Source organism: Sporobacter termitidis DSM 10068 (genome assembly GCF_900130065.1).
Taxonomy (GTDB): Bacteria; Bacillota; Clostridia; order Oscillospirales; family Oscillospiraceae; genus Sporobacter; species Sporobacter termitidis.
This window is the reverse complement of the sequence record NZ_FQXV01000001.1, coordinates 264,784-380,126: the sequence shown is the minus strand read 5'-3', so window position 1 is coordinate 380,126 and position 115,343 is coordinate 264,784. Positions and strand designations below refer to the sequence as shown.

General features: G+C 51.1%; 109 protein-coding genes and 2 tRNA genes (2 of these 111 only partly in view). 56 read left to right on the top strand and 55 right to left on the bottom strand.

What is annotated here, in order from left to right:
* The 3 genes in view from BUB60_RS01810 to BUB60_RS01800 are tightly spaced (at most 19 nt apart) and all read right to left on the bottom strand, a layout consistent with a single transcriptional unit that may run on beyond the window.
* Nucleotides 1–902: the 5' portion of a sensor histidine kinase gene (locus tag BUB60_RS01810; protein ID WP_242941123.1), read on the bottom strand. It extends 514 nt beyond the left edge of the window; only the first 902 of its 1,416 coding nucleotides appear in the window; its start codon is at nucleotides 900–902; its stop codon lies off the left edge, out of view.
* Between the two features lie 19 nt (nucleotides 903–921).
* A complete protein-coding gene (locus BUB60_RS01805; protein WP_073075917.1) occupies nucleotides 922–1,602 on the bottom strand; it encodes a response regulator transcription factor in 681 nt (226 codons plus the stop codon).
* A gap of 9 nt (nucleotides 1,603–1,611) precedes the next feature.
* A complete protein-coding gene (locus BUB60_RS01800) occupies nucleotides 1,612–2,022 on the bottom strand; it encodes a ComEA family DNA-binding protein (protein ID WP_159435325.1) in 411 nt (136 codons plus the stop codon).
* A gap of 211 nt (nucleotides 2,023–2,233) precedes the next feature.
* Here BUB60_RS01800 and BUB60_RS01795 point away from each other — a divergent pair, with 211 nt between their 5' ends.
* Nucleotides 2,234–3,664, top strand: coding sequence for a D-alanyl-D-alanine carboxypeptidase family protein (locus BUB60_RS01795; protein ID WP_073075915.1), 1,431 nt, complete (start codon nucleotides 2,234–2,236; stop codon nucleotides 3,662–3,664).
* 80 nt (nucleotides 3,665–3,744) lie between these two features.
* Here BUB60_RS01795 and BUB60_RS01790 read toward each other — a convergent pair whose 3' ends face one another.
* From BUB60_RS01790 to BUB60_RS01770, 5 genes are all read right to left on the bottom strand, one after another.
* Nucleotides 3,745–4,437: a hypothetical protein gene (locus BUB60_RS01790; RefSeq protein ID WP_073075914.1), complete on the bottom strand. Its 693-nt coding sequence runs from the start codon at nucleotides 4,435–4,437 to the stop codon at nucleotides 3,745–3,747.
* A 168-nt stretch (nucleotides 4,438–4,605) separates the two neighbouring features.
* The gene (gene groL, locus BUB60_RS01785; RefSeq protein ID WP_073075913.1) at nucleotides 4,606–6,243 is read right to left on the bottom strand and encodes a chaperonin GroEL; all 1,638 of its coding nucleotides are present in this window, start codon (nucleotides 6,241–6,243) and stop codon (nucleotides 4,606–4,608) included.
* Nucleotides 6,244–6,275: 32 nt separating this feature from the next.
* Nucleotides 6,276–6,560: a co-chaperone GroES gene (locus BUB60_RS01780; protein WP_073075912.1), complete on the bottom strand. Its 285-nt coding sequence runs from the start codon at nucleotides 6,558–6,560 to the stop codon at nucleotides 6,276–6,278.
* Between the two features lie 188 nt (nucleotides 6,561–6,748).
* A complete protein-coding gene (locus BUB60_RS01775; protein WP_073075911.1) occupies nucleotides 6,749–7,708 on the bottom strand; it encodes a diacylglycerol/lipid kinase family protein in 960 nt (319 codons plus the stop codon).
* A 16-nt stretch (nucleotides 7,709–7,724) separates the two neighbouring features.
* Complete coding sequence (locus BUB60_RS01770; protein ID WP_073076253.1) at nucleotides 7,725–8,834, bottom strand: THUMP domain-containing class I SAM-dependent RNA methyltransferase; 1,110 nt, start codon at nucleotides 8,832–8,834, stop codon at nucleotides 7,725–7,727.
* Nucleotides 8,835–8,959: 125 nt separating this feature from the next.
* On the opposite strand from BUB60_RS01770, the gene BUB60_RS01765 reads away from it, so the two are divergent.
* Complete coding sequence (locus tag BUB60_RS01765; RefSeq protein ID WP_073075910.1) at nucleotides 8,960–10,084, top strand: DUF362 domain-containing protein; 1,125 nt, start codon at nucleotides 8,960–8,962, stop codon at nucleotides 10,082–10,084.
* Between the two features lie 143 nt (nucleotides 10,085–10,227).
* Here BUB60_RS01765 and BUB60_RS01760 read toward each other — a convergent pair whose 3' ends face one another.
* From BUB60_RS01760 to BUB60_RS01725, 8 genes are all read right to left on the bottom strand, one after another.
* Nucleotides 10,228–10,566, bottom strand: a complete 339-nt coding sequence (locus tag BUB60_RS01760; RefSeq protein WP_278277458.1) for an ABC transporter permease — start codon at nucleotides 10,564–10,566, stop codon at nucleotides 10,228–10,230.
* Nucleotides 10,567–10,579: 13 nt separating this feature from the next.
* The gene (locus BUB60_RS01755; RefSeq protein ID WP_242941121.1) at nucleotides 10,580–10,852 is read right to left on the bottom strand and encodes an ATP-binding cassette domain-containing protein; all 273 of its coding nucleotides are present in this window, start codon (nucleotides 10,850–10,852) and stop codon (nucleotides 10,580–10,582) included.
* Between the two features lie 64 nt (nucleotides 10,853–10,916).
* Entirely contained in the window at nucleotides 10,917–11,951 is a 1,035-nt protein-coding gene (locus tag BUB60_RS01750) for a HAMP domain-containing sensor histidine kinase (RefSeq protein ID WP_242941120.1), read from the bottom strand.
* Complete coding sequence (locus BUB60_RS01745; RefSeq protein ID WP_073075909.1) at nucleotides 11,948–12,607, bottom strand: response regulator transcription factor; 660 nt, start codon at nucleotides 12,605–12,607, stop codon at nucleotides 11,948–11,950. Before BUB60_RS01745 ends, BUB60_RS01750 begins: the two co-directional genes overlap by 4 nt.
* A 182-nt stretch (nucleotides 12,608–12,789) precedes the next feature.
* Entirely contained in the window at nucleotides 12,790–13,227 is a 438-nt protein-coding gene (locus tag BUB60_RS01740; RefSeq protein ID WP_073075908.1) for a hypothetical protein, read from the bottom strand.
* 16 nt (nucleotides 13,228–13,243) lie between these two features.
* Nucleotides 13,244–13,984 carry a thymidylate synthase gene (locus BUB60_RS01735; RefSeq protein WP_073075907.1) on the bottom strand — a complete coding sequence of 247 codons (741 nt, stop codon included), beginning with the start codon at nucleotides 13,982–13,984 and terminating at the stop codon, nucleotides 13,244–13,246.
* Nucleotides 13,985–13,999: 15 nt separating this feature from the next.
* The gene (locus BUB60_RS01730; protein WP_073075906.1) at nucleotides 14,000–14,503 is read right to left on the bottom strand and encodes a dihydrofolate reductase; all 504 of its coding nucleotides are present in this window, start codon (nucleotides 14,501–14,503) and stop codon (nucleotides 14,000–14,002) included.
* A 38-nt stretch (nucleotides 14,504–14,541) separates the two neighbouring features.
* Nucleotides 14,542–14,895: a Smr/MutS family protein gene (locus BUB60_RS01725; RefSeq protein ID WP_073075905.1), complete on the bottom strand. Its 354-nt coding sequence runs from the start codon at nucleotides 14,893–14,895 to the stop codon at nucleotides 14,542–14,544.
* Between the two features lie 328 nt (nucleotides 14,896–15,223).
* Between BUB60_RS01725 and BUB60_RS01720 the strand changes: the two genes are divergently transcribed.
* Nucleotides 15,224–15,312, top strand: a tRNA-Ser gene (locus BUB60_RS01720).
* A 37-nt stretch (nucleotides 15,313–15,349) separates the two neighbouring features.
* Here the strand turns inward: BUB60_RS01720 and BUB60_RS01715 are convergent.
* Nucleotides 15,350–16,528, bottom strand: coding sequence for a site-specific integrase (locus BUB60_RS01715; RefSeq protein WP_073075904.1), 1,179 nt, complete (start codon nucleotides 16,526–16,528; stop codon nucleotides 15,350–15,352).
* 80 nt (nucleotides 16,529–16,608) lie between these two features.
* Nucleotides 16,609–16,833 (bottom strand): helix-turn-helix domain-containing protein, encoded by a 225-nt coding sequence (locus BUB60_RS01710; RefSeq protein ID WP_159435324.1) that lies wholly within the window; start codon nucleotides 16,831–16,833, stop codon nucleotides 16,609–16,611.
* Nucleotides 16,834–17,033: 200 nt separating this feature from the next.
* On the opposite strand from BUB60_RS01710, the gene BUB60_RS01705 reads away from it, so the two are divergent.
* The 12 genes from BUB60_RS01705 (at nucleotide 17,034) to BUB60_RS01650 (ending at nucleotide 31,113) form a co-directional block, all read left to right on the top strand.
* Nucleotides 17,034–17,501: a hypothetical protein gene (locus BUB60_RS01705; RefSeq protein WP_073075902.1), complete on the top strand. Its 468-nt coding sequence runs from the start codon at nucleotides 17,034–17,036 to the stop codon at nucleotides 17,499–17,501.
* Nucleotides 17,502–18,014: 513 nt separating this feature from the next.
* Nucleotides 18,015–18,644: an HD domain-containing protein gene (locus BUB60_RS20520; protein WP_242941119.1), complete on the top strand. Its 630-nt coding sequence runs from the start codon at nucleotides 18,015–18,017 to the stop codon at nucleotides 18,642–18,644.
* A 132-nt stretch (nucleotides 18,645–18,776) separates the two neighbouring features.
* Complete coding sequence (locus BUB60_RS20515; protein WP_242941118.1) at nucleotides 18,777–19,226, top strand: deoxyguanosinetriphosphate triphosphohydrolase family protein; 450 nt, start codon at nucleotides 18,777–18,779, stop codon at nucleotides 19,224–19,226.
* Between the two features lie 177 nt (nucleotides 19,227–19,403).
* Nucleotides 19,404–20,342, top strand: coding sequence for a Hachiman antiphage defense system protein HamA (locus BUB60_RS01695; RefSeq protein ID WP_073075901.1), 939 nt, complete (start codon nucleotides 19,404–19,406; stop codon nucleotides 20,340–20,342).
* A complete protein-coding gene (locus BUB60_RS01690; protein ID WP_073075900.1) occupies nucleotides 20,329–22,698 on the top strand; it encodes a helicase-related protein in 2,370 nt (789 codons plus the stop codon). The genes BUB60_RS01695 and BUB60_RS01690 overlap by 14 nt, the downstream gene beginning before the upstream one ends.
* Nucleotides 22,699–22,966: 268 nt before the next feature.
* The gene (locus BUB60_RS20920; RefSeq protein ID WP_479725494.1) at nucleotides 22,967–23,152 is read left to right on the top strand and encodes a P-loop NTPase family protein; all 186 of its coding nucleotides are present in this window, start codon (nucleotides 22,967–22,969) and stop codon (nucleotides 23,150–23,152) included.
* Nucleotides 23,153–23,347: 195 nt separating this feature from the next.
* Nucleotides 23,348–25,318 carry a hypothetical protein gene (locus tag BUB60_RS01680; RefSeq protein ID WP_073075898.1) on the top strand — a complete coding sequence of 657 codons (1,971 nt, stop codon included), beginning with the start codon at nucleotides 23,348–23,350 and terminating at the stop codon, nucleotides 25,316–25,318.
* Nucleotides 25,319–25,866: 548 nt separating this feature from the next.
* Nucleotides 25,867–27,351: a DNA cytosine methyltransferase gene (locus BUB60_RS01670; RefSeq protein ID WP_073075897.1), complete on the top strand. Its 1,485-nt coding sequence runs from the start codon at nucleotides 25,867–25,869 to the stop codon at nucleotides 27,349–27,351.
* A complete protein-coding gene (locus BUB60_RS01665; protein WP_073075896.1) occupies nucleotides 27,351–28,457 on the top strand; it encodes a protein NO VEIN domain-containing protein in 1,107 nt (368 codons plus the stop codon). The genes BUB60_RS01670 and BUB60_RS01665 overlap by 1 nt, the downstream gene beginning before the upstream one ends.
* Before the next feature lies 1 nt (nucleotide 28,458).
* Nucleotides 28,459–28,875, top strand: a complete 417-nt coding sequence (locus BUB60_RS01660; protein ID WP_073075895.1) for a very short patch repair endonuclease — start codon at nucleotides 28,459–28,461, stop codon at nucleotides 28,873–28,875.
* A gap of 25 nt (nucleotides 28,876–28,900) precedes the next feature.
* Nucleotides 28,901–29,236 carry a hypothetical protein gene (locus BUB60_RS01655; RefSeq protein ID WP_073075894.1) on the top strand — a complete coding sequence of 112 codons (336 nt, stop codon included), beginning with the start codon at nucleotides 28,901–28,903 and terminating at the stop codon, nucleotides 29,234–29,236.
* 32 nt (nucleotides 29,237–29,268) lie between these two features.
* Nucleotides 29,269–31,113, top strand: a complete 1,845-nt coding sequence (locus BUB60_RS01650) for a hypothetical protein (RefSeq protein ID WP_242941116.1) — start codon at nucleotides 29,269–29,271, stop codon at nucleotides 31,111–31,113.
* Between the two features lie 272 nt (nucleotides 31,114–31,385).
* On the opposite strand, the gene BUB60_RS01645 is transcribed toward BUB60_RS01650, so the two are convergent.
* Nucleotides 31,386–31,652, bottom strand: a complete 267-nt coding sequence (locus BUB60_RS01645) for a heavy-metal-associated domain-containing protein (RefSeq protein ID WP_073075892.1) — start codon at nucleotides 31,650–31,652, stop codon at nucleotides 31,386–31,388.
* A gap of 234 nt (nucleotides 31,653–31,886) precedes the next feature.
* On the opposite strand from BUB60_RS01645, the gene BUB60_RS01640 reads away from it, so the two are divergent.
* Nucleotides 31,887–33,104, top strand: a complete 1,218-nt coding sequence (locus BUB60_RS01640; protein ID WP_073075891.1) for an AAA family ATPase — start codon at nucleotides 31,887–31,889, stop codon at nucleotides 33,102–33,104.
* 58 nt (nucleotides 33,105–33,162) lie between these two features.
* Here BUB60_RS01640 and BUB60_RS01635 read toward each other — a convergent pair whose 3' ends face one another.
* Nucleotides 33,163–33,375, bottom strand: coding sequence for a helix-turn-helix domain-containing protein (locus BUB60_RS01635; protein WP_084726164.1), 213 nt, complete (start codon nucleotides 33,373–33,375; stop codon nucleotides 33,163–33,165).
* A 72-nt stretch (nucleotides 33,376–33,447) separates the two neighbouring features.
* Here BUB60_RS01635 and BUB60_RS01630 point away from each other — a divergent pair, with 72 nt between their 5' ends.
* From BUB60_RS01630 to BUB60_RS01620, 3 genes are all read left to right on the top strand, one after another.
* On the top strand, nucleotides 33,448–34,170 hold the full coding sequence (locus BUB60_RS01630) for a metallophosphoesterase (RefSeq protein WP_073075890.1): 723 nt from the start codon (nucleotides 33,448–33,450) through the stop codon (nucleotides 34,168–34,170).
* On the top strand, nucleotides 34,167–34,691 hold the full coding sequence (locus BUB60_RS01625; protein ID WP_073075889.1) for a metallophosphoesterase: 525 nt from the start codon (nucleotides 34,167–34,169) through the stop codon (nucleotides 34,689–34,691). Before BUB60_RS01630 ends, BUB60_RS01625 begins: the two co-directional genes overlap by 4 nt.
* A gap of 62 nt (nucleotides 34,692–34,753) precedes the next feature.
* Nucleotides 34,754–35,281 carry a hypothetical protein gene (locus BUB60_RS01620; RefSeq protein WP_073075888.1) on the top strand — a complete coding sequence of 176 codons (528 nt, stop codon included), beginning with the start codon at nucleotides 34,754–34,756 and terminating at the stop codon, nucleotides 35,279–35,281.
* Nucleotides 35,282–35,343: 62 nt separating this feature from the next.
* Here BUB60_RS01620 and BUB60_RS01615 read toward each other — a convergent pair whose 3' ends face one another.
* From BUB60_RS01615 to BUB60_RS20505, 17 genes are all read right to left on the bottom strand, one after another.
* Nucleotides 35,344–36,225, bottom strand: a complete 882-nt coding sequence (locus tag BUB60_RS01615; RefSeq protein WP_073075887.1) for a hypothetical protein — start codon at nucleotides 36,223–36,225, stop codon at nucleotides 35,344–35,346.
* A gap of 165 nt (nucleotides 36,226–36,390) precedes the next feature.
* Nucleotides 36,391–37,620, bottom strand: a complete 1,230-nt coding sequence (locus BUB60_RS01610) for a site-specific integrase (RefSeq protein ID WP_073075886.1) — start codon at nucleotides 37,618–37,620, stop codon at nucleotides 36,391–36,393.
* 129 nt (nucleotides 37,621–37,749) lie between these two features.
* Nucleotides 37,750–37,959, bottom strand: a complete 210-nt coding sequence (locus BUB60_RS01605; RefSeq protein ID WP_073075885.1) for a hypothetical protein — start codon at nucleotides 37,957–37,959, stop codon at nucleotides 37,750–37,752.
* Nucleotides 37,956–38,441 carry a hypothetical protein gene (locus tag BUB60_RS01600; RefSeq protein ID WP_073075884.1) on the bottom strand — a complete coding sequence of 162 codons (486 nt, stop codon included), beginning with the start codon at nucleotides 38,439–38,441 and terminating at the stop codon, nucleotides 37,956–37,958. Before BUB60_RS01600 ends, BUB60_RS01605 begins: the two co-directional genes overlap by 4 nt.
* A 195-nt stretch (nucleotides 38,442–38,636) precedes the next feature.
* Nucleotides 38,637–39,062, bottom strand: a complete 426-nt coding sequence (locus BUB60_RS01595; protein ID WP_073075883.1) for a very short patch repair endonuclease — start codon at nucleotides 39,060–39,062, stop codon at nucleotides 38,637–38,639.
* A gap of 1 nt (nucleotide 39,063) precedes the next feature.
* Entirely contained in the window at nucleotides 39,064–40,743 is a 1,680-nt protein-coding gene (locus BUB60_RS01590; RefSeq protein ID WP_159435323.1) for a DNA cytosine methyltransferase, read from the bottom strand.
* Nucleotides 40,730–42,496: an AIPR family protein gene (locus BUB60_RS01585; RefSeq protein WP_073075881.1), complete on the bottom strand. Its 1,767-nt coding sequence runs from the start codon at nucleotides 42,494–42,496 to the stop codon at nucleotides 40,730–40,732. The genes BUB60_RS01590 and BUB60_RS01585 overlap by 14 nt, the downstream gene beginning before the upstream one ends.
* Nucleotides 42,493–43,536, bottom strand: coding sequence for a PD-(D/E)XK motif protein (locus tag BUB60_RS01580; protein WP_073075880.1), 1,044 nt, complete (start codon nucleotides 43,534–43,536; stop codon nucleotides 42,493–42,495). The genes BUB60_RS01585 and BUB60_RS01580 overlap by 4 nt, the downstream gene beginning before the upstream one ends.
* Nucleotides 43,533–46,400, bottom strand: a complete 2,868-nt coding sequence (locus tag BUB60_RS01575) for a Z1 domain-containing protein (RefSeq protein WP_073075879.1) — start codon at nucleotides 46,398–46,400, stop codon at nucleotides 43,533–43,535. The genes BUB60_RS01580 and BUB60_RS01575 overlap by 4 nt, the downstream gene beginning before the upstream one ends.
* Nucleotides 46,401–46,410: 10 nt before the next feature.
* The gene (locus tag BUB60_RS01570) at nucleotides 46,411–47,862 is read right to left on the bottom strand and encodes an ATP-binding protein (protein WP_073075878.1); all 1,452 of its coding nucleotides are present in this window, start codon (nucleotides 47,860–47,862) and stop codon (nucleotides 46,411–46,413) included.
* 646 nt (nucleotides 47,863–48,508) lie between these two features.
* Nucleotides 48,509–49,357: a ParB/RepB/Spo0J family partition protein gene (locus tag BUB60_RS01560; protein ID WP_073075876.1), complete on the bottom strand. Its 849-nt coding sequence runs from the start codon at nucleotides 49,355–49,357 to the stop codon at nucleotides 48,509–48,511.
* A 66-nt stretch (nucleotides 49,358–49,423) separates the two neighbouring features.
* Nucleotides 49,424–49,891 (bottom strand): helix-turn-helix domain-containing protein, encoded by a 468-nt coding sequence (locus BUB60_RS01555; RefSeq protein WP_073075875.1) that lies wholly within the window; start codon nucleotides 49,889–49,891, stop codon nucleotides 49,424–49,426.
* Nucleotides 49,892–50,369: 478 nt separating this feature from the next.
* The gene (locus BUB60_RS01550) at nucleotides 50,370–52,181 is read right to left on the bottom strand and encodes an ABC transporter permease (RefSeq protein WP_073075874.1); all 1,812 of its coding nucleotides are present in this window, start codon (nucleotides 52,179–52,181) and stop codon (nucleotides 50,370–50,372) included.
* Nucleotides 52,178–52,861 carry an ABC transporter ATP-binding protein gene (locus tag BUB60_RS01545; RefSeq protein ID WP_073075873.1) on the bottom strand — a complete coding sequence of 228 codons (684 nt, stop codon included), beginning with the start codon at nucleotides 52,859–52,861 and terminating at the stop codon, nucleotides 52,178–52,180. Before BUB60_RS01545 ends, BUB60_RS01550 begins: the two co-directional genes overlap by 4 nt.
* Before the next feature lie 72 nt (nucleotides 52,862–52,933).
* A complete protein-coding gene (locus BUB60_RS01540) occupies nucleotides 52,934–53,971 on the bottom strand; it encodes a sensor histidine kinase (protein WP_073075872.1) in 1,038 nt (345 codons plus the stop codon).
* A gap of 8 nt (nucleotides 53,972–53,979) precedes the next feature.
* Nucleotides 53,980–54,666 carry a response regulator transcription factor gene (locus BUB60_RS01535; protein WP_073075871.1) on the bottom strand — a complete coding sequence of 229 codons (687 nt, stop codon included), beginning with the start codon at nucleotides 54,664–54,666 and terminating at the stop codon, nucleotides 53,980–53,982.
* The gene (locus BUB60_RS20505; RefSeq protein WP_073075870.1) at nucleotides 54,663–54,860 is read right to left on the bottom strand and encodes a helix-turn-helix domain-containing protein; all 198 of its coding nucleotides are present in this window, start codon (nucleotides 54,858–54,860) and stop codon (nucleotides 54,663–54,665) included. Before BUB60_RS20505 ends, BUB60_RS01535 begins: the two co-directional genes overlap by 4 nt.
* Before the next feature lie 180 nt (nucleotides 54,861–55,040).
* Here BUB60_RS20505 and BUB60_RS01525 point away from each other — a divergent pair, with 180 nt between their 5' ends.
* Nucleotides 55,041–55,508, top strand: a complete 468-nt coding sequence (locus BUB60_RS01525; protein WP_073075869.1) for a hypothetical protein — start codon at nucleotides 55,041–55,043, stop codon at nucleotides 55,506–55,508.
* Nucleotides 55,509–55,727: 219 nt separating this feature from the next.
* Nucleotides 55,728–55,982 (top strand): GlsB/YeaQ/YmgE family stress response membrane protein, encoded by a 255-nt coding sequence (locus BUB60_RS01520; RefSeq protein ID WP_073075868.1) that lies wholly within the window; start codon nucleotides 55,728–55,730, stop codon nucleotides 55,980–55,982.
* Between the two features lie 152 nt (nucleotides 55,983–56,134).
* On the opposite strand, the gene BUB60_RS01515 is transcribed toward BUB60_RS01520, so the two are convergent.
* Entirely contained in the window at nucleotides 56,135–56,596 is a 462-nt protein-coding gene (locus BUB60_RS01515; RefSeq protein WP_073075867.1) for a redoxin domain-containing protein, read from the bottom strand.
* 240 nt (nucleotides 56,597–56,836) lie between these two features.
* Here BUB60_RS01515 and yaaA point away from each other — a divergent pair, with 240 nt between their 5' ends.
* Nucleotides 56,837–57,625 carry a peroxide stress protein YaaA gene (yaaA, locus tag BUB60_RS01510; RefSeq protein ID WP_073075866.1) on the top strand — a complete coding sequence of 263 codons (789 nt, stop codon included), beginning with the start codon at nucleotides 56,837–56,839 and terminating at the stop codon, nucleotides 57,623–57,625.
* Here the strand turns inward: yaaA and BUB60_RS01505 are convergent.
* The 5 genes from BUB60_RS01505 to BUB60_RS01485 all read right to left on the bottom strand — a co-directional run bounded on the left by BUB60_RS01505 (nucleotide 57,622) and on the right by BUB60_RS01485 (nucleotide 63,915).
* Entirely contained in the window at nucleotides 57,622–59,400 is a 1,779-nt protein-coding gene (locus tag BUB60_RS01505; protein WP_073075865.1) for an ABC-F family ATP-binding cassette domain-containing protein, read from the bottom strand. The genes yaaA and BUB60_RS01505 overlap by 4 nt on opposite strands.
* A 22-nt stretch (nucleotides 59,401–59,422) precedes the next feature.
* Nucleotides 59,423–61,597, bottom strand: a complete 2,175-nt coding sequence (locus BUB60_RS01500; protein ID WP_073075864.1) for a DNA topoisomerase III — start codon at nucleotides 61,595–61,597, stop codon at nucleotides 59,423–59,425.
* Nucleotides 61,598–61,660: 63 nt separating this feature from the next.
* A complete protein-coding gene (locus BUB60_RS01495) occupies nucleotides 61,661–61,861 on the bottom strand; it encodes a YwbE family protein (RefSeq protein WP_073075863.1) in 201 nt (66 codons plus the stop codon).
* Nucleotides 61,858–63,021, bottom strand: coding sequence for a DEAD/DEAH box helicase (locus BUB60_RS01490; RefSeq protein WP_242941115.1), 1,164 nt, complete (start codon nucleotides 63,019–63,021; stop codon nucleotides 61,858–61,860). Before BUB60_RS01490 ends, BUB60_RS01495 begins: the two co-directional genes overlap by 4 nt.
* 48 nt (nucleotides 63,022–63,069) lie before the next feature.
* Entirely contained in the window at nucleotides 63,070–63,915 is an 846-nt protein-coding gene (locus BUB60_RS01485) for a CvfB family protein (protein ID WP_073075862.1), read from the bottom strand.
* A gap of 157 nt (nucleotides 63,916–64,072) precedes the next feature.
* Here BUB60_RS01485 and BUB60_RS20025 point away from each other — a divergent pair, with 157 nt between their 5' ends.
* From BUB60_RS20025 to BUB60_RS01430, 11 genes are all read left to right on the top strand, one after another.
* Entirely contained in the window at nucleotides 64,073–64,234 is a 162-nt protein-coding gene (locus BUB60_RS20025; protein ID WP_159435321.1) for a hypothetical protein, read from the top strand.
* 289 nt (nucleotides 64,235–64,523) lie between these two features.
* Nucleotides 64,524–66,200: a DEAD/DEAH box helicase gene (locus BUB60_RS01480; protein ID WP_084726162.1), complete on the top strand. Its 1,677-nt coding sequence runs from the start codon at nucleotides 64,524–64,526 to the stop codon at nucleotides 66,198–66,200.
* 334 nt (nucleotides 66,201–66,534) lie between these two features.
* Entirely contained in the window at nucleotides 66,535–68,013 is a 1,479-nt protein-coding gene (locus BUB60_RS01475; protein WP_073075860.1) for a methyl-accepting chemotaxis protein, read from the top strand.
* Nucleotides 68,014–68,418: 405 nt separating this feature from the next.
* Entirely contained in the window at nucleotides 68,419–69,258 is an 840-nt protein-coding gene (fdhD, locus tag BUB60_RS01470) for a formate dehydrogenase accessory sulfurtransferase FdhD (protein ID WP_073075859.1), read from the top strand.
* Between the two features lie 78 nt (nucleotides 69,259–69,336).
* The gene (gene fdhF, locus BUB60_RS01460; RefSeq protein WP_084726161.1) at nucleotides 69,337–71,526 is read left to right on the top strand and encodes a formate dehydrogenase subunit alpha; all 2,190 of its coding nucleotides are present in this window, start codon (nucleotides 69,337–69,339) and stop codon (nucleotides 71,524–71,526) included.
* A complete protein-coding gene (locus BUB60_RS01455) occupies nucleotides 71,523–72,074 on the top strand; it encodes a 4Fe-4S dicluster domain-containing protein (RefSeq protein ID WP_073075856.1) in 552 nt (183 codons plus the stop codon). The genes fdhF (BUB60_RS01460) and BUB60_RS01455 overlap by 4 nt, the downstream gene beginning before the upstream one ends.
* Before the next feature lie 15 nt (nucleotides 72,075–72,089).
* Nucleotides 72,090–72,647 (top strand): 4Fe-4S dicluster domain-containing protein, encoded by a 558-nt coding sequence (locus BUB60_RS01450; RefSeq protein ID WP_073075855.1) that lies wholly within the window; start codon nucleotides 72,090–72,092, stop codon nucleotides 72,645–72,647.
* An 11-nt stretch (nucleotides 72,648–72,658) separates the two neighbouring features.
* Nucleotides 72,659–74,023, top strand: a complete 1,365-nt coding sequence (locus BUB60_RS01445) for a [FeFe] hydrogenase, group A (protein WP_073075854.1) — start codon at nucleotides 72,659–72,661, stop codon at nucleotides 74,021–74,023.
* A gap of 301 nt (nucleotides 74,024–74,324) precedes the next feature.
* Nucleotides 74,325–76,223 carry a selenocysteine-specific translation elongation factor gene (gene selB, locus BUB60_RS01440; protein ID WP_073075853.1) on the top strand — a complete coding sequence of 633 codons (1,899 nt, stop codon included), beginning with the start codon at nucleotides 74,325–74,327 and terminating at the stop codon, nucleotides 76,221–76,223.
* 86 nt (nucleotides 76,224–76,309) lie between these two features.
* Complete coding sequence (locus tag BUB60_RS01435) at nucleotides 76,310–76,642, top strand: hypothetical protein (RefSeq protein WP_073075852.1); 333 nt, start codon at nucleotides 76,310–76,312, stop codon at nucleotides 76,640–76,642.
* A gap of 165 nt (nucleotides 76,643–76,807) precedes the next feature.
* Nucleotides 76,808–78,103, top strand: a complete 1,296-nt coding sequence (locus BUB60_RS01430) for a helix-turn-helix domain-containing protein (RefSeq protein ID WP_073075851.1) — start codon at nucleotides 76,808–76,810, stop codon at nucleotides 78,101–78,103.
* A gap of 225 nt (nucleotides 78,104–78,328) precedes the next feature.
* Here BUB60_RS01430 and BUB60_RS01425 read toward each other — a convergent pair whose 3' ends face one another.
* Entirely contained in the window at nucleotides 78,329–79,525 is a 1,197-nt protein-coding gene (locus BUB60_RS01425; protein WP_242941114.1) for an L-serine ammonia-lyase, iron-sulfur-dependent, subunit alpha, read from the bottom strand.
* A 378-nt stretch (nucleotides 79,526–79,903) separates the two neighbouring features.
* Complete coding sequence (locus tag BUB60_RS01420; RefSeq protein WP_073075849.1) at nucleotides 79,904–80,110, bottom strand: hypothetical protein; 207 nt, start codon at nucleotides 80,108–80,110, stop codon at nucleotides 79,904–79,906.
* 192 nt (nucleotides 80,111–80,302) lie between these two features.
* Here BUB60_RS01420 and BUB60_RS01415 point away from each other — a divergent pair, with 192 nt between their 5' ends.
* Both BUB60_RS01415 and BUB60_RS01410 read left to right on the top strand, forming a co-directional pair.
* Nucleotides 80,303–81,280 (top strand): ketopantoate reductase family protein, encoded by a 978-nt coding sequence (locus BUB60_RS01415; RefSeq protein ID WP_073075848.1) that lies wholly within the window; start codon nucleotides 80,303–80,305, stop codon nucleotides 81,278–81,280.
* Nucleotides 81,281–81,489: 209 nt separating this feature from the next.
* Nucleotides 81,490–82,788: a DEAD/DEAH box helicase gene (locus BUB60_RS01410; protein ID WP_073075847.1), complete on the top strand. Its 1,299-nt coding sequence runs from the start codon at nucleotides 81,490–81,492 to the stop codon at nucleotides 82,786–82,788.
* Nucleotides 82,789–82,810: 22 nt separating this feature from the next.
* On the opposite strand, the gene BUB60_RS01405 is transcribed toward BUB60_RS01410, so the two are convergent.
* The 3 genes from BUB60_RS01405 to BUB60_RS01400 all read right to left on the bottom strand — a co-directional run bounded on the left by BUB60_RS01405 (nucleotide 82,811) and on the right by BUB60_RS01400 (nucleotide 85,373).
* A complete protein-coding gene (locus BUB60_RS01405) occupies nucleotides 82,811–83,722 on the bottom strand; it encodes an MFS transporter (RefSeq protein ID WP_341444120.1) in 912 nt (303 codons plus the stop codon).
* A gap of 38 nt (nucleotides 83,723–83,760) precedes the next feature.
* Nucleotides 83,761–84,033, bottom strand: coding sequence for an MFS transporter (locus BUB60_RS19460; protein WP_084726158.1), 273 nt, complete (start codon nucleotides 84,031–84,033; stop codon nucleotides 83,761–83,763).
* A gap of 128 nt (nucleotides 84,034–84,161) precedes the next feature.
* Complete coding sequence (locus tag BUB60_RS01400; protein WP_073075846.1) at nucleotides 84,162–85,373, bottom strand: cupin domain-containing protein; 1,212 nt, start codon at nucleotides 85,371–85,373, stop codon at nucleotides 84,162–84,164.
* A 203-nt stretch (nucleotides 85,374–85,576) separates the two neighbouring features.
* Between BUB60_RS01400 and BUB60_RS01395 the strand changes: the two genes are divergently transcribed.
* From BUB60_RS01395 to BUB60_RS01350, 9 genes are all read left to right on the top strand, one after another.
* Nucleotides 85,577–86,143, top strand: a complete 567-nt coding sequence (locus tag BUB60_RS01395; protein WP_073075845.1) for a TetR/AcrR family transcriptional regulator — start codon at nucleotides 85,577–85,579, stop codon at nucleotides 86,141–86,143.
* A 14-nt stretch (nucleotides 86,144–86,157) separates the two neighbouring features.
* On the top strand, nucleotides 86,158–86,766 hold the full coding sequence (locus BUB60_RS01390) for a hypothetical protein (RefSeq protein WP_073075844.1): 609 nt from the start codon (nucleotides 86,158–86,160) through the stop codon (nucleotides 86,764–86,766).
* A gap of 325 nt (nucleotides 86,767–87,091) precedes the next feature.
* On the top strand, nucleotides 87,092–87,679 hold the full coding sequence (locus BUB60_RS01380) for a TetR/AcrR family transcriptional regulator (RefSeq protein ID WP_073075842.1): 588 nt from the start codon (nucleotides 87,092–87,094) through the stop codon (nucleotides 87,677–87,679).
* 56 nt (nucleotides 87,680–87,735) lie between these two features.
* A complete protein-coding gene (locus tag BUB60_RS01375) occupies nucleotides 87,736–87,987 on the top strand; it encodes a zinc ribbon domain-containing protein (RefSeq protein ID WP_073075841.1) in 252 nt (83 codons plus the stop codon).
* Nucleotides 87,988–88,570: 583 nt separating this feature from the next.
* Nucleotides 88,571–89,092, top strand: coding sequence for an NADH-quinone oxidoreductase subunit NuoE family protein (locus tag BUB60_RS01370; RefSeq protein ID WP_242941112.1), 522 nt, complete (start codon nucleotides 88,571–88,573; stop codon nucleotides 89,090–89,092).
* Nucleotides 89,089–90,948: an NADH-quinone oxidoreductase subunit NuoF gene (gene nuoF, locus BUB60_RS01365; protein WP_084726156.1), complete on the top strand. Its 1,860-nt coding sequence runs from the start codon at nucleotides 89,089–89,091 to the stop codon at nucleotides 90,946–90,948. Before BUB60_RS01370 ends, nuoF begins: the two co-directional genes overlap by 4 nt.
* Nucleotides 90,949–90,967: 19 nt before the next feature.
* A complete protein-coding gene (gene fdhF, locus BUB60_RS01360) occupies nucleotides 90,968–93,661 on the top strand; it encodes a formate dehydrogenase subunit alpha (protein WP_073075840.1) in 2,694 nt (897 codons plus the stop codon).
* 171 nt (nucleotides 93,662–93,832) lie between these two features.
* Nucleotides 93,833–94,666: a formate dehydrogenase accessory sulfurtransferase FdhD gene (gene fdhD / locus BUB60_RS01355; protein ID WP_242941111.1), complete on the top strand. Its 834-nt coding sequence runs from the start codon at nucleotides 93,833–93,835 to the stop codon at nucleotides 94,664–94,666.
* Nucleotides 94,667–94,819: 153 nt separating this feature from the next.
* Nucleotides 94,820–95,308, top strand: a complete 489-nt coding sequence (locus BUB60_RS01350) for a GNAT family N-acetyltransferase (protein WP_242941110.1) — start codon at nucleotides 94,820–94,822, stop codon at nucleotides 95,306–95,308.
* Between the two features lie 57 nt (nucleotides 95,309–95,365).
* On the opposite strand, the gene BUB60_RS01345 is transcribed toward BUB60_RS01350, so the two are convergent.
* From BUB60_RS01345 to modA, 3 genes are read right to left on the bottom strand one after another with little or no spacing between them, the layout of a single operon-like run.
* The gene (locus tag BUB60_RS01345) at nucleotides 95,366–96,421 is read right to left on the bottom strand and encodes a sulfate/molybdate ABC transporter ATP-binding protein (protein WP_073075838.1); all 1,056 of its coding nucleotides are present in this window, start codon (nucleotides 96,419–96,421) and stop codon (nucleotides 95,366–95,368) included.
* Nucleotides 96,422–97,120: a molybdate ABC transporter permease subunit gene (modB, locus tag BUB60_RS01340; protein WP_073075837.1), complete on the bottom strand. Its 699-nt coding sequence runs from the start codon at nucleotides 97,118–97,120 to the stop codon at nucleotides 96,422–96,424.
* 24 nt (nucleotides 97,121–97,144) lie between these two features.
* Complete coding sequence (modA, locus tag BUB60_RS01335) at nucleotides 97,145–97,978, bottom strand: molybdate ABC transporter substrate-binding protein (protein WP_073075836.1); 834 nt, start codon at nucleotides 97,976–97,978, stop codon at nucleotides 97,145–97,147.
* Between the two features lie 467 nt (nucleotides 97,979–98,445).
* Between modA and BUB60_RS01330 the strand changes: the two genes are divergently transcribed.
* The 7 genes from BUB60_RS01330 (at nucleotide 98,446) to BUB60_RS01300 (ending at nucleotide 103,930) form a co-directional block, all read left to right on the top strand.
* The gene (locus BUB60_RS01330; RefSeq protein WP_073075835.1) at nucleotides 98,446–99,408 is read left to right on the top strand and encodes a substrate-binding domain-containing protein; all 963 of its coding nucleotides are present in this window, start codon (nucleotides 98,446–98,448) and stop codon (nucleotides 99,406–99,408) included.
* Nucleotides 99,409–99,546: 138 nt separating this feature from the next.
* Nucleotides 99,547–100,374 carry a DUF1906 domain-containing protein gene (locus BUB60_RS01325; RefSeq protein ID WP_073075834.1) on the top strand — a complete coding sequence of 276 codons (828 nt, stop codon included), beginning with the start codon at nucleotides 99,547–99,549 and terminating at the stop codon, nucleotides 100,372–100,374.
* Nucleotides 100,375–100,604: 230 nt separating this feature from the next.
* Entirely contained in the window at nucleotides 100,605–101,102 is a 498-nt protein-coding gene (locus tag BUB60_RS01320; protein ID WP_073075833.1) for a VOC family protein, read from the top strand.
* 37 nt (nucleotides 101,103–101,139) lie between these two features.
* Complete coding sequence (locus BUB60_RS01315) at nucleotides 101,140–102,006, top strand: patatin-like phospholipase family protein (protein WP_073075832.1); 867 nt, start codon at nucleotides 101,140–101,142, stop codon at nucleotides 102,004–102,006.
* Nucleotides 102,007–102,077: 71 nt separating this feature from the next.
* A tRNA-Cys gene (locus BUB60_RS01310) sits at nucleotides 102,078–102,152 on the top strand.
* A gap of 204 nt (nucleotides 102,153–102,356) precedes the next feature.
* The gene (locus BUB60_RS01305; protein WP_073075831.1) at nucleotides 102,357–103,343 is read left to right on the top strand and encodes a biotin--[acetyl-CoA-carboxylase] ligase; all 987 of its coding nucleotides are present in this window, start codon (nucleotides 102,357–102,359) and stop codon (nucleotides 103,341–103,343) included.
* A gap of 53 nt (nucleotides 103,344–103,396) precedes the next feature.
* Complete coding sequence (locus BUB60_RS01300) at nucleotides 103,397–103,930, top strand: biotin transporter BioY (RefSeq protein ID WP_073075830.1); 534 nt, start codon at nucleotides 103,397–103,399, stop codon at nucleotides 103,928–103,930.
* A 315-nt stretch (nucleotides 103,931–104,245) separates the two neighbouring features.
* Here BUB60_RS01300 and BUB60_RS01295 read toward each other — a convergent pair whose 3' ends face one another.
* Nucleotides 104,246–104,731 (bottom strand): HD domain-containing protein, encoded by a 486-nt coding sequence (locus BUB60_RS01295; protein ID WP_073075829.1) that lies wholly within the window; start codon nucleotides 104,729–104,731, stop codon nucleotides 104,246–104,248.
* Between the two features lie 189 nt (nucleotides 104,732–104,920).
* On the opposite strand from BUB60_RS01295, the gene recG reads away from it, so the two are divergent.
* The gene (recG, locus tag BUB60_RS01290; protein ID WP_073075828.1) at nucleotides 104,921–106,975 is read left to right on the top strand and encodes an ATP-dependent DNA helicase RecG; all 2,055 of its coding nucleotides are present in this window, start codon (nucleotides 104,921–104,923) and stop codon (nucleotides 106,973–106,975) included.
* Between the two features lie 256 nt (nucleotides 106,976–107,231).
* A complete protein-coding gene (locus tag BUB60_RS01285; protein WP_073075827.1) occupies nucleotides 107,232–108,542 on the top strand; it encodes a glycoside hydrolase family protein in 1,311 nt (436 codons plus the stop codon).
* A 135-nt stretch (nucleotides 108,543–108,677) separates the two neighbouring features.
* Here BUB60_RS01285 and BUB60_RS01280 read toward each other — a convergent pair whose 3' ends face one another.
* A complete protein-coding gene (locus BUB60_RS01280) occupies nucleotides 108,678–109,853 on the bottom strand; it encodes a hypothetical protein (RefSeq protein ID WP_084726155.1) in 1,176 nt (391 codons plus the stop codon).
* Nucleotides 109,843–110,391, bottom strand: a complete 549-nt coding sequence (locus BUB60_RS01275) for an RNA polymerase sigma factor (RefSeq protein ID WP_073075825.1) — start codon at nucleotides 110,389–110,391, stop codon at nucleotides 109,843–109,845. The genes BUB60_RS01280 and BUB60_RS01275 overlap by 11 nt, the downstream gene beginning before the upstream one ends.
* 293 nt (nucleotides 110,392–110,684) lie before the next feature.
* Between BUB60_RS01275 and BUB60_RS01270 the strand changes: the two genes are divergently transcribed.
* The 3 genes from BUB60_RS01270 (at nucleotide 110,685) to BUB60_RS01260 (ending at nucleotide 114,640) form a co-directional block, all read left to right on the top strand.
* Entirely contained in the window at nucleotides 110,685–111,284 is a 600-nt protein-coding gene (locus BUB60_RS01270; RefSeq protein WP_073075824.1) for a TetR/AcrR family transcriptional regulator, read from the top strand.
* A complete protein-coding gene (locus BUB60_RS01265; protein WP_073075823.1) occupies nucleotides 111,274–113,559 on the top strand; it encodes a YhgE/Pip domain-containing protein in 2,286 nt (761 codons plus the stop codon). The genes BUB60_RS01270 and BUB60_RS01265 overlap by 11 nt, the downstream gene beginning before the upstream one ends.
* A 154-nt stretch (nucleotides 113,560–113,713) precedes the next feature.
* Nucleotides 113,714–114,640, top strand: coding sequence for a LysR family transcriptional regulator (locus BUB60_RS01260; protein WP_073075822.1), 927 nt, complete (start codon nucleotides 113,714–113,716; stop codon nucleotides 114,638–114,640).
* Nucleotides 114,641–114,761: 121 nt separating this feature from the next.
* Here the strand turns inward: BUB60_RS01260 and spoIVA are convergent, their stop codons facing one another.
* On the bottom strand, nucleotides 114,762–115,343 hold the 3' end of the coding sequence (gene spoIVA / locus BUB60_RS01255; RefSeq protein WP_143162237.1) for a stage IV sporulation protein A. It continues 897 nt past the right edge of the window; the window shows 582 of its 1,479 coding nt (coding positions 898–1,479); its start codon lies beyond the right edge, outside the window; the stop codon is at nucleotides 114,762–114,764.

The following is a 115,343-nucleotide window of genomic DNA, read 5'->3' as shown; positions in this document are numbered from 1 at the left end:
ATGAGCTTTTCCGTCGTCCTTGACAGCCGTTCGGCTTCCGTGCCGATGTCGCTGACGAATTCTTGGACGGTGTCCGTGTCGATGCCCTCGTTTTGCAGGATGCTGTCGCTCAAAAGCCGGATCGACGCCAGGGGTGTCTTGAGCTCGTGGGACGCGTCGGCCACAAAGCGGCGGCGGATCTCCTCCGTCTCCCGCAGCCTGTCCGTGAGGCTGTTGAATTCATCGCCCAAAAGCGCCAGCTCGTCGTTGCCGCGCACCTGAATCCTGTAGTTGTATTCGCCCTCGCGCACCGATTCGATCGCCTTGAGAATGGAGGTGATGCGGTGCATGATGGTCCAGGTGACAAAGCCCACCATAATGACGGAGAGCAGCGCGATGACGAGCGAGATATTCTGGATCGTCGATTGGAGCCGCAGGAGAATCTGGCCCTGCTCCGTGTCGTATTCATGGACGTAAACGACGCCGATGGGAGCGCCGCCGTCCTTGCTGACAGGGGTGAAGGCGCTGCTTGAAAAGGCGCCGTCGGAGAAGCTGGAAGAAAAAACGTCGTTGCCGGCCAGCGACTGATTCACGCTGTCGGAAAAGAAGTTGGGGTCTGTCTTGTCATTGCCGGTTTTATTGTCGTACAGGGCGTTGCCGTCGATACCGACGATGGTGATATGCGTCAGGCCCGTCACGTCCAGCGCGTCCATAACCTGAAATACCCCGTCAATAGACAGGCTGGTAGGGAAGGAGGTGGAAAGGTTCGACGCGATGAAAAAGGCCTGGGTTTCTATAAAGTTTTTTTTGGACTGGAAGATGATGTCGCGGGACTGCGTCAGAAAATAAGTGTTCATGAGTATCAGGACGACCGCGATGATCGAAAAATACATCAGCGCAAACTTCGTCCTGATACTGCTCAAAAACTTCAGTTTTCTGCCGTTATCCTTTGATATAGTAACCGACTCCCCACTTAGTCATGATGCGCTCCGGCTCGGCCGGGTTTTTCTCAAGCTTTTCCCGCAGGCGCCGTACGTGGACGTCCACCGTCCTGATATCGCCCTGGTAATCGTAGCCCCAGATGATGTTCAGGAGATTTTCGCGGCTGAAAACGCGGTCCGGGTTTTTGGCCAGCAGCTCGATGAGGTCGAATTCCTTGGCTGTGAGCTCCACCGGCGCGCCGTCGTTTTTCGCCGTCCGCTTCTCCGTGTCGATGACGATATGGCCGACGGTGATGCAGGCCTCTCCGCCCGTCTGGCTCAAAAGCGACGAGCGGCGCAAAAGGGCACGGATTCTGGCTTTCAGCTCCACGATATTGAACGGCTTCGTCACATAGTCGTCGGCGCCGTACTCGAAGCCGAGAATTTTATCCATGTCCTCGCCCCGCGCGGTCAGCATGATGACGGGCACCGTCGAAAATTCCCGGATGCGCATGCAGGCTTCCAGCCCGTCAAGCTTCGGCATCATCACGTCGAGGATGATGAGATCGAAATTGCCGCTCCGCGCAAGCTCCACGGCCTCTTCGCCGTCATAGGCGACCTCGACCTGATAGCCCTCCGTCTCAAGATTGAATTTAATGCCCTTTACAAGGAGCTTTTCATCATCCACCACAAGTATTTTCATTCTGTCACCTCAATCGACTGTGATTAAATCCACCAGCGCATCGAACTTTTTATCGCCGATGCCGTCTATATCTTTGAATTGGTCAATATTCTGAAAGCCGCCAAACTGCGCCCTGTAGTCGATGATCCTCTGGGCGAGGACCGGGCCGATCCCGGGCAGCGCGCCGAGCTCGGCGGCCGATGCTGTATTGATGTTGAGCTTGTCCGCGCGGGCGGCGCCGGCGGTGGTTGCCGCAGTTGCAGGGGGTCCGGCGTCCGGTGCCGGCGGCGTGCTGACGGAAGGGACGGCGGCCGTGGGCAGCGTATCAAAGGAGACAATATGGGCGCCCGAGCCTCTCCCAACGAAATAGCCCGCTGTGAAACAAAGGCAGAGAATTGTCAGGCCGATGACCGCCAGTTCCGCCTTTTTGAGATTTTTCATCGCCGTCTCTCTTTCTGCCGATAAGGGAAATTGTGAAAAATCACGATGAAAGATTGCCATTGCGGCATATTCTTTGATATACTGACATATGTAGCTCATACCGGGCGAATATTCCGGCGGTTTTTGCAGAAAAAACATCCGAAAAACGCCACGGATATGCGATATAATGAATTCTTAGAATTTATTATATCATACCATACGGGAGAAATGTATGAGGAAATTTAATATTTTCACCGTATTTTTGATACTGCTGACCTCGATGTCGGCGCTTGCGCTTCCTCCGGCGTCGGCCCTTGATGAGCCGGATCTCACGGCGGAAACGGCGCTCCTCGTCGAATCGGGCACCGGGCAGATCTTATACGAGAAGAACAAGGACGCCAAGGTTCCGGCGGGCGGTACCGCCGCGGTCATGACGCTGCTTTTGGCCGTGGAGGCCGTCGAAGACGGCAGCGTGGCGCTGTCGGATACCGTGGAGGCGTCGGAGACGGCGGTGGCCGCCGCCGGTAAAAGCGGCGGTGACTTGAGCCTCGCCGCCGAAGAGACGATGAGCTTTCAGGACCTGATGTACATAGCCGGCCTCGTGTCCGCCGGGGACGCCTGCAATATCATCGCCGAGCACGTCTCCGGTTCCATTGGCGCTTTTACCGAAAAGATGAATGAAAAAGCCGCGGGCCTCGGCTGCACAGGCACGCATTTTACAAGCCCCGGCGGTTCGGACGACCCGGATCAGTATACGACGGCCTGGGACCAGTTCCTGATCTTTCATGAGGCCGCCGAGCATCAGATGTTTATGCGCCTTTCCGGGACGCCGGCTTACACGACCGGCGAGGGCGGGTCCGCGCAGGCACGGACTATTGAAAACGCCGACCTCATGCTGCTCGGCAACAGCCAATATTTTTACGGGACCTGTACGGCGGGGAAGGCGGATGTCTCCAATGGAAGTTATACCCTGATTTCCTGTGCTAAAGACAAAAACATGACACTGATTTCCGTCATCACCGGCGCGGCGGACGGAAAAAGCGGCACGGCGGAGGACCAGGGCTATACCGAGGCCCGGCGCCTTTTGGACTGGGGCTTTTCGGGATATGTCTGGCAGGACCTCGTCGGCAGGGACGATATCGTCGCCACGGAAAAAATCGACCTGGCCAACGGCGCTGACAGCATCGAGCTCAAACCGGCGGCGGCTGTTTCGGCGCTTGTGCCCACCGACCTGCAGGCGGCGGATTGCCGGAAGGACATCGTCATCTACAACCAGGAGGCGGGGGAGACGCTGACGGCGCCCGTCAGAAAAGGCGCGGTTCTGGGCGAAATGACCGTCTATCTGGATAATGCCGTCCGGGGTAAGGTCCAGCTTGTCGCCGCACGCGATGTGCCGCTCGACAAGCCGGCGTACATCAAGGGGCAGATTTCAAAAACCCTGTCCAGCGTCTGGTTCTGGCTCGGCCTCGTCCTCTTTCTGCTCCTGACAGGCGGTTATATCATGATTGTCGTCAAAGACTGGAGAAAACGCCGGGAATTGAAGCGCCGGATGGAAGAAAGGCGGAAGCAGATTATCGCGGCTCGGCAGAAAAAGACCACCGAAGAGACAGAGCGCATCGAAGAAGCGGAGCGCACCGAAGAGCACGAGCAGATAAACGTGTAGGCACAAAAAGCTCCGGACAGATTTCCGGCAGCCGGCGGTAATACCGCCGGCTGCCGGAGTTTTATTGCGTTGACCGGGCGTTACATCACGGCGGCAAACTTGTTCCTGAAGCGGATTTTCCGGTACAGGAGCCTGAAGGGCAGCGCACAGCTTGTCCTGGCCGTCCTGACATAACCGGGGTCGTCAAAGAAGCAATCCCGTATGTACGGAGCGCTTGCGCAGTAATCGAGCAGATTGCCCTCGAAAAACGGCCGGCTCTCGACGCGGTCGCCGATCTCCTCGGGCGTAAAGGCGCTGTCCGGCTTTGCCGCGCCCAGCGTAATACCCATCGTGCGGACCATATGCGCCACAAACTCGGCGCAGGAGTACGCCTTATAGGTATGAAAGCCTTTGAGCAGGGGAAAGGAGAGAACGGAGAACAGGTTGTACAGATATCCATCCCTGTCATGCCTGATTTCCCGGATTCTGTTTTTGCCCAGCAGGTATTGCTCCCTTGTGACCGATATCCTGTAGATGCGGACGTTGACCCGCGAAAAACGGCGCAGAGAAAAGCGTTCCGGGTATTCGCGGATGAGTCCGGCGTTCAGCGGGTTCTTGTACTGCCGCCGTCCGAATGAATATAACTGGCGGAGCTTTTCATCGAACGCGATGGAGGCGTGGTTATATTTGATTTTCCCAAAATATCGGATCACCCGGCCGAAGCCCGTGGGTGTTTCGGAGAGCACGATATAAATAAAGTATTCGGGTTTGTCCCACTGTGATTTTTGTGACATCTGTTCACCTTTCGCCGCAAAGGCCGATGATTTACAGAAAATAACATACCATATCGGCCCCGCCAAGTAAATAGAATTTATCTGGCAGATATCCATAATGGCGACGAAAAAGCGGCAAAGGCACAGGAATTTCCCTGTGCCTTTGCTGAAATCGTTTTTGATTTTCTATTAATACATGCCGCCCATGCCGCCCATGTCGGGGGCGCCTGCGGGCATCGCCGCGGGAGGCTCGGGAATGTCGGAGACAAGAGATTCGGTGGTCAGGACCATCGCGGCCACAGAAGCGGCGTTTTCCAGGGCCGAACGGCAAACCTTTGTCGGATCGACGATGCCGGCCTTGATGAGGTCGGTGTACTCTTCCTTGGCGGCGTCAAAGCCATAAGCGGTGGATTTGCTGCTCCGCACCTTGTCGAGGATGACGGGACCTTCCAGACCGGCATTCACGGCGATCTGCTTGATGGGCGCCTCAAGGGCTCTGGCGATCAGGGCCGCACCCGTCTTCTCGTCGCCGGAAACCGTCTTGAGAAGCACATCCACAGCCTTGGAGGCCACGACGTAGGCAGTGCCGCCGCCGGCCACGATGCCTTCCTCAACGGCGGCGCGGGTGGCGTTCAGTGCGTCCTCAATGCGGAGCTTCTTCTCTTTCATTTCCGTTTCGGTGGCCGCACCGACCTTGATGACGGCGACGCCGCCGGAGAGCTTCGCCAGGCGCTCCTGGAGCTTCTCTTTATCATAATCGGAGGTCGTGATTTCGATCTCGCTGGTGATCTGCTTGATGCGGGCCTTGATATCCTCGGGGTTGCCGGCGCCGTCGACAATGATCGTGTTGTCCTTTGTCATCTTGACCTGGCGGGCTTTGCCGAGCATGCTGATATTGGCTTCCTTCAGCTCCATGCCGAGCTCGGAGGAGATGACCTGGCCGCCGGTGAGCGCGGCGATATCGCGCAGCATTTCCTTCCGTCTGTCGCCGAAGCCGGGGGCTTTGCAGCAGACGCAGACGAAAGTGCCGCGGAGCTTATTCAGGATGATGGTGGCAAGAGCCTCGCCCTCGACATCCTCGGAGATGATAACGAGCTTTTTGCCGGCCTGAACGACCTGCTCAAGAACGGGGAGGATTTCCTGAATATTCGAGATTTTCTTATCCGTGATGAGGATCACCGGATCGTCGATAACAGCTTCCATCTTATCGGAATCGGTGACGAAATACGGGGTAATGTAGCCGCGGTCGAACTGCATGCCTTCAACGACCTCGGAGAACGTCTCGGCGGTCTTTGACTCTTCGACCGTGATGACGCCGTTTCTGGAGACCTTGTCCATGGCTTCGGCAATCAGGGCGCCGATCTTATCGTCGCCGGAGGAGACGGCGCCGACGCGGGCGATATCCTCGGAGCCGGAGACGGGCTGGGAGTTATCCTTGATGGCCTTGACGGCGGCTTCGACAGCCTTTTCAATGCCCTTTTTCATGACCATGGGGTTCGCGCCGGCCGCCACGTTCTTGATGCCCTCGTGGATCATGGCCTGTGCCAGGACGGTAGCCGTGGTGGTGCCGTCGCCGGCCACGTCATTGGTCTTGGAAGCGACTTCTTTAACGAGCTGCGCGCCCATGTTTTCAAACGGATCCTTCAGCTCGATCTCCTTGGCGATGGTCACGCCGTCGTTTGTGATGAGGGGAGCGCCGAATTTCTTGTCGAGAACGACGTTTCTGCCCTTGGGGCCGATGGTCAGCTTGACGGTATCCGCAAGATGGTTGACGCCTTTTTCAAGGGCTCTGCGGGCATCTTCGCCATAAATAATCTGTTTAGCCATTATATATTACCTCCTAAATTATGCCGCAAAGCTTATTCGACAACGGCGAGTATATCGCTCTGCCGGACAATTGTCATTTCTTCGCCGTCTATTTTCACTTCTGTCCCGGAATATTTGCCGGTGATCACGCGGTCGCCCTTTTTGACAACCATTTTGACTTCGTTGCCATCGACAAGTCCGCCGGGGCCGACTTCGATCACTTCGAAGACCTGGGGCTTTTCCTGCGCGGCGCTGGAGAGGATGATGCCGCTCTTGGTGGTTTCTTCGGCGGCGACCTGCTTGACGATGACTCTGTCGGCGAGTGGTTTTAATATCATATTCAATTACCTCCTGTAAATTTAATGTCTTTTTCACGAGTTCTGCGTTAGCACTCTGATATATAGAGTGCTAACGCAGGTATAATTCTAGTCCAAGATTTGCTATTGTGCAACTGCGATTTACGCAATAAGTCCGGGAAGAACGGCCAATAACACGAAAAAATTAAAAATATCGGCCAATTATCTTCTTAAATCTCCAAATTGCTCAGTTTAACGGCAAATGGCACGTCGGAAGAATCAAAAAATTTCATGCCGGGCGGGAAGATGACGTTGACGCCGCCCGGGATCATCCGAAAGGTCACATCTCTGGCGTACAGAAGCTCCCCGTCAATGTTGACGGCGAGTTCTTTTTCGCTTTCGATGAACATATGATTCCCGCGGAAATGGGAAATTATTTCACTCATTTCCCTAAATCGTCCCTTGGCGTATTTTCCCACCACACGCAGAAACTTCAGCCGCGACACCGCGCGCACGATGAGAAACTCGATGACGCCGTCGTCGGGCATCGCGTCGGGCACGGGGTTGAAGCCGCCGCCGTAATACCGGCCGTTGCAGGCGCAGACCAGCGCAAAGCTGCTCTCGAGATGCATATTTTCCGCCGTGATCTTGAGCGGCTGGTTGACACCGCGGACGAGGTTTACCACGAGGGACACCACATACCCCGTGGCGCCGCCGATGACGGGGATGGCGCTGTATTTATGTACGTCGGTGCCGATCCGGGCGTCGATGCCGATGGAGCAGATGTTGATGCCGTACCGGCCGTTGCAGTCGATGAGATCGATGGGGCGCTCGAAGCCCTGGAGCAGCGCCGGCAGGCTGCGGAATTTTTTCGCGTCCTTGCCGAACATCTTGACGAAGTCGTTGCCGGTCCCTATGGGATAGGGGGTGACGGCCACGTGAGAAAACCCCGCCGCGCCGTTGACGCACTCGTTGAGCGTGCCGTCCCCGCCACAGGCGTAAACGCGGAGCGGCGCGCAGTTTTCGGCCTCCAGCCGTATTTTGCCGCAGGCGTCCATCGGCGCACTGGTGACGTAGATCTCAAAGGACTCGGGGTGCTTTGACATGACGGCGCGGATGTATTCGACGACCTCTTTGTGCCTGTTCCTTTTTCCGCCGGCCACGGGGTTGACGATAAAAAGATGCCTCATTGCAGCACCGTCCGTTTTAGTAATACATAAACAGATCGCACTTGATCATGCCGTTATACAGCTTCCGCTTTTTCACGGCCGTTTTGCCGAAGGCGCGTTCGAATTCCGTATGGGAGGAGAGAATGTACAGCTTCCACCCGTCGAGGACTCGGACGGCCGCGCCGAATTTTTTATAGATGCGCTCGGCCTCCTGATGCTCCATGACGCGCTCGCCGTAGGGTGGGTTTGTGACGATGATGCCGCCGGGTGCGGCACGCTTGAACTCCGCGGCCTCCGCGACCTCGAAGCGGATATGCTCCCGGACGCCGGCGCGATGGGCGTTTTCCCCGGCGATTTTGACGCTGTCCGGGTCGATGTCGCCGCCCCAGATGTTGTAGCTGCCGTGGTACTCTCTGTCGCGCGCCTCGTCCTTCGCCTGCGCCCAGACGGCGTTGTCCAGCCATTTGAAGCTCTGGGCGGCAAAGGCGCGGTTGAGGCCCGGGGCGCGGTTTAATGCCGCCAGCGCCGCCTCGATGGGCAGTGTGCCGGAGCCGCAGAAGGGGTCGCAGAGCTCCTCACGGCCGCGGTAGCGCGCCAGGCGCACGATGGCCGCCGCCAGCGTTTCCCGGAGCGGCGCGGCGTTGCCGACAGGGCGGTAGCCGCGCTTGTGCAGTCCGCTGCCGGAGGTGTCGATATAGAGCGCGGCCACGTCCTTCATGATGGCGAACTGGACTTGGTACTTTGCGCCCGTCTCCTTGAGCCACTCGACCTTGTATTTTGCTTTCAGCCGCTCGACAATGGCTTTTTTAATAATACTCTGGCAGTCGGGAATAGAATGCAGTTTTGAGTCGAGGGCGTGGCCCTTGACGGGAAACGCCCCGTCCATTGGGATAAAGTGCTCCCAGGGCATCGCCTTGACACCCTCGAAAAGCATGTCAAAGGTCTCGGCGCGCGTCTCGCCCACGACGAGGAGGATGCGCTCGCCGGTGGCGATATTGATATTGGCCCTGGCGATATCCGGCTTTTCGCCGGTAAACAGCACGCGCCCGTTTTCGGCGCGGACGTCTTTCATATTAAGGCGCTTGAGCTCGTCGGCAACGAGCCCCTCAAGCCCGAAAAGGCTCGGCACGCACATCTGAAATTCCATAGCGGCAACCATTTCTTTCTTGTCTCAGTCTGATGGCAAGCATCATATCACACGCAATATACAATTGCAATTAAAGGTTGAGTCTGATATCCTCAAAATCAATGAAACAGAAACAGGAGAGAGATATGGCTATAGTATCCGTCCTGAAAACGGGAAAATATGACGCCGGTGACCTGCGCGTCGTCGTCAGTCGGCATTTTGAAGCGCTCGGCTTTGAAAAGGAGCTCCGGCCCGGTATGAAGGTGCTCATCAAGCCCAACCTGCTGGGCGCCCACCGCCCGGAACAGGCGGCGACGACGCACCCCGCCGTCGTCCGTGCCGTCGTGGACTGGCTCAGGGAACGGGGGATCGACGACATCACTATTGCCGACTCGCCGGGCGGCGCCTACAGGCCCGGCGGCCTCAGGGCAATTTATGAGGCCTGCGGTTACGGGGTCATGAGGGACGTCGTCAAGCTGAATCTTGACACGGGCTACACCGCCGTTCAAAGCCCGGAGGGCTTTCAAAACCGGAGCTTTAACATCATCGACCCGATCGTGCGCGCCGATATCGTCGTCAACATCGCCAAGCTGAAGACCCACGGCCTGACGACGGTTTCCGCCGGCGTCAAAAACCTGTTCGGCGCGATACCCGGCCTCCAGAAGCCGGAGCTGCACTACAAATATCCGGACCTCATGGATTTCTGTACTATGCTCCTGGAGCTGGCGCAGGTGGTGAAGCCGCAGATAACGCTGATCGACGCTGTGGAGACCATGGAGGGCAACGGGCCGCTCAACGGCCGCATCCGCCACATGGGCCTGACGCTGGCGTCCAGGGATATCTTCGCCCAGGATTACGTCGCCGCGCAGCTGATGGGGCTGGACCCCGAGTCTGTGCCGCTTGTCCGCCTTGCGCTTAAAAAGGGGTTGACCGCGCCCCAGGACATAGAGACGGTGGGTGACACTTTTGCGCCCGCCGCGCCGCCTTACATTCTGCCGGAGTCGGTGAACAAGGGGAATAACCGCGGCTTTCTGATGCGCTCCATCGGCGGGGTTATCAAGGGCGTCTACCGGGCCGTGCCGTCCATCGACACGTCAAAATGCCGCGGCTGCGGCAAATGCGCCGAAAGCTGCCCGATGCAGATCATTAAAATCAAGGATAAAAAGGCGGGCATGTCCGTCAAAACCTGCATCTCCTGCTTCTGCTGCCAGGAGATGTGCCCCTTCGACGCGGTGCGGATACGGCATGTGCTCAGGCTGCCGAAGATATAATGTCTGCAAACAGATATAAAAATGCTGAATACTTTGAATACACCCCGGAAGACCCTTGAATTTGCACGGGCTCCGGGGTTTCGTATGTCGATGGGGCGCCGAATCGCGCGGGCTGGCTGGCGGCGCCCAGGATAACGGCAGCATTAAGCGTTCCGCTTATATGTGAGCAGTGTGAGCGGTACAAACACCGCGAGGATGACAAACGAACCCGCGAGCGCAAGCCAGAAGTCCGCGCCTATTGTGCCGTTCCCAAGTATCTCGCGCACAGCCGCAATTGCCTTGGACACAGGATTGATATTATCGGCGAAGAAACGGATTGCCGTAGGCATCGTTTCCGTCGGAACAAAGGCGTTTGACAAAAACGTCAGCGGGAACATGATAAGCATGGCGGACATCGACGCGGAGGATACGGATTTTGCCCGCATCGCCACAAACGCGAACAGCCAGCTTAAGCACCAACCGACAAACATCACAAACCCGATGCAGGCAACGACGTTATTGCCCTGTCAAGCCGATGAGCTGGCGTACGATCTGCGTGTCTTTCCTTACGTCGTACCCAAAGATTTTTGCGGTCCCCGCGTCTGGCTTCAATAGCGTCGCGAGCATATTGATGGTGGTCGTTTTGCCTGCGCCGTTGGGTCCCAATACGCCGCAGATTGTGCCTGCCGGAATTGTCAGGCTGACGCCGTCCACGGCTCTGTTTTTGCCAAACGACTTAACCAGCCCGACCGCTTCGACCGCCGGCGTGCCGTTTGTAAGCTTGTTCATAAAAGTACCTCCGTTTTTTGTTTACAGCCATAGGATACGGCCGCAATTTAAACGGAGGTTAAATTCAATTTAAACGGATTGTAAACTGCGTCCCTTTATTTATTTCGCTTTCCACAGTGATGTGAAAGCCGTGGAGTTCCACAATCTTTTTAACGAGCGACAATCCCAGGCCATTGCCGCCGAGTGCGCGGTCGCGAGCTTTGTCGGCCTTAAAGAACCGCTCGAAGATGTGGATCAAGTCGCTGTGGGCAATGCCTATGCCGCTGTCGGATATTATGACGGCGCTGTCGGAGAGCTTGACGGAAATTTCTCCGCCGGCAGGTGTGAATTTAATCGCGTTGTGGAGCAGATTCACCCATACTTGAGACAGCAGATCCTCGTCGGCGGTTATGGTCTGTTTCGGCAGGTCAACGTCAAAGCTGATATTCTTTGCCGACCATTGCGGCTCCAGTGACAGGATGATCTGTGAAAGCTGCTTGTCAAGGCGGTATTCGACAAGATTCAGCGGTTTCTTTTCGCCGTCAAGGGCGGAGAGCTTCAGCAGGTTGTCGGACAGACTTGACAGCCTGCGGCTCTCTGCTTCGATAATTTTGGCGTAGCGCCTGCGCTCGTCGGGCGGCAGGTCGTCGTTTTTCAGTAGTGCGGCGAATCCTTTTATCGACGTGAGCGGCGACTGTATTTCGTGGCTGACGTTACTGATAAAATCCTGCCGCATCGTTTCGAGCGAGCCGAGGTTTTTCGCCATTTCATTGAAGGCATCCGTTATTTCCGAGTATGGGTCGTTGGGGTTCGGCTCGATAAATATGTCAAAATTTCCGTGCGAAATTTGCTCAAAAGCGTTAAGCACAATGTCGTGCGTAAAGTCGCGGTGGGTACGTTTGAAATGTTGCAGGCGGATAAAGCTGAGGAGCGCGGCAAACACGCAAAAGAATATCAATCCGCCAAGCCCCGATAACATTGCAGTCGCAAACTCAGAAAGCCCTGCGTGTCTGACGATGATATATGCGAGTGCGACAAATCCGGTGAATATGGCAAAGCACACTGCAAATCCGAAAATCACGCCGGCTTTGCCGGGGTGGATATGTTCTTCCCTTTTCACACCGTCACCTCGATTTTGTACCCAAGTCCGCGCACGGTGGTGATTTTGAAGCCGTACTTCTCCTCTGGAAACCGCTCGCGAAGTCGCCCTATATGCACATCGAGCGTTCTCTCGTTTCCGTCAAAGTCGTAGCCCCAAACGTCCTCGATGAGGTTGTCGCGGGAGAAGGTCCGCCCGGGGAAGCCCGCCAGCTTAAACAGCAGCTCAAATTCTTTCATCGGGATTGTTTCGCCGTTCACGCTGTATCCGTCGCGGTCAACGGTCAACTTGCCGATTTGGACAACCTGCGACGATTCGATTTTGTAACGCCTGAGCAGCGCCTTGACGCGCATGAGCAGCTCATCGCCCTCAAACGGCTTTGTCAGGTAATCGTCCGCGCCAAGCTCAAAGCCCTTGACCTTATCGGGCAGACCCGACTTTGCCGTCAGCATCAGCACGGGCAGATTCTCGTAATATTTACGGAGCTTCCCGACAAGCTGATAGCCGTCCATTTGCGGCATCATTATGTCAACAACGGCGCAGTCGCAGCCGTCAATTTTTTCAAGCGCGTTATGCCCATCGGTCGCGTCAACGACGTCAAAGCCGCCATTTTGCAGTATTTTCCCCACAAGTTCGCGGATATACGGGTCGTCGTCCACAATTAGAATTTTCGGCATATTCATCACCTCGGGGATTATTTTATCACGGTAATGTAAACGGAAGTTAAACGGTTTTGTCGAGTAATGCCGATTGGGCTTTGTGCAATGATGACCCGCAAGGGGGCAGCCGGTGCTTTTCCGCAAACTAAAACGGGAGCCGCGCGGGCTCCCGTTGTTCTTTACGCATAAGCTTGCCGTTATTACTTGTCGTACTTCAGTTCAAGCGCCTGGGTGCTGTCATCTACCGTGATGGTGACCTTGATCACGGAATACTCTGTCTCAAGTGCAATGTTTTTTCCGCTTTCACGCAGCAGCGTGAAAGCGCCGGAGGGCGAAGGCTCAAGGTATTCCAAGGACTGGCTGCCGCCTCCGGCGGCGGTTTTATAAGAGACCGCGATGTGCTTTGAAACCAACTCGGTTATGTCTTTTTTATATGTAATCGTCAGTGTGTTATCGGTGTTGCCGTTAAAATGCTCGCTGCCGTTTCGTTTTGTCCATGAGCCGGTTGTGGCTGTTTTGTACTCGGCGGACCAATCGTCGCTTTCGCCCTTGTATGTATAGTCCAGCTTTTCCTGTTTCGCACAGCCTGCGACCGTTATTACGACGATCAGCAGACAGATAGCAGCGGCTCTTTTCATATGGCCTCCTCCGGATTTATTCTCTGTCCTTCAGCTGCCGCACCATCTCGGCGATGGCCGGTTTGGCCTCGTCCATCAGCTCATCCCAGTCGCCGATATAGTTAAAGGTAACGTCTCCGCCGGATTCGATGCGGCGGATGTAGCCGTCGAACATGTTGTAGTCGCGCTCGTAGACGTGGAAGCTGTTGGCCCGGTGGGTATAGGTGCCCACGGCGATGCCGAGAGCGTCGGCGATGCGCTTTTGGAGCATGATGAGCGCGAAAGCGTTCATGAAAGAGGCTTTTGTGGCGTCGTTGGAGCGGAAGAGGACCTTGCTGTGGAGCTTGCCGTCCCGGATCAGATAGTGGATGTTTTGCAGGCAGGCCGGCGAGCCGGTGTGCATGTCCTCCTCGCTGCGGATGCTGACGACGGCGCGGCGGGAGTCGGGATTGCGCCGGAGCTCGTCGATCACCCATGGAATCTGGTCCGCCATGCGCTGGTGGTATGTATACTCCCAGTTGCCGCGGGCGACCTCAAAGTCGAGGATGCCGTCCAGCATCTCCTGCCGGTACTGCTCCAGGGCCCGCGGGTCGCCGATGAAGAGCTTGCTGATCATCGGCTCTTTGAGCGGCGATGTGACAACGAACGTCATGGAAGCTTCCTTTTGGTTCGTATTGTAGTCAGGGCAGGGGAGCCGGTCGTTTTCACGGTGGAGCGCGGTGAGCGCCTTGTGATACGCCTCGGGGAGCGTTTCGCCGGTGACGAAGTGTTCAAACATATGGTACCCTTTCTGTTAAACGCCCAGCGGCGCGTTGTTTCTGTAAACCTGGAACGCGTATTCGATGCCGTCGTATGCTTTCGGTGAGCCGGCGTCCTCCAGCGTCCAGTTTTGAAGCGCATCCAGATTCGGGAAAAAAGTGTCCGACTCGGGCGCCGCCTTGATTTTCGTGATGAACGCGCGGGTGCAGTAGGGGAGCAGCAGCCTGAAAATTTTGTCGCCGCCGATAACGAAGACCTTGTCCGGCGCCGTCCCCGCGATTTCCCTGAAAAGCTCGTCCGTGGACGCGACGACAGCGGCGCCCTCGATTTTCAGGTCCTTATTCCGGGACATGACGATGTTCCTCCGGCCGGGGAGGGGCTTGCCGCCGGGAAAATCCAGGAGCGTCCGGTGCCCGACGATCACGGTGCCGCCGTTTGTCAGTTCTCTGAATCGGCGCCGGTCCTCCGGGAGGACGACGGTCTGCGTGCCGCCCTTGCCGATGCCCCAGTTTGAGTCTACCGCGACAATAAGGTCCATAAAGCCTCCGATACTATCGAGTGCGGGCAGCCGCACTATCAAAAAATTACAATTGTGATGCCGTTATTATGCCGGTCCAGATCAGGATCGCGCCGCAGGTCGTCGCAGAGCTGAAAGGCGCCGCGCGTTGCCGCGTCGAAGATCGAAAAATCCTCGCCGGGGATAAAATCCCGGATGAAGCCCTTGCGCTTTTGCTCGCCGAGATAGCGCCGCGCCTCGATCCTGATCTTGCCGCCGGTGCCGGACGAGCCGTAGCCGTGGATGATCTTTAACACTTTAGTGCCCAGCATTTTGGCGTTGTTCAGATTATAAGTGATGCGCCGGATCGCGGCGTCCGCCGTCGGCATGTCGGCTTTGATATTGACTTCCTTGACTGAACCTGTACCGCCCATAAAAAAACACCACCCGCTGAGTTGACAATTCCATTATAATCGTGTATTTTATTTAAAGCAATACGGAAGATTGCCAAACAGAACAGGATCAGGATCGCGCGGCGGGGCTTTCAAAAGGCACAATTGAATACGGAGGGGTATCGAAGTGGTCATAACGGGGCTGACTCGAAACCTGAGCCGTGAAATCCGGCTCCAAAATCCGGAATCGCCTGATTTAAGTGGCTTTCTGAGAAGGTCAAAAGCTTAAATAGCGACGGTGTCTCCTGACGCGTTCCTATCACATGACAGGGCTCCCACAAGGTCCTGAAATGTGTATAAAATTTCATACGGAGGGTTATCGAAGTGGTCATAACGGGGCTGATTCGAAATCAGTTTGGGTGCAAGCCCACGTGGGTTCGAATCCCACACCCTCCGCCACGAAGCCTTGAAAATGCAGCATTTTCAAGGCTTTTTTCTACCCTAAAATGCTTTCAATCATGCTGGCGGACTGTTCCTGCGCCTTGAAATCGAGATGCGAATAGATGTCTGCCGTGGTCGTATAGTTGCTGTGCCCCAGCCAAAGCTGGATCTGTTTCATCGGCACCCCGCTGGCGGCCAGCAGGCTCGCGCAGGTGTGCCGGAGCTCATGGAAGCGGATATGCCGCAGGTCATGCTTTTCAAGCAGCAAGCTGAAATGCGACGAAACAAAGTTGGGCTTGTACAGCTTTCCCAGCGCATCGACGCAGATATAGCCGTTTTTGTCTTTACTGTAGCTTTTGGGAAACAGCCGCCTGTTTTCCGCCTGCCGGGCCTTTTCCTTTTTGAGCTCCTGCGCCACGCTGGGGATCAGGGGCATGGAACGCCGGCTGGAGATCGTCTTCATATTGTCGGAGCCCCGCACGACGGTCTTGCCGTTTTCCTGGAACTGCAGCACCTTGTATTCAACGCTGATGCGGTTTTCCGTAAAATCGATGCTCCTCCAGCGCAGTCCCATCACCTCGCTCCTGCGAAGACCATAATAGGTCGCCAGCAGGATAGGAAGGTAAATCGGATCGCCTTTGGCAATTTCGAACAGCTGCAGAGCTTCTTCCCGGGTGTAATAGCTGGCTACATGTTTGCTCCGCCTGGGCGCGTCCACCTTGTCCATGATGTTATAAAGCAGTATATCACGTTTGACCGCGTAATTCATCGCCTGCTTCATGAGCCGGTGAAGATACTGGGCTGTTGTTCCCGACAATCCGGCCTGATACAGCGAGTCGTAGAAGTCCTCAAAATCGCCGGGCTCCAGGGTGGACAGCTTGCTGCCGCGGGCACTGAAATAGCTGTTGATGTGTCCTTCGATCGACCCTTCATAGCTTTGGTATGTGATGGGCTCCAGATCGTTTTTCTTGGTTTTCAGCCATATCCGCAGGTAGTCGACAAAGAACATATCCGCGGTGGCGTCCTTCAGACGGGCAGGTCTGTTCCGCTCGTCGTTGCGTTTGACAAGCACGCGCTGCAGAAACTCGGCGGCGTTGCGTTTTCCACCATAAACCTTGAAGCCGGTGTCTATCCAATTCGGCTTTCGCTTGCCGTCGACATACTCGTTGATCACGGCGTAGAGCTTCCCGTCCTTGGGCTGAATGCTGCCGGTGATCGGCCGCTGTTTTCTCATAGTTCCTCCTTTTTTCTGGCTTTGTCTGTTATCGGCAACATGATCGTAGCACAAGGCAAAAAATAATGCCAATGTGCGGATCAAAATTTTTTTCCCGGAATCTCCGGCTGTTCCCCAATCAAATAACCGATCAGGCTTATCTTGGGGATTTTGTAGGCCTTCCCGATCCTGATCCCGCGTATTCGGCCGGTGGCGATGCTGTGATACACCTGATGCCGGCTGATTCCCAGCAGCTTCTGCACATCCGCCACACAAAGAACATCCGGGTAATCCTCAAACATTGTGCGGTATACTTCAGATTGCATGTGCACCATACTCACTCCTTTTTGCACTGACCTTTTTGCATAAGTATGTTAGAAGTGCTGTCACAATAAAATTTAGAACAGCATGCCATCAAAAAAGATGCAGGCTGTTCATAAGAGCTTGAATTGTATATAATTGTTGCGTAATAAAAGTAGTTGTTCTATTCCTGAAACAGCTAAAACGTCTATTGGGAGGACCGATAGTGAGAAATTTACCGCCGATTGAAAAAATCTATGAGGCATACAGCGCCATAGTGGACGCGCGCATTGTCATGAGGACGGACGAGGCCTATGTCCGGTCCTCAAACGGCCAGAAAGAATATACCGTTACATGGGAGGATGAGGCTTACACCTCCAACGACAGCGCGACCTATTGGCAGGGATACGCGGGCTATCCCGTGATCGCTGTTCTGCTTTTACAGGGCAAGCTGCCATTGGACAGGGAAGCCGCCACTAAATTTAAGGGTATTGACTGGACGGAGCTGAATGTCAAGTTCAAACGCAATTATGCAAAAGCGGTAGCGGCGGTATTTGATGCAATGGATTGTGACGCGGGCACCAAAGACAGGATACGGTTGGAAGCGGAGCGTGTATTTGAGGCGATGAAAGAGCTGGATATCGTCATAAAGCGCGGCTCTTTGCGCCCGCCGAAATCGTCTCGGCAACAGTAGGGAGGGAGATGCCATTGGGCGATGGGCTGGGACGACAGCCTGCCGGGCATACCCAATCGGTATATGGCGTTGATCAATGTTGCTGGAACCATTCCGCATGCTCACCCAAGTGAAAGAGTTACATAGATCAAAACGCTTCTTTTGTTCAATGTTTCATTGATTGAACATTTATTTCAAGAACTCAATGTTGTGAATGCAATAATATAATGAGAAAAAGCGACCGGAAACGATGTGCTCAGTCATTTTAGCAACTTTGATTGAGATCCTTACAAATTATGCTATAATAGATACAAGGTTTTCCTATTATATAAGTTTATTCAAATCTACGGCAAGCCCAATTTTATAAGTTAATGCTCAACAAGTCGCCAATGTCAAGAAAAATATAAGAACTCCTAAGTTATGTCTATTTTAGATTTAGAACGCAAAAACGATTAAAAATGGATCGGTTTATGTCTGATTATTACCATTCTCTGGTCTATAATTATATATTAAGTTATTTAGGAGAGGTTTTGAGTGTTAAAGTATTTGTCGTTATCAAAAGGAATACAGGAACAGATTATTTATGACAGAGAAAATGATAAAGAAAATCCAAACAAGTGTCAGAATGAATCTGTTGTTCGTAGAAACGAAGAACGTGATGTTGAAAGCTTGTGGAGACCGTCATTTGTTAGAGACATTGAAAAGATTCTCCATTGTCCTTTCTATAATCGTTATGCAGATAAAACACAGGTTTTTTCATTTTATCGCAATGATGATATAACTCGAAGAGGTCTACATGTTCAATTAGTTTCAAGAATTGCAAGGAACATAGGATCATTACTGGGACTCAATCTTGACTTAATTGAAGCAATTTCGTTGGGACATGATATTGGGCATACCCCTTTTGGACATGCTGGCGAAAGATTCTTAAGTGAACTATTGCAAGATAATACCGGTCGCTACTTCAATCATAATGTTCATAGTGTTCGTGTGTTAGATACTATGTTTGCAAGAAATATTAGCCTGCAAACTTTAGATGGTGTTTTGTGTCATAATGGGGAATTTGAAAAAAGGAGTATCGTCCAATTCCTTTATGTACCTTTCCAGATTTCAATGTTAAAGTTGAAGAATGCTATGTTGACAAAAAGAATATTGATTTTTTAATTCCGGCTACTATTGAAGGTTGTGTTGTTAGGGTATGTGATATGATTGCCTATTTGGGTAAAGACCGGCAAGATGCTCGACGCGCAAATCTATTGCAAGATGCCCCAATTTTTACAAAAGGAAAAATAGGCGTTGAGGAATTCGCCAATAATAAATAACCTCACTGTAAATATCGTTGAAAATAGCTATGATAAAGATTATATATTGATGGACGAAGATATATACGATGAGCTAAAAATAGCAAAAAAAGAAAATAACGAAATAATCTATCGAAATGAAAAAATCGATAAATCTTATAATGAAAATATTAGGCCAATGTTTAGCGAGGTTTATTACAAATTACTTGACGATGCGAAGCACATGAATAAAAATTCTGTTCTGTATAAACACCACATCAAATTCATCGAGGATAGCAGATATTCCTACTTTCCTGAAAAAAAATATATTGAAGAAGAACCAAATCAAATTGTTGTTGACTATATTGCTAGCATGACTGACGACTATTTTATTGATCTATATAACTATCTCTTCCCTGATGGAAAGTATAAAATTGAATTTATATCATATTTTGATAATTTGTAGTTTATATATAGTCACCTCAGCTATGACTTTCAGTAGGGTAGCGGCCAGTGGCGGGCGGCGCTATGATCCCACATGTCACCAGATGAGCGAAAGTCTGCTGACAACGGCATATGGTTTTGAGAAATATTTAAGCTGTTAGCTATACTTGTACATAATAAGAAGCACGAGGATGAGTTAATGTCGATTTCAGATGAATATAGAGAAATATATGTTAAAGAAATAGTAGATAAAAGTCGTGGCATAATTTTCAAATATTCTCCCGTCTCTAACCGTCACGAATTTCAGCCCCTTAGCCATGCCGTTAGCCCTCAGGCTGTAGAGCAATTATGCGGGCTAATGCGTAAAAATTTATTGTTTTATTGCTATGGTGAAGATGAAGTCGTAAAACACTATAAGAAAAAAACATTTGCAGATTTAGATACAGCAGCCCAATACGCGTATAAAATGCGCTTACCTAAACGTCCTGTCAACGCCGATGGGATACCGAGTGAGGTCCTTTTAGATCTCCTAATACAAATATATACGCCCAATGCCTATAAGTTGGCTGTAAGAGCTCTGATGCGACAAAAGGATAATAATGAGATCAAGGGCTATGATCTTACATATTTTTCCCTGATAGATGATAATATTGGTCTTTGGTTAGGGCAAGCCAAACTAGGAGACAAAAGTTATTGTAAGGACGACATTAGTAAGGATTTATTAGATAAATTTAGCCGTGAATACTTAAGTGAGCAAGTATTTTTTGTCTGTGATAAACAGACAGGAACAACTGATGAATGTGAGCATTTGACAGATATTATCAACAGAGTCAATATTGCCACCTTAAAACAAGAACCTATATCGCGGCAGAAAACTTTACTTGAATGTTTTCAGCAAAACAGAATTTCAATATATATACCATGCTTGTTGGCATATGGGCAAGCGAGTGTCTATAAAACCGCAGCTGAAATATTCCAGAAAATAGAAGATGAGAATAAAGAGATGCAGACTTACTTTTTAAAACACAGTTATTCATTTTCGGGATTTGATCCAAAGATTATTTTTTATATTTTCCCCATCGAAGATATTGATCGTTTAAGAGATGCGGAAAGCGGGTTCTACTGTGGATTACGTTAAAGATTTACTTTTAGCAATCAATAACTATAAAGAAAACAGTGTAAAAACTAAGGAACGTCTTAGGGACTTGGTGTGCTTTATTTCGGAGCAAAGCACCTTGAAAGATGATCCTATGATCTGTGATTTGCTTTATGTCGCTTCGCAGAAAATGCGAATGTTTGGCTATAATATTCAAAATAAATTTCTTGAGAATCCGGACAAAGGCGTTTCGGACCTCCTAACATTACGCGATGAGTCGGTAAAAAATATTTATCGATCAAAAGTCCGGCCTAATAATATTTTAGATAAGTCACAACTTGAAGTTGTTGAGTTCTATCAAAGTTTAAAGCTTAAAAGGATGCTCGTTAGTGCACCAACATCATATGGTAAGACCTTTTTAATGCGTGAGATTCTTTTTTTAAACTATGAAAAATATCAAAATGTTTTACTAGTGTTTCCGACGGTTGCATTGCTCCAAGAAAATGCCACTGAAATGAATATGTTTGTAAAAGAAAAAGAACTTGAATATAAGGTTATAAAGTCTGTTGATAGTGAAATCGACTTAACGGGTCGGAACATTTTTGTATTTACTCCTGAGAGAGCGCTTCAGCTTTTAGCAAACTATCCGGATATTCATTTAGATTTTTTCTTCTATGATGAAATATATAAAGTTGATGAAGATTACTGTAATGATGAAACTGATGAGAAGGCAGACGATAATAAGGAATCGACACCAACTTTCTTAGATATAAATAGAGGAAAGACTTTTCGGATAGCTTTGTATCTTCTATCTAAGGATGTGAATGACTATTATTTGGCCGGGCCGAATCTTAATTGGGAACGGTTTGGTGCTGGAATGAAACGATTTATAGAAGTTAATCATATTCAGGTTAAAGAGATCAATTTTGAGCCAACCGTCCGGGTAACAGTTGAGGCTTTTGGTAGTAAAATAAAAGAAATATCCCCCATAGAGCTACCGTCACCTATCTCAAATGCATTAATGAAGCTTGATCCACGTGTAAACGATAAGATTTGTAATGTTGCGGAATATATTAAAGGAAATAATTATGGAAAGACTTTGTTGTATTGCACTACTCCCGGTAAGGCCAATGAATATGCTTCAAAGTTAGCTTTGCGCCTAAATATAGATTTTTCCCCGGATTCTAATCGCCTGAAAATGTTCTTTCAACATATTCGAAAAACATACAATGTAAATAATTCAGTTGAAGAATGGAGTTTTGTTAAAGTCCTTGAAAAAGGCTTTGGCTTACATCATGGGAAACTCCCAAAGTATATTCAAACAGAGGTATTGCAACAGTTTAATCATGGAGCTTTCAATATCCTGTTCTGCACATCAACAATTGTCGAGGGAGTTAATACAGATGCGCAAAATATGGTTATTTTGAACGCGAAAAAAGGACGCGAGCCGCTTACACCATTCGATATAAAAAATATAAAGGGTCGTGCTGGCCGTTATTATCATAGCTTTATTGGTCGAATATTTTATATGAATAAAGAGCTATTGGAGATCGAGCAGTCATCTGATTTTTCACTCGATTTTGCGACTTATGCAGATATCGATCTTGATGGTATAGATTTAGATAATGCTGAATTTGTTGATTTGACAAATAAGAATCAAAGAGCAAAGCAAATTAGAAATGAAAAAACAAGTCAGTATAGAATAACAGATGAGATATTCCAAAAAAATAGATTAGTTCCGAAAGAACATCAGGAGCAGCTGGCGCGGCTGCTTTTAAAAGATAAAGACCAATTTGATCAATTTACACCACTTATTCATAATACAGATTTGTGCGAGAATTTTTTAAAGTTCCACTATATTAAAAAAATTCTTAATACATTCTGCAGAGCCGGTCTTATTGATGAGTCCATTGCAAAACTTTTTTCAGGGATTTGCTGGAGTTATTACAACGATGGTTTCCTTGGAATATTAAAATTTGAAATACAAAAGGTAGGAAAACCGGATTCTCGTGTAAAAACGATTGATCAAGCATATTCCAATGCATTTAAAACTTTAAAAGATATTATTGAACATAAAATACCGAAAATTCTTTCTCTTTTTGAAAGTATATTTGATTTTGTGGCAAAGCAAAGAGGCTACAACGTGGGAGAATTTAGTCTTTCAAAAGTGAAACGGTTTTATGAAACTGGGGTCAGGACTTCTTTCGGTGAGCATCTATCGGAGTATGGTTTCCCTCTGGACACTATTCGTATGCTTGAAACAAATTTTCCGATACTACTTAGCCTAACAGGAATTCAAGTAAAAAACTTTTGTAGTTCTAATAAAGATAAAATTATGGGTAAGCTTGATGCGTATGAACAGTTGCTATTTGATAATGCAATTAAGATACTAATCTAGTGGAATATGCAATGACTGATAAGAGATGATAGACCAGACTTTGAGCGGTGTATTTACCGATCAAAGCCTGACTACGCAAGTTGTCGAGAAATTCAATGCAGAGATAAAAAAAGAGTTTTTAGATTTTTATAATGCGCTATTCGAGCCTAACTTTAAGATTCCGATCTTTGGAGAGCTAGATAGCGATAAACTGAGAGTGCAGTTGACGCTTTAACATGGGACACGTCTTTTAAACTCTTTAATGAGGTTTTTCTGGCAATAGTGTTATATGACAATCCATCAAGCCAAAAGTCTGGAATGGAAAAAAGTTATCGTAAGTGTAAAGCTGAATAATTTTGACAAGATAAAAATTCCAAGTTTATATCCTAACCCGCAGTTAATTAATAAAAATCCCACAGAAGAGTTTACGAAAATGTTTTATGTTGCTTGCAGCCAAAAAGACCTTTATATCTAGTTCGGATATTATTGAAACCGCAATTAAATCCTTTGCGCAAAAAACTACGCAGAAAATCGATTATGAAATAATGTAATGTCAAGTTGACAAAGACCGGCAAAATGGACTATCGTTACACATTCGAAAATTAAACTATTCAATTACACTGGATAGTGAGCCTTGTTATACACATTTTTAAAAATTTGGAGGATCACTATGTATAATCAAAACTTCGATCCATTAAGTGCGAAATATCTTGGAAACGATGAGGTTGTTATTAGATCGTTGAAAAGAGAAATTCAAAATATTCTTAGCTCTTATGTTGGCTGGTTTGATACATTTTGTGAATTGATCCAGAACGGATTGGATGCTCTTGATGTTCGGATGAAGCTGAAAGAACCTGATTACAAGGCAATGATTCATGTTTTGGTCGATCTACAAAAAAACGCCGTCTCTGTAACAGATAATGGGATAGGGTTTGAAGAACAACAATATACGAGATTTTTAGCTCCTAATTTTTCTTTTAAAAGCGGAAATACAAGAGGACATAAGGGCGTTGGATCGACATATCTTGCATATGGTTTTAACTATATACAAATTGCAACAAAATCACCGTCCTTTACTGCAATTGGAAAAATGGAGAACGCAAGAAACTGGCTTTCAGATGAAAATCCGGCCGGGAACCCTATGGTTATTCCAGATGATTCAGATATTTTTGATCCACTATTTGCAAATATAGATCGAGGAGTATCTGTTTGTATTAAATATGATGAAAATACGAATCCTAAAGATTTATCCTGGATGAAAATTACTAATGCTGAAAGCTGGCTTAAAGTACTTAAAATCAAAACTGGTTTGGGTGCAATAATGCCTAATGAAAATATCCTGATCATAGTTTCAGTTGTTGATAAAAGCGGGGAAAAAACTGAGGCGCAATGTCAAGGTATTGGATATCTCTGGGCAAATGAAATGTTTGAAAAAGTTCAAAAGTATACGGATATTAAGTTAAAGATGGATCAACTCTATCGTACAAAGGGTGATACATATCGATTGCCTTCCAAATACATGAATCTCAATGCTATCTACGATATATGGGATTATAATCGTTTACAGGACGAAATAACTATTGACGAAACTGAAAAGAAAATAATTGACGAGTGTAGGCCAATAGTTTATTTTTGTTATGCATACTCTACAAAATTGTGGGATAAATTCAGCGAATCGCTTGGGTTGAGAAATGGAATAAATGTTATATCAGGTGGTATTCAAATTGCGGCAAATAATATGCCACAAGGAGAGTTAATCCTTATTCCTTTAAAGAAGAATGCTGGTAGACAATTTCAGCTACATATTGTTATGCATTTTGAAAATTGCTTTGCTGATTTAGGGAGAAAAGGATTCCAAAAAGATATTGTGGATTTTTCTAAAGATATAGCAAGAAGGATTGCTGATGGTCCATTAAATAAAACAAAAAAATGTTTTAGGAAAAATACAGGAGCTACCCCTGATGATTTAATGAGGCAACAGCATTTAGATGACTGGAAAGTTGATATGAAAGCTCATGAAAACACTAACCCTCTGGTTTTGGAAAATGAAAACTTCTTTCTTCCAATGAAAAGAGTTTCGATAACATCTGAACCTACCAGAGAACAGGATGTAATTGCTTTATTCAACCAGTTGTTGGCTGGTGGTGTTATACGGGGTATTAAAATAATGTCAACCAATGAGCGGTTTACTTATGATGGGTTATATCATATAATAATTGATCCACCAGTTGATAATCATGTTTTTGATAAAATAAAGAATCCTTTAGGGATTTTGAGAGATACTCTCGGGGATTTATATGAAGAATATCCAGCAGGAATATGTTCTGAGCCGAAAGTGCTTGAATATAAGTTTAGTCTTGATGGTTTAATTGAGGATATTGAGAGCGGCATCAAGAATAGTAATGATATAAATCTAGTAGTTGCCTGGGAAGCCGCTGAACAGTATAAAGAGAAATTCTATATCACTTCTCTTTTATTAGATGAAAATATTTATATGAGACAGTACCATGGTATCACTCATAAATTATTCGACATAACAACAAGTCAAGCTGTTTGTGATTTAATCCTACTGAAGGATTTGATAACATATTTGAATAATCCCGAAAAATGTAAAGACGAACAAGAACAGTATGATGATTAATAGTATTAGGGAGCAGATATCTATTTCTGCTCCCTTTCTTTGTAGTTGAGTACTGCTGAAAGCTGCTTCTGCACATCGGATACTCGCCCCACAACTCGGCTAGTCTTTTTTAAAGCTGCGATTTCGGGCAGATATACATCGTAGGCATTGGAATGAATTGGGACCTGATTAAACTTGTTCGCGCATCGGCATTACGGAAAAAGCTCCCGAACGGGGGAAGGTCGACATTCAGAATATATCCCTTTTGGAAGCCTTCCCATTCCTGCGGTTGTCATCGCCCCTGGTCTCTCGGGCGTTCTGCTGGGCGACTTCACCCCGTAGCAATTGGTACAACAACGTTGACAGGTGCAGGAAGTTTTTTACCGATTTTCTGTAATGCCGTTTTATCTCCAGCTAATGCCGTAGTTTCTTCAGTTGTCAGTCTATGAAGAGGAGAGTTATGCTTGTGATTCGACAGATGTAAGGTATTAATGAAATCTTAATTGAAGATAATGGTGTAACATGATAAAATCACATTGATTATTATGCAATCTGTGGAAGGAATTTTTATGAGCCAAATTACTGCGAATAAAATTGTCAGAATAAGAAACGGGGGACGCCCACGCGTATTGGACCTATTCGCAGGTTGCGGAGGCATTTCGTTAGGATTTCAGGCAGCAGGGTTTACAATTTCTGCGGCGGTGGAGATTGATCCATTCGCTACAGCATCACATGCGCTTAACTTCTTTGATGAGTCAGAATTTGCACATCACAGCATGCCTATTGATATTACTCAAACCGAGCCGGACATGTTAGCCCAAATGTTGAATTTGGGTCAGACAGATAGCGCAATAGATATAATTGTTGGTGGTCCCCCTTGCCAAGCTTTTGCACGTGTCGGACGAGCCAAGCTAAGAGAAATTGATGCTCATCCGGAAGCATATATTCATGATCCACGCGGAAATTTGTACTTGCGCTATTTGGCTTATGTAAGGGCCTTTAAACCCATTGCGTTATTAATGGAGAATGTGCCAGACATGCTGAACTATGGTGGGCACAATATAGCAGAAGAGGTCAGTGATTCCCTTGCTGATTTGGGATATATCTGTCATTATACTCTACTAAATGCGGCTCATTATGGTGTACCTGAAATGCGTGAAAGAATGTTTTTGGTTGCTTTCGCTGAAGGAATAAATCCTCATGAATTTTTCCCTCAACCGACAAACTATCACGAGTTGCCTCGGGGATATGAAGGCACAAGGCAAGTAGCCCTTCAAACTGTTATTAACAGCCACAGTTTGGAGAATCAGCAGAATTTATTCAAGGAAAACACCTCTTTTATGTTGCCACCTGCTGTATCCGCTGATCTTCCACCAGCAATCACAGCTAAGCAAGCGCTTGAAGATTTACCACCTATAACAGATCACTTGACTGAAAAACTTAAACGTGGAGCGAGACGCTTTGATGTAATGGTACCATATCAGACATGTAACTTGGAAGGAATATCAGATTATGCAACTTTAATGCGGACATGGCCAGGACACGAGAACTTGGAAGGAATTAGCGATCACGTTATTCGTTATCTCCCACGAGACTATGATATTTTCGAGAAAATGAAGCCGGGCGATCAATACCCAGAAGCATATGCCATTGCAATAGAAATGTTCAATAAGAAATTAAAAAGTCTCCAGAGGAAGGGAAAAAAGATTTCAGAGGGTTGTGAAGAATATGATCAACTTTTTAAAAAAATCGTTCCCCCATATGACCCAGAGAAATTCCCCAATAAATGGAGAAAAATGGAGCCGGATGCTCCGGCCAGAACATTGATGGCACATTTAGGGAAAGACAGCTATTCACATATTCACTATGATAGTCAACAAAAGAGAACAATATCTGTTCGGGAAGCAGCCCGACTGCAATCTTTCCCTGATGGCTTTAAATTCTCGGGGACGATGAATCCTGCGTTCAAGCAAATTGGAAATGCAGTTCCACCACTTTTGGCAAAAGCTCTTGCAGCAAACATGCTACGTGAAATCAAGGGAGGTAATGGATAATGGAGAAAATGGCCCTAAAGAAACTAACTCACTCTGATTTGACCTTTTTCAAGTGTTATTTTTCAAATCAAAAAGAAAAACCCAGCAAACAAAAAGCATTGAATCTGAATAGTGATGTTTTTGTTGATGAGTTATATCCAGAGTTGAGAAAAACTACGGCGAACACCAAGTTACCTGTATCATTATATATTTATGGCCCTGGCCTCAAGGATGCCCATGTACTTCAAAGAAAAATAGTTAAATCAAAGGGCTCCAAGAACTGGAGGCTGAATGGAGAACTTATTTATTCTCAGGAAACAGATCCACAACGTTATGATAGTCTTCAACCAGGGGATATTGCTTTAATTGGACTTGATGGGGATACTATTCCCTCCGTTGTATGTATTGACTTTGTTGCTGCTTCCCTCGAGGTAGATAAAAAACTTCATCATGAATTCTCCAGTATTCTAACTTCTGGTATGCAAAAAATCGAGAGTGATCAATTAAAGGAGATTGTTACTCGTCTCGACTTACCAGCTCCGCATCCCGTTTATCGGTTCCTTCTTGATGAAGATTTAATTGCGGCAGTCGAAGGTGATGCCGAAGCAGTTCTTCGCGTTTACAAGCATAGTGGGAATGTAATGTCGTCTGAAGAGTTAGCGACTTCCAGGCAAAAGGCAGCTTATATCGGAAGCATGGGGGAGGAATTGGTTTCACAATATTTCCAGCAGCTAATCAATCAAGGAAAACTCCTGGACTCTGAATGGGTATCGCGTGAAAATGCAGTCGCTCCATATGATTTTAAAATTACAGCAGCAGATAGTGCAGTGTCGCTGCTGGACGTTAAATCGACTTCAAATAAATTTGAGACGATATTCCATATTTCAAGAGCGGAACTTATCACCATGGCGAATGAGCTGGAAGATTATGCACTATATCGAGTATATGACCTCACGGAGTACGACGCAAAACTGAGAATTGTTTCAGACATGCGCCAGTTCGCTAAAGAATTGCTTGAAAAGCTGGCGTTGTTGCCTGATGGGATCAGCGTGGACAGTATTTCTTGCTCCCCTGGCTTGTTTGATTTTTCTGACCCCATCGAGCTACATACAGAAGGTGACGAATAGGATGTCAGATGTCCTTACACCAGCACAGCGGCACAAGTGCATGTCAAAAATCAAAGGCCGAGATACAAAACCTGAATTAATAGTACGCTCATGGTTACACCAAAATGGTTATAGGTTTAGAGTACAGAAGGCGGATTTGCCCGGAAAACCAGATATTGTATTGAGAAAATTTAAACTTGTTATTTTTGTGAACGGATGTTATTGGCATAGACATCCTGAATGCAAATATGCAGCTACACCTTCCACTAATGTTGAGTTTTGGGAGAAGAAATTTTCGGATAATAGAAAAAGAGATATGCAGAATATCAATAATCTTCAAAAACTTGGGTGGAACGTTTTGGTGATATGGGAATGTCAAGTGCGGGATGAAACGTTTATGCAATTGTTGGTCGACTGTTTTTCGCAATATAAGAATTAGTTTTCAGGCAAAGGAGGTGAAACGTATGGCCATGCATGCGGATGATGAAATCAGAAATATGCCTAAAATAACGTTAAAAATTGCTGCTGACTATCTTGGAATATCACCTACAATGCTCACGCTCGGCATGCGCAACAACCTGCTTCCGATAGGATTCGCTGTAAAAAGTGACGATAGGTATAGGGACAGCTGGTCTTATACTATTGTTCCGGAACGGCTAATAGCTTATAATCACGGCAAAATAAACGAAGTGCAGGTGCAGCACATCGAGGACAATCTAAATACGATCATCAAGCAGTTTGACGAAATGAAACATGACTTGCTTTTTCTATTAAAAGAAAAAGAAGAATTGGAGGGATAACACAGTTCGAAGCCGTTACTGGTCTCTCGACTTTGAAAAAGAGGACGTCGGAGAAAGTAGCTCCACCAGAAGAAGCTTTACTAGATAAGCCAATTTTAGAACCACCCGCAATTGATTTAATATCACCACCTGTTGACGTCGTCCCGACGCCGAAGATCGAGTTGGCGATAGATAATCAAGGAAAGGAGGAAACCGTTATGCCCAGAACTCCCACTATCGAAATGACACGTAAGCAGCTATACGATGAAGTATGGGAGATATCTGTTGCTGGTGTGGCGAAAAAATACAATATCGAGTATGGTCAGCTTATAAAGCAAGTAAAAGAAGCAGATATACCGATACCCCCCTCCGGGTATTGGACGAAGCTAAGCTTTGGTAAGCCCACTGAGAAAATCATGCTGCCGGGCTCGGAGGATACAATTGTTTCAATATATAGTGTAATTCCTGCTACACGCAGGAGGAAAAACTTAGGAAAGACTGCGCCGAAAAATAGTATTGAAAAAGAGTCGCCAAAGATTTCTGTTGCTGTGCCCTTAAAGACAGATGAGTCTGACTCTCCCAAACCGGATAAAGTTGTTACAGCGTCTAACGTAGCGGCGGATAACGCTCAGATTTTACAGCAATTGGGCGAGCCCAAGACAATGACACAATACGGCCAGACATATAATATTTATGACCGTGAGATCTTATATAAAGAAGTGTGGGCACTTCCGGTCACGGAGGTCGCGAAAAAGTATAAGGTGTCAGATGTTGCGATACATAAGATATGCAAGTCGCTTAAAATACCAACGCCTCCGATGGGCTATTGGGCGAAAGTCAGAGCTGGTAAGCAAGCCGCCAAACAACCGCCGCTGCCTGAGAATGATAAGATTAAACAAAAAACGGGGCCGCAAACTGGGTTTACAAGCCCGCATGCACCCGCTGATACACCTTCCCTGGACTTTCTCGGCGAAGAAGATCGGGCTATCCTATTAGCTGTTGCAACACAAATCCAGATGACAAGCGATAATGACAAAATGCACACGAAGATAGTTACTCACAGGCAAGCCGTTCTCGCTTGGGATAAAGATGATAAAGTAGCTCATAGGAATTGGCGTGGTAATAGAACTGACGGGAAAACGCCGCCGCTCTTGTGGGGAAGCATAAGCTTGGATTCATTGTCACGAGCTTGCCGCATATTCGATACGCTAATTAGAGCAATGGAACCTCTCGGATGCACACTCACGGCTGATTTAAAATTTATTGTTCGCGGTGAGACGATTCCTATCAGTATTAGTGAATCCCAGAGTAAAATCGATCATTTGCTGACTAAAGATGAGCAGCGTGAAATGTTGATTTATCAAGACGCTCAGAAACATGGTGGATACGCTTCAAAGCCCAACATTCGAAAATATGATTATGTCTATAACGGTAAACTCTGTTTCGGGATTGCCAATTATAAAAGCTTTAGTGATAGCAAGACTAATTTGCTTGAAGACAGACTCGGAGATATTCTAATCAGTATTTATGAAGCCGCCGAACGCATATACGTTCAGCGGCTGGCTGCAGAGGAAGCAGAGCGGAAACGTCAAGAAGAAAAAGCACGGAAAGAAGCGCGGAGGGAGCGATATAACGTTGAAGTTCAACGTACAAATGCGCTCATGAACGCCGCCGAGGATTTCAACACCGCGTGTAAGATTAGGGCGTATGTTGCCTCTGTCGAAACTCAAGATAACCTGACCGCGGAAGCGCGTTCCTGGGTCGAATGGGCAAAGCAAAAGGCCGACTGGCTTGACCCGACGGTTGCTAGGGACGACGAGTTCTTTGGTACACGGGAACATGAAGAAGATGCTGACCATAAAAAGCTAAAAGAATCATATTCTTCTTACGGTTGGTAAAGTAATGTGTGGCTATGAATAATATCCCCTATCTTGTACCCGCGCATCAATCTATCACAATATCTTGGTTATCGTAATAGGCTGTTTCGGGAGCACGAGCGAGCCTATTACGATAACATAGCACGACAACTGAAATTCAGCAAAGCGAATCGAGTTACTAAAAACGCCGGAAATGGTAATATTCGGTGATATAGCTCGGCTGGGAGCTTGACCCAGGTGAAAGGGCAGCTCAACGGCACCTCTCAAATCTTGCAACCCTCCTGCAAGGCTGCCTATCGGAAAAGTCCGCACTTGAAAGGCAACTTTCGGACGTCGTCCGCAATGCATAAGAAATCAGGGAGATCTGTTGAAGGGAACGGCCAGTAATTATGCCCGGCGTCCTTGTTCAAAGCAGCGGTTATTTGTTTCAAATACCGGTGCTTTCCGCTAGGCCCATATATCGAAAAAACTCGATATGCGGGCTTTCTTGTTTTTGGCTCGACGGCGATTTCGCAGTGCCCGCAGGACATGCCTTCCACACGAAGAATCGTTTTTTCCATACGCTTATCCTCCATTTCTCGTATTGGATAACCAAGATTTTTGCCTTGACGGAAATATCATGAATTAAAGTCATCAGACTTTGCTTGTGCCCGATCATGCACTGCAGGATAGGCAGCGCCCGCTTCTTACAGAAAAATGATTCGCCCGCTTAAACAATTAAAATTCTTTTTTTGTTGTATTTTCACAAAAACAAAGATATAATTTTTTCATTAAAAATAAGGAGAGGTAATCGTATGCTGATTCAATTTTCCGTCGAGAATTATCTTTCCATAAAGGATAAGGTCACTTTCTCCATGCTTGCCGGAGCGGATAAGAAGCATCCCTCTCATGTGATAGATACGGATGATAAGAAGAAATGCTTGAAAGCGGCCGTCCTTTACGGGGCAAACGCTTCCGGAAAATCCAATGTCCTGAACGCTTTTTGGTATATGGCCAACTTTGTGCTGACCTCCCATGAAAAGCAGCTCAATAAGCAAACCGGACGAATTCCTTTTAAGCTAGATCGGGAGAGTATCGGGAAACCGAGCTCCTTTGAGGTGATCTTTCGTCAAAATGGGGTCAGATATGCTTATGGCTTCTCGGCCAACGAAGCGGAGGTTACCGAGGAATACTTGTATTACTATCCAAACGGCAGAGCGGCCATCATATTTGAGCGAAAAAATAAGGATGATTACCGCTTTATCACGGATGTCGATATACAAAACAGTCTGAAAGAACGCAATTCCGCAAACAAGCTCTATCTTTCCACGGCCGCGAACTGGAACTACGATAAAGTCATACCCGTGTTTCAATGGTTTGCCTCCTGTTCGATCATTTGCAGATTCAGCAGAGCCGAAGCATATGGCAATGATGCCGGCGAGCTTAAGGACGACGGTTACCGGGCGGCCATTGCCGCGATGCTCCAGGCAGCTGATTTGGGCATCAAGTCCTTGGAGGTAAACGAGTACGCCGGGAAACGGAATAATTTACTCAACAAGTCTTTTGTAAACGCATACTTCAATGTGGACGCCATCCATCAAATTGCGGATGGGGACGGAAATACCGCATCCTACTCCCTCAATATGACGGAAGAATCCGATGGAACAAATAGCTATTTTGCCTTGATCGGCATCGTGAAAAAGGTGCTGGAGAACGGGGAACTGTTCGTCGTGGATGATATGGATTCTCACCTCCATCCGCTCCTCACCAGGAACATCGTGGCACTTTTTAACAGCAACGAACACAACCCCAAAGGAGCGCAGCTGATTTTCACCTCGCGCAATACCAACCTGCTGGATCTGGATATCTTCCGCCGCGACCAGATCTGGTTTACGGAAAAAAGTGAAAATACCGCGGCTACCGATCTGTTTTCTCTTTATGATTTCTCTGTGAGAAAGGACACAAAGCTAGAAAAGAACTATCTGCTCGGACGCTTTGGAGCTATCCCGTTCATTGAGGACGGACTGCTGTAATGGCAAAGACTTTTCAGTAAGAAGCAGGCCGAAATTTCGGCCTGCTTCTGCTTAGTGATCAGTCATTTGAGTTACCGATCAGATAATCAATAACGCTTACTTTAGGAATTTTATACGATTTCCCAACTTTGACACCCCGTATTTTGCCGGACTCAATCAAATGATACACTTGGTGTTTGCTGATGCTGAGGATTTTTTGGACATCCTTAACATGAAGAACATCGGACTGGTCACGGAACATTAAATGATAAATGGAATCCTGCTCTTTCATAGCGTTTATTCCTTTCGTTTATTATTGAAGGTCATCCCATGTGTTATAATGAATAAAAGAGGTATGATACGTATGATTTATATCACCGGAGATACGCATGGTAACTTTGAACGTATATCTGCTTTCTGTGCCAAAATGACTACAAGCCAAGAAGATGGGATTATCATTTTAGGCGACGCAGGAATTAATTACTATAGAGGCAAGAAAGATGTTGCGATAAAGCAGGCGCTGTGCGGACTGCCCGTCACATTATTCTGCATTCATGGCAATCATGAAATTCGTCCAGAAACCATTCCCACGTATGAATTCATGCAATGGGGTGGCGGAACTGTCCTCTATGAAAAAGAATTCCCCAATCTTCTGTTTGCAAAAGATGGCGAATTCTTCAATCTGAATAATCATAAGTGCATCGTTATTGGCGGCGCCTATAGTGTGGATAAATTTTACCGGCTTGAGCGGAATTTCGGCTGGTGGTCAGACGAGCAGCCTTCCGATTCTATTAAGGCTTATGTGGAGCAACAGCTGGAATCTATTGACTATAAGGTCGATATAGTGCTGTCCCATACCTGCCCATTAAAGTATGAGCCGCGAGAAGTCTTCTTGCCATCTATTGACCAGTCTGCCGTGGACAAGTCTACTGAACAGTGGCTGGATACTTTGGAGGAAAAGATCAGTTACGCCAAATGGTATTGTGGTCATTATCATCTGCAAAAATCTATTGATAAACTACAGTTTCTATTTGATAGCATACTCCCATTTGCTGAGCATGGTGTTCATCAAGGAGAAACCGAATGATCTACTATACAAGCGACTTGCACCTTGGTCATGAGAACATAATTAAGCTATGCAATCGGCCGTTTTCTTCGCTCAATGAAATGAACGAAACGCTGATTGAGAACTGGAACAAACGGGTGACCAATTTGGATAAGGTCTATATCCTTGGAGATCTGATGTTCCGTTCGGAAATGGAGCCCAACACCGTTCTCTCCCGGCTCAAGGGAAAGAAGCACCTGATTGTCGGGAACCACGATCACCCTTGGATGAAAAAGGTAAACCTTGGCCAGCATTTTGAGAGCGTTGATAATCTAATGGTATTGGAAAACGGCAAAAGCAAAATCACGCTTTGCCACTTTCCTATGATGAGTTTTGAGGGAAAATATTTGATTTATGGTCATATCCATAACAACAAACCACAATCGTATTGGCCCCTTCTTAAAACAATGGAAAATGCCTTCAATACCAGTGTGGAAGTTAATGATTATAAACCTGTATCGTTTGAGGAGTTGATAGAAAATAATGCCGTGTTTCGAGTTTAACGGTGGATATGCTATAATTTTATTTGCAGGCTAAGCTGTTTTTCTGGAAAGAGGTGCTTTTTATGGGTGTATATTACGATTTTTATTCCGAGGTACTTGTTGATAACAAATGGGTGAATATCGATAGCTATGTTCTAGGGTTGGATGGAGAATATCATCATTGCCTTACAATAAGCGGGAAATCCTACCTTCGTGAAGCCATTGACAACAGCGACGAATATAACCATGAGGTTAAGACTCGCAAATTTGAAGCGTTTGATTTCCAAACCGCTATAAAGGATCAATTGCGAGGACCTCCTATTATGCGCGGATTTGTAGACAGGCATTATATTGCCGCTTTTCAGCGACGAGATATTGACAGCATAGAGGAATGGCTTACGGCTACGGACTATGCCAGCCTGGATAAGCCCGAACAGCAAGCGTATTCCTACTATGAATGGGATGATCGCGAGGGATGGTATGCCGTCTTCAAATCATTGGCTGCCCGAATCGAAGTATTGGTCGAAAACTTCAACAATTATAGAATAAAGGATATGCGCTCTATAAATGTAAAAGCGAAGGATGTCCGGGTAGTTATTTGCGTGAGCTAATACTTATTGCAACTAAATACTCCGCACATTTGGATTACTTCACCTAATCGCTTAGCGGCTCTCTAATCTGATCCGTATGTTCCCCGCGAGAACAACGATAATATGTCTTGCCACGGCAATGTCCCGTCCGGGTTTTGCTCCAGGGTGTGCATAAACACGAAGAAGTAAAACGATATAATATCTCTGTCGGATTGCTTGACGCCATCAAGCATGACGTATTTTTCATAGGGAGTCCTATTGAAAGCCGCAAGCGCAAAACTTTCGCAAAAAAGTTCAGCTAAGGTTTCATCGTTTTCGATATCTTTGAACATTCTTACTTGGCTTGTCAAGAAATCAAAAGACACCGGAACGGTAAATCCTTTTTTAATTAGGCGTGTATGTATCAAGTGCCCGAGTTCATGTAAAAATACGAACTCTGGAGTGACCTGCTGTGTATCCCGCATGGATGATAGAAAGATTAAATCGTGAACATCTCCATATAAATCAAAAGAAAAATTATAAAAAGAATTATAGCTCTTTGTTGTATTATTAACAATAAAAATATCAATGGGATTGCGAGCAAGTTTTGATAAAAAGCCGTATTTCAATTCAATAAAGTCTAAAAGTTCACGTACCATTTCTGGGCAGATGATTTTTCCCTGGGCAGGAATGTATTTTTGTTCAAGGTAGTTAGATATTACAACTAATCTTTTCTTATTCCACTGATTGAAGAAAGGAATGATCCATTGATAAAGAATATATGCAGTAGCCCATTCATCACCCGTCCATATATGAAATGCCCCGTTTTGTTCTGGGACGCATCTGCGAATATCACTATACAATTCTTCATAAAAGATATCGCTTTCACTAGACTGTTTTATAAACTCGTCCATTGCCTTCAAGTTTTTTGAAAGATCTAGCATGTCGTTGCTTTTTATTACTTTTTTGAGCAAGATATTATACATAATAATAGTCCTTATAATAGTCCTTTATTTTATATTTTAGAGAATGTTGTGCGGACCTCATCCTTGGTAAGGATGAGGTTGACGGTTCCTTTTTACACATCAGCTCCAGATAAAATCGCCTGAATGGAATTATGCTGCTAACGGGGTGCTACTGAGGCTTAAAGATTAAACATTCAGCTTAGTGCCAAAGCTTGATTCCATTTCATGAGCAAGGTTTTTCCTTTCTGCGTCGTTGATTTGAGCATACACCGAGAGAACCATATCCGCCTGGGCATGGCCATTGTCGCCCTGAACGGCTTTAATATTTCCATTGCTTAACACCAGCTTATATGATGTGCTGGAGTGTCTAAGACTATGGAAGACAGCTTTAGGAAACCCCATTTCCTTTAAAAGCCTTTTGAATCTTTCGTTGCATTGTTTGGGGCAGATAGGGTTCCCGTTTATGCCCGACAGAACCAAATCGTACTCATGGTAATTTCCTCGAAGCTTATATATTCTTTGCTGCTCTCCCCATAGTGATAGCAACTTGGATACATATGCAGGCATATATACCGTTCGAATAGATGAATCTGTCTTTGGCCTTTTCAGAACAAGCCTCGATTTGTTCTCTGTTTTTCTTGGTTCGATAATTCTATAAATATCCTTATGTTTGAGCACCTCTATGGCATTATTGGATACTCGCGCCAACTCCCTTGTAATATGAATACAGCTGTTCTCAAAATCAATATCATTCCAGCATAACCCTAGAAGTTCACCTCTTCGCATGGAACACGAAAAGGCCAATTGAACCGATAATGCCAGGATAAAGTCCTCTCGATCGATAGCGCTATTAATTACCAAAGCGACTTGATCTGAGGAAAGGGTTTTGCGAGGAGCATATTTAGGCGGTTTTAATCCCATATGGGCTACGAGATTTTCATTAAAATATCCCCAATGAACAGCTTGCTGAAAAACACTTCGCAACAGCTTATACACTTCAAATATAGTGATTTCGGTCACATATCCTTGTTGCGCTGCTGTTTTTCTTCCAACTGAAGGAGTATCACTTAATGCACGAAAGTACTTATTCATTAAGTACTTATCCATCCTGGCCAATGAGACCTCGCCCAAAATGGGACGGATATAGTTATCCATGAGCATGGTATGATCTGAATAGGTGGACGCGCTCCATTTGCGTAGGCCGTGGAGTTCAATATATTCATTAAGAAGATCATTAAACTTACTTGTTTTGAGATGCTCGTTTAAAAATAAAATCGGGTCTTCGATTTCCTGTTTCCTCTTTTGAGCCATCTCCTCAGTTCGATACGTTTCCCATTTTCGTTTGTAATTGCCCCCCAAGTCTTTGTAGCCGTAAACTACCGCATAGCTTTTGTTGCGCTTTACAATTGATGCCATAATATCTCTCCTAGAATAAAATTGCCGGCACCTCCGAAAACGTGCCGGCAAGAGATATTATATCGTTTATTCCTAACTATAAGGCTAATTTAAATAAGGTTGGCAAACATAAAGCAACTGGAACGAAGACTATTCCTCTAGCAGTCCTAATGCCTGTATTACCTCTGTTTCGTGAAGCATCCTCTGTTCGTAACTCCGCCTTTCTTCTTCCGTAAGGGCGAATTTATCTGTCAAGCTTTCCAGCAGATGTGCAAAGACCTCATCCGCATCGTAATATGGGCCTTGCCCCGCTTCTTCAAGCATGGCAATGAGCTCTTTTTCCGCCTGCTCCCTTGTCATATTTGCATCGCCCCCGCTCCGTTTCTTTCCTCATACCATTGCTTTTTAGCAGCCATTGAGGCCAGAATATCAGAAATATCATAGCCAGAATATCGCCCAACTGCCTGAGTAAATGAAACAATGCATGGTCCATATAGATACTCGTCATAGCCTGAGTATATAGAAAGATCGGTTCCGGATTGACGTTCAATTTTACCGTTATAAGAGACGTACAGACAATCATCCTTATAGAGATGATTGTCAAATGCATAGTTTGGTGCATACAGCAGCTGCTTCACACCTTTAGCAGAAATATATCCATATTGATGATATATGTAGCAGCGGATATACCAGTCGGGAAGATCCTGCTTAAGAATCTTGGTAGGGTAAATACCATTAGCATACAAGTAGCCGTTTTCGTTCTGCAGGACTGTAAGCTTATGGTCGATAAATTTAGTCTTCGTCTCCATATATACATGAGCATTTAGCTTCTTATTTGCCACAAAGACACCTCGTTCACATACGCTTTCATCTGCTTATCTGGTTTGCAGGTTATTTTCAGTAAAACTGTGGATATACTCTTCGTATGCAGTCACAGCACTTTACTATTTCTTAAACATGGAATTACTTTCCCAAAATTCATCAAGCAGTATGGATTGATTATACTCATATGTTCTCCAGTAACAATGGTAACTTTGTCATATGTTGTTTACTGTCAAGTTATATATCAATGACGATACTAAATTATTTAATCGTGTCTCAGCATCCTTTTTCAGCTCACATTCCCAGACTATTTCCACCTTCCAACCCATCAATGCAAGATCACTAACTACCTGTTTATCTCTTTCAACATTTTTCTGAATTTTAGGAATCCAATAGTCAGTATTAGACTTGGGATCACGATAGTATTTGCATCCTTGGTGTGCATGCCAAAAACATCCATGGATAAACACGACGCATTTATATTTCGGCAACACAATATCTGGTTTGCCTGGCAATCTTGCATCCTGAAGGCGAAATCGGAAACCCATTCTATGCAAATATTTGCGCACCAATAATTCGCCCTTGGTATCTTTTGAGCGGATATGGGACATTATTTCACTTCGCTTTTGCGGATCAAACATATCAGGCAATGTGATCGTCTTCTCTCTCCATATGGGTACTTGTTGTTGCAACCCCTAAGTCGTTAGCCAAAGAACTCGCTGATTTTATTTCCAGTTGTTCCAGCAAACATTCAGCAATGGCCTGCCCCAGCAGGGGTGGAACTGCATTGCCTACCTGCTGATATTGAGAATTCTTGGATCCATGGAAAACAAAGCTGTTTGGGAAAGATTGCAATCTGGCTGCTTCTCTAATACTTAATGCTCTATTCAATATCGGATGTATCCACATGGATTTGCGGACATTCATCACAGTTCCAGATGGTTCGTCATACTGTAGGCGCAGATAAATGGTATTCTGCGTCCTTTCAGGGAGAGAGTATGTAGTTTTTAATGCTTTATTTAAATTATGAAAGTTTTCTCCTTGAGCGAGCGCTTCAAATCTCTTTTTAGCTACTTCGCCTGTGTCTGTAGCAACATGGTTGCAAATAATATCTTCATCATAAAGCAAAGCCGCCAATTTTGAACCTTCTTTTAATAAAGCATGTATAGGGGGTGCTTCTGCATCAATAGAAGCATCCAGTTCCTCCAAATCCTCAATTGCATCCCTGACGGTATTATAATCATTTTCTTTAAGAATAGGCGAAGGCAACTTGACCTCTTTTCCGTTGGCAATTTCTTTTTTTATGCCTATCCTGATAAAGCGTTCTCTTGTCTGTGGGACGCCAAAATCAGCAGCATTCAGAATTGCTTTATTACAATCATAACCCAGCGCTTTGAATTTACAATCCAAGTAATCCTTTACAGTAAAAGTATCAGCAATTACCGTTATGCGGCTATCAGAAACTTGTATCTCAAAATCAATATGATTTTCATTCAACTCACTTAATCGTTCAATTGCCTGCTCAACTTCCACAAGCGTTTTCAACCTATCAAAATATATAGAATACTCTTCTCTTTCAAATCCAAATCTCTGAAGGATTTCTTTGGCATCTCGAAAAAAATGTTCCCATTGTTCATTCCAAAAGGCTGAATGCAGATGCTCCCAATCTTTAAACAACTTATCAATTCTTTTCTCTTGATCTTTGAAATACTTTTCGGCACGCTCGCGGGTGCGTGAAAACTTCAATAGCGTGCAAAGCAAGCTGTATCCTTCCTTTTTTATTCTATATAAATCTAAATCGGCCATATAAGGAAATACTCCAGCAATCATCGCTGCAGTTTCATTTTCCCCACATAAATTAATTTTCTCTTTCTTAGTTGGAATTCCCAATTGATTCACTTCATCAATATTGCTGCTGTCAACAAAGAAAAAGTGCTTTTTTGATTCCAATGTCTTTACATTTTCAAGAACAAAAGCAATGGGATCCAGCTCTTCTATTGCCCGGACATAATGCTGCACCAGCTGATTATTGCCGCTAATCAGGTTGCTTTTCTGTCTATTGGCATTTGAAAATCCTTGGCATGGAGGTCCACCTATTACTATATCCACTTTGCCATATTTGGTTTCTATTTTCTCTTTAAACGATATTTTTGATGCGTCTTCTCGCAGTACGTCAACTCCTTCATGATTTTCTGCATATGTCTGGGCAGCATACCTATCATATTCTACAGCCGCTATGATATTAAAACACCCAGTTCTCACAAATCCAAGGCTCAGCCCGCCCGCACCTGCGAACAAATCGATCGTATTAAGCTTCTTCATCTTCATCCTCCTCCTCAACTGAAGCAATATCAAGCCCCTGTCGCTTGAGCAGGAGGTTCCAGCATTCTTCACGTTTGCACCATTGAGTTATGTTGGTCCCTTCAATAGTTGGGTGGGTAATATGTTCCCAAACTGCTTGAGCCAATTTTTTCAACAGCAGTTCGAGCTTCTCATCAATATTTTGTCTTGCCCATATTTTGTCCAAATCAATTTCTGATTCATAAAGCCTGTAAGTCAAAGCAATAGTGTAGGCTACAACATTTGCCTTATAGTCTCCTAATTGCAAGCTTTTCACAATTCTATCGCACTTGTCGAAGAGAATAACATTTGCAACCATATGCTTATAGTACTGTTCGTTGGGAAATGGTATTTTGCCCGCTTCTACCAACTCCATGAACTTTACAAAATTGGTTTCCGAACCTTTGCTGACAAGATAAGGTTTTTGCATAGCACACATCATGCACTTGGCCGCAATTGTTTTTGTAACAACATGACTCTTGGGGTTTTCTTCTCTAAAAGTCTTTTTACGCGCAACAGTATTTTGCCTATTAAGCTCAACAAGATATTGCCCCCGGGCTCTCTCATAAAACCAACGCATTCTTTGTCGGGATGGTACCCATATTCTCCGAGAAAGCTTTTCCATCTCAACATGCCACAGAGTATTTGCGCTGAAATCCGACATGGTAATCTTATTTTGGCTGTTTGCATATTTAGATATATGAGCAATAATTAGATCCTTCTGCCGATTTGATTTGAGGATGGTTAATTTTACAGGCACAAAAACCTGACTCATATCTAGATTTGCCTTATATGCATTGGCAAGAGATGCTGTGGTTTGTCCTCCATTTACAATTTGCCAATCATGCAAGCTATGTACAGAAACAACTCCGTTGCCTAACTCGTCAGCTTCTATCCATGCTGCTACAGTCGAAATGCCATTATTGTAAGCCATAAACATCTCCGGTTCATCTCGGACAGTATCTCGGATACCTTTATTCACTGCGTTTTTAGCTTGCAAAAATGAGCGTACATTTCGTTCTATCAATTGCTGTCCATGCTCGTCATATATTCTTGCCAGCACTATTCCAGGAAGCATGCCGACATAGCAATCATACTTCTGATGATCAGCCTGCATCTTCAACATGCAAATGCTGCAGTCGTATTGATCTCTTAATCTAATATCGTTTTCTCCAGCATTTCCAGCTTGGCCAATAAGCCTGAATATCCTATCAATATCCCATATATCGTATGAGAAGATGGTATCTTCCTCTTCTGCATCTGCCGGAGGTTCTATATCCACAATTGCATTTGAGACCAAAAAGACGCGAACTGTTGAAATAAAAGATTGCCTTTCATAAATCAACTGCGCTAAAGTATAGGCAGCATCTGTTTCCTCCATTTCTTTATACATTCCAGCTTTAGCATTTCTGTAAAAGCGGCGCACCATTTTGAACATGCGGTTGACATCGTTGTGGCTCATCTTGACGAGTTTGTTGCTACGTTCCCATTTGACTGCAAGCAAATTAAGAGTCGCATTTTTCTCATCAAATGCATGCGCACTTACCATCATAGCCTGTCTGCTGGTGTTAGTCTTTTGATACGGACTCAGCTGTATATCGTTTATTACCTGCTCTTCTTCGAGATAGCCACATAAAATCCCTTCCATGGCTTCCTCTGTTGTGCGGTAACGACCGGCCTCGTGATCCGCTCTGGCATCCTCGCAAACCATTGCATGAAAATCTTCGAGCATCATAGTTGCTCCTCCTTTGCATGCAGACTTGCATTCCGCCAAAATTCTTGCTTATCGATTTTGTAATTAAAGCAAGCACTTATTTCTATAGAGTATGATAAATCTCCTAGTCCATTTGGCAAATTCGCACTTAAAATGCGCGGAAATCCCTCTTTAATATTAAAAAAAGCTTGCTCTTTAGCAATATAATGGGAAGTATAGCCGTCTACATGGGGGTGTGCCAGTCCGCAACCGAATATTTTATCTTGAAATGCACTGCGAGCAGCTTCGTCGTCTCCAATGCAATCATCAATGCACTTTACTACATCCCCAAGAGTTTCTCCAGAAGAGTCGCTGGATTGAACTGCTAGAAAAGATAGGATGAGCATGCCCCCTGCAAGCCTTTCATCAAGTTGCATCTCGTTGCTTATAAAGACCTTATACGGCATTTTGGCGGCTGTAGTCTTGACCTCAATACTCATGTTCTGCAAAGAAAAATCAAACACCCCATGATAAGGGCCCTTCCAGCTATCAATAGCCTGTAAGCCTATGCCGTTTTTCAGCATGGACCGCAATAGCCACAGTTCTCCAAATAGACCTATTTGTTCTTCTCGCGTCAATTTGATGTTCTCTCGAAGAGAGAAAAAACGTTTCCACCGCTCCAAAGCTGCAAAAAGTCTTTGGCGCAGATTGCTTCTTAAAGCATCTTTCAAGCAAGAGCATAAATCATCGCAAATAGAGAAATATACGTCATCATCGCTTCCTTCACCCTGCTCAATACGAACAAAGCACCCTTCCATTCCTACATGTTCAAAACCGGAAAATTCAATGGAAATGCCTTTCCATGCTGGATACTTATGCCCTGCAGTTGCATCCGAAGGATTGCATTGAAGGTATAAAATATGTTTTCCATCTAATTTTCTGACAGCGAAAACAGCCAGAATTTCACTGCTTAGTTTCATCTGACGTGATAAAAGCGGTTCTTGGCCTACCCATTTTTTAGAATGATACTCCGAGTCAAGCGCAGAAAACATTTGATGAGCCAGCAACAAATTACTGTTCATTCTTGCTCATCCTCCTCTTCCAAAGCACGAAACACATTGTTAGCCATATAAGCAACTGGAGTAGATTCATGGCTCGGGGGAAATACCAAGCCGATACCAATAGGCACAATGTCATCTGCCAAATCAGAAAAAGCGCTGTCATCAGATTTTTCAATAGGATACAGCAGCAATAGGCCGTGATTGTACTGGCTACTCCTTAATTCGCGACGAATATATGTAGCGGCTTCCCAACCAATATTGGCATTGTCAGTTATTATTTTTGAACGTTTCCCTTTGACGCTGGTTGCCTTGTCTCTTAATTCAATGACTTTACTCATTTGTTCATCATCGAAATCCAAATATTCATGGTCTTGTGACAGCAAACGTCCAAATGCTTTTGCGCCCTTTTTTTCACTTCTTACACCGCGAGATCTTATGACTCCCCGGGATATTGGCAATCCACCAATTTCATATGTTTTATTTTCTTGGTGTCCGCTTTCATCTGCATTGATCAAGCAGACCGTCCAGTCCGTCAATCCGTCCTTGTCGATCTGTTTTCTGATGTACTCCTTTAAGCGTGTACTATTTGCCCTTGGCGCATTTCGTGCAGTTTTGTATTCCGATAAAAAACTGCATATGCTAAAACCATCAACATGATCCCAAAAATAGTGTTTGGGCATATTTGCAACTTTGGCATATTTGCTTGGCCGTTTTTTGCGAAGATATTCATTATCGGGAGTGCCAAGTTGCCTGATAAAATGGTCTACAGCACTCTGATTGTCTCGGAAGAAATCTTCGTCTAACTCAAATTTGGTAGTTTCACTTACGCTGTTGCTGTAATCATCCTGCATTTCATATGCTGCCTGCATCTTGTTCTTTGCTGCTATGAACAGTTCCGAATGGGTCTGCACTTTAAGCCCATAATCTTTTGGTGTGCTACCTCTTTGATCCATATCGAACAACTCACTTCGCAATTCTTCCGTCGCAACAGCAATATGCTCAAACCATTCGGACAAAGTATGCGTAGTATAAAGTCTGCACAAATCAAGATAGCCAGGCCTATAGCCAAACCATCTGCCCATCTGCATCAAAGTGTCATAGAAAGTTGATGAGCGGAGGAAATAGCTTGTCGTGAGCCCTTCTAATGTCAAGCCGCGGGAAAGTTTGTCGCCTCCGACGGCTATGACAATTCTGCCTTGTGAGAAATCCCTATACTGCAATTCATCATCACTGATGCCATTTACGGCAAGTACTTCAAGTTTATCTAAAACCTTTATAATGCCATCCAAAGTAATCGGCCAATCAGGCATTTGGCAGTCTCCTGCCAGATCATAAAAATTATCGCGCATATATAAAGACGTCTCAATAAAATCGTTTTCCCATAAAATTTTGAGTCTATTCGCGAATGAATTTAAATCTGTTTTATTTTCATATCTCAACCGGTTTTTTATATCTTGTATCTTTCTGACTACAAGATCTTTTATCTCATAATGGATATCGGTAAAGCGTGCAGCATGAATAAGCATCGACATATGCGCATCTTCCTGCTTGCGAGCCAAACGAATGGAACATGAGATAAGGAAGGCCTCCATTGCATCAACAAGTGTTTCGGGCAACCTCTCCGGCACATGGCCTTTTTTGACTTTTGCTGGTACAAACAGCGGGTCATATTGCACTTCTCTGATCAAATTCATGGTTTGTCCATCATTGCGATTGAGCCCGAAGAATTCTGCCGGGCCTATATAATTTGAAGGTTTCGGCAAACTAAGAATAAAGTCCTTAGGAAACAGTTCGCTGCCATACTCCTCTGTGCTTGCTTCATCATGGATGAAAATATTCGCATAAGGAGTAGCGGTATATCCCACATATGCCTTATTTGAAAATAGATTATATATCCTTCTTATTTCTGCATTTACGCGTGAAGGTTCATAATCGGGCAGGATGTTCCCGTCCTCATCACTTATTGCCTTTGTATTGACAGAAGCTTGGTCAGCCTCATCATCAATCATCAGCATTGAAATATTGGCAATTACTGCTTTGCCTTGTCTGCTCAAATGATCTTTTGTCAAATTTCCTGTTCTAAAAAACTGATAAAGGTTTTTTAGAACAGTGGCATTCTTTTTAACAATAAAAACCGAAGGGCGTCCTTCTAAATCCTCTATCTTATTTGCACGTGCCTTGTTAAAATCGCCTTTTGGATCTCGAGTCGTATATGTTCGCAACTTTAATTCGGGCGGGTAACTTAATTCGCCCACTCCAATTCTTTTGCCGACCATGCCATTCTTTAAAAGCACATCTATGCTTGTTTCAAAACCAAGAACCTCTTCATCAAGTCTTGTTTGAGTCTGAATACGTAAACTGTCATGCATTCCGGCAAGTACTATTACTAATTGAAAGCCTGCATCAAGCGCTTTGTTTATTAATCCAGTATAATGTGCAGTTTTACCAGATTGAACATAACCCAATACAAGTCCGCGCCTGTCGCTTAAAAGCGAGCTCCTCTTTGGGTCGTCAACAGCATCAAGGATTTTATCGGTTGTTTTATCAAGGCTGTCAATAACTGCTGGGCTCCAATTTTTCGCTTTAATAAGATACCTTATCCAACGGCTCCAATGCCCAAGCTGATTTTGGCTTTTTTGCTCAGCCCACCATTTCTCTTTTGAATTTTGGTCTTCTCCTTGGAGCATAAGATAATCTGACACTTCTTGTGTAATGGATAGTTTAAGATGCTCTTTAAACCATTCAGCGTCAATCTCTGACCCACCTGGCAGGTTGCTTTTTACAAATTCTATAGTCTTTAAAGATGCTTCTTCAAAAGTTGTAGCCTTTTCCATCATTGACCAACAATACTCAACGGCTATCCTTGATATTGCCTCTCTGTCCATATAATCCCCCTCAAAGCTTTAGCTTGTCTTTAATTGCTTCACCCATTCCTTCATAGATACTGATTTGAAGGACTTTTCTGAGTGCCTCACAGGGACTGTATCCTGCTTCAATCAGATCACTGCAAAAATGTGCAGCACTATCAATCAATCCATTTCCTTGGCTTGTCTCGTTAAAAATCGGTCCTGTTAATGATGCATTCATAGGGGCAAAACCTTCAATAAGGCTCATAAATGTATCAAGCTTCTTCTTTGAATCAACGCCCAGCCCGGAGCATGCCTCCTCTAGCAGCCGATGCTTGCGGTTTATCCTGAAAAAAGTTCTGCCACGAATTGATGCTTGTTCCCATACCGCATCATTGTCTTCAGCTTTGATTTGTTGGTTGATCACAGCTCCTCTAAAATAATAAACTTTTCGCGAGGCCTCTTGGGCTGTTCGTGCAATTCGCCTAATATTTTCTCGCAATATTGATGGGGGAGATGCTGATGATTTCTTCACATCAATCTTCCAGTCAAAATCCATATCTCCAGTCAAATCCAACTGGATTCGGGCAAGCTGTCCGGGTTCATTTTTCCGAAGCATTTTAAACCAAGTTCCTGGAACAATCAACCGCCTATTCCTATAAACATAAAAACCCTGCTGTTCCTGCCATCCGCTTGCTCCGCCAGTATCATCGTATTCCTTCATTGATAATTTGGAATGATGCGGTAAAATAAAAGTATGTACACGAACACTTTTACCTTGGTATGTTAAAAACTCTTCTCTAAACTCTTGAGTAGCAAATGAAGTACGCATAAAAGGATCCCATGGCTCTATTCTTTTCCCATTTACAAAAATTCGCAAAGTTTGTCCTGCTAAGAAACGATGAAATACCATCGTTAGATGCTTTTCCATATCTGCAATGCGCTGCCAAAAACGACCAATTGCTTGATCGCTATAATCCTCTGTAATAAGCCTGTCTAGCTTTTCAAGTACAACGATTGTTCCTTGAAGATGGTTTTTAAACCTTTGGGTTGCGTTTCTCCAAGCAGATGTTTGGCTGTCATCGAATAATTCCCATCTATTCGAATCTACAATGTTGTCAATATCCCATACCCTGATATTGGACATGTTTTTGTCTGATACCTTGCTCATAACAGTAAGACGTTTGCACAAAGAAAATGCGGCTGTTTTTAGCCCCATTCCAAACCGGCCCAAATCATCGTTGCTTCTAGGGTCAGTAGGAACCTTTGCACCAATTTTCATCGCCTGGTGCAAATCATTTTCGTTCATTCCATATCCATTATCACAAATGCTTATAAACGAAAATTCCGAATTCCAGTTCGCATCAATATATATTTCTGATGCCTTCGCAGTAATACTGTTGTCAACAATATCTGCAATTGCAGTTTCAAGGGAATATCCTACTGAACGCAACGATAATACGAGTGAGGCAGCATCTGGCACTGCAAGTTTTGGATTCATATCTGGCCCTCTTTATATATGTTCGTCATATGCTCTTTTTGGCAACGCAAGTCAGTAGGTTTGTCTGTATCACGAGGAATAGCCCATGCCCATCCAAGCCTGCATGCGCCTTTAACCCTTCCTTGCTCGCAAAGCAACTGAACCCTGCGTACAGAAATATTCCATTTCTTTGCAGCTTCTTTTGCAGTTACATAATTCAACTATGCGTACCTCACAAAAAAGTAGCCTATTTTTATTATTATATACGAAGAAACGAACAAACTCAAGAAATATATGGCACTTGTAGGACAAGGATGCCACCCAGTCGGCAGCATCCTTAGCGATCTCAAATCCTTATTAGCAGAGTGGGTCGGACAGCCGGATTTTAATATTCCTGTTAATAACGTCCTGGAAAACGGGGCAATTTCAGGATTTCGCGTGATGCCGCAGAGCAAACAAATCGCTCAGAAACCCAGTATTTAAGCGGATTTCACAGCATTGTAAAGCACGGCGTGATACAGTACAAAAATCGAAACGGTTTTCTCCTAAGTGATAGAATATGGTTCTATTCCTAACAATTCCGAAATATAACTTTATTCTAAGAAAAACCCAGCCTTTATGTCGAAGACTGGGTTTAGAACTTCTATTGAGTTTTCGATCGATTAGTTTATAAATGATTCAGCTCACTTTGGGGATTATTACTCATTAAGAGCTGCAGAAGGTACTCCTTCATCCTAGATTTGGAACCCTTATATCGACCAGGAATATACTCTTTAATCTCATCTGCCATGAGCGTAATCTTATCCTTTTGATTTGCCTTCGCTTCCTCCATAATATTGCAGATATGTTCCATGTCCAGAATACCTTCTTTTTTAAGTTTTTTCATGCGAATGGCCTGTGAGAGTGAAGGCGTGCATTGAAAAATGTGCATGCCTTCAAGAAGCATTTCTTGTTCAGCTTTTGAAAGGTAGGAAATTTCTACTGCAGGATTGAAAGCTATATCTTTTTCATCTACCATCTGAAGCAACTGCGGAATAAGATTGGTAAGGCGTATAAATCTTTTTACCTGGTCTTTGCTTTCATTATTTTCTGCTCCGATCACTTCTGTTGCCAACTTGGGTGCAAATTGCGCTGAAGTCAAATCATTACGTTTACCTTGCCTTTTAATCGCATCCAGTTTCATCTTATAGGCAAAAGCCTTTTCACTGGGCAGCAAATGTTCCCGTTGCTTATTGGAATCCACCATGATTATTACAGCTTCGTTATCCTCCAACTCTCTGATAATCACAGGCATGGTGTCCAGGCCAATCAACTCACATGCGGCTTTGCGCCTATGGCCAGAAACCAACTCATAGCCTCCATCTGACCGTAGTCTCGCAAGCGCAGGAGCCAAAACCCCGTTATCGCGGATGCTTTGGGCGAGTTCTCTAAGTTCATCATCGTCCTTTACCTGAAATGGATGGTTTCGAAAATCATGCAGTTCTTTCAACGGAATTTCCTGAATTTTATCGATCATTTGAATTTCATCCTTTCTATATGGCCTCATTGATATTACACGGTCCGGAGGTCCCGATTACAACGTTCACTCAAGCTCATTTTCTTCAGAAGACAAATGCTTTGTTGCTATATAGCACTGCTTGACATGAGCTGGATTATTAGGAATCGTCATTTCCAGTACGCCTTCCTCCAGTAGGGGATGGAGCACAGAGTCGCGGAAGAACTTGCGATCTGCTAGGTCCAAAAATTCTTGTATCTGTTTACGGCTTTTGGGTGTCTGGCAAAAGACTGTGACTTCGGCACGGCGCTGGCGGTGTATCTTCTCTTGCCTGATAAAACCATATTTCTGTATATATTCGATAACCCACAGCTTGGGGACCCGGATAGCTCGTTCGACATTCATGCTCTTCAATTCACCGGACCGAATCATACGGTAAACCCGTTTCGCATCCAGCCGCATCATATGGGCTACCTCTTCGACTGTTAATATATCTTCGTACTGTTCGAACATAGACAAGTAGAGCTCGTCGATGGTTAACGTGGTCTTTTTCAATTTTCTTTTCCTCCGATTGTTTGAATTGCCGACAACAAACAACACGGATTTAAGTCTTTATTTGTATGTATGAAAAACCCACACATTCGCTAACAGCTCCCTACCATTTTCGAAAAAACGGCTCAAAACTGCGTGATTTTGTGTGGGATATCGAAAGTATTGATTTGATGGGCGTTATCGCCCCAAAGCCTTGAAAACGCTGGAATTTAGGGTTTCCCAAGTGGCTTTGACTGCACCTGGCTGACCCTGTCTGAATTTTGGGCCAAATCGCTCGAAAATCAGTTTGCGCGCAAGCGCACGTGGGTTCGAATCCCACCTCCTCCGCCAGAAACCCCTGAAAATGCTTGATTTTCAGGGGTTTCCTCTATTGTCGAAATATGTAGGCTGTACGACGGCCTTTTTCTTTTGCCGTCGTCCGGCAGATAGTATAGAATTTAGCTTGGTTTAACCAGTTTCCCTGTTTTCATAAATAGCACCCTTATAGTTCATTGATCGTGTCAGTAACTGCCATATTCCGAATTCGTTTTGCCGGAGCATAGACCGCAGCGATAGCAGCGGCAACAACAAATAGGAGAATTATCACGAGAGGAACAACAGGAGCACTCCAAGTAGCGTAGCTATAATGAGCACTAATAAGATAGTTATATAGCAACTTGCTAATCAATAGACCAACGGTACAGCCGACAGCACAACCGGATACAGCATAGGTAAACGCTTCGGCAGCTATCATTTTTGGTATCTGACGTTCATCCATTCCAACTGCACGCATAGCTCCATATTGCTTTATTCTTGCGGATACACTCATGGAAATGCTGTTCATAATACTTAATACAGTGACCAAAGTAATAATGGTTAAAAACGCATATACAAACAATACGAACGCAATATAGGTATTGGTAGTACGTTGGTCGCGCATATCATAAAACGTACAATTTTCATCTAATATGCTGTTGATGGCTGCTACATTTTCGTCCGTCGCATCTTTTGCCGTTTGTATCAGAACAAGCGAATAGTCCGTGATGCCTGTCAGCCGAGTAAAAGTTCCGGCAGAAGTAATAAGCGTTATTTTCCCGTCTGTACTGCCGTCATCACTAAAAGGGTTGTATTTCAATATACCTGCGATTACAAGTTCTTCATTATCTACTCGTATGATATCGCCTGTGTCTAAAGGATTATCGTTGTCCCAAATGGCAAGCACATAATTGCTGTCCCCATACACTTTTGAAATGTCGCTGCCTTTTTTCAGCATTTTATCTTTTGTAAGGCAGTCCAAATCAAAGTCATTATAGGAAATCAGATCAATCGCTTCTGACCGGGAAGCATCTTTTCCTACTTTTGCTGGAATATCAAGGAGGCTCCTGCGGGCAAAAACACGTTTAACGCCATCCATATCCTCAAGTTCACGCAGCAGCGCACTATCTATGGAATTTGAACCGTCACTGCTGGAAATGTTGATGTCAGAGGTATTCGAGGACTGTGGCATAATACAGCCGACAAATTCTATCACAACAAAAAAGCTCAAAAAAAGGATTATGCTGAGTGCAAAAGAACCTGTCATAAGAATCAGGTTTTTCTTACCCGATACAGCATGGTGAATACCAAGGGTGGTTTCAATTTTGAAAAAGCGGGTATGCAACGCATGGTTTGCATTGTTTGTATTTTCAGAATTGCCCGATACCGCTGTTACAGGTGATACTTTAGCAGCCCGCTTTGCGGGAGAACTGGCGGCAATGAGAACCGTGATAACACCTAGAAGAATTCCGCTGACAATTCCGATCAGGCTGATTCCCAATAACGGTATGTTGGAAAACTCTTCCCCGACAAGGAACCGCAGCACAGCACACAGCACCCATGTGATTACAATTCCAAGTACAATGCCTATCGGAATAGCCGTTTTGCACCAGCTAAGTGCTTCCAATCTTACAAAACGGATAATTTGTTGCCTGCTCATTCCAATGCAGCGCATCATACCGAAAAATTCTGTCCTCTGAGCGACATTGCTGTTTATGCTGCTTGAAATCATCAATACGCCTGCAACAAGTATCAGCCCAAACAGAGCCGCAGCGAGAAGAAAATAATTCTGTACCGCAGCGTTACCGATCATATTTTGAAGCGTCTGACTGCCGTGCTTCGCCAGTAATCTTGATGTCTCCATCCTGACGCTCATGTCTGCCATAGAAAAAACAGCCGTTACCAAAAATACAGCAAAGATAATGCAAAGGAGCGTCATGCGGTTCTGCCGTCTATGTACCTTTGCAGAAATAGGAATTAGGCTAAGATAGCTTTTCATTCGCGGCACCTTCCGAAATCAGTCAATACACCATCGGAGACTTGCAATATTCGATCTGCGGTCTGTGCAATACTTCGGCTATGAGTAATCATAATAATGGTCTGTTCATACGTCTTTGCGGCTTCTTTCAGCAAAGCAATTACTTCGCTGCTGTTCTGCGTGTCCAGATTACCCGTTGGTTCGTCTGCAAGGATAAGTGACGGCCGCGTAATCAGCGCGCGCCCTATCGCTACACGCTGTTGTTGTCCGCCGGATAATTGGCTGGGTAAATGGCTGCGGCGTTCTTTTAAATTAAGCACAGTAAGTAATTCTTCCAAATACTTTTTGTTAGGCTTCTGGTAATCGAGCAATACGGGAAATATGATATTCTGCTCAACCGTCAGCTCGGGAATCAGATTAAAGCTCTGAAAAATAAACCCGATATTTCTGCGGCGGAAGATTGTCAGGCCGCTGTCTTTCATAGCAAAAATGTCCTTACCGTCAATAAACACTTTCCCGGAAGTAGGATTATCAAGCGCGCCCACCATATTCAAAAGTGTACTTTTACCGGAGCCGGACTCTCCAACAATGGCAACAAACTCACCTTTCGGAACGGAAAAGCTCACATCTTTCAATGCGTGTACGGCAGCTTCACCGCTGCCATAGGTTTTGGAAATTGATTTAACTTCCAATAAATTCACAGATTGTCCACCTCTCTCTGCCTTGATACTGAAAGATTATCACGTCAAGCTTACTGTCACATGACACTCGCCCTACAATTTTGTAGGAATTAAGAAATTGATTGTAAAGGTGGTACCAATACCTAATTCGCTATCAACCTCGATCGTTCCGCCGTGCGCTTCAATAACAGCTTTTGCAAGCGGCAAGCCGAGCCCTGCGCCCTGCGTGTCTTTAGAAAAACGACTGCGATAAAATCTTTTGAAAATATAGTGCAAATCCTCCGGGCGAATACCACTTCCGTTATCATTTATGATGACTTGAACAACAGACGCAAATTGTTTCCACTCAATATAAATTTCATCTCCTTTTTGTGTATGGTCAAGAGCATTTTTTACAATATTGCTGATTGCCTCAATCAGCCAATTACGGTCACATGGTAAAGAGATATCAACATCACCGGATAAAATCATTTTCTTTTCCTCTTGCGTGGCACGAAATGCAAAATGCCTTTCTATACTGTCCATCATTTCGGACATGTTTTCTTCGGATTTCTCTATCACGATTGTTCCGGCGTCAAGTTTTGCGATTTTCAAAAGGTTGTGGACGAGTGTTTCTATTCTGTCCAGTTCTTGTTCCGAAAGGTCTGTGAACTCCTGAATCGTTGGTGAATTCTCCGCTTCACTCTGTAAAATGCCATTATAGATGTTGAGCGCCGCAAGCGGCGTTTTCAACTGATGCGAAATATCTGTTATCGTGTTTTTCAAGAATTCCTTTGCTCTCAACTCGTTTTCAGCATGGGCATTCAAAATGGAAACCAAAGAATTTACTTCATGGAACAGTCTGTATAACTCGCCTTCGTCATCACACTGGATGCGGGCGTCTTGATCACCGGCTATGTAAGCTGTAATTCGTGCAGCAGCGGTTTCAATAATCATGTGCTGTTCCTTGAAATACTCATAGCAGAAAAACAAGATTGCTACGTCTATACATAAAGAACATAAAAAGATATAAATCGCTGCATTTTGAGCTGCAAAGTTCATAAGAACTACTGCAATAACCGCGAACACTGATATGCACATCAGGATTCTACAAAAGAGAGACTTAATTTTTTTGTTTGTCAGTATTTTCATCCTGCACCTCAGCCTGCCGAATTCCACTTATACCCCATACGTCGAACAGTAATTATTCTTTTGGGGTCACTTGGATCATCTTCGATTTTTGTGCGTAATCTTCGGATGTATACTGTAAGCGTATTGCTGTCCACATAATTCTCGCTGCAATCCCATAACCGGCTTAAAATCTGTTCTGGCGAAAGCACCATATTTGGATTTTCCATAAAAAGACGCAGCAGCTTATATTCGCCTGCCGTTAATTCAAGTTGTACATCATTTTTGTAGACTTCTCCTTTTAGAAGTTGAATCCAAATACTGTTAGAATACAGTTCGGAATCTGTCTGAATAAAATTATTACTTCTGCGGAGCAGCGCGTTTATTCTTGACATAAACACAGCCAGCTTAAAAGGTTTTGTAATATAATCATCGCCGCCAATGTCAAGCCCCATGATAATGTCGGTTTCTTCATCGGCAGCAGTTAGAAATATAATGGGCACTTTTGAGGTCTGCCGGATTTTTTTACATATATTAAAGCCGGAACCATCGGGTAGAGAAACATCCAAAATCACCAAATCATATTTTCCGTCTGTCCATGCGGTATCGGCCTCATAAATTGTACGGGCAATGTCCAACTCATACCCTTGCTTTTTAACGGCAAAAGACAGTCCATTGATTAAACTTAAATCATCCTCAATTAACAATATCCGTTTCATATATCTTTGCCATCCTTTGTTTTCCTGCGGGTATGTCGTCCGTCAACGGGCTTTTCCGCGTCCTTTGGTATCAGCCACATACGGCTGAACTTTGCAACACCGGGTATGCGGTCATCCTCACAGAGCCGTTGCACCCGCCGTTCCGATATGCCCCATTTTTTCGCCGCTTCGGGCGCGGAAATATACTCTAACATTTGTAGTTTCCACCTTTTTAAAATGCTATCTTTACAATTATATACGGTTGGCCGTATAATTCAAGGAGTTTCCCGCGAAAAGGTGAAGACTCTAAAGAGTTGTATATAATTGTTGCATAACAACGTAGCTGTTCTGTTACTGGAACAACTGCTGAAAACGTGTATCGGGAGGGCTGACGGTTGGAGAAATTACCGCCGGTTGAAAAAATCTATGAAGCATACAGCGCCATAGCAGACGGGCGCGTTGCCATGCGGACGGGCGAGGCCGCCGTCCGGTCCTCAAATGGGCAGAAGGAATATACCGTTACATGGGACGATAAGGCTTACACCTCCAACGACAGCGCGACCTATTGGCAGGGGTACGCGGGCTATCCCGTGATCGCCGTTCTGCTTTTGCAGGGCAGGCTGCCGCTGGACAGGGGAGCCGCCGCCAAATTCAAGGGTATCGACTGGACCGCGCTGAACACCCGATTCAAACGCGATTATGCAAAAGCAGCCGCGGCGGTATTTGACGCGATGGACTGCGACGCGGGCACCAAGGACAGGATACGGGCGGAAGCGGAACGCGTATATAAGGCGATAAAAGAATTGGACATCGTCATAAAGCGCGGCGCTCTGCGCCCCCCGAAAGCATCCCGGCAAAAGTAAGGAGAGAAAGATTTCCCGCGCATTTGATTGCTGATTTTTTATGGATTTTAGCAGTATGTCTAAACAAACTAATTTATTGACACAATATGCCTTCGAGAGATATAATAAAATATCTATCTTTTCTTTCCGTGTCTTTTGATACATCAGGATTGAGAAGTGGTAATTATTACATAGAGTTATAAGCTGGGTTAATCAATAAAGAAAGGATTGAAATGTTATATGGGCATAATTGGATGGATTATTCTTGGGGCACTCGCCGGATGGATAGCAAGCATTCTGACCAGAAATAATGCTAAGATGGGTGCATTTGCAAATATTGTGGTTGGCATTATAGGTGCATTTATCGGCGGTTTTGTTGTCAATTTATTGGGTGGACAAGGCATAACCGGATTTAATTTATGGAGTCTGATTGTAGCCGTTATTGGCGCGACAATATTGCTTGCCATAATTAATCTGTTGTCAGGTAAAAGGTAAAAGTTTAATGGTATTACGCTTAAATACGAAAACTGATTTAAGCTTACATAATACGAAAACTGCGAATGTTACTTAAATAAGTGACATTCGCAGTTTATTTTTGGCCTAGTTGGATTTCGAGGATCATGCGCTTCAGGGCGCGAATATTTTGGCTATAATGTTGCTAAAACCTGCAGCACCTCGTCAATATCCGGCATTTCGGACAGCCCGTATATCTTGACCCACTTGACAATGCCGGCTTCATCTATAATAATGTTAGCTCTCTGCGACATTCCAAATTCATCGATAAAAATGCCATAATTCCGGGCAACCTTGCCGTGAGGCCAAAAATCGCTCAGAAGAGCCACATCACCTATGCTCAGTACGGCGGCCCATGCTTTTTTACATGCACTCGGATCACAGCTCAAACCGAAAGGCACGGTATTCAGCGTCTGGAATTTCTCATAATTGACTTCAAGAGAACGCATCTGATCGGTGCATACGCCGGTCCAAGCGGCGGGATGCCAGGATAGCAGCACTTTTTTACCCCTATAGTCTGCCAGATGTATACCTTGCTCCAGAATATCATCCAAAGTAAAGTCAGGTGCCAAAGAGCCAATTTCAATCGGTTTCATAAGTTTCCCCCCTCGATTATACTGTAAATATCTTTTATAATATCATTGCACGAAAAAGCCAAATTAGCAATGTTGTTATTGTAACACAAGACCTATATAAAATAAATAATGATGATACAGCTCAACATGATAACACCGGAATGATGATAGCGCAGCTTACAAGCGAGTTTAGATACGTACTATGGGAATATGCGGAAGGCCCGCTAAACTGATGACAGATATAAAAAGGACGGTGATCCCTTGAGAATCATCATTTCTCCCGCCAAAAAAATGAATACAGACACCGACAGTCTGCCCTATGAGAGCCTGCCGCAGTTTTTAGGCGAGGCGGAAAAGCTTTTGCGCGCGCTGCAAAGCATGGACTATGCCGGGTTGAAGTCACTGTGGCGCTGCAACGATGCCATCGCCGCCCTCAATGACGGGCGTGTGCGGACGATGGATTTGCGCCGCAATCTGACTCCCGCTATTCTGGCCTACGAGGGGATCCAGTATCAATATATGGCTCCCGGTGTGTTTGAGGACAGGCAATTTCAGTATATCAGCGAATATTTGCGCATTCTCTCTGGGTTTTACGGCCTGCTGCGCCCCTTCGACGGGGTGACGCCCTATCGTCTGGAGATGCAGGCAAAGCTGTCTGTGGATGGTTGGGGAGACCTTTATGCTTTCTGGGGAGACAAGCTGGCGCGGCAGCTCTGTACCGAGACGGATTTCATTTTAAATCTGGCATCGGAAGAGTACAGCAAGGCTGTTTCGGCGCATTTGCCGGCAGCTGTCCGCTTTCTCACCTGTACCTTCGGAGAGTTGAAGGAAAGCAGGATCATCCAAAAGGGTACCATGTGCAAGATGGCCCGCGGCGAGATGGTACGCTTTTTGGCCGAGCGGCATATAACAGACCCCGAGGAAATCAAAGGCTTCGGCCGTTTGGGGTATGCCTACCGCAGAGAGCTTTCCAATGACGATAATTTCGCATTTATAAAAGGGGGAGCGGCTGAGCGAACTGCATGCAGCCCTTTATCGACAGCCTGTTAGACTTTTTCGCTTTCCGCGATTTTTTCAGCCAGATCATTGAGATAAACCCAACGGTCCAGCTTGTCCTCCAGAGTTTTGTCCAGAAGATCCTTTTGCGCCATGAGCTCCTGCAGCTTCACATAATCACTGGAAGCAAGCTCCATTTGCGCGGCTATGCCGGCAATGTCATTTTCCAGGCCGGCGATCTCACTGTCGATGGTCTCAAACTCACGCTGTTCGTTAAATGAGAACTTGAGCTTTTTGCTGCCGGGGGTCCTGACGGGCGCGGTCGGCTTGGATACTTCTTTTGGCGCCTGCTCCGGGGCGTTCGTTTCCATATAGTCTGAGTAGGCGCCGAGATATTTTTTGATTGTGCCGTCGCCGCGGAAATCAAACAGCGTGTCGGCGACCTTGTCCAGAAAATACCGGTCATGCGATACGGCGATAACGGCGCCGTTAAAGGCTTCCAGATAATCTTCGAGGACGGCCAGTGTCTGGATGTCCAGATCGTTCGTCGGCTCGTCGAGCAGCAGAACATTCGGCGCCTGCATGAGGATGCCTAAGAGATAAAGGCGCCGCCGCTCGCCGCCGGAGAGCCTGCCGATCGTGTTCCACTGCAGGTCGGGCGGGAATAAGTACTTTTCGAGCATCTGCGAGGCGGTAAGCGTGCCGTCGGCCGTTTCGACCGTTCCGGCGATCTCCTTGATGTAGTCGATCACCCGCATATTGAGGTCCATTTCCTCCGAGCCCTGAGAAAAGTAACCCAGCTTTACCGTATCGCCAAGCACGACGGCGCCGCTGTCCGGCGTCAGCCTGCCGGCGATGATATTCAGAAAGGTGGATTTGCCGCAGCCGTTTTTGCCGATAATTCCTATTCTGTCGTCCCGCAGGAGGACATGGTCGAAGTGGCTGAACAGCGGCTTGCCGTCAAAGCCCATGGAGAGGTCGCTGATCTCAACCGTTTTTTTGCCGAGTCTGGAGGAGAGCGAGCTCAGCGCCAGCTTTGTCTGTTCCTCGGGCCCGCTTTTTTCGCTGAGCGCCTCATAGCGGGCAATGCGATCCTTGCTCTTTGTCCCCCTGGCGCGAGGCCCGCGCTGTATCCACTCGAGCTCTTTGCGTAAAATGCTCTGCCGTTTGCGTTCAGAGCTGAGCGCCATCTCCTCGCGCTGCGCCTTGAGCTCGAGATACTTTGAGAAATTCGCCTGATAGCTGTACAGCTGCCCGTGATCTATTTCAACGATTCTGTTTGTGACCCGGTCCAAAAAATAGCGGTCATGGGTGACCATGACGATCGCCCCGGTGAATTTGATCAGATAGTTTTCAAGCCACTGAATCATGTCCGTGTCAAGATGGTTTGTGGGTTCGTCCAGAATCAGCACATCGCAGGGATGGATGAGGGCGCTGGCGATCGCCACACGTTTTCTCTGCCCGCCGGACAGGCTGCGGACCGGTTTATCGAAATCGGCAATGCCGAGCTTCGACAATATTCTCTTTGCTTCAAATTCATGATCCTCTTCAAGCTCCGGCGCATCCGCAAACACATGCTCCAGAACCGTCAGCGCTTCATCCCATTCGGGATTCTGGGGCAGATACTGGACGCGGACACCGGTGTATTTCGAAACAATTCCATCGTCTGGTTCTTCAGCCTGGGCGAGGATTTTGAGAAATGTCGATTTGCCCGTCCCATTCACACCGATGACGCCGATTTTATCGCCCTTGTCGATATAAAGGTCGATATCCCTCAGCAGGACGTTTTCACTGTAACTTTTTCTGATTTTTTCGGCTTGCAGAAGCATAAACGCTTTAACCTCGTCAAATTTACTGATTTTCTTTCCACTTTGCCAGTTGTTCGGCAAGCGCGGAATTTGCCGGTTCGATATCCTGCTGATTGTTCATAAACTTTCTGACCTCGGCTTTATTGGCGCCCGCCGCGGCTTTGCGCTTTTCGAAGTCGCTGAGCTTTTCCCTGTGGCCGCAGATACAGGTGAACATCCTGTTTTCACCCTCGCCGCGCATCTCAAGTTTCTTGTGACAGTTCGGGCAGCGGGCGTTTGTCTCGATGACGACGCTTTTGCGATAGCCGCATTCCCGGTCCGGGCAGACGAGCATTTTTCCCTTTTTGCCCTTGACGTCCAGCAGGAATTTGCCGCAATCGGGGCATTTTTCACGAGTGACATTGTCGTGAACAAATTTTAAGTCGCTGGCCTTGACGGTCGTCACGAGTTTAGCGGCATAACCGCGCATGTCCGCAATGAAGTCCTGATCCCGGGCCTTGCCTTTGCTGATCAGGGAAAGCCGTTGCTCCCATTTTGCCGTCAGCTCGGCCGAGCGCAGCTCCCCGGGGACAATGCCCACGAGCTGTATGCCCTTTGAGGTCGGGACGATTTCCTTGCCCCGCCGCTCGGCGTAAAAGCTCGAGAAGAGCTTTTCGATAATTTCGGCGCGTGTGGCGGGCGTACCGAGCCCGCTTGTCGTTTCGAGCACCTCGCGCAGCTCTTTGTTTTCCATATGGCGCGCCGGATTTTCCATGGCGGTGAGAAGGGTCGCCTCGTTGTAGCGGGCGGGTGGCTTCGTCTTTCCGGCGATCAGCTTTGCCGCTGTGATTTTTACGCGGTCGCCCTGCCGCACCGGCGGCAGGGACTGATCACGCTCCTCCTCGCCGTCTTCGTCGTCCGAGGCCAAAAGATTGCCGTAGGCCGCTTTCCATCCGGCCGTTTTAACGATTTTACCCTTTGCGTAAAAATCCTGCTTACCGGCGGTGAGCTTTATTTTTGTCTCCTCGTATTCAAACGCGGGCGAAAGCACGGCAATAAACCGGCGGACGACAAGGTCGAAAATGTTGCGCTCCTCCGGCGAAAGACGGAACAGGTCGATCTGCTCGTCGGTGGGGATGATCGCGTGATGGTCCGTGACCTTGGCGTTGTTGACGATGTACCTGGTCGAGAGCGGGCGTTTTCGTATAAGCTCCTGGGCGAGCTCCTTATAGTCCCCGATGGCAACGCTTTTGAGCCTTTCCAAAAGGGTTGCGGCCACGTCGTCGGTGATGTAGCGCGAGTCCGTCCGGGGATAGGTCAGCGCCTTATGTGTTTCATAGAGGCTCTGCATATAGGAGAGTGTCTGCTTTGCGGTGTAAGCGTATTTTTTGTTGGCGTCGCGCTGCAGCTCCGTTAAATCATAGGCGGCGGGCGGCGCCTGATGCTTATATTCCCGCGTTACCGCCGACAAAACACCCTCGCCGCCGGAGACGGCGGCAACAATCGCTTCCGCCTTCGCCCGGTCGAAGATCATCGATTGCCCCTTTGCGTCGCGCCAGGTGGCCGTAAAGCCGCCGGCGGCAAGCTGCACCGTCCAATAGTCACGGGGCTCGAAGTTTTTGATTTCCTGCTCGCGTTCAACAAGCAGCGCCAGCGTCGGCGTCTGAACGCGGCCGGCGGACAGCGACGCGTTAAATTTGCAGGTCAGCGCGCGGGTGACGTTGAGGCCCACAAGCCAGTCCGCTTCCGCTCGCGCCTGGGCGCTTTTATAGAGATTATCATATTCGGCGGCAGGCCGGAGGGTCGAAAAGCCCTCTTTGATCGCCCTGTCTGTCTGCGACGAAATCCACAGGCGCTTCGCCGGTTTGTTCCAGCCCGCCTTTTGCATGATCCAGCGCGCGACGAGCTCGCCCTCCCGCCCGGAGTCGGTGGCGATGACAAGCTCCGCGATGTCGCCTCTTTTCATGAGAGCCTGCACCGCCTTGAACTGCCTGGCCGTCTCGTTCATCACGACAAGCTTCATTTTATCAGGCAGCATCGGGAGATCGTCCATATTCCAGGATTTATATTTTTCGTTGTAAGCCTCGGGGTCGGCCAGGGTCACCAGATGCCCCAGCGCCCAGGTGACGATATATCTGTCGCCGAGCAGGCAGCCGTCGCCCTTCTGATTGCAGCCGAGCACCCTGGCAATATCACGCCCGACGGACGGCTTTTCTGTAAGTACCAATGTTTTAGCCATAGGCTTGTCTATCTCCAATTCATGTCGTGATGCGTCGCGAATTTATGTCGAAACAGAACCCTGTCAACTGTCCAATATTTCTTTGACTCTGCCGACCATATCGCCCTCTTCCAGCATTACCTTGATGCCGTGGGGATGGTTTGGGCTGTTTGTCAGAATGCGTTTGACATGCCCCCGCGTCAGGGCGCCCGTGGCCTGATCCTTCTTCAGCACGATGTCCACGAGCGCGCCGATTTTGATGTCTGCCCTTCTTTGTCCGTTCAACACGATTGCTCCTTATCTGTCCGGCCGCGGCTCTCAACGATTTTCCCTTCATGCATCTGTATTTTCGTCATGCTGATGTGAAAGGCGTTTTGATATTTTGTAATAAGCGGCACTTCCTGTTTCGTCACGATGGAGATTGAAAGCCCCGGGGCGCCGCCCCGGCCTGTTCTTCCGGCGCGGTGCAGGTAATCCAGCGGGTCCTCCGGCATGCTGACGCTGAAGACAATCTCCACGTCGTCGATATGCAAACCGCGTGCCGCGATATCTGTGGCGACGAGCAGCCGCAGCTTGCCGCTGGCAATGCCGGCGAGCGCCCTCTGCCGATCCTCTTTTGAGCTTCGCCCCTGAAGGCTCGCCGCGTTCATTTTGTGATACTTCAATTTTTCGGTGGCAATATCGATGTCGAGGGTGCTGTTGATAAACGCCAGGGCACGCTTTGGGCCCAGGATATTCATAAGCTTGCGCAGCGTATCGACTTTGTCCCGCGCCTCGACGACGATATATTGGTGCCGTATGTTCTCCGGTATCTCGAGTTTTCTGCCCGTCCTGACGATTTCCGGGCTTTTGGCAATTTCCTCAGCCAGCTTCAGCGTTTTGTCAGGGATGCTGGCGGAGACCATGATGATTTGAGTATCGCGCATCACGGCCTTCAAAATCGTTTTGACCCGCTCGATATTGTTAATGTCGAGCATTCGGTCCGCTTCATCGACCACAACGGTTGCGATGGTGTGGGCGGTAATCTTCCTTAATTGTATCAGCTCAATCAATCTGCCGGCGGTGCCGATGATGATCTGGGGCTTCTCTTTTAGTTTTTCAATCTGAGACCGGATGTTGACGTCCCCGAAGATCACCGTTGATTTGACCGGCATTCCGGAATTCTTTGAAAGTGTCTGGACCTGATGATGAACCTGCATGGCAAGCTCATGCGTCGGTACGACAACGATAACCTGCATCACCGGCTCAATGGTTTTTTGCCGCGCGTAAAGGGGCAGCAGATACGCCAAGGTTTTTCCCGAGCCCGTTTCCGATTGAATGACAATATTCTTGTTTTCAATAATTTCAGGAATTGCCAGCTCCTGTACAGCCGTCGGTGTGTCAATTCCCTGCAGTGCAAGTCCGGCGATAATATCTTTACTAAGCCCCAACGCTTCAAAATCCATGGTGATAAGTGATCCTTTCGACTTTATATGGCTTATCATGACGCGAATTTATTTTGATTTCCACGCCGGCTCGATGCCCTCGCCGGTGATTTTTATGGCGCCTTCCTTTAAAAGCCGCCCGACCGCCCGCTTAAAGGCCCCTTTGCTCATGTTCAGCTCGGACTGGATTCTCTCGGGGGAACTGCTGTCATTAAGCGGCAGGAACCCCTTGGCTTTCAATTTCTCGAATATTTTGCGCGCGTCGCCCTCAATTTCTTTATAGGCGGGCTCCCGCAGGCTGAGCTCCAGCTTCCCGTCCTGCCGCACCTTGATGATTCTCGCCTCAATTTTGTCGCCGATCTGAAGCTTCCCATAGAGCTCTTTATTAGGGATGAGTCCGTGATACTTATTGTCCACAGCCACGAAACAACCCCATTCGTCGCTAATGCCGTAGACGATCCCCTGTACACGATCCTTTTGCTTATACGGAGACATCGCGCTCAGCTGATTATAGACCTTCATCGTGGCGCAAAGCCTTTGGCTGTTGTCGACATACAGCGCTACCAGATATTCGCCGTCTTTTTTTATTGTCCCTACCTGTTCTTTAAAGGGCAGAAAAAGATCTTTTTCCAGTCCCCAATCTAAAAAGGCGCCGATTTTTGAGATGTCAACCACCTTCAAAACGGCCAACTCGCCAAGAGACAGCTTAGGTTCTTTGACCGTGGCGATGATTCTGTCCTCGGAGTCTTTGTAGACAAAGACAGTTATTTCATCACCGATCTGCACCTCCCGCGTCACTTGATTTTGAGGCAGCAGTATCTCATCGCTGTCACTTTCATCCTTCATGTTCAGGTATGCGCCGAATTGCGTCAGCCGCTGGACATTCAATTTTTGAAATTTACCTAATTCTATCATACGTTGCCTCGGTGAATTTATTTGATACGGGTAAATTCGTTACTTCTTTTGATTAAAAAGGCTGAAATACCCTTGTTTTTTCTGCGATCATTTCTTTTTTTGCAAAATCGAACATCTTGTGCTATAATAATTATGTTAACTTAAGGAGGAGCATTGAATGTCGAATGAACGTATAATCAGACTTCTTATCAGCAAGTCCAATGCATATAAGGACGGATATGCGAGGGCTCTCGCCAAGGGCGATACATATGCGGCGAAAAAATGGAAGGAAGGCTACCAGCTCATTAAAGAAAGAATTTATGATCTGAAGCAAGAGTAATAGGCTGATAGAGCCTTTGAGACATTTTTCCGTCCTCAAAGGCTTTCGATTGCCACCCGTTTCCGTCGCCCTGTATCATATTACAGGCATTATGCCGCAAGATCAATTGTTTTACAATAATTCATCCTCGGTGGTTATTATTTTAAATTTCAGAGATGATAGGCATATAATTCGAAATCATTGACAAAATGCCGGTTCATCGCTATACTATTAAATCGTGGTACAAATTAATCGTTAAACGAAACGAGGCATTCTGTCTCGTTTTTTATTTTTAGAATTGAGGAAATCCATGACACAAATTCCATTTTCCCAGCTGAGTCTTACCCCCAAAATCGAAAGAGCCATTGGAGAGATGGGCTTCGACTTTGCCACACCCATCCAGTCCGAAGCCATACCGCTCATCAGAACGGGTGTCGACGTTATTGCCCGCTCACAGACGGGTACGGGCAAAACGGTTGCCTTTGCAATCCCGGCGATTGAAAAAGTCGACAATCACGAGGAGAAGGCGACCATTCAGGTGCTCATTCTCTGCCCGACACGGGAGCTGGCGATGCAGGCCGCAGATGAAATCCGCAAGGTGGCGCGGTTTAAAACCGGCATCCGTCCTGTTGAGATATACGGCGGCGCCGCGATCGACAAGCAGTGCATCCGTCTGCGCCGGGCCAATATCGTCGTCGGTACGCCGGGACGTGTCATGGATCATATGCGCCGCAAAACCCTGAAGCTGAACAACCTGAAGATGGTCATTCTCGACGAGGCCGACGAGATGCTGAACATGGGCTTCAAAGAGGACATCGAAACGATTTTAAGGGATACCCCGGAAAGCCGGCAGACCGTTCTTTTCTCCGCAACGATGCCGCCCGCGATTTTAAAGCTCACCCATGAGTTCCAAAAGGACCCGCAGATGATCGAGATCAATAAGGATCAGGTGACGCTTGCCGAGATCGAGCAGAATTATTTGGATGTGCCGCATAACAGGAAGAAAGACGCGCTTGTCGCCCTCCTGGATTTTCATGCGCCGGGTAAAGCGATTATATTCTGCAATACGAAGAAAATGGTGGATGAGCTGGCCGAGCTGTTGGCCTTCAGGAATTTCAGCGTCGAGAGCATCCACAGCGATATCAAGCAGTCTCAGCGGACTTCTGTCATGCAGGGCTTTAAGCAGGGCAGAACCTCCATCCTGATCGCCACGGATATTGCCGCCCGCGGCATCGATGTCAGCGATGTGGATTTGGTGATCAACTTTGACATTCCCGCCAATTCCGAATATTATGTGCACCGCATCGGCCGCACAGGGCGTGCCGGCAAATCCGGCCGATCCATCACGCTTTGCAGCGGCAATCGCGAGGTTTTTTCGATGCGGAATATAGCGCGTGAAGTAAAGTCGAAGATAACGCGGCTTGATCTGCCAACGACAGACGAAATTAAAAAGGTGAGCGGCGCCAAGATAATTTCCGCAATGGAAGAAGCGCTGCAAATCGAGGTAAAGCCTTTCTTTTCAGAGCTTACGGAGCAGCTCAGTGCGCGCGGCTTCAGCTATCAGCAGATTGCGGCGGCAGCAATGCAGCACTATTTCGAGCGCGATATGGCGTCCGCCGCCATACCGCACGCTGATAAAATGGATAAAGAATCATCCTCCAGTGTTGAGAAGACTGCCGGTAAGCCGAAACGGAAACTGGCCGCCTATGAGACTATCCTGATCGATATCGGTTCAAGTCATCACGCTGCGGTAAATCATATCATCGGCGCAATTGTCGACCGTACGGCGCTTTTAGTCAGCGATATCGGCAAAGTCGAAGTTTTTCCCGAGCAGACCGTGGTTGAAATCCCGGCGGGCCGGGGTGATGAAATTGTTAACGCAATGGCAGGCTGCAAAATGTGCGGGAAACCTGTCAAGACGGAAAGACTGGCAGGCCCCGGCAAAAAGACCGGTCCAAAGCCGCCCAAGAGTGCAAAAAGGGGCTGACTCAAAAACGGCAGAAAAAGCAGCGGATTTTCGACCCGAAAATCCGCTGCTTTTTCTGCTGGAAAGCTGCAAAACCTGTCCGCTGTCATTTATACTTGTTATTTGTGCAGCTTATTGCGCCTTGCCGAGGTTATTGCTGCATTATTTAATAAAGTTTAATAAATATTGATGAATTTTATTGAAGAAGAAAAGAGTTTTTTAGCTATTAATAAAACTGAAAAAAGGTAAATCATGTGCTATTCCTGCCGATATATTTTAAGTGATAATAAAATGAGAATTCTTTATTGCGAGTGAAAAAGAGCGAAAGCTCATAAAGAGAAAGGTACCTGGATTTATGAAAAAGTGGTTCGGTAATCTCAAAATCTCAAATAAGCTCCTGATCAGTTTCCTTATCACGACCTTGCTGGTTTTAATCATCGGTGTTATTGGTGTTGTAAATCTATCGATTTTAGCTGAGCATGAACAGTATCTGTACGACAATTACCAAACGGCGGCTGCGGCGGATGCGGGCAGCGACAGTACGACCTCCGCAACAGTGACGACGGAAAAAGTGAATAATGACAGCGACAAATCTACGACAGTTATTTATGCGATGATTGGGATTGTCGTTATATCAATCGTTATTTCCGTTGTGCTGGGAGTCCATATAAGCCGGCTTATTGGACGCCCGATGAAATTATTTGCCGAATTTACAAAAATGCTTGCTGTTGGCGATCTTGAGGTTGAGAAGATAATAACTCAGAAAGACAGAGAAATCATGTCCAGAAAAGACGAGATCGGCGTCTTGGCAAGCTCGCTGAACACGGTTATAGAAAGTACATATGAACAGGCTGCCGCGACACAAAGGATCGCCGGCGGGGATTTGACTACCAAAGTAAATGTCAGGTCCGAAAATGATACGATGGGAAAAGCCTTATCTGAATTGGTTAACAAATATCATAATTTAGTATTCAGCATTTTATTGGCGGCCGATCAGGTTGCATCCGGGGCAAATCTTGTATCTGATTCCAGTGTTGTTCTGTCGCAGGGGGCAACAGAGCAGAGCAGCTCTGTTGAAGAACTGACGGCGGCGCTGGAAGAGGTGGCGGCCCAGACCGCACAAAATGCAGATAACTCTCAAAAAGCCAACGAGCTTGCTCAAAGCGCAAAATCAGACGCGGAGACAGGCAATAGGCAAATGAGAGAAATGCTCGATGCGATGGATCAAATCAATTCGGCGTCGAGCAGCATCGGCAAAATTATAAAGGTGATAGACGATATCGCCTTCCAAACGAATATTTTGGCGTTGAACGCCGCGGTAGAGGCGGCAAGAGCCGGACAGCACGGCAAGGGGTTTGCCGTCGTGGCCGAGGAGGTCAGAAATCTGGCGGCGCGGTCTGCGCAGGCTGCGAAGGAAACAACGGAGCTGATAGAAGGCTCCGTCCGGAAGGTTGAAGCCGGCACGCGAATTGCCAATGAAACGGCCCTTGCGCTCAACAGAATCGTAGACGAGGTTACAAACGCTGCCGATCTCGTGGCGTCCATAGCCATCGCGTCCAATGCGCAGACTTCTGCTATTGAGCAGATTAATCAGGGGATCGCCCAAGTGTCGCAGGTCGTGCAGAACACGGCGGCGACGTCTGAGGAAGGCGCCGCAGCCAGCGAAGAATTATCCAGCCAGGCCGAACAGCTGAAAGAAATGATTGATACGTTTAAAGTAAAGCAAAATAATGCTTCAATAAACAAAGAATCACCGGCAGCTAAAGAGCAGAAATTTATGACCGATGCAAAATTAAGCATTTCTTTAAGTCATGACGATTTTGGCAAATATTAATTAAAAAACCACTCAAAAGTTCTGAAAGAAGCCGACTGCTGTAAAGCGGTCGGCTTCTTTTGTTATTGCTGGCGGCGAGGAAGAATCATTGCGCAAAAACCCGCAAAATATGAAAGCGTCCAGAAAAGTTAAATTGTTATATAAAAACAACTGATACTCACAAAATATTGACTTATATGAAATTGACAACAATTTTTACAATGATATAATTTGAATTATAAAAAATAACTTTTAGAAGTATGTTAAATATACGACAAAGTTTTGCTCATTTCGCAATAAAATAAATGGTAAACAGCCTCTGGCGGCGCCGCGCAGGTGTGCCCGCGGATGATACGTAAATTAAGGACTCACGGCTGAAGAGGTTAAACAGCTTCTTCAGCCAATATATTTAATGAGATTTAAAATATGGAAGACGCGATTTTTGAAGAGTTTGACGTTTTGAAAATCAGCAGGGGGGACGGCGGCTATGTCCTGGAGGACGTCTGCAAGCCGGTTATTTCCGAAATCTCCCTGAAAATATACGTGAACGGCATAGAAACAGCCTCGCTGCTGTGCCTCAACCGTCAGCAGGAGGAGCTGGCCCTCGGCTTTCTGTACAGCGAAGGCGTGATCAGCAGCGGCGAGGACGTTGGGGAGGTCTGCTACAACGAGAGGGCCATGGCGGTCCTTGTCACGCTCCGGGAGGGCGTTTCCGTCAAGCGGCAGGAGAGCCTCAGGAGCATCACGGCCGGCTGCGGCAAATGCTTTACCTATATCAATCCGCTGAAGAGGAGCCAGTTCAGAAAGGTGGATTCGGCAGGCCGGTTTTCACTGGAGGACATCATGCGTCGGATGCGGGACTTCGCCGGACGGTCCGATATTTTCAGGCTGGTCGGCGGGGTGCACAGTCTGCTTTTTTACACACCCGGATATTCGGTTTTCTCCGAGGACATCGGCCGGCACAACTGCCTTGACAAGGTGGCAGGGACGCTCCTGAAAGAGGGAAGGCTGGCGCTTGCCGAGGAGGGCATCGTGTTTATCAGCGGCAGGGTGACCTCGGAAATCATGACAAAGGCGATCCGGCTCGGCATACCGGTCATCGTTTCAAAGTCCACGCCGTCGGCGGCGGCCGTGAAGCTCGCCAATGAGTACAACATCACCCTGCTTGGGTACGCCAGGAGCGATACCGGTTACGTTTACAGCGGCGCCGGCAGGCTTTCGGAGGCGCCGCGCCCCGCAGCCCGTCAATTTATAAACACCGTTTGATTGTTCATATATCCCCATAAAAAGTCATGAATCATCAGGAGGAAAGGTTATTTCATGAAGCAAGGAGGAGCAGGCATTATGACAAAGCAAGTGGAATCCATTTGTCCGTATTGCGGCGCCGGCTGCCATATCATGTTTTCAGTCGACGAGGCGGCCAATAAGATCGTTGACGCCGTCCCCGCGAAAGGCCGGACAAACGACGGCACGCTTTGCCTGAAGGGTCACTACGGCTGGGACTTTCTCAACGATCCGCAGATTCTGACAAAGCGCCTTCGGCACCCGATGATCCGCAAGGGCGGAAAGGAATCGCCGCTGGAGGAGGTCGGCTGGGACGAGGCCATCCATTTTGTTGCCGGCAGACTGACGGAGATCAAAAACACCTACGGCCCCGATGCCATCATGGGCACGGCCTCCGCCCGCGGACCGGGCAACGAGGCCGCTTATGTGATGCAGAAGTTTATGCGCGCGTGCGTCGGTACGAATAATATCGACCACTGCGCCCGAATATGACACGCACCTTCTGTAGCGGGTCTACAGTATTCACTTGGTTCCGGCGCCATGACCATGGGGGTTCAGGAGATTGAAGACGCCGGACTTATCCTCAACTTTGGCTACAACGGAGCGGATTCGCACCCCATAGTCCAAAGGAGAATCATCCGCGCCAGGCAAAAGGGCGCGAAAATCATCTGCGTCGACCCGAGGGTCATCGAATCGGCGCGCATCGCGGACATACACCTGCAGCTTAAGGGCGGCACCAACCTGGCGCTCGTCAACGCGCTGTGCAATGTCATTTACACCGAAGGCCTCATGGATGAGAAATTCATCCGGGAGAAAACGACGGACTTCGACGAGTTCGTGGAGGTCATCAAAAAATACACCCCGGAGGACGTTTCGCCCATCTGCCGGATATCCCCGGAGGACATCAGGAAGGCTGCCCGCCTGTACGCCACGACGAAACCGGCCATGATCCTGTACGGCATGGGCGTGTGCCAGTTCGGGCAGGCTGTGGACGTGGTGAAGACGCTGGCCGATATGGCTCTCATGACCGGCAACTTCGGCAAGCCGGCCACGGGCATCGGCCCGGTGCGCGGCCAGAACAACGTGCAGGGCGCCTGCGACATGGGCGCGCTGCCCAACAACTACCCCGGCTATCAGAGCATTACCGACGATGCGGTCCGGGAGAAGTTTGAGAAGGCCTGGGGCGTCCCGCTGTCAAATAAGGTCGGCCTGCCCCTGACGCATGTCCCGCGCAGGGTGCTGCGGCCCGAGGACCCCTCCAAGCAGATACACGCCTACTATATCTTCGGCGAGGACCCGGCGCAGACAGACCCGGACATCAACGAGGTCCGGGAGGCGCTTGAAAAGTGCGATCTCGTTATATTGCAGGACATCTTTATGAACCGCGCCGGGCAGTATGCCGACGTGGTGCTGCCGTCCACCTCCTGGGGTGAGCACGAGGGCGTGTACTCCTGCTGCGACCGCGGCTTCCAGAGATTCCATAAGATGATCGAGCCGCCCGAGGGCGTCAAGGTCGACTGGCAGATCATCAGCGAGATATCCACCGCCATGGGCTACCCTATGCATTACAACAATACGCAGGAAATCTGGGATGAAATGCGGCGCCTGTGCCCGAGTTTTGCCGGCGCCACCTACGAAAAGCTGGAAGCGACCGGCGGCGTCCAGTGGCCCTGCCGCAGTGAGGACATGAGCGACAAAGGCACCGTTTACCTGCACAAGGGCAAGTTTTCAAATCCGGACGGCAAGGGCCGGTTCTACGCCACCGACTGGCGCCCGCCCCAGGAGCTGACGGATACGGAATATCCGCTCATCCTCAACACGGGCCGCGAGGTGGGGCATTACTCCGCCCGCACCATGACGGGCAACTGCCGCCTGCTCAGAAGCCTTGAGGACGAACCAGGCTGGGTCCAGATCAATCCCGAGGACTGCCTGGAATACGGCCTGGAGCACGGCGACCTTGTCCGGCTGGAAAGCCGGCGGGGCTGGTGCCTGTCTCGCGTGAGCTGCACCGACCGGACCTCGCCGGGCGCCGTTTTTATGACATATCAGTGGTGGATCGGCGCCTGCAATATGTTGACGAACCCGAACCTCGACCCCGTCAGCAACACGCCGGAGTATAAGTACTGCTCCGTGCGCATCGAGTGCATCGAGGATCAGGCGTGGGCCGAAAATTACGTGGTGACCGAGTACCGCAGGCTGCGGGAGAGCATGGGCATCGACGTCTCCGGAGAGGAGGCGGCAGTGCAATGAACGCATTCGTCAAAGGCAATCCCGACCTCTGCATGGGCTGCCGCACCTGTATGGTCGCCTGCGTGGTGTCTCATACGGGACGGCACATCTTCGAGCTCGACCCCGACGACTATACCTTTAACCCGAAGCTCCATATGGTCAAAACCCGCGCCATCAGCGTGCCGGTACAATGCAAGCATTGTGAAAATCCCGCCTGTATGGCGGCCTGTCCTCAGAAATGCATTCATATGGAGGATGGCACCGTTTTTATCGACACGGAAAACTGCATCGGCTGCAAGGCCTGTATGGAGGCGTGTCCCGTCGGCGCCATCGACATGGCGCCCGTCTCCGGCGTGTACCAGCCGGACGGCAAGGAGCGGTATGTGGCCAACAAGTGCGACCTGTGCCGTGAGCAGTCGGGCGGCCCGGCCTGTATCCGCGTGTGTCCCACAGAGGCGCTCAAGCTTGTCAGCTATGAAGAGATCGCCGACACGGCTCAGGAGCGGCGCCTCGCCGCGGCAAAAGCCAATGCTGACGGCAGCCTGGGCGCCGCGGCGCAAGCTAAATAAATCGGAGGTATACATATGGCCAAACAATTAGGCGCGTTCGTCGTGGGCGACAGCGATAAATGCACCGGCTGCAAAGCCTGCGAGCTGGCGTGCTTCACCGTCCACAACCAGAAGAGCAACGGCGTGGGCAGAACCGTCGGGACGGTCTCCGTTCCGGTCATGCCCCGGCTTTTCCTGGTCAAGGGGGAAACATTTTCCGTCCCTGTCCAATGCAAGCACTGTGAGGATGCCCCCTGCCTGAACGCCTGCACAAAAAAAGCCATTTCCCGCGTCGACAATCAGGTCATCATCGACGAGAAGAAATGCATGGGCTGCAAGGACTGCATGATGGCCTGCCCCTTCGGCGTCATCATGCTGGCCCAGGTCTATGACCGCGGCAAGGTGCTGCGTCAGACGACGGGCGAGGCGGTAAAGGGCGCGTTCAAATGCGACCTGTGCGCCGGCAGGGAAGCGGGGCCGGCCTGCGTCGAGGTGTGCCCGCACCAGGCGCTGCGGTATGTCGACCCGGTCGAAGAACGCAAGGAAAAGATGCGCCGCGCCGCGGAAACCCTTGCAATCACGAAAACGCTGTAAGGAGGCCCGGCATGGAAGTAATCTGTATTGACGAAAACCTCTGCACCGGCTGCAGGGAATGTGCGGAGATATGTCCCTCCTGGGCCATCGAGGGCGAGCAGGGCAAACCGCAGACGATCAACAAGGACAAATGCGTTATGTGCGGCCAGTGCGTGCAGAAGTGCAAATCCTATATATCCCCGGCGATCCACGGCGAGGAGGCCTACAGACGTGTCCGGGAAGAGCGGGGCATCCCCGACAGTGTCACGGAGCCCCTGTTCGCGGCGTATAACGTCTGTCACCTGAGCGAGGTGAAGGCGGCGCTCAGCGATCCCGACAAGTTCACGATGGTGCAGAGCGCGCCGGCCGTCCGCATGGGACTGGCCGAGGAGTTCGGCTATCCCTTCGGCACGATCGCCGCCGGAAAGCTGGCCGCCGCGTTGCGCCGGATCGGCTTCGACAAGGTCTATGACACGAACTTTTCCGCCGACCTCACCATCATGGAGGAGGGCACCGAGCTTATCAAAAGAGTGACGGAGGGCGGCGTGCTGCCGATGTTCACCTCCTGCTGTCCCGCGTGGGTCAAGTTCCTCGAGACGAGTTATCCCGAGATGACAAAGCACCTGTCCAGCTGCAAGAGCCCCCAGCAGATGCTCGGCGCGGTATTCAAGACCTATTGCGCGAAATTGGACAACGTCGCGCCGGAAAAGATATTCAGCGTCGCCGTGATGCCCTGCACCTGCAAGGAATTTGAGGCAAACCGCCCGGAGATGAACGCCAGCGGCTGCCGCGACGTGGACGCCGTTCTTACGACCCGCGAGCTGGCCTGGCTCATCAGGGACATGGGCATCGACTTTGACGCGCTGCCGGAGGAGGCCTTTGATTCGCCCGCCGGCGACTATACCGGCGCGGGGCATATCTTCGGCGTCACCGGGGGTGTGATGGAGGCGGCGATCCGCACCGGCTACGAGCTGATGACAGGCCAGCCTATTCCAAATGTGGAGGTCACCGCCGTGCGCGGCACGGAGGGCTTCCACACGTCCGACATCAAGGTCGGCGATATGACGCTCAGGATCGGCGTCGTGACGTACCTCAAAAACGTGATTCCCGTTCTGGAGGATATCAAGGCCGGCAGGCTCAAGCTGGATTTCCTGGAGGTCATGACCTGCCCCGAGGGCTGCGTGACCGGCGGTGGGCAGCCCAAGTTCCTGATGGAAACGGACAAAAAGGAAGCGTATAAAAAGCGCCGGGAGGGCACCTTTGAGCACGACCGCGCGCTGCCGATACGCAAGTCCCACGAGAATCCCAGCATTCAAAAGCTCTATGCCGATTTCCTTAAGGAGCGGAACGGCAAGCTCTCCCACAAGCTGCTGCATACGAAATACCGCACCAAATAAAACAGTAAACGTATGAGGGAGGCCTGCCGGATGAACCGTCAGGCCTCAGTTTGTCGAAAAAGCTGCATACAGAGGGGGACGCCTCGCAGAGTTTGCCGCCGGAGCGGCAAATAAATTCATGATTTGTCACGCAGGAGGACATGCGCCTCCGAAGTGACTCTTCTCATGCAGCGCGCGGCTGAGCGCGCCGCATGCATCCCCTTGTCGGATAAAGCCCAAAGGGCTTTATCGACAGCCTGAGGCCTGCCGGATGAACCGTCAGGCCTCCCGTGGCTGACAGAAATATTGGAGACGGGACAGCATGAACCACATGATTATCGGCACGGCGGGCCACGTCGACCACGGGAAAACCGCCCTCATCAAAGCGCTGACCGGCATCGACGCCGACAGGCTGGCGGAGGAAAAAAAGCGCGGCATTACCATCGATCTGGGCTTTGCCTACATGGATCTGGGAGAAAACCGTAAGGTGGGTATCGTCGACGTCCCGGGCCATGAAAAATTCATCCACAACATGCTGGCGGGGGCCGGGGGCGTCAATCTCGCCCTTTTGGTGGTGGCCGCCGACGACGGCGTCATGCCCCAGACCCGGGAGCATCTGGATATCCTGTCGCTGCTGGATATTTCGAGAGGCGTTATTGCCGTCACCAAAACCGACCTGGTGGAGCCGGAGCTTCTGGGCCTCGTGGAGGAGGAAATCAGGGAAACGGTCAAAGGCACGTTTTTGGAAAACGCGCCGATCGTCCGCACGTCCGCTTACACCGGCGAGGGCATCGACGCGCTAAAGCGCACGCTAACGTCCGAGCTGGACAAGACGGCGGGGAAGGGGCGCACGCTGCCGTGCCGAATGCCGGTGGACAGGGTCTTTACAATCACGGGCTTCGGGACGATTGTGACCGGAACACTCACGGAGGGGACCGTCGACTTAAAGCACGAGTACTGCCTGTACCCCAAAGGCGCGCCCGTGAAAATCCGCGGGATACAGATTCACTCTGAAAAAGCGGCGGAGGCCTTCAGCGGGCAGCGCGTGGCGGTCAACATCTCCAACATGAGAAAAGAGGACATCCGCCGCGGCGACATTCTCGCCGTCGCCGGGAGCCTGCTGCCGACCCGGCTTGTCGACGTCCGGCTGCAGGTTTTGAAGTCCTCAAAATATCCGGTGACAAACAACAGCCGCGTCCATTTTTATCAGGGCGCGTTTGAAACGGTGGCAAAGGTCCGGCTTTTGGACCGCCCTATCCTGATGCCGGGCGAGAGCTGCTACGCCCAGCTGCGCCTGGACGACGAGACCTCCGTGAAAAAGTGGGACCGGTGCGTCATTCGGTTTTACTCTCCTTTGACGACGATCGGCGGCGGCGTCATCCTGGACGCCTGCCCTCTTAAAAAGCGGCGCAACCATCCGCCCGTGCTGGAAGGGCTCCGCGTTAAGGAGACGGGCGGCAGAGCCGCGCTTTTGGAGCAGGCCGTCCGGGAGTACTCCGCGTTATTTTATACGCTCGGCGAGCTTGTCCTGAGGGCCGGCCTCGACGGGCAGAGCGCGAAAACGGCGCTGGACCGCCTGATCGGCCAGAACAAGGCCGTGCTGCTGAACGGCGGGGCCTGCCTGCACGCGGATTTTATCCGTGTCCTGCAGAGCAGGCTGACCGGCATCCTGCGGAGCTTTCACCGGGAGAATCCGCTGGAGCCTGGCATGTCCCGTCAGGAGCTGCGCGCCCGGCTCGCCGGAGAAGACAACGTCAAGCGCTCCGAAGGACTGTTGGAGTATTTTGAGGAGAAAAAAGTCCTCCGGATCGAAAATGCCACGGTTGCCCTCGCCACCTTTCAGCGCCGGCAGGATGAAAACGACGAAAAGCTCAAAAAGCAGCTCGAAACGCTTTATCTGGACGCCGGCTTTGCCGTCCCGGCCAACGAGGCGGTGAGCGCGCAGTTTGAGGAAAATCCGCGATTCAAGGCGATCATGGGCTCTTTGCTGCGGGTCGGCCTCATCGTGCGGCTTGACGCCCGATACAACATGCACCGGGACTATCTGGCTCAGGCGGAACAACGCTTCCGTAAGCTGGCGGCAGCCGCGTCCCCCGTGGAGCTCGCCGCGTTCCGCGACGCGCTCGGCTCGTCCCGGAAGGTCGCCCTCGCCGTGATGGAATATCTGGACATGCGCGGCATCACAAAAAAGGACGGAGAGGGCAGGATACTGCTGCGGTAAAAAAGGAAAGTTTATCTATGCTGTTGTAAATGCAACAGACTTGCCGCAGGGTTCCTCTTACAATGACAAGTGAGAGGTGAAATGACATGACCATCTCACTTGATGAATTTCTAGACAGGATTTTAAGCCCGAATTCAGACCTGTACCTGATGGTGTGCGGGGAAGTTATTGTCTATGATAACGGCGCCAAAACCGTTTACAGCCCGATAACCACGCATCATAACGCCAGCCTGAATCCGCTTGTGGACTTCCGCACCCACATCGGGCACAGCCTGTTATGGAGCCGGCACGTTGAAATCCAATGCACTTCCGAAGAACTGAGAAACGCGCTGTATACCGCAGGCTATGAAATAGCCCCCCTGCAATCCAGTGAAGCCTATGCGAGATACGCTCTGTCAAAGCCGGTGCGGGCAGGATAACTGAACCTGACAAAAAGCAAGGGCCGTTGAGAGGTACCCTTGCTTTTTGCTGCTGCAGATGATTATTTATATACGTAAGCAATGATCAGGAAAAGCAGCAGGGCAGGAAATGTTTTCGTGGGTGACATGCGCTATACTGGGGCCACCGTACGGAGGAGGAGCGCCATGCAGATACCGGATATCATCAAAGGAAGCCTTGATTACATCGAACGCAATCTCAAGACGGACATCACCGCTGAGGAGCTGGCCCGGATGGCCAATTATTCCACGTTTCATTACTACCGCTTGTTCTCGTCGGTGATGGACGCATCCGTGGCGTCCTATATCCTCAAGCGCCGGCTGGACCATGCGCTGAGCGAGATCGCCGTCGGCAGGAAAGCCATCGAGGTCGTCATGGAATACGGTTTTGACACGTATGCGGGGTTTTACAAGGCTTTTATGAAAATGTATGGCTGCTCTCCGAAAAAGTTTATCGCGATTTACGGAAAACACACACCAAAAATACCAGAGGTGGCAACAATGTATACCGAAAAAGAACTTCGAAAAATCCTCGAAAACTGGGATATTGAAAAAAATCTGCCGATTGAGGATATCTGTATCCCGGACGGCGCGAAACCGTCTGGCAGCGACTGGACCGTCGGCGGCTATGTGCTGAGAACGGGTGATCGTGAGAAGCTGCTGAAGGACATTAAAATCGCCGAAGCGCTTGACTGCCAGGGTTTTGCTTCCGCACTGCCGGTGCCGACGACAGCGGGCGGCGCCTATCTGGACGGCCGCGAGGTCTTCATCCTGACGCACAGGCTCCAGGGCAGCCCGCTGTCCAAGCCCGAAAGATTCGGCGACCGCCGGACCGCGGTCGGTGAAGAATACGGCGCCGGCATCGCGCGGCTGCATAGGGCGCTGAAGGAGGTGCAAAACGATGTCTCACCGGACGACGTTGACCTGTACCGGATCGTCACCGATTGGGCGCTGCCGAATTTCCGGCAGCAGAACGTCCAGTGGAACATGGGGCTTGACGAGCGCTTTTTCAGAGATTACCTCGACGGTTTTGGGCGCCTGTACGGCAAGCTGCCGCGGCAGCTCGTCCACCGGAACCCCCACCCCGGCAATATCCTGTTTTCGGATGGTGCGGTCAGCGGCTTTATCAATTTCGACATGGGCGAGGTCAACATCCGGTTGTGGGACGTCTGTTACTGCTCGACGGGGCTCTTAAGCGAAACGGATGAGGAGAACTATGAAAAGTGGCTCGACGTGCTAGGCGGCATCCTGCGCGGTTATGACAGGGAGAACAGGCTGACGACGGAGGAAAAGCAGGCCATTTTCCCCGTGATCCTGTCGATACAGATGGTTTTTGCCGTATACCTGGAAGGCCGTGAGGAATTGCGGCCCCTCGGCGACACAAATCGGAAAATGCTGAAGTTCATCGTCCGGCACAAAACAGAGATTGACAGGCTGATCTGAACCCCGAAACGATGACAAAGGGCCGACCTTGCGGTCGGCCCTTTCAGACTGTCGGATAAAGCCCGGAGGGCTTTATCCGACAAAAGGCAGCGTGCAGGCCACTCAGCCGTGGCCTACACGATAAGTGTCATTGCCGACTACACGCCGCCGGAAATGACGGATTCCATCTTGTTCCCGCCGTGCGCGGCGGGAATTCTGCGAAGCTTTTTTGCTGCATATGAGTTTTCAGCTGCCGATCCTGTAGAGCTTGGCAAGGCCGCCTTCGGCCGTCTCGCGGTAGCGGCTGGAGATATCGCGGCCTGTTTCATCCATGGTCTGGACAACGAGGTCGAAGGAGATTTTACGGGTGTTCGACAGAAAATTGGCAAGGCTCAGCGCGTTGATGGCGCGCATGGCGGCCACGGCGTTGCGCTCGATGCAGGGGATCTGGACGAGGCCCCCGATGGGATCGCACGTCAGGCCGAGATGATGCTCCAGCGCCACCTCGGCGGCGTATTCTATCTGGTCGATGCCCATCTCGAACAGCTCCGCCAGCGCGGCGGAGGCCATCGCGCAGCCGGTGCCGACCTCCGCCTGGCAGCCGCATTCCGCGCCGCTGATGGAGGCGTTCTGCTTGACCAGATTGCCGATGAGACCGCCTGCGGCCAGCGCCCGGACGATCTGCTCGTCCGTAAAATGCTTCTTCTCCTGCATATACCGCAGCGCCGCCGGCACAACGCCGCTGGAGCCGCAGGTGGGCGCCGTGACGACGGTGCCCCCGGCGGCGTTCTGCTCGCTGACTGCGAAGGCGTAGGCGCAGACGGTCCGGTTTTCCCTGGTCTCCGGGCTCTCGTCAATATGCCGCTGGTTGTACAGAAACTGCGCCTTGCGCTCCACGCCCAGCCCGCCCTCCAGCGTCCCGGTGACGGAGAGCCCGTCCACGATGGAGCGCTTCATCGCCTCCCAGACGATATAGAGATAGTCCCAGATTTTCCGGCCCTCGCAGCGCTCTATATACTCGCTCAGGCGGATGTTGCCGGCCTTGCACAGACGGCTGATTTCCGAAAACGTGTTTTCGGGATAGACCTCCGGCTGCTCCAGAATCTGCCGGCCTTCGATGACGATATCGCCGCCGCCGACGCTCAGAACGCGCATCGAGCCCGTTTCACGGCCGCCGGTATAGGCGAAAAAGTCCATGGTGTTGGGATGAGTCAGGACAAACTCCGGCTCGGGGACAAACGCCACGTCCGCCGGCGTCGGTGACAGCGCCCGGAGTATCGCGGTGTCGGTCATATGTCCCTTGCCGGTCTTTGCCAGAGAGCCGTAAAGCACGGCTTTGAATTTTTCGGCGTCCGTGTGCTCGCCTTTAAATATCCGCGCGGCTTTTTCCGGCCCCATCGTGTGGGAGCTGGACGGCCCGCTGCCGATTTTATATAGTTCCATTATGGATTTCATGGCGCCCTCGTTTTCTTTCCCGCGTATTTGTGAGCTTAGCATTATTATACATTATTAATTACCGATCGCCTACATCAAAATTCCCGCCCGCCCGCCCAAAGTAAGGTATAGGGCTGCGCCCTATGACCCGTTTTTGCGGGGCTCCGCCCCGGACCCCGTAAGACTTCCTGCAGGCTTGTCATTCCCGCGAAGGCGGGAATCCAGGCTTTCCCCCTAGGGGAAGGGGCGCGCAGCGCCGGAAGGAGTGAATCTTGCTCCGCGCCGGGAGGGTGTTCACCCGGTCATCATATTACGCAAAATAAGGGATATCCGTGCTATAATGAAGCTAAAGAACCCATACGCAAAAGGCAACGCAGAAAAAAATAATTATAATATAGCACAAATTGAGATTTTCAAAAATCGATTATCCTGTAACCGCAACGATTTGACCGCTTTTCGAGTGCGAAACACTTCATGCTCTCGTAACATATCAAGGAAAATATCGCCCCACTCCAGCCCCTTTTCAAAGCTTAACAAGGCGTTTTTAATCAATATCAGCCCCAAAACATCAAATAGAAGTCTTTTTTCATCCAATACAAGCCTGTTTTCCTGTCGAATCCCTCGTACGGCTCAATACCCGCCTCCCGGCACCCTACAGCACTAGAACGTGGGGGGCGCGCTTTGTGCGGGGCTTCGTGAAATTGATTATTTCATTTTATCGCCATTTTGTGGTAAAATGTCCTTAAACGGGCAATAAATCACATGAACGGGACAGGAGGGCGTGACATGAAAATCGCGATTCTGGGCGCCGGGGCGATGGGCGCGATGGTAGGGGCGTATCTCAAAAAGGGCGGCGGCGAGGTATATTTTGTCGATCCATATGAGGCTCACATGAAAGCCGTTTCGGAAAACGGCCTTTTTATGGAGATCGAGGGGCACGCGCCGGAGACGGTCCGGGTGGACGGGGCGACGATCCGGGCGGAAGACGTGGGCGTTTGCGATGTGGTCATCCTGCTCGTCAAGGGCATCAACACCACATCGTCCGTTCAAAATAACAAGGCCCTGTTCGGGGACGGCACGGTGGTCCTCACGCTGCAGAACGGCATCGGCAACGCGGACCTGTTAAAGCGGCTGCTGCCCGAGGAAAACATCGGGCACGGCATCCTGAAATCGTCGGCCACCCTCTACGCGCCGGGTAAAATTTTCGGCCGGGACAGATTCCCCGACAGTCCGGCCGGGGCTTTCTTCTATCCGCTGGGTAAGGAGACGCGGCGTTTTGATACATACCGGCGGCTCGTCGATATTTTTACCGCCGGCGGCTTTATCGCGCGGCTGGACGAAAATATTGAGGCGATCATCTGGGATAAGCTCTATAATAACGCCGTCTTCAACTGCCCCTGCGCCATTTTGCAGATCGCGCCGCAGGATTTTATCAGCCACGAGATGGGCACCGAGCTGTATAAGCACATCGGCAGGGAGGTCTGTGCGGTGGCCACCGCAAAAGGTATCCCGATGGACGCCGAGGATTACTGGACGCATCACGGCCTGCCGTCCATCCCGAAGGGGCCGGTGACGGAGCGGCACTATACCTCGGCCATCCACGACGTCAGCCGCGGAAACAGGACGGAGGTCGACTTTTTGAACGGAGCGGTCTACAGGGAAGGGCAGAAGCTGGGCGTCCCCGCGCCTTATAACGAAACGATCTGGCGCATGACGCGGATTCTGGAAGATACATACGACCTGAAATATGTCCCGGAGTCGTAGCAAAACGGAGCAAACGTCCGAAATTTTGAATAATTGGTTTACAAAACGTCCCATTCATAGTATGATTAAAACAGTTGAATAAATCAAGCAACTGTAATTTGGGTGGAGAGCTCTTTTTAGGGTGACCGCCCTTTTATCTTGGACAGTGCGCATGAGATGCCGGCTGTCCAGCGCACTTTGCTGAAGATAAGAAGGAGAAAATCACATTCATGACATTTGAGAGTCTGAAAATTATAGAACCGATTTTAAAAGCCCTGGACAAGGCCGGATATACCGAACCGACCCCGATCCAGGAGGAGGCTATTCCGCCGCTGCTGGACGGCCGGGACATTCTCGGCTGCGCCCAGACGGGGACGGGAAAGACGGCGTCCTTCGCCGTGCCCATCCTGCAGAAGCTGTACGCGGAGAAAGCGCTCCGAAAGGGCACCGCCCCGAAGGCGCTGGTATTGACGCCGACCCGGGAGCTTGCCACACAGATCGCCGCCAGCTTTTCGGCCTACGGCGAATTTGTCGGCCTGAAGAACACGGTGATTTTTGGCGGCGTGTCGCAAAATCCCCAGGTCCAGGCGCTGCAGAGCGGCGTGGACATCCTGACGGCGACGCCGGGGCGGCTCATCGACCTGCTGGATCAAAAGCATGTCGACCTGCGCCATATCAGCTATTTCGTCCTGGACGAGGCGGACCGTATGCTGGACATGGGCTTTCTGCGCGACGTGGAGAGGATCATCGCCAGGCTGCCCGAAAAAAGGCAGACCATGCTGTTTTCCGCGACGATGCCGGCCGAGATCGAAAAGCTGACGAAAAGGATATTAAAAGATCCCGTCAAGGTGGCCGTCACACCCGTGTCTTCCACTGTGGACACCATTGAGCAGAAGCTGTACTACGTCAACAAAAGCAATAAGACAAAGCTGCTGGCCCATCTGCTTAAAACGGAGGATATTGTCTCCGCCCTTGTATTCACCAGGACGAAGCACGGCGCCAACAGGCTGACGGAAGCGCTGCGCCGGGCCGGCGAGACCTGCGAGGTCATCCACGCCGACAAGTCCCAGTCGGTGCGGCAGATGGCCCTGAGCAAGTTCAAAGAGGGCAAGTCCCGCGTCCTTGTGGCCACAGACATCGTGGCCAGGGGCATCGACATCGTGGAGCTGTCCCACGTCGTCAATTTTGACCTGCCGGAGTCTCCGGAGGATTACGTGCACCGGATCGGGCGCACGGGCAGGGCGGGACACGGCGGCACGGCCATCTCGTTCTGTGACCTGCTGGAAATCAAGAGCCTGGACGGCATTGAAAGGCTGACGGGCAAAAGGCTGGAGGTCGTCTCCGAGCATCCGTATATCCTGCAGGATGAGACGCCGGAGGATAGGCAGCTGGACGCGCCGCCCCGAGGCAGAAGGACCCATCATTCCGGGAACCCAAACGGCGGAAAAAGCTCCGGCTCCGGCTACAGGGGCAGGTACCACGGCAACAGGCGCAATCCTTCGGACCGGGGGCCCGGTAAAAACGTGTAGAGGTAAAAGCAGCGCGGAGCCTTTAATGCTCCGGGCTGTTTTCAGTTTGTGAGATACCGGCCTGGGCGCGGCGGGCGCGCCTGCCGTGCAGGAGGCCATACAGCGGGACGCCGAGAGCGACGACGGCGGCTTCGGCGAGATACATGGCGGCAAAGCCGCCGGCGCCGGCGATCAGGCCCAGAAGCACCGGCCCCAGCCCCAGCCCGATATCCGAGAAAACGAAGTACGTCGACGTTGCGCTGCCGACCTTGTGGCGGTCTACGGATTTTACCGCGATGGTCTGCCCCATGTTCAGAATATTGCCGTAGCCGAGCGCCATGAGGACGGCGGCCAGAATAAACATGGTGCCCCCGCGCGCGAAGGCCAGCGCCAGAAGGCTCAGCGCGTAAAACACGACAGCCGGGTACATGACGATATTGTCGCCCCTTTTATCCAGCAGCTTTCCGGCCAGAGGCCTGCAGATCAGGATGGCGGCGGCGTATACGATAAAGAACAGCGACGCGGTGCTCGCCTGATGAAGCTGCACCGTATAAGAGCTAAGGAAGGCAGTGACGCCGGTGTAGCACAGGCTCATGAAAATAACGACCAGCGACAGCGGGAGCGCGCGCCGCTCAAAGATATCCCCAAGCGGCTTTTTCTTAAGCTGGACGAGCTGCTCCTCGCTGAAGACAGGCTTTTCTATTTTGACGAAGGCCGCCAGGAGAAGGCTTAAGAGCGCCGCCGCCGCGCAGACGGCAAACAGTGCTGTATATGTAAAATGCTGTACGATAAACATGCCGGCCAGCGGCCCCAGCGCCGTGGCGACGGTGAAATTCAGCGAGAAAAAACCGATGCCCTCGCCGCGCCTGTCCGGAGGAATCAGGTCGACCACGACCGTGGACAGAGCGCTGTGGACAACGCCGAAGGCCGCCCCGTGCAAAAAGCGGACGGCCAGCAGCGGCGCAAGCCCGATAGGGAGCAGATAGGGCAGGCTCAGGAGGAAGAACGCGCGGCACCGCCGGCCAGCACCAGCCGTCTCCGGCCGACGGTTTCAAGATACCGGCCGCAGAAAATCCGCCCGAGCACGCCGCCCAGCACGAAGATGCCCGCCGTCAGGCCCGCGATGCTTTCACCAGCGCCGAAGGCTTTGGCGGCGTAGTCGGCAAGGGTCGTCATTGTGATGTAAAACACCAGCGCCGCAAAAAGTCCCGAGAGGGTGGCTAAAATAAAATCCTTTGTCCAGAGCTTATGTTTTGTCTTATCCATCGTCGCCCACCTGAAAATAAAAATAGCAACGCGCCGTGTTTCAACTGGACTTACGTGAAACACGGCGCGTTGCGCTTTGATTATAGCGTGGCAAATTTGATTTTGCAAACGGTTTTTATTTCAGGCCGCTATTTCATCCCCCCGGCATCCGCCTGATAGGCGTTGTCGGAGACGCAGGGGATAACGGGACAGTTCGCGGCGCGCAGCGCGTCCAGAAATTGCGGGCCGGCGCGCAGGTTGCTCCCGACAATGCTGCGGGGCGTCAGCGCCATGGTCTGGTTGAGAGAAATGCTCTCAAAGTGCTCGCTCCTGAATGCCTCCAGGAACCACAGCGTGTCGTTTCCGGTGTTCTGGACATAATGTACGTAGCCGACAGGGATATAACCCACATCGCCCGCGCGGTAATTGAAGGTGCGGGCCCTGCCGTTTTCCCCGAAAACCGTCATGCGTCCCTGACCGGTCAGGTAATATTGGAATTCATCGTTATTGTTGTGCCAGTGGATCTCACGCATGGCGCCGGGCTTGATCTCTACAAGCGCCGCGGCCGTTGTTTTGGCCACGTGGAAGTTTGCGGTGTCCGCAATACGGACGCTGCCGCCCGCGGTGGCGATGGGGTCCTGGGCCATCAGCTCATGCTTGAAGGTTTGCGGCACCGGCCCGAACGGGGAACGGACGGCTTCCTCCTCCAGCGGGCCTGGTACGGTGCCTTGGTATATATAAACCTGCCCTGACGGGAAGGTCCTGAATTCGCTGGCCGGAACCCCAAAATTCATGGAGAGCACCTCCCTTGGATAATGGGCAAACAGATCGCTCAGCGACAGGGTATTCAGGTCTGAAAAATCGCCGTCGTCAAACAGCAGGATAAACTCGCAGCCGTCCGCCATTCCCTGCAGGGCGTGGGAAACGCGGGGAGGGAAGTACCAGAGGTCTCCGGGATGGATATCCCCGATGAAGTTGCGCCCCTGCTGGTCGACGGCGGTGACGCGGGCGCTGCCCGTGAGCACGAGCGACCATTCGGAGGCTTCGTGCCAGTGGACTTCGCGCACCCCGCCCGGCGTCAGGCGCATATTGACGGCTGCCAGCGTCTTCAGCGCCGGCATTTCCCTCGCGGTGATTTCGCGGGACCAGCCGCCCGGCTTCAGTACCATGCTGGTGTCGGAAAAAGAAAATTTAAGATTCGGCATGAGTCCCGCGTCTGTTGCCGGCGGGACCAGCATATCCGGATTTTCCAGGTCACGAAGAATATCGCGCGGGCCGGGGTCGGTGGCGCCCCAACCGTTACGGATGGGCTCCGGTATATAGCTGAAATTACGCCGCGCGCTTTGAAAATCGAAGTACATGTTGTTTCTCCAAAGATATATTAAGCTTCACTCAGAGCGAGTTCCGCATCGCCATATCATATTGAAAAAAATGTTGATTTGTTCGTTAAATTGTAAACTGCACCCGGCGGAGGAAACAGCCGTTTTTTCTGTTGACAAACAGGTGGCGGTTGGTATAATGGTATTGAACGTTGTTCAGAACGTCGTTCAGCATGGAGGGTGTTTTGAAAAGCAGAGAGGATACCAGGGAGAAAATACTCAGGGCGGCCGCCGAATTGATCGGCGAGAGCGCCGGCAGCATCGAGACGATTACAGTGCGGGCTATTGCCGAAAGGGCAAACGTCGGCGTGGGGCTTATCAATTATCACTTTCAAACGAAGGAGCACCTGATCGAGCTCTGCGTGCAGCAGCTTATCGGCAGCTTTATCGCCGGCTTTAAGCCGGATGTCGGCCCGGGGCTGAAGGGCGCGGCGTATCTGGCGGCTGTCGTCAAGAATGTCGCCGATTTTCTGGCCGCCAATCCCGCCGTGTCGCAGATTTCCATCCTGGGGGATTTTAAGTCGCCGGAGGCCGGAGACAACACCATGAAAACCGTGCGGGGGCTGCTGCTGTCCTTACAGGGCCTTGATTTCCCGGAGCGCGATAAAGCGCTTTTGATGTTCGCCGTCACGTCCGTTCTCCAAGGCATATTCCTGCGCCGGGAGCTGAGCGGGGCGCTGTTCGGATATGATTTTAACGACAAGACACAGAGAGACGCGATGATCGACCTTATTGTAAACCGGCTTATGTGAAAGGAATGAAAGATATGAACAAGAAAACAGGGATGCTCGCCGCGCTCGTGACGCTGGCCGCCGTCGCCGCGTTCGCGCTCGGCATGGCGTTCGGCAGCTCGTTTGTGAGCTTCCTGGCCAGCATGTTTATCGCATGGGGCTTTGTCCCTCTGGTGTGCGCTTTCGCCGCCTTCGGCGGGCGCGAGACGTCGGCGGTGAGCAAAACGGCGGTAGCGTTTGCGTCCGTCTATGCTGTCCTTATCATGCTCGTGTATTTCGCCCAGCTCACCACCGTCAGAATGGGCACGCTGGCCGGCCAGGCGGCGCTGCTGCTGGATTACGCGAATTTCGGCCTGATGTTCAACTACGACCTGCTGGGCTATGCGTTCATGGCGCTGGCGACCTTTTTCATCGCTTTCGCGGTCCAGGTCAAAACGACGGCCGATAGATGGCTGAAGGGGCTGCTGCTGGCCCACGGCGTCTTCGCGGTCAGCTGCGTTGTGATCCCGATGCTTGGCGTTTTCGGTGGGGCAAACGCGGGCGGGGCGCTTATGGGCACCCTGATCCTCGAATTCTGGTGCGCCTACTTTATCCCGGTCTGCATCCTGTCATTTGTGCATTTTAAAAGGAAAGAGAATGTATAGAATTCTCTGTAGGCCGCGCCTATCGGCGCGGCCTACTCAGCTGTCGATAAAGCCTCCGGGCTTTATCGACAAGGAGAGTACATGCAGCGCGCTCAGCCGCGCGCTGCATGAGAAGAGTCACTCCGGAGGCGCATGTCCTCCTGCGTGACAAATTTGAATTTATTTGCCGCTCCGGCGGCAAACTCTGCGAGGCTTTGTCCTCTGTATGCAGTTTTTTTGACAAGCTGGGTACCGCGCCTTTCGGCGCGGCTTACTTTTGGGTGTTGACAAATCTCAAATATAAGATATGATGACTATAAAGTCAGTGACTTAGGAGTCATATAAAATGACAGAATCTAAACGGCAGCGGCAAAAGGCGCAGACAAAGGAACATCTGATCGAGACGGCGTATGCGGTGTTTTCATCGCGGGGCATCATGGCCGCGCGCATGGCGGACATCGCGGCGGCGGCGGGCGTCTCCCACGGGACGGTTTTTCTGCATTTCAATACCCAGGAGGCGCTTATCGAGGAGGTCGTGGCGCATTACGGCGCGCTGATCGCCCTTGAAACCCACGCGCTGGCGGAACGCTGCGGCAGTATGGAAGAGCTGCTGCGGGCGCATCTCGGCGCCATCTCGGCATATGAGCCGTTTTACACGCGGCTCGTCCTGGAAAATCGCATGCTGCCGACGGCGGCGCGGGACAGCTGGATTGACATTCAATCCGCCGTGTCGCTGCATTTCAACCGCGTGGCCGAGAGGGAATCCAGCCGCATAGAGAAGCGCGGCATCCCCGATGCGATGCTCTTCAACATGTGGATGGGGCTGGTGCATTATTATCTTGCCAACGGAGGCCTGTTTGCGCCGGAGGGGAACGTGATCCGACGTCACGGCACGACGCTTGTGGGGAGCTTTCTTAAGCTGCTGAACGGGTGAGCTAAACCGGGCGGCGGCGGCCGCCGTCAATATAAAACTGAAAGGACGATCAGAATATGAAAACATGCATTGCCTGCGGTATGCCGATGAAAGCGGCGGAAGATTTTCCGGGAGGAGACCAGAGCAAGGATTACTGCGTCTACTGCGCGCGGGAGGACGGCACCATGCAGTCGTACCCCGAAAAACTCGAGGGCATGACGGAGTTCCTGGTCCGCACGCAGGGGCTTGACCACGGCGCGGCTCACGAGACCGCCGTGCGCCTGATGTCAAAGCTGCCCGCCTGGAAGGACATGCGGACAAACGCGTAGCATCCCGCGATAAGCGAGGGCAGGCCGCCAAAGGAGCGGCCTGCCCTCAGACTGTCGATAAAGCCCGTGGGGCTTTATCCGACAAGGGGGTGCATGCGGCGCGCTCAGCCACGCCCCGCATGAGAAGTGTCACTCCGGAGGCGCATGTCCTCCTGCGTGACGATTTTGAATTTATTTGCCGCTCCGGCGGCAAACTCTGCGAGGCTTTGCCTTCTTCAGGCAGGTTTTTCGACAAGCTGAGGACAGGCCGCCAAAGGAGCGGCCTGTCCTCATTTTCCTAAGGAGGCACATGTTGTGAAAAATGACTAAAGGCACGCGTGGCAATTGACGCCGGAAAACTGTGCCAATAACAAATCCGGAATACCATATCTTGTACACTTATGATAAAAAAACAAAAAGATTATTGAAGTAATAAACAAATTGTTTTGAAAAGTGAAAAAATAAAACGCGATTCGTGACGAAATCGTCTTTATGTTAACGATAGTTTATTTTCAAATAGGCGGGATGTATAATCAAATTGCCCCATAATATTTTGTGCACTTAAGCAAATTACGCGTAACTAATTTTGGTAAAGGTGATGAATATGAACATGAATCCGGAGGAGCGGGAGACTGTCTGCAAGTGCGGGCAGGAGACGGAGGAACAGAAATACGAACGGTTGGATCAGGTTATCGAGATCTATAAATCGAAGCCAGGCAGCCTGATTCAGATTTTACATATGGCGCAGGGCATATTCGGCCATATTCCGTCGGAGCTCCAGGAGTATATCGCCGGGAAGCTCAATATGCCTGTCGCGAAGGTCCACGGCGTGGTATCGTTCTATACCCACTTCAGCATGGTGCCGAAGGGGGAGCACACCATTCAGGTCTGCATGGGTACCGCCTGCTTCGTGCGCGGCGGCAAGGAGATTCTCGAGACACTGACCGACGAGCTTGGAATCGGCGTCGGAGAGACGACGCCGGACGGCAAATTCACACTGGAGGTCACGCGGTGCATCGGCGCCTGCGGCCTGGCCCCGGCCGTCACTATCGACAACGTGGTGTATCAGATGATGGACTCCAATAAGATCAAGCAAGTTCTGAAAAATGGAGAGTTTGGAGCATGATTGAAACAAAAATGGTTAAAACGGCGGCCGACCTCGACAGCATCAGGGAGAATTTCCTCGAGGAAACGCGCCGCTATCAATACAGGGTGCTTGTCTGTTCCGGCGGCGGCTGCGTCTCAGCGGGCTGCCACGCGGTGAAGAACGCGCTGCTTCAGGCCATCGAGGATAATCACCTGGAGGACAAGGTGCTGGTCAGCGAAACGGGCTGCATCGGCACGTGCAATCTGGGCCCCGTGATGGTCGTCATGCCGGAGGAAGTCTTCTATACAAAGCTGACGCCGGCGGACATTCCGGCGATCGTTGAAAGCCACTTCGCGGGCGGCGCCGTGAAAGAAGACAATACATACTACGACACCGCTTTGAAAAAGCGCGTGACGCACCTGAAGGATATTGAGTACTTTAAAAATCAGATCAAAATCGCCCTGCGCAACTGCGGCAACATCGATTACGGCTCCATCGAGGAGTATATCGCCAGCGATGGGTATAAGGCCGCCGCGAAGGCGCTGAACTCCATGACGCCGGCGCAGGTGGTCGACGAGGTCACAAAGTCCGGCCTCAGAGGCCGCGGCGGCGCGGGATTCCCCACGGGCGTCAAATGGAATGCGGGCCTGCAGGCCGTGAGCGACGAGAAATACATCGTCTGCAACGCCGACGAGGGCGACCCCGGCGCGTTTATGGACCGCAGCCTCATCGAGGGCGATCCCCACACGGTCATCGAAGGCATCCTCATCGGCGCGTACGCCATCGGCGCGGAGAGAGGCTTTGCCTATATCAGGGCGGAGTATCCGCTGGCCATTGAAAGATTCAACGCCGCGCTGGAGCAGGCGCGGGACTTCGGCCTGCTGGGCGAGGATATCCTCGGCAGCGGTTTCGACTTTGACATCGAGGTCCGGATCGGCGCCGGCGCTTTCGTGTGCGGCGAGGAGACGGCGCTCATGGCCTCCATTGAGGGCGAGCGCGGCGAGCCGAAGCAAAAGCCGCCCTTCCCGTTCCAGAAGGGGCTGTTCCAGAAGCCGACAATTATCAACAACGTGGAGACCTTTGCCAACATCGCGCCCATCATTTTGAAGGGCAGCGGCTGGTACGCCAGCTTCGGCACCGAAAAGAGCAAGGGCACAAAGGTCTTTGCCCTGGCCGGCGATATCAATAACACCGGCCTTGTGGAAGTGCCTATCGGCATGAAGCTCAGCGACATCGTGTATAAGATCGGCGGCGGCCTGCCCGGCGGCAAGGAGTTCAAAGCCGCGCAGATCGGCGGGCCCTCCGGCGGCTGCATCACCAAGGAAAACCTGGATACGCCGGTGGATTACGATTCTCTGATGAAGCTCGGCGCCATCATGGGCTCCGGCGGACTCATCGTTATGGACGAAGACAAATGCATGGTGGACGTGGCGAAATTCTTCATGGAATTCGTCCAGGACGAATCCTGCGGCAAGTGCACGCCCTGCCGTCTCGGCACAAAGCGGATGCTGGCCATTCTTCAGAAGATCACGGACGGCGAGGGGACGATGGAGGACATCGACGAGCTGGAGACCCTGGCCCGGGACGTCACATCCTCGGCGCTGTGCGGCCTGGGGCAGACGGCGCCCAACCCGATCCTCTCCACGCTCCGCAATTTCCGCAACGAATATGAGATGCACATCGCCGACAAGCGATGCCCCACGGGCAAGTGCAAGGCTCTGGCCTGCTATACCATCGACAAGGCCGCCTGCAAAAAATGCGGTCTCTGCGCGAAGAACTGCCCTGTGTCGGCCATCAGCGGAGACAAGGATACGCCTTACTCCATCGACGAATCAAAGTGCATCAAATGCGGCGCCTGCTTTGGAAAGTGCCCTTTCAAGGCAATTTCCAGGTGACCTGAATGGGGGTTAAGTAATGATCAATTTAACGATAGACAACAAGAAAGTCCAGGGCCAGGAGGGGCAGACCGTTCTGCAGGTCGCCGAGGCCAACGGCATTCATATTCCGACCCTGTGCTATATGGAGGGCGTCCACGAGAATTTCTCCTGCCGCATCTGCGTGGTCGAGGTGGAGGGCATGCGGAACCTGCAGCCGTCCTGCTCCGTGAAGGCGGCCGAAGGCATGGTCGTCCGCACCAATAACGAGAAGGTTTTGAGCGCCCGGCGCACCATCGTCAACCTCATGCTGTCCAATGGCGCCCACAACTGCCTGTCCTGTGAAAAGAACGGCGACTGCCAGCTGCAGGACGCCGCTTATGAGCTGGGTATCGAGGCGCCCAAGTTCATCCTCAAGAGCGAAAACGACCCGGGTATCGACGACTCGAGCCCGATGATCATCCGGGACAACCGGAAATGCATCCTCTGCAAGCGCTGCGTGATCGCATGCAACAAGATCGTCGACAACGACGTACTGGGTTTGGCCCAGCGCGGCAGCGAGACGGTGGTCGTCTGCGACACCGACAAGCCGATGGGAGAATCCTCCTGCGTGCAGTGCGGCGAATGTGTCCAGCGCTGCCCGGTGGGCGCGCTCATCGAGAAGAAGTCCGTGGGCAAGGCGCGGAGCTGGGAAACGACAAAGGTCAGAACGACCTGCCCGTACTGCGGCGTCGGCTGCCAGCTGAACCTGCATATGAAGGGCGAGGAGATCGTCAAGGTCACCGGCGTGGAGGGCGCGCAGCCCAACGACGGCCGCCTGTGCGTCAAGGGCCGTTTCGGCTACGACTTCATCTATTCGGACGAAAGGCTCACGACGCCCCTCATCAAGCAGGCGGACGGTACCTTCCGCGAAGCTTCCTGGGATGAGGCGCTCGACCTGGTGGCGAATAAGTTCAAGGCTATCATCGCCAAATACGGCCCGGAGGCCGTGGCGGGCGTCAGCTGCGCCAGAAGCACAAACGAGAACTCCTACCAGATGCAGAAGCTGGTGCGCGCCGTCTTCCAGTCGCCGAACATCGACCACTGCGCGCGCGTCTGCCACGCGCCGACCGTCTCGGGCCTGATGAAATCCTTCGGCACGGGCGGCATGACGAACTCCATCCAGGAGTTTGCCAACACGAAGCTCCTGTTCTGCATCGGCACGAATATGACCGAGGCGCATCCGGTCGCTTCCACCTTCGTCAAGAACGGCGCCAGGAACGGAGCGAAGCTGATCGTCTGCGACCCGAGACGGCACCGGCTGGCCGACTACGCGGACATCTTCGCGCAGATGAAGGTCGGCTCGGACGTGGCTTTCCTGAACGCCATCATGAACGTTCTGATCAACGAGGACCTCTATGATAAAGAGTTTGTCCGCGATCACTGCGAGAACTTTGAAGAGCTCAAGGCCTGCGTGATGAAATATCCGCCCGAAAGAGGCGAGGAGATCAGCGGCGTCCCGAAGGAGACGATCATCGAGATCGCCCGCATGCTCGGCACCGTCAAGCCCGCCATGCTGATCTACACCCTGGGCATCACCGAGCACACCTGCGGCACGGATAACGTTATATCGGTGGCCAACCTGCAGATGCTGCTGGGCAATATCGGCAAGGAAAACACCGGCGTCAATCCGCTGCGCGGCCAGAACAACGTTCAGGGCGCCTGCGACATGGGCGCGCTGCCCAACGTGCTGCCGGGCTACCAGAGCTTTACCGATCCGGCCGTCAACGCCAAGTTTGCAAAGGCCTGGGGCGTGGACAGCATTCCGGCCAAGAACGGCCTGATGATCGCCCAGATGCTGGACGGCCTGCTCGACAAAACGATCAGGGGACTGTTCCTCTTCGGCGAAAACCTTGTCCAGGCCGAGCCGGACATCGCCCATGTTGAGAAATGCATGGCCGCAGCGGAATTCCTGGTCAGCACCGATATCTTCATGACGGAGACGACGCGCTTTGCTCACGTCATTCTGCCCGCCGCCTCCTGGTGCGAGGACGAGGGCACCTATACAAACTGCGAGCGGCGCATCAGCCGCGTCCGGAAGATCAAGAACGCGCCGGGCGAGGCAAAGCCCGACTGGTGGATCTTCAAGCAAATCGCTAAGCGCTTCGGCCATGAGTGGGCGTCCAACAGCGCCCGGGAAATCTGGGATAACGAGCTGGCCGTGCTCTGCCCCTCGTTCGCCGGCGTCAAATATTACAGGCTCGACGGGGACGGCATCCAGTGGCCCTGCCCCAGCGAGGACCATCCCGGCACACAGATCCTGCACAAGGACGGCAATTTCACAAGAGGCAAAGGCCTCCTGGTGCCTCTGGAATGGACGCCGCCGGCCGAGGTGCCCGACGCGGAGTATCCGTTCGTCTTAAGCACGGGCCGCCGCCTCTACCACTATCACACGCGGACGCAGACGGGCCGGGCCAAGGGGCTCAACGACCTGCTGCCCGAGGAGTACGCCGACATCTCCGATATCGACGCCGGCCGCATGGGTATCGCAGACGGCGAGAAGATCAGGGTCTGGTCGCGGCGCGGCTCTGTTGAAGTAACGGCGCGCGTTTCCGAGCGGATTCAGCCGGGCCTTGTATGGATGGCGTTCCATTACCGCGAAGGCAACGCCAACTGGCTGACGAACAAGGCTTACGACCGCGTCACGATGACGCCGGAATACAAAGCCTGCGCCGTGAACATTTCCAAGCTCTAAAATACGCCGGTTGTCTCAAAGCGCCCGGACGGCCGGAGACGCACCCTGCAAGTACGCCGCATCATATGCCGGCATATCCTGTAGGGGGCGCCGCCCCCGGCGTCCCGTTCACCGGGCCTTGAGACAGCCGGCACAGTTCTTAAAATCCCCTTTCGATTGGACTTGATGATCATGGAAGATAAAATCTTCGAAGAATTTGAGGTGCTGAAAATCAGCAGGGAGGACGGCGCGTATACGCTGCAGGAGGTCTGCAAGCCGGTTATCGCCGAGATTTCCCTGAAAATCTATATCAACGGCATGGAAATGGTCTCTATGCTCTGCCTCAACAGGCAGCAGGAGGAGCTTGCCGTCGGTTTTCTGTACAGCGAGGGCGTGATCAACAGCTTTGACGACATCGAAGAGGTCTGCTATAACGAGAGGGCCATGGCCGTCATGGTGCGGCTGAAGGAGGGCATCTCCGTCAAAAGGCAGGAGAGCCTCCGCAGCATCACCGCCGGCTGCGGCAAATGCTACACGTATATCAATCCCTTGAAGCGGAGCCAGTTTAAAAAGGCGGAAAGCGCCGGCCGGTTCTCGCTGGAGGACATCATGGGCCGGATGCGGGACTTCGCCGGACAGTCCGAGCTCTTCCGGGAGATCGGCGGCGTGCACAGTCTGCTCTTTTATACGCCGGGGTACTCTGTGTTCAGCGAGGACATCGGCCGGCACAACTGCTTTGACAAGGTGACCGGGACGCTCCTCAAGGAGGGGAAAATGGCGCTGGCGGAAGACGGCATCGTCTTTATCAGCGGCAGAGTGACCTCAGAAATCATGACGAAGGTCATCCGGCTGGGCGCGCCGGTCATCGTCTCCAAGTCTACGCCGTCCACGGCGGCCGTCAAGCTGGCCAATCAGTACAACATCACGCTGCTGGGCTACGCCAGGAGCGACACAGGCTACGTCTACAGCGGCGCCGACAGGCTGATGGAAGCCACGCCGTGCCGCGCGGAGAAAGTGGCGATCTGAACTATTGCAATAAAGACGGGCGATCGCAGATCGCCCCTACGGAGCGCGACATGACTCTTTGTAGGGGTGATGCACGAATCGCCCGCCGATTTTATATTTTTTGCTTTTGTGCTATTATCGGATTGGATATTTATAAATAAAGGAGTACGAGCAGTGTTCATACGGCAGGCCGCGCCATCCGAGCTTAAGGATATCATGGATATCTACGACAGGGCGCGCGATTATATGAGGACAAGCGGCAACATGGCCCAGTGGGTCAACGGTTACCCCGGAGAGGGTCTCGTCCTGGAGGACATCAGAAACGGCTTCAGCCACATCTGCATGGACGGCGGCAGAATCGCCGCTGTTTTCAGCCTCGTCACAGGCGAGGACCCGACGTATAAAGAGATTTACGACGGCAGGTGGCTCAATGAAAACCCCTACGGCACAGTCCACCGCATCGCCGTGGCCATCCATCAAAAGGGCGTTGCCGCCTTTTGCCTCGACTGGTGCCTGCAAAAATGCGGCAATGTCCGTGTCGACACCCACGAGGACAACCTGCCGATGCGCGGTCTGCTCACAAAATGTGGTTTCACTTACTGCGGCGTCATCTACCTCCCCGATGGCTCGCCGAGATTTGCGTATCAAAAGACGGAAGGCTGAGATTGACAATAAAAGAGGCTGCCCTCAAATTGAAGGGCAGCCTCTTTTACATGGGCGTTATTTATCCAGCAGCAAGAGCTTTTCCGGGGGAAGCTGAACGTAGCGAGGCAGTGTTTTCAGCGATTCGTACTTTTCGCGGCTCATTTCAAGGCGCAGCGTTTTGGCGGCGTTCGAGCCTGCTTTACGAATCAGGAGAATGTAGCTGAAGGTGTCCCGGAGGGTGCTGACGGCCTCGAATTCAAAGCAGTTCGGGAGGTCGCAGGCATCGGTGAGGACGATGTCGTGGGCGCGGATGCCGACGTATTTGACATCTCCGGCGGGCTTGCCGCCGCACTCCAGCGTCATGTCCCAGTCGCCGGCCGCGATTGTCCTGTCGGAAACGGGTCCGGCGGGGGAGATGTTCTTGCAGCCGGTGAGGAGGCAGGCGTCGTAGGACCTGGGGTCGTTGAACAGCTCCCACTTGTCGCCGTCGGCGACGAGGGTACCGCGGGACACGACGGCCACGCGGTGGCACAGCCTGTACACCTCGTCCCTGTTGTGGGAGACGAAGAGGGAGGTACCGCCGAACTCGCCTAAAATCACGGCGAGCTCCTGTTCCAGCTGCCAGCGCAGATAGCTGTCCAGGGCGGAAAATGGCTCGTCCAGCATGAGGACGTTCGGCTCCGACATCAAAATGCGCGCCAGAGCGACGCGCTGCTGCTGTCCGCCGGAGAGCTCGGCGGGGTAGCGGTCCTGGAGGCCGTCGAGGCCCATGATGGAGAACAGCTCCTTGACCCTGTTAAGCTTCCGGCTGCGGTCTGGCATGCCCTTGGCCGCGCACAGGACGTTTTGCCGGGCCGTCATATTCGGAAACAACGCGGCATTCTGGAACATATAGCCCGTTTCGCGGCGCCGGGGCGGGACGTTTATTTTTTTGTCGGAGTCAAAGAGCGGCACGCCGTCCGCTATGATGACGCCCTCGTCGGGCCGGACGATACCGGCGATGCATTTGAGCGTCATGCTCTTGCCGCTGCCGGAGGCGCCGAGAAAGCCGACGATTTCGCGCTCCGCCTTGAAACGGACGTCGAGCCTGAAGCCCGGCCATGTTTTTTTGATATCTATTTCGAGGGACAATTAAATGCCCCCCTTCGCCGCAGGGATGTTTTTGCGCCGGCGCCGCGACGGCTCGCCCGTCACCAGGTTCATGACCAGCATGACGGCAAAGGAAATGACGAGGTCGATGAGCACGTATTTGTAGGCCAGCGCATTGTCTCCGGCGGCCATCGCCGCGTAGACGGCAACGGAGAGCGTCGTCGTCTTGCCGGGGAGATTTCCGGCCAGCATGATGGTGGCGCCGAATTCCCCAAGACCTCTGGCAAAGGCCAGCACCGTCCCGGCGATCATGCTGTAACGGCTGCCCGGCAGAATGATCCGCCAGAAAATAAAGGTGTTGCTGAGCCCCAGCGTCTGGGCCGCGTAAACGAGCGTTTGGTCAAACTGCTCAAACGCTCCGCGCATGGTGCGGTACATAAGGGGAAAGGCGACCACCGTCGAGGCGATGATGGGCGCGTACCAGGAGAAGACGATTCTCTCATGGAAGACGGCCAGGAAGAACCGGCCGGCGGGGCCGTGAATCCCGAAAAAGACAAGCAGGAAGAAGCCGACGACGGTGGGGGGCAGGACCATGGGCAGCGTCAGGATGCCGTCGGCAATGCCCTTGAGGAGCCTGCCGAGCCTGATGACATAATAGGCGGCGACGATCCCGATAATGACGGCGAATACCGTCGCCACGAGCGCCGTGCGCAGCGAAATCCACAGCGGAGAATAATCCAAAGTCCCACCCCACGAAATTGATTTTTATTTTGTCACAAAGCCATATTTATCGAACACAGACAGAGCGTCGTCGGACTGCAGATATTTGATGAAAGCGGCGGCCGCGTCCTGGTTGGTGCTGGCCTTGACGATGGCGAGCGGATAGACGACAGGCGTGTGGCTCCCGTTCGGCGCCTCGGCGATGACCTTGACGTTTTCGTCCGTCAGGGCGTCTGTTTTATAGACGATGCCGCAGTCCACGTTGCCGGAATCGACCCAGGAGAGGACCTGCTTGACGTCGGAGCCGTACGTCGCCTTGGCGCTGACCGTGTCCCACAGATTGAGATAATTGAACGTATCCTGCGCGTACTGGCCGGCGGGCACGCTCTTGGGATCGCCCAGGGCGATCTTGCTGACGGCGTCCGTGGCCACGTCGCCAAAGCCGCCGACCTTGACGGGCGCATCCTTGGGGACGATGAGCACGATTTCGTTTTTCAGCAGGTCAACCTTGGACGAGGTGACGATGAGCCCCCCCTGATCGAGCGCGTCCATCTGTTTCGTTGCCGCGGAGAAGAAGATATCGGCGGGGGCGCCCTGCTCGATCTGTGTCTGCAGCGCGCCGCTGGAAGCGTAGCTGGGGGTGATCGTGACATTCGGCGCCACGGTTTTATAGGCGGCGATGATGTCGTCCAGCGGCTGTGTCAGGCTCGCGGCGGCAAGAATCGTGAGATTGGCCGCCGCACCCGAACTCGGGGACGCTGATGCGGTGGATGCCGGCTGGGAAGCCGAAGGACTCTCTGACGGCGCCGTGGGTGTTCCGCAGCCAAACAGGGCAAATGCGAGTACGAGCGCCAGACATAGTGACAGTAGCTTTTTCATAATCTTATCCTCCAATAATAAATGACTTTCAATCTCAGCGCAATTCATTTTTCACGCGAATTGGGCAGCTTGAAATGCTTTGTACCGTTCCTTCACGAGTATAATTATGATGTCGCCGTGTGAAGAATAAACCGCTACAATTCATTTTGTGTCGTTTCGTCATGTTTATATACGCTGGCGCGAGAATGGGTTGACGTTTATTAACGAATCGCCAAGTCAAATTTATGTTAAATGCTTGCAGTGAAAAAAGCAATGTGCAAACTGTTTTGAATTCGGTGTTAATTTGGCAACTATTCTGTAGCATAGTACAGCCTGAGGCCCGGCGGCATTTACACAGCGCCGAAAAATGATATAATGATTTCTGAGAATTCACTATATCGCGCATGTGAGCGCTGAAGCTTTAAAGGTCTTGCGCCGGAGGGCGCAGGCGGCGTGTGGTATTATCGAGAACGGAGGCGGCATCGCCCATGGAAAGCGATCTTTTAAATGTGCAGGAAGTGGCGGATATCCTGAAAATTGCGCGGAACACCGTTTATGAGCTAATCAAGCGGGGAGACCTCGACTGCTCCAAGGTCGGAAAGCAGATGCGGGTGTCAAGGCTGGAGGTCGACGCCTATCTGAAGCGGAGCATGGGCCGGCACCGGCAGGACGCGGCCCCGCCGGCAGATTCGCCGGCCAAAGCCGACGGGCATGCTGTCCTGCAGCAGAGCGAGGAGCTCCTGCGGGGAAATGAGCTTATTATCTGCGGGCAGGATATCTCTCTGGATATCCTCGTGAGCTATCTCAATACGAAATACGAGGGTATTCCCATCTACCGCTCGCATTTTGGCAGCTATAACGGCATTTACGCGCTGTATCAGGGAAAGGTGAACGTGGCAACGGCGCACCTCTGGGACGGAGACGAGGACGCGTACAATGTGACGTATGTCAAAAAGATGATGCCCGGCATCCCGGCCGTCGTCGTTCGGATCGGCGGGAGACGGGCGGGCTTTTACGTCCCGGAGGGGAACCCGCTGGGCTTTCGGGACTGGGCGGACCTGCGGCGGCGGGATATCACGATCGCCAACCGGGAAAAGGGCAGCGGCGCCCGCGTCCTGCTGGATGAGAAGCTCCGGCTGATGGGCTTTTCCGGCGAGGCGATCCGTGGCTACGCCAACGAATTCAAGACGCATCTCGCCGTTGCGGCCCAGGTCTCCGCCGGCCTCGCGGACGTGGCTGTGGGCAGCGAGAAGGGCTGCCAGGGCGTGGCGGGCGTCTCGTTTGTTCCGCTTCAGACGGAGTGCTACGACCTCATCATCAGGAAATCGGACATGGACAAGCCGCAATTCGCGGCGATACTGGAGATCATGACCTCGGACGACTATAAACGCGATATCGAAAAGGCGGCCGGCTTCGACATCACACAGACCGGGAAAATCGTCGGCCGCTAGCCGGCATCTGTTCATATTTCATATATAGGGCTGTCCTGTTTTGTTTACAGGGCAGTCTTTTTTCTGCCGTCCCTGCCCGCGGCAAACGGCGCCTCCGGCGCATACAATAGGGTATCTGCCAACTGAAAGGAGGCAAGTATGGCAATCAAGGGAATCGATTGCTCCACAGTCCTGACAAAAACGGACGCCGCGGCGCTTTACGCGCTGGGATACCGCTTTGTCTGCCGGTATCTTGTGCCGGAAAAATACCGCAAGCATTTGTCGGCCGAGGAGGCCAAAATCCTGACGGATGCCGGGTTCAAGCTTCTCTCCGTATTTGAAACAACGGCGGATAGAGCGAAAGGCGGCGCCGCCAGCGGCGCTGAGGACGGCGCGCTGGCGCTGCAGGCGGCGAAGAAAATCAATATGCCCACAAGCGGGATAATATTTTTTGCTGTCGATTTTGACGCTTTGCAAAAGGATATGAATACCGTCGAGGCGTATCTCAGGGCCGCCGCGCAGCAGACGGAGGGCTATAAAATCGGCGTGTACGGCGGCTACGCCGTGGTGGAAGCCATGGCGGCCAGGGGCGCCTGCAGCGGTTTCTGGCAGACCTATTCCTGGTCGGGCGGCAAGATTTCCGAGCATGCCACCGTCTATCAATATCTGAACGGCCAGACGGCGGCTGGAATCAGCGTCGACCTGGATGAGGCCTACAGCGAGGCGGGCCTATGGAATTACAGCGATACGGGGAGTGATTTGAATATGACGATTGACGAGGCGAGGGCATCGCTGACGGAGCTGGACGGCACGGGCGGCGCGCACAGCGCCTGGGCCGAGCAGGCCGTGACCAAGCTCCAGGCGGCGGGCCTCTTCGAGGGAGACGGAAAGGGCAACTTCGGCTGGGAGCAATGCCTCACGCGGGAAGCATTGGCGGAAGTGCTCTATAAAACGCTCGATAAGCTCGGCCTTCTGGATAAACTATAAACGAAATTAAGCGCCCCCTCGGGGGCGTTTAAGACTGTGGATAAACCTGCATGCAGCCCCTTGCCGATAAAGCCCTTTGGGCTTTATCGGCAGCAGTAAACGCCCCTTCGGGGGGCGTTTACTGCAATTTGACATCACCGGGGCGATGCACTATACTGAGCCGGTAGCGGCTGAAACGCCGCTCAGACAAGAAGATTTAACGCCTGTGGATAGATTTTGAGGAGGAGCGCATGACAAAATACGTCCATACAAATATCATCGCCAGAGACAGCGCAAAGCTCATCGCGTTTTACAAGGAGGTCTTCGGATGCCGGAGCATCGGGCAGCAGCGCGAGCTGAAGGGCGCGTGGGTCGACGCCATTACGGGCATCAGGGGCGCTCACATCACCGGGGAGCATCTGGCGCTGCCCGGCTTTGAGGAGAACACCCCGACTCTCGAGATTTTTACGTACGGTGAGACGATCCCCAGCGCCGGCACGGCGATCAACAGGTGCGGACTGGCGCACATTGCCTTTGCCGTAGACGACGTGGCCAAAACGCTGCGGGCGCTTTTAGACGCCGGCGGCGGCGCCGTCGGTACGATGGAAACGGCCACATACCCCGACGGCAGGAAGCTCGATATCGTCTACGCCACGGACCCGGAAGGGAATATCGTCGAAATATTGAAGTGGACGGCGGCCGGGCCGAAGATTCCGCTGTGTACAGGCAAATTCCGCGGCGAGGCATAATATAAATCTCCTATGAATAATCATAGGAGGGTTTGATATGAGCTTTGGAATCGCGCTCTCCGGCGGGGGAGCGCGGGGGGCCGCCCATGTCGGCGTCATGTGCGCGCTGGAAGAAGCGGGCATGCTGCCCTCGTCCGTCTCCGGCACAAGCGCGGGGAGCATCATCGCCGGGCTGTACGCTGTGGGAATGACGGCGGGCGAGATGAAGGAGAAGGTCATCGAGCTGGCAAATAACAGTTCGACGCTTGTGGACGGCGATTACGTCGGTATCCTGGGCTCCATCGTCCAGCTTTTCCGGGGAAATCCGATCAGGTTTTCCGGGTTTTTAAAGGGAGATAAGCTGGAGCGGTATCTTGAGGGGCTGACAGCGGGCAAGAATATCTCCGCGCTGAAAATGCGGACGGTCCTCACCGCCGTCGACCTTTACAGCCGGAAGACGATTGCCTATGTCAATTCCTTAAACGGCGTCAGCCAGATGAAAAACGTCGTCTGGAAGACGGATATCAAAATCAGCACCGCCATGCGGGCGTCCAGCGCCGTGCCGGCAATTTTTCAGCCGAAGCTGATAGACGGCATGTGCCTTGTGGACGGCGGTGTCACGGACGTGGTGCCCGTTGATCTGCTGATCGCCGCCGGCGAGCCGAACGTGCTGGCCGTCGATTTATCGGAAAACTATCCGATGAAGCCGGACGCCAACATCCTTGACGTCTGCACCAACTCCCTGTCCGTCCTGATGGGCTGCCTAAGTGAGTACAGGGCCAGCGGCGAAACGCTCATGATCACGCCGCAGCTGCCCGAATCCACCAGCGTTTTGACCTTTGACGAGATGGTCACGTGTATGGACGCGGGGTACAAGGCCGCAAAAGAGCTGATGCCGAAAATCAAGAGGCTGTTCACGCCGTAATGCGCCGGGTTTTGTCATGAATGCGGTTGACATGGCAGCTTATGGGTGATAAAATAACCCCGTAGTACCGCGGCGGCATAGCCAAGTGTTAAGGCGGGGGCTTGCAGGGCCCTGATCCCCGTGTTCAATTCCGGGTGCTGCCTCCAATCAAAGAAAGAATCGGAGACGTTTGTCTCCGGTTTTTTTTCACGCTGTTGATAAAGCCCTTTGAGCTTTATCCGAATCACGGGCACAGCCGGGGTAGCTTTTGACGCAATGAAAAAGCCTATTGTCACCAAAAACGTAAGATTGGTTGACAATGAGCTTTTTTCCTTTTATACTGAGCAAAGCTTAAGCTGCAGGTGATAATAATGGACTTAAAAGATCAGGTTTTGGAGACTCTGGAAAACAATAAGGGCGGATATGTTTCGGGAAACGAGCTGGCGGACAAGCTGTTCGTCAGCCGTAACGCCGTCTGGAAAGCGGTCAAGGCGCTGCAGGAGGACGGACATCACATCTCGGCGGTAACGAATAAGGGCTACTGCCTGGGCAATGACAGCGACATTCTGTCGAAAGCAAGTATCGAGAAGCATCTCGGACAGCTTGGCGGGCAGTTCAACGTCGAGGTGCGTAAGACGCTGACCTCGACGAACACGGTACTCAAGGAGAAGGCGGCCTCCGGCGCCCCTGAGGGGACCGTCGTCGTCGCCGAAGTGCAGACGGGCGGGCGCGGACGTCTCGGCCGGAACTTCTATTCTCCCGGCGGTACGGGCATCTATTTCAGCGTGCTGCTGCGCCCGAAGGGCAGGGCTGAGGAGGTCACAATGATCACCGCCGCCGCCGCCGTTGCCGTGGCCGAGGCGATCGAGGCCGTGACGGGCGTCGGCGCGGGGATCAAATGGGTCAACGACGTCTACTGCCGCGGGAAAAAGGTCTGCGGCATTCTGACGGAGGGCGCCTTCGATTTTGAGAGCGGCGGCATGGAGTACGCTGTCCTCGGCATCGGCGTCAATGTGACGGCGCCGGATTCGGGCTTCCCGGAGGACATCGCCGATAAGGTAGGCGCGGTCTACGAAGGCGCCGCGCCGGCAGCGGAGGCCAGGAGCCGCCTGATCGCGGAGATCCTGACAAGGTTCGCAGCCTTCTATGAAAGCCTCTCCGGCAAGCGCTTCATCGGCGCGTATCAGGCCCGGTCGTTTGTCGTCGGCCGGGACGTGGACGTCATTGCCGGCGACACTGTGCGGCGGGCCCGCGCGCTCCGGGTGGACGACGACTGCCGGCTTGTGGTCCGGTATGAGGACGATACGGTCGAGGCGCTGTCGTCGGGGGAAGTGAGTATCCGGCCGTACAGCGCATAGTCGGGAAGGACCCGCAGGGATGGGATGAAACTATATAAAAGGATGGATAGTATATGAAAATAAGAAATATGGTCTTCGCGGCGCTGTTTACGGCTGTTATCTGCGTGTTATCTCCGATTCCGCTTCCGCCGGTATTCGGGGTGATACCGCTGACGCTTACGACCTTTGCTATTTACATAGCCGCATCGACGCTGAACTGGAAGTACGGGACGCTCGCCGTCTGCGTTTATATTCTGATCGGTTTGATTGGCGTTCCGGTTTTCTCGAATTTCGGCGCGGGCGTCCCCAGAATCGTCGGCCCGACAGGCGGCTTTATTATCGGCTACATTCCGATGGCGCTCGTGACGGGGCTGTTCGTCGATAAGTTCGAGCAGAAAAGATGGGCATATCCGGTGGCGATGGTGCTCGGAGCCCTTCCACTGTACGCCTGCGGAACCTTGTGGTATGCCGTGAGCCAGCATGTCCCGTTTGCGGCGGCGCTGGCCGCCTGCGTGGTGCCGTTCCTCATCGGCGACGCGATAAAGATCATCGCCGCGTCCGTCATCGCGCCGATCCTGCGCAAAACGCTCAAAAAGCAGCGTGCATAGCCGCCGGCGGCCCGGCATGGTACCGCCATCCCGCAGGGGCGATCTGTGATCGCCTCAGACTGTCGATAAAGCCCTTTGGGCTTTATCGACAAGGGGGTGCATGCAGCGCGCTCAGCCGCGCGCTGCATGAGAAGAGGCACTCCGGAGGCGCATGTCCTCCTGCGTGACGATTTTGAATTTATTTGCCGCTCCGGCGGCAAACTCTGCGAGGCTTTGCCCTCTTCAGGCAGGTTTTTCGACAAGCTGGGCGATCTGTGATCGCCTCTTTTTTCTCTCGCACATATGGATCGAGAGACGGCTTTTATCGCCGGGCAGCTAGGCGGGGGCTCCGGCATGGGTTGTTTCGCGGAGCCAGGCCTCATAGCGGTCCTTCTTTTCAGGGCGGTCGAAAGGCAGGCCATACTGATAGCAGTCGATGACGTCGGCGTCCTTGACGATCTCCTCGACTGGCGTACCGACGACGGTTTTACTGCTGTGGTTTTTGACGGCCAGGGCGATCACGGCGATCTCTTCCGCCGTGAAAAGGCCGGTATTCTTTAAAAACTCCTGCACCGGGAGGTATCCGGCCTCGGCGTGATCCGGCTGTTTTCCGGTAACGATCCGCCCGTAGTCGTGGACGGCGGCGGCCGCGGCGGCAAGCTCGGGGTCAACGCCGCGCTGTAGGGCCAGCAGCCAGGCGACCCTGGCGGAGGAGGCCATGTGCAGGCGCTCCCAGTCCAGCGTCTCGTCGCGCCGGATGGTCGCATCCTGCGCGTCTATTATTTTCAGGAGCTCGATTTGTAATTGTGTGACTCTGTTCATATGGTACCTCCGTTTATGCCCGTTTTCCCCAGGCGACAGGCAGCATGGGCCCGGCCCGCCGGGGAAATGTGTTTTCATCCATCATACATCCGAGACCGTCAATCTTCAAGCCGCCAGTAGCCGCGCTTTGCAAAAATTCCCTCCATATGTTACAATCCGGTATATGTATATCGTAGAGGAGGGGAGCGCGTGGCGGATTTGGCGACGGATATACAGTATATCAAGGGCGTCGGGGAGGCGCGGGCCAAGGGGATGGCGAAGCTGGGAATCCAGACGCTGCGCGATCTCGTTTCTTTTTTTCCGCGCGCCTATGAGGACAGGACGGTCATCAAGCCGATTTCCCTGGCCGTGCCGGACGAGACCGTCTGCATCCGGGCGATGGCCGCCGCGGCGCCGCGGCTGTCTCATATCCGTAAGGGCCTGGACCTCGTCAAGGTCCGCGTCGTGGACGAGGGCGGCGCGATGGACATCACATTTTTCAACCAGAGCTTTGTGAAGGACGCCATCAAGCCCGGCGAGGTATACGTTTTTTACGGGAAGGTGGCCGGCACGGCGCGGCGGCCTGAGATGACGAACCCCGTGTTTGAAAGAGAGACGACCCGCAACGTGACGGGGCGGATCATGCCGGTCTACCGGCTGACGGCGGGGCTGTCGCAGAACATCCTGGCGGGCGCGGCCCGTCAGGGACTGGAGGCCTGCGGCGAGGCGCTGCCGGATTATCTGCCGGAGGCGGTCCGCGAGGGGTACAAGCTGGCCCAGGCGCGGTATGCCTATGAAAACATTCATTTTCCCCTGAGCTTTGAAGCGCTGGAGATCGCGCGGCGGCGGCTGATCTTTGAGGAGCTGTTCATTATTTCCGCCGCCATGGGGGTCATCCGCAAAATAAGGACCGTTAAGCCCGGCCGCGGCCTGAAGGACGCCGATATGGACGTCTTTTACGCCGCGCTGCCCTTTACGCTCACCGGCGCGCAGAAACGGTCTATCGAGCAGGCCGTGTCGGACATGAAGCGGCCCACGCCGATGAACAGGCTGGTGCAGGGCGACGTGGGCTCCGGCAAGACCGTCGTGGCGGCGGCGTGCTGCTGGTTTACCTGGAAGTCCGGCTGCCAGTCGGCGTTTATGGCGCCGACGGAGATTCTGGCCGAGCAGCATTACCGTTCTCTGAGCGCGCTTCTGGAGCCCCTGGGCATCCAGGTCGGGCTCCTGACAGGAAGCATGACGCCGAAGCAGAAGAAAACCGTCCAGGGGCAGCTTCGCCTCGGCGAGCTCGACGTGATCATCGGGACGCACGCGCTCTTGTCGGAGGGCGTGGAGTTTTTCGATCTGGCGCTCGTCGTGACCGACGAGCAGCACCGCTTCGGGGTGGGCCAGCGGTCGGCCCTCACCGCAAAGGGCGATTCGCCCCATGTGCTGGTTATGTCGGCCACGCCCATTCCGCGCACGCTGGCGCTCATCATTTACGGCGATCTGGATGTATCGGTCATCGACGAGCTGCCGCCCGGCCGGCAAAAGGTGGAGACGTACACGGCGGGCGAGAAGCTCCGCCAGAGGACGTATAACTTTATGCGCAAGCTCGTCGGCGAGGGCCGGCAGGTCTACGTCGTCTGCCCGATGGTGGAGGAGAGCGAGACGGCGGACGCGGATTTGAAATCCGCCCAGGAGTATGCCGCAAGACTGCAGCAGGAGATTTTCCCAGATCTGCGGGTGGCCCTCGTCCACGGCCGGATGAAGCCGAAGGAAAAGGAGCGCGTCATGTCGGCCTTTGCCGCCGGCCAGACGGATATCCTTGTGGCGACGACGGTGATCGAGGTCGGCGTCGACGTGCCGAACGCGGCGCTGATGGTCGTGGAGAACGCCGACCGCTTCGGCCTGTCGCAGCTGCATCAGCTCCGGGGCCGGGTCGGGCGCGGCGAGCACCAGTCCTACTGCATCCTGTTCGAGGGCGCCGGCGGCGAGGTGTCGCGGGAGCGGCTCAAGATCATGTGCAGCACGAACGACGGGTTTAAGATTTCCGAGGAGGACCTGAAGCTGCGCGGCCCGGGCGACTTCTTCGGCTCGCGCCAGCACGGGCTGCCGGAAATGCACATCGCCAGCCTTGCCGCCGACATGGACGTTTTGACCACGGCACAGGCTGCAGCGTCGGAGGTGCTCAAGGCGGACCCCGCTCTGTCGCGGCCCGCCAACAAGGCCATGAAGGAGAGAATCGACACCCTTTTCGAGCTCCGGGCGAATACGCTGAACTGATGATGCGGGCGATGTTTTGTCGTAAAGTGGGGAATAAAAATGAAAATTTAGGCAAAAAATATACAAAAGTGTAACAGAATTACTGTAATAGTGACAAAAATAAGACAATTGTGTTGAATTCGACCTTTTTCCCCCTTATAATAAGGCTGACATTTAAACAGTGTTCTATCGATCAATGTTGGCCCTAATGTTAAGCAGCACTGTCGCATAGTGCTGTTTTTTTAAAGTAACCGCCAGGGACAGGGGTGTGAATCCAATGAAAACCGGAGCAAAACGCGCGTCGACGCTTGTGACCGCGGCAGCCGTATTGCTGTCGGCGGCGCTGCTGACGCCGCCCGCGCGTGCCGCGGCGATGACGACCAGCGCGTCGGGCATCGCACTCATCAAGGAATTCGAGGGGTTCCGCAGCCAGGTCTACTGGGATTCGGGCTCGGCGTTTATCGGTTACGGCACCATCTGCAAGTCCTCCGATTATCCCGACGGCATCACGGAGGAGACGGGGGATGCGCTCCTGCGCCAGGCTCTGGCGTCGAAAGAAAATACGGTCAATCAATTCCTGACGAAGTACAACATTCTGCTGACGCAAAATCAGTTTGACGCGCTGCTGGACCTTACATATAACATCGGCACCGGATGGATTAACTCGTCCTATCGCCTGTGCAGCGCGCTGAAAAACGGTATCTCCGGATATTCGGACATGGACATCGTCAACGCCATCGGCACCTGGTGCCACCAGGGGAAGAACGTCGTCGACAGGCTCGTCGAGCGCCGCATCCGCGAGGTGAAGCTTTTTCTCTATAACGATTATACGGGCGCCGACCCGCACGATTACAGGTATCTGACCTTTGACGCCAATGGCGGCAGCATCGACAACAGCATACAGTTTTTTGAATACGGCAAGCCCTACGGCAATATCGAGGCGCCGTCCATGAGCGGCTATACATTTGCCGGCTGGTTCACAGATGGCGGGACCGGGATCACCGCACTGACAACGGTGTCTCAGAATCTGGCGGTCACGGCGTCCTGGTCGTCCGGCGGCGTGCCGGTGCCAAGCGGTGTGTTTTCAGATGTGGCGTCGGGGGACTGGTTTTATACGTACGTGACCGACCTGGGTGCCGGGAACGTTATCACGGGGCTGCCCGACGGCACGTTCCGTCCGCTGGACACCGTCACCGGCGGGGAGGCGCTGAAGCTCATTCTGCTGGCCGTGGGGTTTGCGCCGCAGCCCGCCGCCAACGGCAGCTGGGCCGGCGGCTATCTGACGCTGGCCATGTCGAAGGGCATTGTCAGCCAGGGAGAGATCGCCGATCTTAACGCGCCCGTCAACCGCCAGCTGATTGCCCATATCGCCGCCAAGGCCGTGGGCCTGCCGTCCATAGACACGCCGGAGACGACGTTTGCGGATACGTCGGACGGCTTCGTACTGGCGCTGTATCACGCCGATATCATCACCGGCAGCAGCACCGAGTCGGGCAGCCTCATGTATTACCCGCAGAACAGCATCACCCGCGCCGAGCTCAGCGCCATCGTCTGGCGGATGTACAATTTGGGCATCGGGCAAAGCTGATAACGAATTTAAACCGCCGGGCGCTGCTGATGCGCTTCGGCGGTTATTTTGTGAAAAGTAAGGTCAAACCACCGGCTTAGCTGAGCCGGTGGTTTAATCTTTTGAATTGAGACCTTTTTAGCGATGCCGGCGTGACTATGGCTGATTGCCAAGAACAATGCCGCCATCGGCGTTGCGGGTTACGGGGACTCCGGTTTCAGGATAAGTCAGTATGACTGTGTAACTGCCATCCTCAAATTCTGTCATCGTCAGTGTTGCGCCGTTTTTGACCTTTTCCAGCTTGTCCTCATAATCACTGCGGTCACGCTCCAGCGAAGCTGCCGAATATTCGCCCTTGCTGACCAGCTCCTGGGTTTCGGCAAGCTTTTGTTCCACCCAGGCCTGATATTCTTCATAGGTCATAACCCGGCTTACGCCGATACCTTTATCACTGTCATGGAGCTCAACCGATTTATCGGCCGCAGCTGCCTGCCCGAAAGCAGCTTCGGCACCGTTTGTTCCCGTGTCCTCCCATAAGGTGTCAAGGTACTGCCGGGCTTTTTCAAAATCGCCCTTGGTGGGATCGAGCGGAAGATCAAATACCAGGTTGACGCCCTCAAAATCGGGGTTCGGAGCAACAAGGCCGCTAGCTTCATCATAGTTGTACGCCTCGGTGCTATAGAAATCAGTAGAACTGACAATCAGCTCAAGGCCCCGGTCGGCAAACATCTCCAGACTGTCGCAATCGATTAAGCGATACATGACGCCGTCTGCCACGCAGGCCGAATATCCGCCGTTCATGCTGGCGATATTATAAAGCCAGGGCTTTTGTCCCTTGATCAGCGGAGAGACAAAAAAGGGCACATTATCAAAGTCCTCGTCACTGGTGTCGGGCATAGAGCCGTCTTGCTTTGCAATCGCGACTACCGCGTAGGATTTTGCAGTATCTACCGCGCTGTCCAACGCTGTGAGTCCTTTGCCGGATACAATGCCCAGAAAGGTCACATCATACCCGCCCTGAGATTTTGTTTCATTGACCAGCAAGGCATCATTACTGCGAAAGGCTTCCGCTAAAGCAGGAGACTCCAGCCTGTCCGCAACATCTGAGGGCGAGAGGAAATACCAGGCCGCAAATGCGGTGGTAGCGAACACAAAGACAATAACGGCAATGACGGCTGCGCTGAAAGAGTGTCGTATAACGGATTTCTTCAAAACAGGTTCCTCCTTGATCCATTCATATTTTACTTTTTGTACTAACTCCGGGGAAGGGATTTCGGCACTGCTCAAGGCCTTTTTAAGCAGTAGATCTACACTGTAATTTTTACTTTTCATAATCAATCGCAGCCAATCCTTTCTCAACAAGTTTCCGCGCTTTGAACAGCCTGCTTTTGACTGTACCGCTCGGAAGTTTCAGGGCCACGGCAATGTCCGTTATGCTCATTTCAATGGTATAGTATAGGATAACGGGAATTTTGAATTTATCCGGCAAAGCCTCAACCAGTTCGCGGACAATGCGGGTTTCTTCCTGCGCCATAAAACGCTCTTCCATATGTAAGCCGGCGGCGTTGTTTTCATCCAGCGTTTCAACGGGGGCCAGCCGTTTGCGGCGGGCATACTTGCGCTTCCAGCTTTTCCAGATATACAGCGACGTGGAAAAGAGAAAACCTTTCGGATTGTCCGAAGCGCTAAGCTTGGGCAGTTGTTCAAACGCTTTTAAGAATGTTTCCTGAAATAAATCGTCCGCATCCTCTTTGGAATAAGTAAGGCTTCGGCAAAACCTGTAAATCGAATCGCTGTGCTCATCCACCAGATCCGCAAACATATAACGCGGCGGTGTTTGTTGAATTTTTATTGCGGACCGTATTTCCAAGCCTGACCTCCTTCCTGAATCCTATACACCTGTCAATAGTCACGAGATGTCAATTGGTTCATTTTTGAATAATAATTTTTTAAAGCCTGCTTATATAAAATAACAGATAGAAACAGCAAAAATCCATGTGCGGCTTCAGGACCTGGCGCATGGATTTTAATTGTTTCGGCTGTTTTGATGAAATATTTTCGGCGCGACGGTAAAAATTTATAGCACTTCGATATTGCATTTCAAAATCACGGGACTATAATAATGACCGAATTGGTCATTCGGTCATTTTGAGGAGGCGTTCTATGTCTGATAAAGAGACAAAAAAAGCGGAAATTGTAAAGGCGGCAAAGGAATTGTTCACGAACTTCGGATACAAGGCTGTCAGCATGGACAGCATTGCCGAGCGCGCCGGTGTGGCGAAGGGCACGCTGTATCTGTACTTTAAGGATAAGGAAGCGCTGTTTTACTATTTGCTGGAGGAATTCATCGGCAAATTCGACGTGCTGCTCCGCCAGATCATGAGTAAGGACCTGCCGCTTGTGGACGAGATCGTCGAGGTCATTTACACCATGTTGACGTACAGGAAGAAGCAGAAGTTCCTGTTCAAGGTTATGACCGAGGCGCGCGATATGAAGATCGCCATCGCCAAAAACGGCGTTAAAATGATCGACGATCAGATCGCGGCATATCTGAAAAGCCGGCTCGACAGCATTGTCACCGACAAGCTGAATCTGGAGATCATTGCCTTTGTCATCATCAGGAGCTACGGCGCGCTGGCGTTTGAGTGGGAGGAATTCCATGAGCCGCTCGACGAAAGAAAGATATCACAATCCATCGGCGTTATTTTCGGCGGGCTGCTGACGGCGGCAGAGAACAAGGAAAGGGCATTAAATGAAAACTAAAAAATCCGGGCGGATTATGAAGGTCGCCATCATTCTGGCCGTTATCGTTATTCCGCTGGCGTACAGCTTATTTTATCTGGGCGCGTTCTGGGACCCCTACGGAAGACTCAGCCAGCTGCCGGTGGCCGTCGTCAACGAGGACAGCGGGGCCGAGGTGAACGGCGCGGCGCGGAATTTCGGCAGTGAGCTGGTTGACGAGTTGACGCGGGACAATGAGATCAAGTGGGTCAAGACGGACGCCGTGGGCGCATCCGGCGGCCTTAACGGCACGCAGTATTACGCAGTGATCACGATCCCGGACAATTTCTCCAGGGACATCGCCAGCGCCGACACGGCAGATAAGCATGTCGCGCGCATTACATATTCCGCCAACGAAAAGCGGAACTTTCTGGCCGCGCAGATTTTAAACCGCGCCGTCCTGCAGCTGGAGGAGAAGCTGGAAACCAAGGTCGACGAAGAGATCACGTCGCAGCTGACCGACAAGCTGCGTGAGGTCCCGTCGCAGCTGCGGGAGCTGAGCGACGGCCTCGGCGATATGTCGGACGGCGCGGCGCGGCTGGACAGCGGCCTTGCCGAGCTCAAAAAGGGCCAGAACGATCTGGCCGCGGGCGCGGGCGCGCTGGACGGCGGGCTGGGTAGGCTGCTGGACGGCTCCGAAACGCTCGACCGGAGCATCGCCGCGCTGCACAGCGGGATCGCCCAGACGAAAAGCGGCGTGAAGAGCGCCATGTCTGCAATGAGCGGCGCCGCCGGCCAGACCGCGTCGCTGACGGAGGGGATGCAGCAGCTCGTTTCCGGCGCGCAGCAGGTTTCCGACGGGCTCAGTAAGGCCTCGGGCGGTGCCGCGCAGCTCTCGGACGCCGTATCCTCCAAAACAAGCGGTATCCCGGCGCTGGTGGGCGGCATCGACGCCGCGGACGACGGCGCCGGCAAGCTTGAGGCCGGCGTCGGCAGCTATGTGGACGGCGTGGGGGCGCTGCTGGACCAGGAAAACGCCCTGATGACGCAGCTGAGCGCCATTGAAACGTCGCCGTCCATGACGGACGCACAGAAGGTGGCCGCTGTCGGGCAGCTGCTGCAGGCGGCGTTGTCTCCGGATAACCGGCAGCAGCTGCAGCAGCTCGCGCAATCGGGGAGCGCGCTCAAGTCCGGCGCTGCCGCTGTTGCGGCCGGTACGGCGCAGCTGAAAGCCGCCGAAGGGTCGCTGTCGGATATGCAAGGCAATATCGCTGAGCTGAGCGCGGCGCTCAAGCAGCTCAGCGGCGGGGCGGCGCAGGTCTCGGGCGGCGTTAACGCGCTGCAGAAGAAAGCGGGGGCGCTCTCCGGAATTTCCGACAGCATGAGCGCGCTGACCGGCGCTTTGGATCAGCTGGACAGCGGTTCCCGGCAGCTGTATGACGGGGCACAGGCGTTGACAGCGGGTCTCGCGTCGGCCAAAGAAGGCGCCGACCGGGTCGCCGCCGGTGCAACGCAGCTGCAGGACGGCACGACACAGCTGCAGGACGGCGCCAAAGCACTGTCTGACGGCATCGGGACGGCAAAAAGCGGCGTGGACGATTCTATCTCCACGGCAAACGACGACCTGAAAGCGGCGGACGGGCTGCCGGCCTTTGCCTCGAATCCCGTGGACATCACCGAGAGCCCGGTCAATCCCGTCCCCAACTACGGCACGGCCTTTGGGCCCTACTTTATCTCCCTGTCGCTTTACGTGGGCGCGATCATCATGTTCGTCGGCATCTATCTGGACAGCGACGAGAAGATCCCGATGCTGTCGCGGGATTCCGGGCGGCGGTTTGTGCGGGTCGGTGTGTTTGCGCTCATCGGCGTCGTGCAGGCGGTGGCGCTGGCGCTCATCGTGCATTACGGCTTGGGCATCAAGCTGGCCGCCCCCGCGGCGTATTATCTGTCGTGCATTTTGGTCTCCATGGTGTTTATCTCCATCGTCGAGTTTTTCATGGTCTGCCTGAAGGACGCCGGCAAATTCCTCTCGCTCCTGCTCCTCATCCTCCAGCTGACCTCCTGTGGCGGCACCTTCCCGATGGAGACTGTCCCGAAATTCTTTAATGTGCTCTATCCGTTCATGCCGATGACCTATTCCGTCACGCTGTTCAAAGAGACGATCAGCGGCTATGACGGCAAATCGGCCCTGACCTCGGCACTGATCCTCGCGGGTATCGGCATCTGCTTCACCGTGCTGACGATGCTGTTTTCCGTGGGCGGGAAAGTCAAGCAGAAGCGCCTGGCGGCGGTGACCGCAGCCGAAAACGCCAACTGAATACAGATGAAGAGGAGGGCGTCCGCGCCCTCCTCTTGCCGTTGCCGGGCCGGCGCGCCGTATCGGGAGGCTTGAAATTGCCGGGCCGGCATGGTATATTTCAAACGGTATCACCTGAAGGTCAGGCGCATTATACAGCCGGGGGAAATTTGCGATGTACAATATCACATTCCAGCAGCTGGCAACCTTTTTCGCGGTGGCGGAGAGAATGAATATCACCGAGGCGGCAAGCGCGCTCTACATTTCACAGTCCTCCGTGAGCAAAACCATCCAGAGACTTGAGGAAGGCATTGAGGTCAAGCTCTTTGTGCGGACCAACAGGGGCCTGACGCTGACGCCGGCGGGCGAATACCTGTACGCCAATTTCCGCACCCCGTATAACAGCATGTGCAAAATGGTCCGGCATGCCAAGAGCATGACGAAGAAAAAAATCCTCAGGATCGGCTATCCCAGTACATACGACTCCAGCGAGGATTACGACAAGCTCAAGCGGCTGATCAGCGATTACGCGGCCGCGCATCCCGATATCGAGTTGGACGAGGGCCTGTATGATTTTTTGGAGCTGAAGCAGGCGATCAGCTTCGGCGATGTGGATATCGCCTTCACGCACGACTTTATCTTCAGCGACCTGCCGAATGTCACGGTGCGGCGCATATTCAAAAGCAGGGTGTGCCTGGCCATGTCGGCAAAGCACCCGCTGGCGGCGCTGGAGTCGGAAAAACAGATCGACCGCACGGCGCTGGAGAACGAGGTGTTCTATACGATCCCTTTCAGCAATGAGGTCGTCGATAAAAAAAGGACGCTGGTGACGCTGAGCCGCTTTGGCATCACGCCGAAGGACGTCCATTTCGTGCAGAATTTCCAATCCCTGATCCGCGTGCTGAGGCAGGGAAAGGGCATGAGCGTGTGCGGATATTTTCAGAAGGCGCCCGGCCATGAGGAAATCAGATTTTTCGATATGCCGCCGTCAGGGAACGACCCGTTCCTGGCAGCCGCATGGCGAACAAATGAAGTTTCCGGGGAAGCCAGGGATTTTATCGGTATTCTTCCCGACGGCACCGGCGGCCTGGACGAGCTCTGACGGCGGATATATTAGCTCGATTATGCTTATAAAAAATGGCCGTAAATACAAAGGAAGGGTGAAACGTGCGGTACGTTCACCCTTCCTTTATGTCAATATCCTCATATGAGATTTTTCCGTATTACAAGATGATGCAGATCAGTCCTCCGCTGCCTTCGTTGACGATGCGCTGGAGCGTCTCCTGGAGCTTGCCCTGGGTCTCCTCGGGCATCTTTTTGATTTTGGCGTTGAGGCCCTCGCCGGCAATGTCGTAGAGGGATTTGCCGAAGATATTGGATTCCCAGATCTTGCCCACGTTGCCCTCGAACTCCTGAAGCAGGAAGTTGATGATGTCCTCGGAGGATTTTTCTCCGCCAACGGCGGGGGAGACCTCGGTTTCAATGTTGGCCATGATCATGTGGATCGACGGGGCGCTGGCCTTCAGCCGGACGCCGTAGCGGCCGCCCTGACGGACGATTTCCGGTTCCTCCAGCCGCAGTTCCTCCCGGCCCGGCATGACGATACCGTACCCGCGGGTGCGTACGTCCTGCAGCGCCGAGTCGATCCTGTCGTACTCGCGCTTGATCTTCGACAGCTCGGAGAGGAGAGAGATGAGGTCGCCGTCGTCCTTGATGTCGAGGCCGGACTGCTCGCTCAGCGTGTTGTAAAACAGCTCGTGGGGCAATTCCAGCGAGGCGCTGACAATGCCGCGGCCCAGGTCCAT

What these genes read in the sequence shown, in the direction of transcription:
- BUB60_RS01805 (WP_073075917.1), bottom strand. Translation starts at nt 1,602, where the DNA reads ATGAAAATACTTGTGGTGGATGATGAAAAGCTCCTTGTAAAGGGCATT.
- BUB60_RS01800 (WP_159435325.1), bottom strand. Translation starts at nt 2,022, where the DNA reads ATGAAAAATCTCAAAAAGGCGGAACTGGCGGTCATCGGCCTGACAATT.
- BUB60_RS01795 (WP_073075915.1), top strand. Translation starts at nt 2,234, where the DNA reads ATGAGGAAATTTAATATTTTCACCGTATTTTTGATACTGCTGACCTCG.
- BUB60_RS01790 (WP_073075914.1), bottom strand. Translation starts at nt 4,437, where the DNA reads ATGTCACAAAAATCACAGTGGGACAAACCCGAATACTTTATTTATATC.
- groL (WP_073075913.1), bottom strand. Translation starts at nt 6,243, where the DNA reads ATGGCTAAACAGATTATTTATGGCGAAGATGCCCGCAGAGCCCTTGAA.
- BUB60_RS01780 (WP_073075912.1), bottom strand. Translation starts at nt 6,560, where the DNA reads ATGATATTAAAACCACTCGCCGACAGAGTCATCGTCAAGCAGGTCGCC.
- BUB60_RS01775 (WP_073075911.1), bottom strand. Translation starts at nt 7,708, where the DNA reads ATGAGGCATCTTTTTATCGTCAACCCCGTGGCCGGCGGAAAAAGGAAC.
- BUB60_RS01770 (WP_073076253.1), bottom strand. Translation starts at nt 8,834, where the DNA reads ATGGAATTTCAGATGTGCGTGCCGAGCCTTTTCGGGCTTGAGGGGCTC.
- BUB60_RS01765 (WP_073075910.1), top strand. Translation starts at nt 8,960, where the DNA reads ATGGCTATAGTATCCGTCCTGAAAACGGGAAAATATGACGCCGGTGAC.
- BUB60_RS01755 (WP_242941121.1), bottom strand. Translation starts at nt 10,852, where the DNA reads ATGAACAAGCTTACAAACGGCACGCCGGCGGTCGAAGCGGTCGGGCTG.
- BUB60_RS01745 (WP_073075909.1), bottom strand. Translation starts at nt 12,607, where the DNA reads ATGCCGAAAATTCTAATTGTGGACGACGACCCGTATATCCGCGAACTT.
- BUB60_RS01740 (WP_073075908.1), bottom strand. Translation starts at nt 13,227, where the DNA reads ATGAAAAGAGCCGCTGCTATCTGTCTGCTGATCGTCGTAATAACGGTC.
- BUB60_RS01735 (WP_073075907.1), bottom strand. Translation starts at nt 13,984, where the DNA reads ATGTTTGAACACTTCGTCACCGGCGAAACGCTCCCCGAGGCGTATCAC.
- BUB60_RS01730 (WP_073075906.1), bottom strand. Translation starts at nt 14,503, where the DNA reads ATGGACCTTATTGTCGCGGTAGACTCAAACTGGGGCATCGGCAAGGGC.
- BUB60_RS01725 (WP_073075905.1), bottom strand. Translation starts at nt 14,895, where the DNA reads ATGGGCGGTACAGGTTCAGTCAAGGAAGTCAATATCAAAGCCGACATG.
- BUB60_RS01715 (WP_073075904.1), bottom strand. Translation starts at nt 16,528, where the DNA reads ATGAGAAAACAGCGGCCGATCACCGGCAGCATTCAGCCCAAGGACGGG.
- BUB60_RS01710 (WP_159435324.1), bottom strand. Translation starts at nt 16,833, where the DNA reads ATGCAATCTGAAGTATACCGCACAATGTTTGAGGATTACCCGGATGTT.
- BUB60_RS01695 (WP_073075901.1), top strand. Translation starts at nt 19,404, where the DNA reads ATGTCGATTTCAGATGAATATAGAGAAATATATGTTAAAGAAATAGTA.
- BUB60_RS20920 (WP_479725494.1), top strand. Translation starts at nt 22,967, where the DNA reads ATGACAATCCATCAAGCCAAAAGTCTGGAATGGAAAAAAGTTATCGTA.
- BUB60_RS01680 (WP_073075898.1), top strand. Translation starts at nt 23,348, where the DNA reads ATGTATAATCAAAACTTCGATCCATTAAGTGCGAAATATCTTGGAAAC.
- BUB60_RS01670 (WP_073075897.1), top strand. Translation starts at nt 25,867, where the DNA reads ATGAGCCAAATTACTGCGAATAAAATTGTCAGAATAAGAAACGGGGGA.
- BUB60_RS01665 (WP_073075896.1), top strand. Translation starts at nt 27,351, where the DNA reads ATGGAGAAAATGGCCCTAAAGAAACTAACTCACTCTGATTTGACCTTT.
- BUB60_RS01660 (WP_073075895.1), top strand. Translation starts at nt 28,459, where the DNA reads ATGTCAGATGTCCTTACACCAGCACAGCGGCACAAGTGCATGTCAAAA.
- BUB60_RS01655 (WP_073075894.1), top strand. Translation starts at nt 28,901, where the DNA reads ATGGCCATGCATGCGGATGATGAAATCAGAAATATGCCTAAAATAACG.
- BUB60_RS01645 (WP_073075892.1), bottom strand. Translation starts at nt 31,652, where the DNA reads ATGGAAAAAACGATTCTTCGTGTGGAAGGCATGTCCTGCGGGCACTGC.
- BUB60_RS01640 (WP_073075891.1), top strand. Translation starts at nt 31,887, where the DNA reads ATGCTGATTCAATTTTCCGTCGAGAATTATCTTTCCATAAAGGATAAG.
- BUB60_RS01635 (WP_084726164.1), bottom strand. Translation starts at nt 33,375, where the DNA reads ATGAAAGAGCAGGATTCCATTTATCATTTAATGTTCCGTGACCAGTCC.
- BUB60_RS01630 (WP_073075890.1), top strand. Translation starts at nt 33,448, where the DNA reads ATGATTTATATCACCGGAGATACGCATGGTAACTTTGAACGTATATCT.
- BUB60_RS01625 (WP_073075889.1), top strand. Translation starts at nt 34,167, where the DNA reads ATGATCTACTATACAAGCGACTTGCACCTTGGTCATGAGAACATAATT.
- BUB60_RS01620 (WP_073075888.1), top strand. Translation starts at nt 34,754, where the DNA reads ATGGGTGTATATTACGATTTTTATTCCGAGGTACTTGTTGATAACAAA.
- BUB60_RS01615 (WP_073075887.1), bottom strand. Translation starts at nt 36,225, where the DNA reads ATGTATAATATCTTGCTCAAAAAAGTAATAAAAAGCAACGACATGCTA.
- BUB60_RS01610 (WP_073075886.1), bottom strand. Translation starts at nt 37,620, where the DNA reads ATGGCATCAATTGTAAAGCGCAACAAAAGCTATGCGGTAGTTTACGGC.
- BUB60_RS01605 (WP_073075885.1), bottom strand. Translation starts at nt 37,959, where the DNA reads ATGACAAGGGAGCAGGCGGAAAAAGAGCTCATTGCCATGCTTGAAGAA.
- BUB60_RS01595 (WP_073075883.1), bottom strand. Translation starts at nt 39,062, where the DNA reads ATGTTTGATCCGCAAAAGCGAAGTGAAATAATGTCCCATATCCGCTCA.
- BUB60_RS01590 (WP_159435323.1), bottom strand. Translation starts at nt 40,743, where the DNA reads ATGAAGAAGCTTAATACGATCGATTTGTTCGCAGGTGCGGGCGGGCTG.
- BUB60_RS01585 (WP_073075881.1), bottom strand. Translation starts at nt 42,496, where the DNA reads ATGATGCTCGAAGATTTTCATGCAATGGTTTGCGAGGATGCCAGAGCG.
- BUB60_RS01580 (WP_073075880.1), bottom strand. Translation starts at nt 43,536, where the DNA reads ATGAACAGTAATTTGTTGCTGGCTCATCAAATGTTTTCTGCGCTTGAC.
- BUB60_RS01575 (WP_073075879.1), bottom strand. Translation starts at nt 46,400, where the DNA reads ATGGACAGAGAGGCAATATCAAGGATAGCCGTTGAGTATTGTTGGTCA.
- BUB60_RS01570 (WP_073075878.1), bottom strand. Translation starts at nt 47,862, where the DNA reads ATGAATCCAAAACTTGCAGTGCCAGATGCTGCCTCACTCGTATTATCG.
- BUB60_RS01560 (WP_073075876.1), bottom strand. Translation starts at nt 49,357, where the DNA reads ATGATCGATAAAATTCAGGAAATTCCGTTGAAAGAACTGCATGATTTT.
- BUB60_RS01550 (WP_073075874.1), bottom strand. Translation starts at nt 52,181, where the DNA reads ATGAAAAGCTATCTTAGCCTAATTCCTATTTCTGCAAAGGTACATAGA.
- BUB60_RS01540 (WP_073075872.1), bottom strand. Translation starts at nt 53,971, where the DNA reads ATGAAAATACTGACAAACAAAAAAATTAAGTCTCTCTTTTGTAGAATC.
- BUB60_RS01535 (WP_073075871.1), bottom strand. Translation starts at nt 54,666, where the DNA reads ATGAAACGGATATTGTTAATTGAGGATGATTTAAGTTTAATCAATGGA.
- BUB60_RS20505 (WP_073075870.1), bottom strand. Translation starts at nt 54,860, where the DNA reads ATGTTAGAGTATATTTCCGCGCCCGAAGCGGCGAAAAAATGGGGCATA.
- BUB60_RS01520 (WP_073075868.1), top strand. Translation starts at nt 55,728, where the DNA reads ATGGGCATAATTGGATGGATTATTCTTGGGGCACTCGCCGGATGGATA.
- BUB60_RS01515 (WP_073075867.1), bottom strand. Translation starts at nt 56,596, where the DNA reads ATGAAACCGATTGAAATTGGCTCTTTGGCACCTGACTTTACTTTGGAT.
- BUB60_RS01505 (WP_073075865.1), bottom strand. Translation starts at nt 59,400, where the DNA reads ATGCTTCTGCAAGCCGAAAAAATCAGAAAAAGTTACAGTGAAAACGTC.
- BUB60_RS01500 (WP_073075864.1), bottom strand. Translation starts at nt 61,597, where the DNA reads ATGGCTAAAACATTGGTACTTACAGAAAAGCCGTCCGTCGGGCGTGAT.
- BUB60_RS01490 (WP_242941115.1), bottom strand. Translation starts at nt 63,021, where the DNA reads ATGGATTTTGAAGCGTTGGGGCTTAGTAAAGATATTATCGCCGGACTT.
- BUB60_RS01485 (WP_073075862.1), bottom strand. Translation starts at nt 63,915, where the DNA reads ATGATAGAATTAGGTAAATTTCAAAAATTGAATGTCCAGCGGCTGACG.
- BUB60_RS20025 (WP_159435321.1), top strand. Translation starts at nt 64,073, where the DNA reads ATGTCGAATGAACGTATAATCAGACTTCTTATCAGCAAGTCCAATGCA.
- BUB60_RS01480 (WP_084726162.1), top strand. Translation starts at nt 64,524, where the DNA reads ATGACACAAATTCCATTTTCCCAGCTGAGTCTTACCCCCAAAATCGAA.
- BUB60_RS01475 (WP_073075860.1), top strand. Translation starts at nt 66,535, where the DNA reads ATGAAAAAGTGGTTCGGTAATCTCAAAATCTCAAATAAGCTCCTGATC.
- fdhD (WP_073075859.1), top strand. Translation starts at nt 68,419, where the DNA reads ATGGAAGACGCGATTTTTGAAGAGTTTGACGTTTTGAAAATCAGCAGG.
- BUB60_RS01455 (WP_073075856.1), top strand. Translation starts at nt 71,523, where the DNA reads ATGAACGCATTCGTCAAAGGCAATCCCGACCTCTGCATGGGCTGCCGC.
- BUB60_RS01450 (WP_073075855.1), top strand. Translation starts at nt 72,090, where the DNA reads ATGGCCAAACAATTAGGCGCGTTCGTCGTGGGCGACAGCGATAAATGC.
- BUB60_RS01445 (WP_073075854.1), top strand. Translation starts at nt 72,659, where the DNA reads ATGGAAGTAATCTGTATTGACGAAAACCTCTGCACCGGCTGCAGGGAA.
- selB (WP_073075853.1), top strand. Translation starts at nt 74,325, where the DNA reads ATGAACCACATGATTATCGGCACGGCGGGCCACGTCGACCACGGGAAA.
- BUB60_RS01435 (WP_073075852.1), top strand. Translation starts at nt 76,310, where the DNA reads ATGACCATCTCACTTGATGAATTTCTAGACAGGATTTTAAGCCCGAAT.
- BUB60_RS01430 (WP_073075851.1), top strand. Translation starts at nt 76,808, where the DNA reads ATGCAGATACCGGATATCATCAAAGGAAGCCTTGATTACATCGAACGC.
- BUB60_RS01425 (WP_242941114.1), bottom strand. Translation starts at nt 79,525, where the DNA reads ATGGAACTATATAAAATCGGCAGCGGGCCGTCCAGCTCCCACACGATG.
- BUB60_RS01415 (WP_073075848.1), top strand. Translation starts at nt 80,303, where the DNA reads ATGAAAATCGCGATTCTGGGCGCCGGGGCGATGGGCGCGATGGTAGGG.
- BUB60_RS01410 (WP_073075847.1), top strand. Translation starts at nt 81,490, where the DNA reads ATGACATTTGAGAGTCTGAAAATTATAGAACCGATTTTAAAAGCCCTG.
- BUB60_RS19460 (WP_084726158.1), bottom strand. Translation starts at nt 84,033, where the DNA reads ATGGATAAGACAAAACATAAGCTCTGGACAAAGGATTTTATTTTAGCC.
- BUB60_RS01400 (WP_073075846.1), bottom strand. Translation starts at nt 85,373, where the DNA reads ATGTACTTCGATTTTCAAAGCGCGCGGCGTAATTTCAGCTATATACCG.
- BUB60_RS01390 (WP_073075844.1), top strand. Translation starts at nt 86,158, where the DNA reads ATGAACAAGAAAACAGGGATGCTCGCCGCGCTCGTGACGCTGGCCGCC.
- BUB60_RS01380 (WP_073075842.1), top strand. Translation starts at nt 87,092, where the DNA reads ATGACAGAATCTAAACGGCAGCGGCAAAAGGCGCAGACAAAGGAACAT.
- BUB60_RS01375 (WP_073075841.1), top strand. Translation starts at nt 87,736, where the DNA reads ATGAAAACATGCATTGCCTGCGGTATGCCGATGAAAGCGGCGGAAGAT.
- BUB60_RS01370 (WP_242941112.1), top strand. Translation starts at nt 88,571, where the DNA reads ATGAACATGAATCCGGAGGAGCGGGAGACTGTCTGCAAGTGCGGGCAG.
- nuoF (WP_084726156.1), top strand. Translation starts at nt 89,089, where the DNA reads ATGATTGAAACAAAAATGGTTAAAACGGCGGCCGACCTCGACAGCATC.
- fdhF (WP_073075840.1), top strand. Translation starts at nt 90,968, where the DNA reads ATGATCAATTTAACGATAGACAACAAGAAAGTCCAGGGCCAGGAGGGG.
- fdhD (WP_242941111.1), top strand. Translation starts at nt 93,833, where the DNA reads ATGGAAGATAAAATCTTCGAAGAATTTGAGGTGCTGAAAATCAGCAGG.
- modA (WP_073075836.1), bottom strand. Translation starts at nt 97,978, where the DNA reads ATGAAAAAGCTACTGTCACTATGTCTGGCGCTCGTACTCGCATTTGCC.
- BUB60_RS01330 (WP_073075835.1), top strand. Translation starts at nt 98,446, where the DNA reads ATGGAAAGCGATCTTTTAAATGTGCAGGAAGTGGCGGATATCCTGAAA.
- BUB60_RS01325 (WP_073075834.1), top strand. Translation starts at nt 99,547, where the DNA reads ATGGCAATCAAGGGAATCGATTGCTCCACAGTCCTGACAAAAACGGAC.
- BUB60_RS01320 (WP_073075833.1), top strand. Translation starts at nt 100,605, where the DNA reads ATGACAAAATACGTCCATACAAATATCATCGCCAGAGACAGCGCAAAG.
- BUB60_RS01315 (WP_073075832.1), top strand. Translation starts at nt 101,140, where the DNA reads ATGAGCTTTGGAATCGCGCTCTCCGGCGGGGGAGCGCGGGGGGCCGCC.
- BUB60_RS01305 (WP_073075831.1), top strand. Translation starts at nt 102,357, where the DNA reads ATGGACTTAAAAGATCAGGTTTTGGAGACTCTGGAAAACAATAAGGGC.
- BUB60_RS01300 (WP_073075830.1), top strand. Translation starts at nt 103,397, where the DNA reads ATGAAAATAAGAAATATGGTCTTCGCGGCGCTGTTTACGGCTGTTATC.
- BUB60_RS01295 (WP_073075829.1), bottom strand. Translation starts at nt 104,731, where the DNA reads ATGAACAGAGTCACACAATTACAAATCGAGCTCCTGAAAATAATAGAC.
- BUB60_RS01285 (WP_073075827.1), top strand. Translation starts at nt 107,232, where the DNA reads ATGAAAACCGGAGCAAAACGCGCGTCGACGCTTGTGACCGCGGCAGCC.
- BUB60_RS01280 (WP_084726155.1), bottom strand. Translation starts at nt 109,853, where the DNA reads ATGAAAAGTAAAAATTACAGTGTAGATCTACTGCTTAAAAAGGCCTTG.
- BUB60_RS01270 (WP_073075824.1), top strand. Translation starts at nt 110,685, where the DNA reads ATGTCTGATAAAGAGACAAAAAAAGCGGAAATTGTAAAGGCGGCAAAG.
- BUB60_RS01265 (WP_073075823.1), top strand. Translation starts at nt 111,274, where the DNA reads ATGAAAACTAAAAAATCCGGGCGGATTATGAAGGTCGCCATCATTCTG.
- BUB60_RS01260 (WP_073075822.1), top strand. Translation starts at nt 113,714, where the DNA reads ATGTACAATATCACATTCCAGCAGCTGGCAACCTTTTTCGCGGTGGCG.